The organism is Herbaspirillum sp. RTI4 (assembly GCF_034313965.1).
Classification (GTDB): domain Bacteria; phylum Pseudomonadota; class Gammaproteobacteria; order Burkholderiales; family Burkholderiaceae_D; genus Herbaspirillum.
The window spans coordinates 3,054,689-3,169,284 of record NZ_JAVIWQ010000002.1; the positions used below are offsets into that span (position 1 = coordinate 3,054,689).

The window sequence follows — 114,596 nt, forward strand, 5'->3', positions numbered from 1 at the left end:
TCCAGCCCAAGCCAAGCCCGGCTTTTGGCGCGGGAAGCGTAGTGCTGATGCCGGAGGATTGAAGGGGTATCTGAATGGAATTGCCCACCGAAGTGGCTAACTGCTGAATAAGGATCGTCAGATAATCCAGCGCATTGTTGACGGTTTGCGGGTAGAAGTTCCCGGCATTCGTGAGATTGGTTTGTTGAAGTTCGGCCACCTGGCTCGTCATCGTCAACAGGTACCCGGCAGCGGGAGCGCTCACCAGCGTAACGCTCCCGCCGGGGGAAGTATCCTGGTTGCTATTGAGCGTCACGCTATACGCGGATGTCAGCGCCAATACGGTGTTGTTGCCCGACGTGTTGGTAAGCAGCACCAGCACGTCTGATGCCTGGAACACTTTGAACGCGAACGGGAACGCAGTTTGAAGACCCGTTCCGGCGTAAGGCCCTGCAAGGCGCGTGGTACTGGTAATCATGTGGGATGCCCTCTATCAATGCCGAGAGTTTCCAACATGCCGCACCACGCTTGTACACCCTTACTTTTTGTGAGGAGCGCCTACCACCATCCCCTTCGCGTATTCGAAAGCATTGGCGGGATGTTGCTTACCGCTCTGCACGTCTGACACGTACTGCGCGGATTTGCCTAACTGGCCAAGGCCGGGGATATGAAGCCCCATGCCAACGGCGTCAGCGATATCGGAAACGGGTTTATTGGCAGGCTTGCCCTGCGCAGCATGAACCACATCCTTGCCTGCGTTCACCATTGTGGACATCCAGGATTCGGCGCCGATAACCCCCGCGTGGCTAAAGCCCTGTGCCATGCTGTAGGCGTCACGCACAACCGGAACCATACCAGCGACTTCGCCAGTAATCGCTTTCGCAGCCCATGCACCCCAACTTTCGCCCTCTTTCGCTCCGCCTTCCGATAGGTAGCCCGCCCACAATGCGGGGACGATGATCGCCATCAAAGTGCGCGCCACGATCTCGGGCTTGCCAAGTCCGGGAGTTTGGAACTTATTAATGCTGTCCGCCATTTGTCCGTAACTGTTATTCATAAAGCCGTAGAGCGTGGTGAACAACTTCAGCCCTTCGCTTGGCGCAGTCATAATGTTTGAGCGTGCAGCCTCTACGTTCGATCCGTGGGCTTCGCGCACGATCTTGTTGGCATAGGAAACGGCTTGTGCTTCCGTCATCGGTTTGCCGGTACCGCCTTGCCGAACTGGAATACCTTCCGCGATAGCCCGGTCATACGCCGCCCAGGCGGTAGGCACTGCCGTCATCATGTCCGACCAGGCTACCGCCGAATGGCCGAAGCGTTCGGCTTGGCTCCTGACGCTTTCCGGTTCGAACATGCTGGACGCGGTGGCGCGATAATCCCGATCTTGTTGTAACAGGCGCGCATTGATCTCGCCGAACTTTTCCTTAGCTCCGGTGATCTGGTTCGTGTAATCGCTACCCATTGCGGCGAACCGGCTGGCCAGATACTTTTCCCCGCCGCCGGCAAAGTACCCCAGGGTTTTGATACCGGCGCTGCCGCCGTGCTTGAGTACGGTGGTGGCGCGCAGAGCGATCGCGTTCATCACCATGCCGGTACGGGTGTACTGCATGAAACGGCCGAACGCCCCCACGGCGCGGTCAGAGTTGTCCGAGTTCGCTATGCGGCCTATCCAGTCCTGCAAGGCGCTGTAATCCTCCCGTCCGTAGGCTTTTAAAAACGCCTTGCGGAAATCAGGATGCTCCACGATTTTGTTAGCGTTAATGAGTGCTTCACGGTACGCGAGATCGTGGATTGATTCCTGCAAGCTGCGCTCAATTGTGTGGAAGTTGAGATCGATCGCATCGGTATAACCATCAATCCGTTTGTTCATGCTGCCGTTTGTTGTGGCCGACCGGCTGAAGTAGTCCGCACCGAACAATCCCTTACCTGGATCAATGGCAGCGCCAGCGGCGTCTTTCTCGCCACGACGAGAGCGCAGCGGATCGTACTTGATTGCCGCATAGCCGCCGTCCATTTCACCGAATGGCGTCTTGAAGGCGCGCGGTTCGATCTTGTCCGGTGTGGTCTGGCCAAGTCGGCGATACATCGCCTGCATGTCCGGCCAGTGCTTTTCATACAGATCCCACACATGCTGCACGGCGTTCCAGTCGTTTGCTGTCATGTTGTCGTGCAAGAAGCCCCATACCTTTTCTGGCTCCCATCCGTAACCCTTGGTCAGCTTATCGAAGTTAGATTCATTGCCAACGTGAAGCGCCATGCCGACCATCTTGCCGCGCGACATTTTCATATACACCGGCACGCCCGCTTCTTTGGTGGCAATAGCGTCCACCAACTTGTCGTTCGGCAGCATGTCGTGCAAGCTCTTTTGCCAGTCCCCGCCGAGTTCGTCCGCTTTCACGCGGAAGTCATCGGACAAACCTTTCTGCATCCGCACCTTGTTGTAATTTGCGTCCAGGACGGGATCGAACAGCGCCTTGCCGAAAGGCCCTAACAGTTCATGCCGGTCAAAGTCGTTGCGCTTGAATTCCTGTGGTTTCAATTGCGCGTTAAGGCCACGCAACCAGCTTGACACATGGTCAAGCGCGACGGCCATTTGACTGATACCGCGATCCTCCGGCTTCGTGTAAATCTGGTCAACGCTGAAACGGTCGCCGCGCTCCTGCAATTTTGGTACCAGTTCGTTATTCACGAAGTCGGACAGGTTTAGCTTCTCGCCGTTGATCGACAGCAAGTTGCGCTCTTTGCCCATGTGTTCCATCGAACGGATCGTGTCCACCATGCCACGGAACTCTTCCACGGACATCTCGCGGTAAGGCTTGCGGAACTCCGGCGCCAGCATTTCAGCCGTGACGGTCGGCGAGTACCCGGCCGCCGCCTGGCTTTCGATCCACTTTTCAAGGTTCAACTGTGGGCGTGTCGGGGCATCGGTGGGGTTAGCGCGTAAGTCGAAGCGCGACAGTATGCCGTCGATCTGGTCACGCACATCGATGTCGATCTTGCCGCGCACACTTGGCTTTTGCAACCTGGACAGGTACGTCATGCCCTTGCGCACATCGGTCACGGCTTCACTGGCCGACTTGAATAGCCGATTGTTTAGCAACGCCTCACGTTGCGCGACAGCCGCACCGGCCGGGTCTTTCGGCGCCAGCTTTAGCAGCGCCCTGTTCGACTTGGTTTCGGCGGCACTGTACTGCGCGGGGCGCAGATCGCCTACGGCCTTGGCAGCAATGGCGGTATCGGCGGCAGCCTTGGCCGCTTTGTTGATCTCGATCACGGACATCGGCGACTTGGTGAACATCTTTAAGCCGGTGGCCATCATCTTGGCGCGCACTTCATTATGTATAGCGGCTTCGGCGGCGCGCTCAATGCTCACCGGATCTACCAGTTCGCCGTGGCGCTCAAGCATGCGCTGGTCGGTCATGCCTTTGATGACGTTATAGGGTGTATCGGCCTTGGCCAAACTATCCACCATTTCACGGGCAGAGTTAAAGCTGAAGGTATCCGCGATAATTTCAGGATCTATGCCTACTTTATCGCTGGTCATCCGGCGATCCGAAAGCACCCGCCAAGCTGCATCATGCTCTGTGCCGTACATCCCGCGCAGTTCGTCCGTGTTCAGCTTGCCGTGGTATCGGTCCTCTAAGTCCAGGGGGTTCGACGGGCGCTCTTTGCCTTGTATGTCGTACTGCCATGAATGCTGTTTCGTACCCGCAAACTCCTCGCCGAATTTTTCCTCGAATTCGTGTAGATCGTGCGCGCTTAGGTAGTGATGTTCCACCAACACTTCCGCCATCCGGTCAATCGATAACCCGCCCTCTTTACGGACAACGGGTTTGCCGAAAACGTCAGACTCCACTTCTTTGCGTGGGATGCCCCACTTACTTTTGACTTCCTCCTCCTTTAAACCGCCGAACTTAGCGATCGCGGTGAACATACTATCCGCTGCGGGATTTACTCTGTCCGGGTCGTTTTTCTCTTTTGCATCGGGGCGTACCTCCGTGGACTCGTGGCCCTTCGTCGTCAAGAACTGCCACGCCTGGTACACCGGCTGCCGCATAACTTCCGGCGTTACTTCCCTGCGTATCGCTTCGCGTGCGTCTACCGCTGTCCTTTGCAATTCTTTCAGCGCACGGCTTTTGGCGTTGCTGGCGTATTTCATATCCCGCATGGATCGCGCTTGCATATCCGCGATCGCTTGCTCTGTCGCTTCGTGGCCGAGCGCTTTGTACTGGTCGATCATGTCGCCATGCTCGGACGACAAGTCAGGTACCGCGTAAGCCCGAACGCGCTCCGCTTCGTTGATCGCTTCCTGCGAAGCGAACATGCGATCCATGACGCCGCGCACTTCTGGCGATACTTCACCTCGCATGGATTGGTACACGCTCATCAACCATGAGCGGAACCGACTAAACATGCTTTGCAGTTCCGGTGTTGGCGCTTTGCCGGACATCAAGTAGTTCTCGAAGCCTTCGGCGAACTGTTCGTGGCCTCCGCGTTTTTCGTCTAGCGCACGGCCAGACCAGTCAGCCATGCGGGCTTCGGGTGTTTCACCCTGAACACCAAAGTGTTGCAGCAAAGTATCAAAGTCGTCTTTGATCCCCCGCGGCGCTTCCGGGTGCTGCGCCATCTCGTGCATACGTTCCAGGAAGAAGTGCCCGGACTCATGCAGGAAGGTGGACAGGTCAGCGTCTTTTAATAGCGCCATCCGGTTTGTGGCGGGATCGTAACTGCCACGGTTGCCGGTGCCTTGGTCAAGCACATGCAGGTTGACGCCATCGTCGGTCGGTGCTAAATTTTGCTTTAAGGTTCCTCCTTCAGACGGAAATCCGCCTGCTTTGTGAGCAGGGTCGGTCCGGTCCTCTGAAGGCAAGGAGCCTTTTTCTATGAGATTGTGGTTGTAATAGAGGTTGCCGTTACCGTCCTCGCGTACAGTAACGCCAACATGTTTCACTTCGCCGCCTACATTGACGGTGCCAGTCAACCAGTGGTACGCACGCGTGTCAGGCTCTCTGTTTGGGTCTACGGGATTCTTCGAATTCTCAAGCGTTCCATTGCGGAGCAATTCAGGCAGCGCAGCGAACAGCTTAATCTTTTCAGGATTGGCGCTTGTGCTGAAGGCTTTACGTGAACCCTCGAATTTGATCTCTCGTCCACTGGCCTCATTCACCACGGTGGTTCCGCGCACATTGTTTTTGTACCAGTCCTTCGCGGCGTTGCGCAGGTCTGCGGTCGGCGCATCGGTAGCGCCGAACTCGGTACCCGTAATGGCGGTCGCGTGTGCGTCCTCTGAAGCTTGGTTAAAACCGCCCTGCCCGTCCGCCTTGATATCCGGCAGCGGCATGCGCTCCACCAGCTCTTTCGGCGATATCTTCATGCCCTCGGCTGCCGTATCGTAGAACGCGCCGTATAGCCCTGCTTGTGTTTTCGCCACGTCGGCAGGGTACCGCCCGGTAGCTTCAAGCCGTTGCTGCACGCCGTCCGTAATGTCTTTCAATTGACCGTCGCGTTCGTTCTTCGCGGCTTGCTCTTCGGTCAAAACTTTAGCTTGCGCGGTCATCTCGCTTTGCTGATTCGCCAGGTGGTCTTGTCCTTGCTGGAACGTCATGCCATCCGGGTCGGTTTTCAGGTGCGGCAACAGTCCTTGTTCAAGCGAACCGCCTGCAATATTCGTGGCGTAATCGGCAGTGCTGATCCGCACGTCGCCGTTGGTCTGTAGTGCTTCGTGCATTTGCGCGGCTACGTCCGGCATTTTGTTTTGCAGTTCGTCCGCCGAAATACCGGACTGGTTCAGCGCATCGGAAAGCGTTTTACCATCCACCCACACTTCGGGCAGGTGGCCGTCCTCCGTCACTTTTTGCACGAAGTCGTGGAAGGCTTGCGGATCGTTCTGGCGAAGCGTGGACGCTTTCGACAACTCGCCCAGTGCTTGCAAGCCCTGCATGCCTTGCGTGGCGGATTGCGCTTTATCAGCGTCGGCGTACATTTGCCGGACAGCTTGCTCATGCCGCGCGGGGTTCGCGCCCATTGCCCCCGCCAAGATAGAACCCGTGATCCCGTTGACAATCGCGTCCTCGACACTGGCCGGTTGTTGCATGCCTGCTGGCAGACTGGCGTTCATTGCTTGGCGATTGACTTCGCCGGTCAGCATACCCACCGGCACCCCTGACGCCACTCGCGTGGCTAAGCTGCCCTCCATCGACATCGGAAGGACGCCCATCGCGGTGTTGGTGGCATACGCGGCAGTTGCCGCTTTCACCGCCGCCGCCAGGCTACCGGTTTGATTGTAGACATCGGTACCGCTATTGACGGCGGCAGTGATCGAGGGAAACGCCATTGACCGCGCTGCGTGCGATACCGCGTTTGTCACGGTGGAAAGCACCGGCGCTGCCGCGTCGGCAACGGCTGGCGCTTCTGACATACCGCCAGTCCCGGCAATCTGCGCCAGCATGCCGACCAGGTTGCCCACGCCGTGCGTCACCTTCTGCAATGTCGTGGCACCGGGAGCGAGTGCCAATGCGGTGGCGTTCTGGTCAAGCGGATCAATGAAGTTTTTGTTGTAAGCGTCGCCGGCTACTGTTGTGTCTTTCCCGGTGAGCATTCCCGCCAGCTTGTCGTATGCCGTAGGGAATACGCCTAACACCCTGTTGACGGCTTTAGCGGCGGTATTGAACGAGTCACCGACACCTTGCAGAGCATTGAGCGGCAAGGATGGAATCGACTTGACGTTATCGGAAAGCCACCCTCCCACACTAGGCGAGTCGGAACTCGTCAGCACCGGCGGCGCGCTGGCGGTAGTGGATTGTGGCAACCCCTTAACAGCTTGCTCCGTGGCGGCCAACGTCGGCAAGTCAGTGTGCGCCATCGCCGCGTTCGTTGGGTTCGTCAGGAACTGCGCAAGGTGCGGGTATTGCGTCACCACCTTGTTCGCATCGAACGACTGCATGGCCGCTTGCTGCTTGGCCGTGGCCGGATCGGACTGAACCGATTCCAGTGGGATACCCAGGCTTTGCGCGATCTGTGAATGCTGCGCGACTTGTGCAGGGTTTTGGTTCACAGCGTTGTACACGTTGTTACGGATAGCGGCAGTTTGCCCCTGCATTACACTGGCGGCGGCGTCGTCAAATTCGTTTGGGGTATCAGCCATTATTGTGTTTTCCGCGCCCAATAGGTACGCATAATTTGATCGTTGGAAGGGTTTGTGTTGCCGTTCTTCGCCAGTGCGGCCTTCACCTGGTCAAGTTGATCGCCCGGTATATCGCCGGTCGCCATTTTCAGATACGGGGTTTGCTGCGTGCCGGACGTGGGGATGCCCATGAACGTGCTATGGAACTGGAAGTTTTTAAGAAACTGCTGATCCACGAATTGCGTGACTTCTTGCGCGGTCATCTTTCGGCCAAGCTGCTGTTGTTGCGCAAAAATACCGTCCGTCACGAATTTCTGAATTGTGCCGATTTGCTGCTTGCCCGCTTCGTCTTTGGGCTTCGTCTCGATGCCTAAGGATGTCAACCGGTTGCCGAGTTCGGTAGTGAGCGCTTTCGAGTTCAGGCCGCCGGCACTCAGGTCGGCAGTGCCGTTGATCTCGTCTTGCCGGATCTTGGCGACTTGCTTCTGCGTTGCCTCCGCGAAATTGGTAGTGGCGAACTGCTGAAATTGGGCGTCCGTCATTTTTGCCAGTTCGTCAGGGTGTTCGATAGCCGTGTGGTAAGCGGCCATGTTGTCCGTCTTTGGAGGATTGGCAATGCTTTGCGCGTAGGTCTGCAAGCCGGGCAACTTGTCCGGTGCCAACGCTACGATCTGCGACTTCATTGACGCGGGTAAGGCGTCGAAGTTGCCACCGTTCTGCGCGAGATAGGTCTGCGCTTGCTGTACGGCGTTATCGGCTTGCGTAGATCGATCTTTCACCGCGTCGTTGTACTGGCGTGTGCCCTCTGTCAATGCCGCCGACAACACGGAAGGGTCGGCGTTCGGCCCGGCCTGTGTGCGGATGTTGTTGTGTATATCCTGCAATGACGGCATAGGAGGTACGCCGCCACCGCTTTGCAACTGCTTCACGTTGCTGTTGACGTAATTCAATGTCTGGGTGTGGTTCGCGGGCGACTGGTATTGTGCGAGTGCGGTCATCCAGTTACCGCCTGGCCCCGCGTCCTTAACCGCTTTGTCCACGTTCCCCTCGCCAGCGTTGTACGCGGCCCATGCTTTCGCAGGATCGCCAGCGTATTTCTGTACCAGCGCACCAAGTAACTGAACGCCGACGCGCTCTTTATCGCCGGGCACACCTGGATTTTCGGGGGCAATACCGTGACCGGGATTCGCGGCAGTCGCGTCCATTACCTGCATAGCGCCCTTGGCAGTGCCTTGCCCTGGCACGTTCGGCCCCACCGCATTCGGATTGTTAGTGCTTTCTGCTTGCCGCGTAATCTGCGTTATACGGTCGAAGTCTGTCGGTTGAAACGCCGGGGCATAGTTAGTCATCGCGTTCAGCGCCATCGACGTGGATTGCCGCGCACGCATATCCGCCGTAATCACGCCCTGCGCTTTAAGCAAGTCACCGGCTGTCATATCGTCTTTGTATTTCTGAATATACTGCTGCGCGTATTGCGGATTGTTGTTTTGTACCGCCGCGTTGATAACGCCGGAATGGATGCCGCTCGTGGTCTGCAATGTTTTAGCTTCGATCAGGTTCCCCGGATCCCCGTTGATCTGTCCGGCCTTCCACACTGCTGCCTTTGCGCTTTCGATCTGCTGATCGATGATGTCGGGGTTTTGCCAGTTCTTTTGTGCAGTATCGCCAGCAAGAGCCACCGTGCCCTGCTGCGTTTCCAATCCGAATTGTTTGTACTCCTGCAATACGTGGCTTTGAATCTGCCCGTCGAACTGCGTGGACAGTTGTGAAGCGGAGCGCGCGAACACTTGACGCTGCGCGCCATTGGCCAGGCCATCCGACGCGCTACCGATCGCGTCTTGTAGCTTCGCCCCATACTGGTCTTGTAAGCCTTGCCCCTGATCGTTCGGCTGTACGGCCGCCGCGCCTTTTTGGTTTAGATACCCGGTTTCAGGGTCATAGGTAAGTTTTTGCTGCGCGGCGCGAACGTTGTTCAATGCCGCATCCACCCGCACCTGGTTCGCCATCATTTGCGCTTTAGCGTTGGCGTCCACGTCCTGCACGCCAAGATTTAGCGCGTTCTGGCCGGCGAGTTCGGTTTGTTGGCCGCTGATCTCACCTTGCGCAAGTTGTCGGGGTGTAAGGCCTTGTATCTGCGCGTTCGGAACACCCGCTGGCGCTACCTGCGCGGTGTCATACGAGGGTACGGTCGGCATTAGCTAGTCGCTCCGTTGGTTGCAGTATTGAAGGTGCGCCATGCGCTTGACAGCGGGGAGGCGCTACCCATGAGCGAAGTCAATCCTGCGTTGGTCGGATTAATAGAGGACTGCATGGATGTGAGTGCTTTGGCGTTGTTCGTGTCATCGGCGGCTTGCGTGGAGTAGCCCCAGGCTTCGCGCATAGCGTTGGTCTGAAGTTGATCGGCGTCGCGGGCACCCATCATGGTGGTACTGGTCAGGATGTCGTTTGCAGAGCCGGAACCCAAGTCCACCCCGTTCGCAGCCAGGCCGGCACGTTGCATGCCGAAAGTCTGTGCGGTTTTGAGGTCTTGATTCTGGACAGCAATTTGCCCATTGTCCTGCGTGATGCTGGCCTTGTCCTGCGCGATAATGGCGTTGTTTGCCGCCACGGACGCCTGGTAGCCAAGCGAAGCCTGTTGCGCACTGGCGGCGTTGGAAGCCCCCGCCGCTTTCGTCCCGGCGCCCATTGTTGCCAGTAGACCGCTCATTTCATTAACATTTGCGCCCATGAAAACCCCTAAAAAGTCGTTCCAGCATAACGATGACTTTTTAGGGCTTGTACACCTACCGCACGTCCATGTCCGTGGCGATAGAGCAGATCGTGAGCGGTAAGGGATCTGTCTGCTGAATGAACACCGAACCGTCAAAATTCCAGTCTGGCTGTATCACCACTTCTACCACTCCGCTGGCGAGTGCAGGCTGCGAGCCTGGCAGGTCGGTACTAGACCGCTGAGTGGAATACGTCAGGTTATTTGCATCCGGCCCTACATACCCTCCGCTAGAGCGAAACACCCGCATGTACACCCGGTTCACGTTTTTCTGAAGCGTCTCGCCGAAACCTGCGTCCACCGTCAGCGCGGCCGGCAGTGTTTGTACTTGGCAAGTGATAGGCAACCCCACAATGACTTTGGTGGCAGGGTATGGCAACGTGATGGTGCCGGTCGCGCTAACGACTTGCAGCGGAATCGGCGCGCCATCGGCAAGTACATTGACAGTCTGGTTTGCCAGCCATGTCAATCCGCTTACCGTCGTCACCTGGTACGTCGGCGTCATGGCGACGGTACCGAGTTCCTGGGCGTTAGTGGATGCGGTCAGCGTGATGTTGTTCACATCGATCACTGTGGTTACCGAGTAAGTGCCCGACAATGTGGGATCGCTGAACGTGAAGTATTGGGATTGTCCTGCGGTCACGCCATGCGCAGGGATGTTGCAGGTAATCGTTGTGCCTTGCTGCGCAAAGGTGCCGGGTAAAAAGTTCGTCGCGCCGCTATCGACGAAAAACGCATCACTGGCCGTATTGAAATACCGGGTATGCAAGCGCTCCACGTACCGGCGCGTAACACCATTCAAAACCCGATTGACGATCAGGTAAAGCATATCCTCGCTGGCCACCGTGCCGGCCGGCTGCTCCGTGATCGTGCATACCGATTCTACGAAGCCGCTAAACTCATGGTGGTGCCATGCGGCCACCTGCTGTTCGGGCACGTAGGTCAGACTCGCCAGGTTGCCGTTACTCGTCACACAGTGCAGGAACTGGTACGGCGCTTTGCTAAACGTCATGTCCAGGATGTTTTGATAGTCAAACAGGTGCGAGGCCATGACGCTAATGTCGTTCGTCAAGTACGCTTGCGATTGCCAGTTATAGGACATTTCCCGAATACGGCAGCCCCGCGACTGGCTGAACAACAAGGCGTTGCCAACGACGATAGGCGTGACGTTGTTCGCACCCACATAGCTTTGTGGCTGCACGCTGATGTTGCCAGCCCACACGGCATTGCCATCGGTGGACGACACCCGCCACTCCGTTGAAGCCGTCAACATAACCAGATTGGCGATTGGGACGAGGTGCCGGATACCGGACGCTTCGCGCGCGGCGATCTTGAATGAGATACGGTTTTGCGCTTGCACCGGCAAGGTATACGTCATATTCGATTCGGTGCCGCTCATGGTCCACCAGGCATTCTGTGGCGCGTTTGTACTTCCGGCAAAGCATCGCCGTTGTTGGAAGTACGTGACGGCGCCGGGGTAGTTGCCCACGGCGTCATTGAAACCGCTGTCCATGATCGGCGGAGTTTGTGCGGTATTCGGGGTGATGTTGTTATCGATGAAGCTGGTGGCCGTGGCCGCCGCTTGGCCGATATAACCCCATAGGCCATTGAGGTACTTGTACACGTTGAAGCGCACCGGGATAACACCGGAGGGTAACGCCCAGGTGATCGTGTTGATATTGCCGACAAGGGTTAAGTCGTTGTTCACCGCCCCGGTAACGTTGGACGCAATCGATTCTTGCAGGTCGGTCACTTGCACCGTGGTAACACAGTACTGACAATTGAAAGGGTTCCAGGTGGTCGCATGGGGTGTCGTGGCGACGGCGCTGGCACTGGTTGGGCAATACGTGGGGATAGCGAAACTCGGATTGGTGAGCGCCCAGTTCGTCGCACCAAGTCTGCGAAGTTCTGCCACCGGATAGTTCGGATGCACGAGCGTCAGCACGTCGGCCGACTGTGTGTAGTGGATATTCATCAAGTCCGCTTGCGCGTAGCTGTTCGCCACTTCATAAGGGACTCCTGCGCTCAATAGCGTACCGGCCTGCGTGTGGAACCGGAAGTAACCGGCGCCGACTTCGATCGCCATAGTCTGCGTGAAGTTAAAGGTGAAGGGAATCAAGCGTGCCGCGTTCGCGCTGTTCTTGATCTCTGCCACAAATTCCGTACCTGGCCGATTCTCTACCGGACCATGTGGCAACACAAACGCGTTGCGGCATGTTGCCAGTCCGGTTTGGTATTTGGCCAGATCCACACGCCCGTACATATCTGGCGATATTTCACCGCCGGCGAACGATCGGTCTGTTGATTTTTCACCCATTGCCGACACCGTAAAGAGCTATTTCCAGTGACCAACAATAGTACGCAACGCATACCGTGAAATAGCCCTCTTCATCCACCCAACAGCAAATAGTCGGCGTGAGATAAAACACCTCTTGTAGTGTGCGGAAAATCATCGGTTCACGATCCAGTCAACGCTTTGCGCGGGGTTCTGCCGGTGCTGGTTCGCATCCGACGCGGTAGCCAGGGAGAAGAACGCCTGGAAGGATTGTAGTTGCGCCTTCGCTTCGGCACGACCTTCGGAACCCTTGATCACTGGCCCGGCCAGCTTCGATGCCAGCAAGCGCGTCAACGCCTCCGTAAAGAGTGGGCCGAATGTCGTCGTGTCGGTGACGCGTCCGGTGTAGCGGAGCATCGCGTATTGCTGATTGGTGTAGATAACCTGATTGCCGTTCGCGTCCATTTCGACGGCGAAGGGTTGCGGGGTATAAAGCCCGATGTTGTACTGACTGGCGCCGGTAATACTGCCGTACTGCTGCAAGCCCTGGCTGTAATCGTCGGTCGCATTCGGATCAAGGATAGAAAGGAAATTCAGTACATCACTTGGCGCTTGATAAGAGTATGCCCACGGTGCGGGCGGTGTCCCAGACAATAGCGCAGGCTGGACGCGTTTTGTTGCGAACCCCCAGGTGTGCATTTCAAGTAACTGGTCACGCGCCATCGGATAGAACCGTGCGCAATGCACGGCCTGAATGCTGCCGCTTGGCGGGTTAAGTGCCGATACGTTGGCGGTGTCGCCGAGCAGCGCCAGCGCGCCGTTTGCGATGTCTGTTTCTGACGCCACGCGAACACCTCTTAAAAAGAACGGGACCGAAGCCCCGTTAAAGCCCGTCGGAAATAATTAAACCAGTTCGGATTCGTTGGTCGCTGCGCCAGCTGCGACGGCTTTGGCGGCATCCGAGACAGCGGTTTCGGCATCCAGCACTTTTTGCACCAGATCGCCACGCGTGGGATCGGCGTCAAGTTCTGCTTTCAAAGCGTTGAAGTGCGTGCGCAAGGCCGCCTCTGTGTCTTCCAGCGTTTTTTGTGCATCGGCTTGCACCTTTGCAAAAGCGGCATTGGACTTCTTCGTGACCAGCTCCATGCCTTCCGACACTTCGCCTTTCAGCTTCTTGGCAAGATCATCCGCGTATTCAAAAACGTCGCCCGCATTGACGAGCATGCCGTTATGGAAAAGCGTAGTAAGGGCGCGTACTTGTGCCATGTTTTATTCTCCGTAAAGATCGGCCCGAAGGCCGACCGTGTTGATTAGGCCACCGAGAAGCCGGAGTTGAACAGAGTGTTGTTACCCTTGTCCTGCACGTCGCGCACCATCGCAGCAGTAACCGAACCGGCAGTCATCGTGCCGACGGTGGTGTATTGCAGCGCCATGTAACGCTTGGCTGGCAACGGTGCCGCACGATCCACATGAATCGGGATCAGGGTACCGGCCGGGAGTTGAGCGATGGTCAGTGGCGCTTCAAGCAAAATCTGCTCGACGTTGACCGAGATCGCCGCGTCATCGGCGAGAACAAGCGCGACTTGCATGGAAGTACCGCCGGCGAAAGCCTGAACGACTTCCACCATAATTTCCAAGCCGCCACCTTGGCCGAGATCCCGTGCGGTGTTGCCGGTACCGACACCGGCCAAGTCCACGACGTTAGTCGAAGTGGTGGTAGCTGCCACACCGACCAACGACTGCGCAGTGACGGTGTTGCCGAGAATAGTCCCGGAGAATTGCAAAAGTGCGTCGATAATCATTTTGAATATCCTTTATTGAACGTTTTGGCCGGTGGCCGGAATAGCTGCCAGGTACAAGAGCCAAGGCTGCACGGAAGGCCGTGCGGGCCAAGGCTCTGACCAGATCACGAATTGCGTATCCATGATCCGGTTCCTGTTAGGAGATTTGCGTTTCGGTGGTCAACAGCTGATCCACACGACGCAATGGCACACCTTCGAAACTCAACCAGGACTGTGGCGTACCGAACTGGTTCAGACCTTTTTCTACGCTCAAGGCATAGTTCGACTTGTTCAATGCTTGAATACGCAGGAACGAGTACACGGTGCGGTTCATGTAGAAGCAAGCGCGGCCGTTGGCCAAGTTCGGAATGCGATCCAGAGCGCGGGACAAGAGCGAGATCAGATCGGCAGGCGAAGAGTTCGCTACCAAGTTGGTCACGCTGATGTTGGCGATACGGACAACATAGCGCCAGTCCTTAACGACCAGGCCGTTCTTCCACTGATAGTGGGTCTGGAACGCTTGGTATGGGCTGCCGCTGTTGTCGTACACCGTCATCTGACCACTGTCTTCATGGATCAGTCCGGCTTTCGAACCTTTAGGGAACGGGCAGAACACGGTGTTTTCGCCCCATACAACCAGGTAGATCGATGTGTTGGTGGCGCCAGCGGTGCCGATAGCGTTCAGAATATTCTGAGAGTTGTTCGCGCCGGAGATCGCGCCGTAACGAGTAGCCAGGCCAAGATACTGACGTGGATCGCTTGCGGGATTACCGTAAAACATTGTCTGTGCTTGTGCCTGGTTCATCGCTTCCAGGAACGCGCTATCTTCAGACAAACGGAACTGACTGGTATTGCCGTTCAATTCAGCCAGGTCTTTATCGACGCGGCTGTACGCTTCCAGCATGCCGACCGACTCATCGACTTGCGCGGTGGTGGATTTACTGGACGGGACACCTTGGTTCAGCGAACGCCAGTACACAGCTGGCAGACCGGTGCGGATGGTGACGCGGTGGCCGGTCGGCAAGTTGCCTTCCATGAACACGGCGTCTTCAAGAATTTCATTAGACTGCGAGAGCAGTTCGGCGACAACAGGAACCTTACCATCCGGGTCCAGTCGTTTCGCCCAATCTGCAAGGGTTAGTGCGCCAGTAGAGAGAACAGCCATTTTTATTTCCTTTCAGCGCATCACTGCGTTAGATTGGTGGGTAGCCCGAGGCCTCGCGGCGGTGGGGCTAAAAGTAAATCTACTTCATTGAGGGGTAGAGTTTCGAACTCGCGTTCGAAGTCTGCGAAGTGCCTTGGCCTGACGGTACAAAGTTTCCCGGGCTGATTTTCTGACCTGCACGCAAGAAGGCCCGGATGATCTCGGGATGGTTGCCCATACCGGAATCGTTGAGCATCTTGGTCAGTTCCGGCGTGCCAAACGTGTCCAGGGCTTTCTTTGCGATTGCCAGGTTCTCGTTCAGCTTGTCGCCGCCGATTTCCTTATCGGCTTTCGCGGCGTCTGCCCAGGCCGAAACCTGTGCGTCCTGACGGGCCTTTTGAGCCTGTGCCACTTGCGGTGCCAATGTGTCGATCAGCTTTGCGGCTTGGTCCTGCGTCAAGTCCAGTTCGCGTGCAACACTTTCGAACTTGGTCAGGACACTGGTATCAACCTTGCCGTCTACGGTTTTAAAGTCGTACTTCTCGGGAGCTTTGGGCGCGGGCGCCTGTGGCTCTTCGCTTGCGGTAGGTGCTTCGGCCGGGACTATCGCAGCGGGTGCGGCAGGCGTGGCGTCTGCGGGTGTGGCGGCAGCGATCGCCGTAGCGGGTGCAGCAACGGCTTCGGTACTTGGTGTGTTCCCGGCTGGTGCTGCGGTGGTTTCGGTTGTCACTGCTTGGCCTCTTCAATCATTTCAGCGTATCGTTCAGGGCATTGTTCGGTTATTGCCGCCAGGAGCATTAAGCCCGTGTTGCGGTTGCCTTCGTTAAAGGACATTTGCAGCGCGTTGGTGTGAAACGACAAGCGGAAAACACCGGCATTCTGCAAAAGGCCATTGACGATGCGCCGTCCCCTCTTGGAACTCATAAGCCACTTGATATCCTCTGCGTCCTTGTGCTTCGCCAGGCTGTCCATGCTGGCCCTTGCCTTGCGTAACTCATCGTTTGCTTCGGTATTAAGTGGATCAATCATGGCGTGACTTTATTCGCACGACGTGGAGGCTTGTACACCCCTATTTTGCAAGCCCGGGAAAGAGTTTCTCCGCTAGCGTTTGGAGTAGTGTTTTGGACGCATGAGGTATGTTCAACTTCACTTCTGGTTCGACTTCTGCGAGATACTTCCCCAGGTCTTCCGCACTCATGTTTTTGAGATTAGTGGCGCTTGGCGTGAACGATGTGGTCTTGCCTTGATCGTCAACACCCCAACTCCCGCCGTCTTGCCCATCGATACCGTGGTACATGCTTTGATCGCTAAACGTGGGGTGATTTGGCTTCTTAAACTTATCCCCCAGGTGCCCACGTTCGTCCGCCGTCATGTCCCCTGATTGGAGTTCCTGCCAAGCGCCGCGCGAATCGTAGTCGTATGTACTGCGTTGCTGTGGGCTTTCCGCTTGCCACGCTTGAAACTGTTCTTCTTGCGCAGGCGGCAACGCAGTGTTGTAAAGATCCGTCATATCTTTCGGATCAGGTGGGTCACTCGTGAGAAGCGTACCGTCATCCGCCATGTCACCCCCTATGCGCCGTAGAGCGCATTGGCTGCATCAGTCGTGGTTTGCGCGCTGGAAGTCACTTCCATCCCGGTGATTTGCAAGGACAGCGACGTTTCCGCTTCCCCACCGTCCTGTGCGTAAGACGAGGTGCCGCACACTTCTGCCACGGCGTTAAAGCTGATCTTGCTGCCGACTGCGGGCAGCGAAGTAAGGCCGAGTTTTTCCAGCGCATCGTCGTCCAGGGATACCCGCAACCCATACGGGTATTGCGATTCCGATTCAGAGGACTCTGAAGGTGCGGTTTGCTCCTTCGCTTCTTCCGCGCTCATTTTCATATCGATCATTGCCATGCCGAACTCCTTAGTAACAAGCGGCGATGCTGGACGCCGCGATGGTTGTGCCGGTTGCCCAAATACGGTTTGCGCGGATGTAGGTAACGCCGAACCAGTTAGCCGATACGGTCAGCGTGACGGTGGTGCCTGCCGGGGTGGTTAGCTTGATCGTTCCGGCCCCCATGAAAATGAGCGCTTTACACGGCCCATTCGGTAGGTCGGCGGCGTCGTTCGGCGTCACGATCTGGATATCGTTGATCGGCGTGTAATCGTTCGTCGTATCGAGGAACGGATATTTAGTATTGAATGTCATGGTTTAGCTTCCTTGTTGTGCGCCAAGTCCCTGGCTGAAAAGGTTCATCACGTCACTGGCAGCCGTGCCGCCGGTGGTGGGGGTTTGCCCTAGGTTTTTCGCGGTCTGCGAAGCGGCAGCCATTTGCTGCTGCTGCGCGGCGGCCTGCTGCTGCTTGGCGCGTTGTGCGCGTAACGCTTGCACTTGATCCTCGGGAAGGATGAGATCGGGATTGACGCCCAAGGCGTCGCTGTACTCCTCCGCCCATCGGTCGGCGTCGAACTTGTCCAGCACTTCAGGCTTGAACTGCGCGACGGCACCCATGCTTTGCGTGAAGCGGTCAATGCCGTTCGTGGCGATGGCGCGCTGCGCTTGTGCCAGCATGGACACCAGTTCGACGGAAAGCTGCTGGCCTTGCATCTCAGGTGGCGACGGTGGGAGGATGTTGGACTCCACCATTCGCTGAAACGTGACCTCGATCAATGGATCCAGCAATTCGTCTTGCAAGCGTTCCAGCACCGGGCCGAGCATGAGCATCTTTTCTTCATGCCGTTCGGTGACTTCGGTAGCGGTCATGCGCGTGGTAGACGCGTTGTCCTGCGAGATCATCATGAACAGATCCACGAAGAACGCGCTGTTGATACGGCCGCGCACGTCTTGAATATCGGCCAGCAACTCGCCCAGGTTCAACTGCACATCGAATGCTGTCTGGATCGCCTTGCCTGATCCTGCGGTATCCACGAAGCTGATACCGCCCGGTAAGCGTTCGATGTCGCGGTTCTTGTAACTGGTAGGCACTTGCAAAGGAGGATTGACTTGCAGATCGATCGCTTGTGATTTGCGAAGCTGCTCATGTTGCAGCTGTTTGATGTCGCCAAGCGCTTCTTGCCCCGGGCTGTTGCCGTAGATATCGCCGCCTTCCACGTCCCACCGTGGGCAGACCGCCGGGAACTTATTGAAACCGGACTCGCGCAGGAACTGCTCACCGGTGGCGCTTAGTTCCATGTACGTGTCGGACCAGGCCATATTCTTAGAATCCAACATTGCCGGATCCCGGTCGGCGCGCGGTTCAATGGCGTGCAGGACGGTGATCCACGCATCAAGCGATCCACGGTCGTACATGCTTTTGGTGGCTGGCGCTACGTTCTCAAGCCCGAACTCCTTGACCAGCTGGCCGACCGTCATTTGAAATTCGCGGTACAGGGTATCGACACGTCCCTGGAAGTTCACGGCCACGGCGTATTCGCCGATGGTGATCGGGTGAACGTGGATCACGTTGTCGAAGTCCGCGGTGATAATCGCCGCGCCAGTGCCGAACGCACCGAGTTCTTTGTAAATGCTATGCAGCGCACGGTACGTGTTCGACTTTTGAAAGATCGTCAGCATCAAGTCAGTGACGTCGTTCAACCATTGCTTCACGGCGGGTTGCTTATTTAACTTGGCGTCACTTGTCGCCAAGCGGAACCAAGGACGCGCGGGACTGGTCAAGCCGCCCATAAGTCCGGCGGCCAGCACGTTCAAAGCGCGGGAACCGGTGCTGTCATAGATATTGTTGTGCCGGCGCTGGCCCTTGTTGCGGTCTTGCGCAAAGTAGCGGCCTTGTCGCGGCGTAATGAATTGCGTGATCTCAGACCAGTGTTGCCACCAGGAGGCGCGTTCGGTTTTCAGCTGTCCCCATCGAGAGAGGATTTGCTGCCGTTTGGTTTGTTCAGCCATTTAGGTGCCTAGCAGAGTGTTCTTGCCCAGGTTCAGGCTATTAGGATCGACGCCACCGGCGCCGGTCAGGAGAGTTTGCGCGACGCCTGGGGAACCGCCGGCCTGACCGGTGCCGGACATTACTGTCTGCGCAGCGGAACCGCCCGCCTGCGCGGATTGCACAGCGGGTGCGGTGGATACTGGCGCGGGTAACGCCACGGGTGCGGTGGCTGTGGGAATGGTGGGCGTCGGCGTCATCAACGTCGTTGCCAGGTTAGCAACCGATAGCGCTGTCTTTGCGCCACTGAATATCTGGTTGGCCGTAATCCCGGATCCCGTATCTACCCCGGCAGCTGCGGCGGCTTGCGCTGCTGAAATGGTCGGGCTAACCTCGGCGGCAGTAGCGCCGTCCACGCCGGCAGTGAGCGCCATATCGGAAGCCGTGAGCGCGCCGCCATCAGCGGCACCTGCTACTGCGGCGCCTGCCCCGGCGTCAGCAGCTCCCGCGACAGCGCCATCCGCTGCGATAGCACCCGCGCCATCCGCTACTGCCGCACCTGCGGCAGCATCCGTTCCGGCGGCGACAGCGCCATCCGCGGCTACCGCTTCGCCTGCGCTCTTCGCGCCTTCTGCTGCTGCGGCTTCGCCCACGCCTGCGTCCATGTCAAATATCCTTTACGGTGTTGAAGCCGATCACGCGGAACCCGCAATGCCGGTATAGTTTTGTGGTTCGCCCGATGTCTATCGCGGTGGACTGTCCGACCATGACCTTCTTGGCGCCGCGTTCTTTGGCCCATACTTCAAACGCCGCAAGCAGCACCACGGCGGCAGCGGTACCGCGCTTGTCGCGTAGCACCCACCAGCCCATGTCATGCGCGAGAAGTTCGTCACAGAAAAATGCGCGGGAGTAGTGGCCGTAAAATCCACCCATCACTTCGCCCTTGCGGACAGCGAGACGAAAGAAGCGATCAGGCGCAATGTTTCCGCACGCGGCGAGTTGCCGGATAACCTTGTCTTCGTCCAGGGGTAAGTCGGCATAGATCGAATCAGCGTGCATCTGATGCGCGCCAGCGATAACCTGATCGCGGTACTCGTCGGAGTATTCGACAATCTGAATGCTGCTATGCCGTGCGGCTATGCGCTCTGTGTCCATCGATCCGCCCTTTAAATGTTTGCGAAAGGATCGTAGCCTTGAAAATTATCGCCTTGTACACCGGCGAATGGGTTGTGTGATCCGCTGCGTGACATACGGCGCACCATGTTCAGCGGTGGCGTGTCAATCAGGGCAAGGATGTAGGCGGACGCCCAATCGGGGGAGCGGCCTATCCGCTTGTAAATGTCTTCTCGGGATTCCACCTGGATCGTGCCGGCCTGCACTTTCCACTTCGGCGCGCACAAGTCGGCCAGCAATTCGGATTCGGGAGGCAGCATGATGCCGGTATTGTTCGCCGGTTCAAGTGCTTCGCGCATCTTCCACCAGTACTGTGAGCGCTGATTCATGAAACGCAGGCGGCCGGACAGATCCGTCGCCGTGGCTTTCTCGGAGACGTTGATACCGATCACATGCTGGCCGTTCGAGTTCAGGAAGTCGTAAGGACTGGCGCCCACGCCGATGATGTCGATGTGCATGGCCGCGCCGTCACGCGTGGCCGCCATCGTCAAACCGGCAACGGTAGGACCATCCGGCGTTTGCGTGCCGGGATAGACAAGGGCCTTATCGAACCACATCTCATGACGCCGGGCGATTACCGTTTTATCTTTGCCGCCACGCGCCACATCAATGCCAACGCTGGTCATAGGTGGCTTGGGGTAGAAGTCCATCCACCGCGCTTGTGCTGCTTCTACCCATGCGGTCGGAATAAGTTGCATTGCATCGTCTTCGATACCCGCCATAAAGTCGCCTTTCAGCATTTGTGAGCGCAGCGGTTCCGGCAAGCCTTGCAGGACTGACACGTATGCCGTGCCCATGAGGTAGGGGTTATCTGTTACGCGGGAAGGAATGAAAGTGCGAGACAGCGGCGTGATGATGTCAGTGGCGTCGTACAGCAATGGATCAAAGTCGTACCGCCGTTCGCCTTTCTCAAGCACGAATGAACGACCGTCTGGCACTTCGATGTCTTTCTCATTGAGCGTTGCGAAGAAACGCAATTCGCCCGGCTTTGCGGGACTTGGGTGTTTCTTGTCCAGCCAGGGGGCGAAGAACGCAATGATCCAGCGACCTTCTGCACTTGTCGGGGGGTTGAACGTTAGCAATGCGCGGCAGCGCGATTGATCCGGGTCAGTGGAGCGCATCCACCCCATGAGGAAACGCACAGCGGATTCGCGCATGTTGGCTGCTTCATCGAATACGAGCAAATCGTGGTCACGGCCTTGGTACTTCGATTCGTCGCCGGGATTAGGGAAAGAGCCGAATTCGATTTGAACGGGGATCGCGTCACCACGCTTGGTTCGCCAGATTTTGTCTTGGCCGTTATAACCGTCACGCCCATGCAGCAGTTGCGTGAAGCGATCAATAACGCCGGTAAGCTCTGTGCCGTTCTCGCGGAATATCGCAATTTTGCGATGCTCAGTCAGCGATAATCCACACGCCAAGTCGGTCTTGCCGCCGCCGGCAGCGCCACCGAACCCAGTGATATCGGCCAACGATTCAGCGGCTTGCGATTGCGGTCCGGGTAAGGCGCGCCACAGTGCAGCGTCACTGGCAACAAGGGCTTCGAGTTCCTCGCGCTCTGCGCGGGATAAGAACGGCAATAGCCTTTTTACTTCGGCAATGTCCACGTGAATGCCTCAAGGAACCGCTGCTTGGCACCGTGGCGCCACGCAAACGTTAAATGAGATCGGAGACATCGGATTCGGTGAGAGGCGCTTCCACAGCCCGCTTTTGGGCCAGGGCAACCAGGGCAGCGATGCGTGCTGCTTTTTCCGTATCATTGAACTGCACCGCGCCACCACCTTTGCCGGTCAGTTCGATGCTGGTGTTCTCGCGGTACTTCTGCGGTGCATGCGCTTTCAGAGTGAAGATCAGCAGTGTGTCGCTGTACTTCTTCATCGTTGCGTATTGCGGACTTCCATCCGCATTACGCTTGACTGGTGCCAATTGCGGGATGAACTTCTCGTTGGTCAGCGGATCGATCGCGTCGAAGTCAACGACCGGAGTGAACTGACCTTGATGCACGAGCGGTTCGTCAAAACCTTCGTGCCCGCGCCGGATTGCTTCGTCTTCCAATGCGCTGACGGCCACCTGCATCGCTTCGTCCCATGCCAGGGCAAAGTCTAGGTTCTGCCTACGCCACTGATACGCGGTTTGTCGGGCAATACCCACGGCAGAACACGCTTTGGATACCTGTGCGGTTTCCGAAAGTGCAGCGCAAAACGCGGTAAGTTTTTCTGGTGTCAGTTTCATGCGCATAGGCTAAAGCGACGCGCAATACGCTTGTACACCCTAACGGCATCGGTACTTGCACAACCTCACAACGTGATCTTTGCTGATCTCGAACACCTTGGCCAGTTTGCCATACGACCAGTTTTCTTCTTCGCGTAATCGGCGAAGCGCTTCGACTTCCCGGTCCGACAATTTCGCTTTCGGGTGAAGCTGTCCGGTGTTTCGATGCTCGTTATCTGAATGTGTTGTTTTTCGCATATTCCAGTCCTTAAGAGTGAATGCGTTGTTTTTGCAGATTCATATCTAATTTAGCGTTTAAAGCCCTCATTCCTCGTTCCATTCGTTCCTTCCTCATAGAGGGATGGAACGGAACGGAACGATTAAAGGTATGTGCGGGTTCCACTTGGAACGGTTTGGAACGGAACGGAACGAATGGAACACGCAAAAATTACGCATTTGTATTTAGAGGGATGCGAATAACCCCGTTCAAAATCTCACATTCGCCACTCGCAATTAGAGATGTGAGACCTCGACTACAGTTGCGGCCACGGTTATCTTGTTTCGTTTCGCCTCTAGGAGTGCGCGATTTATATTCCTCAATCAGGTCAAACTCCGAAACCGTATCGCCCGACAAACCTGTCAGATCATGTAAAACAGAAAGTACCGGGAGCGCATGGACGCTAGGTTTAGCCTGCTTGCCACGTTTAGGTACTTTCCCCCCGCCGTATTCCACGATACAACTGGTGATATCGTCCCCATCGTCATCGGTCCCTAGGATCACGTCGTGCAGCTTGAAACCGAACTCCGCGCCGTCCATACCGTCCTTTTGTTTCGTGACGCTGATACACCGATCGTTCTCGAATCGTGTCACTTCAAGCACCACATCCGCGGCAGCGTGGGTGCCAGACCAGCCCCGCGCACCCTTGCTAGCATCCTTGCCGCTGTGATGGACCAGCAACACCATTGCGCCACTGGACTGGCTGATCTTGCGGCAGTACCCGAGTGCGCGGCCCATGTCTTCGCCGCTGTTCTCGTTCGCACCAGGCGTTACCTGGGCGAAGGTATCCATGACGATCATGTCGTAAGGCCCGCAGGTTTTGATGTCGGTAATTAGATTGGTGACGCTGGCCACATCCATGAGATTGGGCGTTACGTCGCTGATGATGTCGATACCGAGATCCGCCGCCCCAACTCCTGCCTGATGGCAATAAGCTCTAATTCGGTTATTGAACCCGCCGGCGCCTTCAGCGACAACGTAAAGGACACGCGCGCGTTGCCCACGTAAGCCGTTCCAGTCAATACCGCGCCCGAGAGCGGCGCAGATATCGAATGCGATAAAACTTTTGCCTGAACCTGATTCTCCATACAGCACTCCTAAAGTTGATTTTGGCAAGAAGCCCTTGATAAGCCAGCTAACCGGTTTCACGTTGTGCATGAAGTCGGCAGCGGACCGAATTTTGAAATACCCACCCGCCGGCGCGACGGGTTCCGGCAATACTTCGAAGTCAGACGGCGAAGCGACATCAATTTCAATACCGGCACCGAGTTCATTGGCCGCGCGCACGAGCGACCTGGCCGTGACGGGACGCCCTCCTCCTGCTTGGCCGAAAGAAACCCATCTGGCTTCGTTATATTCGTGTGTGGAATATTTAGGAGACGCTCGACTCCACTCATCCCATATTTCAAAGCCGTCGCCCCCGGTTTCATGGTGCAAGGCCATCCCGACTTGGAGCCAGGCGTCATAGTCCAAGTCCGAAGGCAAACAGTCCAAACACTGGCGAATCTGATCCTCCGTCAAGCCTAGGATGGGTTCGTATTCGGCCGTGTAGTCGCCGCTGACGGTTTCACTAAAGCGTTGAGCATGCAGCGCCAGCACAGCATCCGAGGGGGCATTAATAGTATTTTCCGAGCCGGTAAGTTCGGTAATTTCCAGCGGTGTGCCGGTGAACGTGACGAAACCCTTATCGGAAAACACTTCGAAACCAAAGCTGTTGTGCCCAGGTTTCGAGATAGATTTTTGGTTCCCTAAGCGCCCGGTGACGAAAGCACGAACGCCGCGACCGGACGGACTGTATTCAGCGTATGTACCGGCCACCATCGATTCGACGGAAGGATCAAGACCGTCCGGCCCGACGCAATCGTCGTAATCCAGCGCGGTGATGCCGAACTCCGACAGTAGCGCCAGCCCTACACCGTCAAAGCCACGCATGGCGGCGTTCTTCTTTGCTACATCGAACGCGACCAGCTGCGCACGATCTTTAGGCGAACCCTGGACGCCGAAGCGCCTGGCGCCAGAAGCGTAGTACGGGATCTTGCGGGCCTTCGTTTCGCCGTCGGTGTGTTCGTAGCGCCACAATAGCCAGCCTTGCAAAGCGCGGAGCGGTGCCGGGGCTTTCAAGGTTTGAAGGTGGGGAGTGATAGGGTTGATTGCAGCCATCAGTGTCTACTCCCCTACGCCGAAGCGCTCAGGGTAAAGAATTTGAATTTCGGTGATAGCGTAGCCGAAGACCTTGGCTAGTTTTTCGGCGAGAGCCGGAGAGGCGGTTTGCTGACAGGTTTCAATGCGAGAGAGATTGCCGGGATTCGTACCAACATCGTGAGATATTTCGGCCAACGTCTTACCCTGGCGAAGGCGTGCAGCGCGGAGCGGAGATGTCATGAATTAGTTCCTGTGTGTAGTTTGGTGGCTGTACCAATGGAAAGTATGCGTTCAAAGCAAATTAAGGTCAACAATATTTACTTTTAAAGTATTGCGTCAAACGCAAAATGACCGTATAAATGTGGGATGAAAAAAGAACTTGCACAGATAATTAAGCAGTTCCGCACCTCGAAGGGCATGACGCAGGCTGAATTAGGGAGCCTCATAGGCGTGGACGCAGGTAACGTATCCCGGTACGAAAAAGGCATAAACATGCCGGAATTCGAACGGCTGGTGGCGCTCGCCAGCGCGCTCAACGTTCCCCTGTCCAACATGATCGCGGCAGCCGAACGCCAGGACCCGGACGCACCGCGCAACGTGATCGCGTTACATCCCGACGACGATCTACCCCCAGGCGTTGTACAAGTGCCAGAGTATCGAATCAGTTTCAGTGCAGGCAACGGCTATCAGGTACAAATGGACATAGTAGAAGAAAGCGAACCCGCAACCTATCGGTTGACGTGGTTCCAAAAGTACGGCATCAACCCTGCGAAGACCCGACGTTTTCGCGTTACCGGCAACTCGATGGAACCGTTCGTGTATGAAGGAGATTCGGTACTGGTCAACCTGGCCGAGAACGACCCGACACGGATTATCGACGGTGCCGTCTACGCAATACGCTACGGCAGCGAATTGCGGGTGAAACGACTCTTCCGCAAGCTAGACGGCACTTTGACCCTGCGCAGCGAGAATCCAGACTACAAAGACGAGGACGTGCCTCCGCAATTGGCAGAAGAACACATCTCGATCATTGGGCGTGTACGCGATAAAAGCGGTGCCGGCGGTTTATAAAAGCAAAATGAGGAGAAGGTATGAAGAAAGTTCTCACGCTACTGGCGGTTGCCACATTAACCGGCTGCGCGTCAGCACCACCACTATCTGCCGGCGCGGCCCGGGTGCAAATTCAATCGCAGAACAGTAACTTGTTGGCGAAATGCACGACACTCCGCCCCGTCAGCGCTACCGCGTCAGCGATCGATCCCTATGCGGCGGACACTCGCGCACGGAACGCGCTACGAGAACAAACCGCCAGCGTCGGGGGTGATGTCGTTGCTGTCACGGATAAACATGTTGACCCGAACGCGATGACCATCACGCTTCAAGGCACCGCTATGAAGTGTTACTCCTAACACCATGTTGAAACTCGTCCCTATCCAGCGCGGTGCGATTGTAGTTTTCGTGGCTAGTACCGCCCCCCTGTTAATCTTTTCATTATCGGATGGGAGCTTTGCGACGCACGTGGAAGATATCTTGGAACGGGCTTTCTGGGGCGGCAATTCTGCATATAGATACGTCCCACCCTTTATCGACGGCTGTTCAAAAGTGGCACTCATATCCTTAACCGTGGCGTTGCTTTACCCAAAGGTTCTCCGCATGACCCGGTGGATATGGGGATGGATAATGCGCGGCAGTCTATCGAAAGCGAAAAGGGTGCAAAGCCCTCTTGTACTCGCCTTTGAAAAAGAGATATCTACATGGCCGACGCACCAGGCTAAATTGGCGGTGCAGATGATACATGCCACGTTACACGGAACGTTCAAACCGGAGAATTACGAATACAAAGCACTTACCCTTTACCAGTTCAGGACAGTTTTAGATTTTATCGATAAAGCCTACGTGCACAAAAGTGCGCAATAATTTCACTACTTACCGCCAAGTGGCCGACGACATCCGCGAATACATCCGCCTAGACAAGCCGTAACGCCCTCCCCGGCACACTAAACGCAACACCTGCCCGCGCGATGCGGGCTTTTTTACGTCCAATAAATAGTCAAAAACTATCAATATTTATTTTCGATTAAAAACTATTACACAGATTTGCTCTTGACGCATATCGCATTTGCCTTTAAAGTCTATTCCATTATGTGAATAACGCAATAAGACCAGAGGACGAGAACGCAAAATGGAAGACCATCAAATTACCGCCGCCAGCTATAAGCCATTCCAACTCCAAACGTACAAAGCTGGAATCAAGGACGTCATCTTAGAAGTGCCCCGCTTCATCAACCCAGGCGAAGACATTAAAAAGGCGATCAAACGCCGGATGAACCTTTGCAAGCCGAAAGCGCTTTCCCGCAAATTCCCAAAGAGCTTTTCAAGCACCGCCGATTACTTCCGGCAATACAAAGCCATCAACTCCGCCGCATGCCTTGAGTTCACAAACCTGAGCTTCTCTGGCTTTGCCATGAACGAAGGCCCCGAAGTTGTTTATAGCGAGGTGGACGAATGAGAGACGCCGCAATGACGATCTTAGGCGGCTTGGCCGTCGCGGCCGGGTTCTGTGTAGTCAGCGGGATGGATTACCAGGATCGCGTCACCGAAGCCGCACACGTCCAAGAGATTTTGCAAGACGCACGACTGACCGCCCAGGAGCGGAAAGCAATCGAACGTAGCTTGAAATACATGACGAGCTACGACCAAATCACCCCAACGGAGAAATAAATGTCCCTCGAAATCGCTATCCAAGAAAACACACAAGCCCTTCACGCCTTGATCCTGGCCTGGTCGGCAAAAGCCCACCCTGAAGAAACCGCCGCGCATACCGCAAAGACCGTGACGAAAGCAGAAGCAAAAAAGCCCGCCGCGTCCTTACCGGCACCTGCCCAAAGTGCGGAACCGGAAACTGTGGCCACTACTGGTACGACTGAAGGCGTTACCTTCGCCGCTGCCCGGGAACTGGTATTGCAGCTTGCAAAAACACACCGCGAAGGCATCAAGACAATTAACGCCGCGCACGGTATTCCAAAGCTGTCCGCACTGCTCACGGATGAAAACGATTTCGAGAGCGTGGCCGACCAGGCAAAGCTGGAAGCCGTGTACGCCGACCTGCAAGCATTAGGGGCATAGGGATATGAAAATCACCAAAGAGCTTTTGAAGGAATGGGCTGCTTGCCACAGCGGGTACCGTTGGTTCATTGAAAAATTTCCTCAAGGTGGTGACGTGCATGAGGTCGGAAAGGCCTTGAGGGCGGACGGGCGTACCGATGATGCCGGTTGGCTCACTAATTGCGTGTTTGATCACTTTATTAAAGAGCCAACGGCGATTGCAGAGTACGTAGCCGCCGACGTGAAGGGCACGCTTGAGGATACCGCTAATTCACCTACCTCCGCGTCCGGCAATTCCAGCAAAGCGGCAGCGTCCGGCGATTACAGCAAAGCGGCATCGTCCGGCCATTCCAGCACAGCAGCATCGTCCGGCGATTCCAGCACAGCGGCATCGTCCGGCGATTCCAGCACAGCGGCATCGTCCGGCTATTCCAGCACAGCGGCGTCGTCCGGCGATTCCAGCACAGCGGCGTCGTCCGGCTATTCCAGCACAGCGGCATCGTCCGGCGATTCCAGCAAAGCGGCATCGTCCGGCAATTCCAGCAAAGCGGCATCGTCCGGCAATTCCAGCAAAGCGGCATCGTCCGGCGATTCCAGCACAGCGGCATCGTCCGGCTATTCCAGCACAGCGGCATCGTCCGGCTATTCCAGCACAGCGGCATCGTCCGGCGATTCCAGCAAAGCGGCATCGTCCGGCAATTCCAGCAAAGCGGCATCGTCCGGCAATTCCAGCAAAGCGGCATCGTCCGGCGATTCCAGCACAGCGGCATCGTCCGGCTATTCCAGCGCAGCGGCATCGTCCGGCCATTCCAGCACAGCGGCATCGTCCGGCTATTCCAGCAAGGCAGAAGCGAGTGGAGAGAAAACCATCGCAATGGTGGCAGGCATAGAAGGCGCGGCGCGCGCCGGTGAAAAAGGGGCTTTCGCATTGGCGTGGCAAGACGACGAACAAATCCGAATCGCGGTTGGCATCGTTGGGGAAGATGAAATTAAGGCTGACGTGTGGTACCGCGTCGCGGAAGGGAAACTGGTAGAAGCATGAGCGGACACGCTTTCCTTTCCCCAAGCGGCGCACCCGCCTGGCTTCGTTGCCACGCGAAAGTGTGGCGCGAAAAGGGTTTGCCGGATGATTCCAGCGAGTTCGCTGACGAAGGTATCGCCGCTCACTTCCTGCGCGACGTGTGCCTGACGGACGGCTTCGACACTAAGCATTTTTTGGGGCGCTGGATCGCCGTCACGCCTATCGGTGGCACCTGGATGACAACTGCGGGGCACTCAGCCGCACCGAATTTTCAGGCTGACGCCGACATGTGCCGCGAAGTGCAGAAGTCCATCGACGTGATCCGTTCTTTGACCAAAGGTGGACAACTACACCCCGAGCAAAAGTTATCAATCAGTTTCATTACCGGGGAGGAAGATGCAACAGGCACCGCCGACACTGTTATCGAACAGCCGAAGGAACTGATCGTTGACGATCTGAAGTACGGCATGGGCGTACCGGTGTACGCCGAGGACAACGAGCAACTGCTGATCTACGGCGCCGCCGCTTTAGAAGAGTTCGACGTGTTGGGTGAAATCGAAGAACTCACCATGCGGATCAGCCAGCCCCGGATCAACAACGATAGCGAATGGACGTTGCCAGTAGCGGAAGTGCGCCGCCGCATTATCGACATCCGCGCCGTCGCTGACAAGATCATGGCCGGGCCTGAGGGACTGGAAGCCACGCCAGGCGAAAAGCAATGCCGCTGGTGCAAGGTAAAAGCAACGTGCGAAGAAAACCGAAACTTCATTCTCGGTACCGTCGCTGACGACTTCGTGGATCTGAACAAGGGTGAGATGGCAGTCAGCGCGCAGGACGCCGAAAGGATCATCGCCCAGGCATACGGAGTAAAGCCAGGCGCGGTATCTGTGACGGGTAGCGCGATCGTTTGCAAGCCCTCGATCCTCCCGCAGCTAGAAGCGGCCGAAGAGCGCATTGTGGCAAGCGACGATCAACACCTGGCGACCTGTATGGATGCCCTGGACATGATCGAAAGCTGGTGCAAGTCGGTACGTGCTGAAACCGAACGCCGCTTGCTTCTCGGAGAATTTTCCGACGCACGTTACAAGCTGGTGGAAGGCAAACGCGGATCGCGTAGTTGGATCGACGTGGCTGAAGCCGAAGCCGCAATGAAAGCGATGCGCTTGAAAGTCGATCAGATGTACGACTTGAAAGTAATCAGCCCGACCAGCGCCGAAAAGTTACTGGCGGCAGACAACCCACGCAAGTGGAAAAAACTGCAAGACCAGATCACACAAACGCAGGGAAAACCCTCGGTAGCGCCGGCCAGCGACAAGCGCCCGGCAATGAACCTGACGATTAAATTCGAAGCGCTGCCGGAAGAAACGGAGGGCTTGATATGACGACAAGCACCGAACGCACTGCGCATGTGCTGCCCCCCGAAGTTATACGGCGACTTTCAGAAGCAGCGAAGAGTCACCCGAACGACCCGAACCGGCGCAACCAGGCCATCGACGACGCAATACGTTTTGCCCGCAACCACTACCCGAAACTATTTAACAAGGAGTAATACCAAATGAAAATCACCATCACCAACGTCCGACTGGCTTTCCCTAATATCTTTGAACCGAAAGTCAACGAACAAGGCAAGGCGCAATTCGGTGCCGCGTTCATCTTCGCAGCGGATCACGCGGTCAAAAAGCAACTTGATAAAGCCATCGATGAAGTCGGCCAAGCTAAATGGGGCGCAACGAAGTGGCCGGCGATGAAGAAGCAAATGATGGCCGGCGATAACCTGCTGATCCACAACGGTGACGCCAAGGCTTCGCTAGATGGTTACGAAGGCAATTTGTATGTCAACGCTTACAACACCGTGCGCCCTACCGTCGTTGACCGCGACACTTCGCCCTTGGTAGCAGCCGATGGCAAGCCGTATTCCGGTTGCTACGTGAACGCTGTCCTAGACATATGGGCGCAAGACAACCAGTACGGCAAGAAAGTCAACGCTCAACTGCAAGGCGTTCAGTTCTCCAAGGACGGTGACGCGTTCGCCGGCGGCGGTAAAGCGGCCGAAGCCAGTGACTTCGAAGCAATCAGCGAAGGTGCTGACGCGGAGGAGTTGGTGTAATGGCCCTCATCGTTATCACTATCAAAGACCAGCCGGACGGTAGCGTTTCCGTTCAGCTGACCGATGAACCGGCATGCACACCGGATCAAAAAGACTTCACGCCAGCGCAACACATCGGCGCGATTGCATTGAACGCCGTGGATAAAGAAATACGCGAACCGAAGGTATTCGATCCGACCAGTCAAAAGTTGATCGTCGTCGGCGCTGACGGCCAAACCATTTAAATCGATCTTAGTTGATCCCTAAACCTGCGCCGGGAAAGAGCGCAGGGCCAACACGAAGCCCCACTCGCAACAGCCGAAGCCTATTGAAGAAGTCGGGGGAGTGTAAGCCGAGGCGGGCTTCGTGTTGGACACAAATTCACCAGACTAAAAATATGACCATACCCCTATTCCTGGACACCGAAACGTACTGCGAAACGCCAATCACCAACGGCACGCACCGGTACGCGGAAGACGCTGAAATCATCATGTGGCAATGGGCTATCGACGACGGCGAAGTCATCGTGCGGGATCACGACGAAGACATTACCGATCTGCTGGCGCTGCTGGACGATCCGCAATACGAGATCGTTTGCCACAACACCGCGTTTGATCGCACCGTCATGCGGCACAACGGTATCGATATTCCTGTACGTCGTTGGTTCGACACGATGGTTTGTGCGATGGCACATAGCTTGCCCGGAGCATTGGGAACGCTCTGCGAAATTCTCGGGATACCAAGCGACAAGGCGAAGGATAAAGAAGGTAAGACCTGGATTCAATTGTTTTGCAAACCTCAGCCGAAAGGCAGAAAGGTACACCGTGCAGACAAACACACCCACCCCCTTGAATGGCAGCGGTTTAGAGAATACGGGAAGCTTGACATCGTGGCCATGCGTGAAATTTACAAGCGACTGCCCCGGTGGAATTACCGTGACGCTGAACGCGCCTTGTGGGAACTTGACCAGCGAATTAATGATCGCGGCGTTGCGATGGACACTTCACTTGCACACGCAGCGATCCGCGCCAGCACCCGCGCACAGTCCGAGTACGCCGAGCAAACCGTTGAGCGAACTGAGGGTGCCGTAGCGAGTACCAATCAGCGCGACAAGTTGCTGGCACACGTACTGGAAGCCTACGGCGTATCGCTGCCGGATATGACAACGGCGACGCTAGAACGCCGTGTTGAGGATCCTGATCTGCCAGTCGCATTGCGTGAACTACTAGCAATCCGGTTGCAAGCCAGCAAGACCAGCGTGTCGAAGTACAAGCGCGTCATCAACGGCGTGAACACGGACGGCCGACTGCGCGGACTGTTGGCGTTCTGCGGTGCGTTGCGCACAGGGCGATGGGCTGGCCGGTTATTGCAGCCGCAAAATTTACCAAGACCATCTTTAAAAAATGAAGCTATTGAGCGCGGTATTGAAGCGCTGAAAGCAGACGCAGAGGATTTGATATGAAAGCAGAACCCGGTAGCCCCCTAGCAAGAGCGCGTATGTCGGCGCACAACGCCTTTGATCCAAAGTGGCAAAGTCGGCAGATGACGCGCAGCCAAGCATACAAATGGTTAGCGCAGCAGCTTGGTGTATCTGAGCGTGAATGCCACATGTTGAAGTTCGATATTCCAATGTGCGAAAGAGTTATTTCGGTCTGCTGCATTGATAGTTTCAAGGATTTGATATGAGTACGGTAATGGAATTAACCAGTAGCGCGATCCGTGGCGTCATCGTCGCGCCACCCGGCAAGAAGCTGGTGGTGGCTGACTTGTCGAACATCGAAGGCCGCGTACTGGCTTGGCTGGCCGGCGAAGAGTGGAAGCTGCAAGCGTTCCTCGACTTCGACACCTTCAAATTGGACGCTGCCGGCGAACGTATCCCCTCCGGTAAGAAAAAAGATCCGTGGGAGCGCTGTGGCCACGATCTTTACAACTTGGCCTACGCCAAAGCGTTCGGCGTCAACCCTGAACTGGTGACGAAGGACGAACGCCAAGTCGGCAAGGTCATGGAGTTGGCGCTGGGCTATCAGGGCGGCGTCGGTGCGTTCCTGACTTTCGCCGCGGCCTACGGGATTGACCTGGAAGCAATGGGCGAAGCAGCGATCGCCGGTATCCCGAAAGACATTCTTGCTGAAGCGCAGGACTTCATGCACTGGCAACGTGACCAGGGCCGCGACCAGTACGGCTTATCAAACACCGCGTTCCTCGTGTGCGAATCGTTCAAACGCTTGTGGCGCGAGGCCCACCCGGCTATTGCAAGCGGGTGGAAGGAACTCGAAGGGGTTTGTATTGCAGCGGTAGACAACCCTGGCACGACGCTTACCTGCCGGCGCCACAAGATTCGAAGAGATGGCGCTTGGCTTCGCGTTCGGTTGCCAAGCGGTCGGTATCTCTGCTACCCCTCGCCGCAAGTCAACGATGGAAAGCTGACCTACATGGGGATCGATCAGTACACGCGGAAATGGCAACGGTTGAAAACCTACGGCGGAAAGATTGCGGAAAATATTACCCAAGCTGCCGCGCGTGACGTGTTGGCGTCAAGCATGCAACCGATTGAGGACGCCGGTTACGAGATTGTCCTGACCGTTCACGATGAAATTATTGCGGAAGCCCCGGACGACGAGCGTTACAACTGCGAACACCTGGCAGCGTTGATGTCCGAAGTACCCGAATGGGCCACTGGCTTACCACTGGCCGCCGCGGGATTTGAATCTTACCGCTACAAGAAAGAATGACATGGATACATTGAATATTGAGCAAGAGCGGCGGGAGTTTGAGGAGGCTTTTGCGGGGAGCGTGGAAGACTACGATCTGATGTTCCTTGAGAGGAATTCTGAAGGAGACTATGCTTTCCAATCGGAACGAAGTGCTTGGCAAATGTGGCTATTTGCAAAGCAGGCGGCGCTAGATAAGGCGGCTACCGCGCCACAAGGGCAACCGGCAAAGGCGGTAGTGCCGGAAGGCTGGAAACTGGTACCAGTAAGGCCAACGCGAGCTATGCTTATTGCGGCAGACTATTGCCGCTTTGAAGGCGAATATGAATGGGCTGCAATGCTTGCCGCTGCACCGACTGCCCCGGCTCTGCCAGCAACCGATACGGCGAGTGCGGATATAAATGCTGAAGAAGTACGGGATGCTGCGCTGGAAGAAGCCGCCACCACCTGCGAAATGCAAGACCGCGTGGGATATGAATGGGTGAGAGATAGCGTGTGGGATAACGTGTTGAAGCGTGGCGCATCGGCTATCCGCTCCCTAAAAACCGGGGTGAAGACATGACGCTAGAACGGAACATCGAAGCGCACTTGGTCAAACGGTGCAAAGAGTGGGACATCCTGTGCGAGAAGTTCACCAGTCCGCAACGTCGCAATGTACCGGATCGCATCCTTACCTGCCGGCGCAGCATTATTTTTGTTGAGCTGAAGGCCACCGGCAAGAAGCCAAGCGAAGCGCAAATGCGGGATCACATGCGGCGGATTGATGCAGGTGCCTGCGTAGTGTGGACGGATAGCATCGAAGGCGTGAACGTGATAATCGAACACCTGGCTGTCCACATGCCGATACCTTACCTGCCAGTAATCGATGGTGGCGCACCGTTTAAGGTGAGAGTGTAATGGCGATTGACTTCAAACCCCACGGATACCAGGTACTCATTATCGCGTTCATCCAAACAATGAAGCGGTGCGCGATATGGGCGGGTATGGGTCTTGGCAAAACGGTCAGTACGTTGACGGCGCTGGAAGAGTTGAGCCTTGTCGAAGACGTGTACCCGATACTGGTATTGGCCCCCTTGCGTGTTGCCCGCACCACTTGGCCGCAGGAGGTACGCAAGTGGAACCACCTGAAGCATTTGCAAGTGATGCCAATATGCGGAGGCCTATCCGAACGGCAAGCCGCGCTAAGGGTGAAGGTGCAGATTTACACCACGAACTACGAACAACTGCCGTGGCTTGTCGAATACCTGGGCGAAAAGTGGCCGTTCAAAACTATCGTGGTGGATGAAGCCACGAAGCTAAAGGGTTTCCGTTTGCGCCAGGGTACGCAGCGCGCCAAGGCATTGGCCAGAGTAGCGCACACCAGAGTGAAGCGGATCATCCTGCTGACCGGTACCCCAAGCCCGAATGGCTTACAGGATTTGTGGGGACAGATGTGGTTCGTCGATGCCGGCCAGCGCCTTGGCCGCACCTTCGATTCTTTCAAACAGCGATGGTTTCGCAAGTCACATACCGGGTTCGGTGTGGACGCCACGGACGAAGCACAAGGCCAGATACAAGCCGCGCTTGGCGATGTGTGTATCACGATTGACGCCGCCGACTGGTTCGATTTGCAGAAGCCGATCGTGAACACGATCCTCCTGACGTTGCCGCCGAAAGCCGCGATTCTTTACAAGGACATGGAAAAGAAAATGTTTATGGAATTGGAAGGCAACGAGATCGAAGCCCTGAACGCCGCCGCCAAAACGATGAAATGTTTGCAGATCGCCAACGGTGCGGCGTATCTGGATGGTGGCGTGGAGTGGAAGACGATCCACGACGAGAAGCTGGACGCGCTGGAAGAGATCATCGAAGAGTCAGGTGGCATGCCGGTGCTGGTGGCGTACCACTTCAAGAGCGACTTGGCCAGGTTAAAAGCACGTTTCCCGGAAGGCCGGCAGCTGGATGCAAGAAGCCAAACGATCGATGACTGGAACGCCGGGAAGATCCCGCTGATGTTCGCCCACCCGGCCAGTGCCGGCCACGGTTTGAACTTGCAGGATGGCAGCAACATCCTGGCGTTCTTTAGCGTGAACTGGAACCTGGAAGAACACCAGCAAATCATTGAGCGTATCGGCCCGGTGCGACAACTTCAAGCCGGGCACAAGCGGCCGGTGTTCATCCACTTCATCCTCGCCGCCGACACCGTGGACGAAATGATTTTAGAGAGATTACAAACCAAACGTGAGGTGCAAGACATCTTACTTGACGCAATGAAAACCAAGGGGTACGCATAATGGACGATACGCAATACGCCACCGACTTCACTACGTGGAGCAAGACCAACTTGGCGCGTCTTGTAAACGATCTGCGAGAACGCAACGCCGAATTGGAAAACGAAATGCGTACCGCAATCGACGCTTACCGCGCATTGCTTTTAGTAGGGGTAGCGAAATGACGCATATCACCACCACCGGCGTCGCGGTTGACCCTGATTACTTCTGGCGCCCGATGGATACCTGCCCGCGCAGCGCCAAGGTTCAGCTTCTCAACCCTGGCGGTGTCGCCGTGTATAGCACTTTCAACGGTACCGAAACCACATGGCGCGGATGGGCACCTTTACCCAAGATTCCGAAATTAGCAGGAGTGCAAAATGTCTGAAAATAAAATGAGTAGTTCAGAATTGATGACGCTGACGGACATTGCTTTGCTGCACCAGTGTTCAGTCCGGCACGCGCGGGACGTGATCGTAAAGACGCCCGGTTTTCCTCCCGAATCCCCGACCAGTCGGATCAAGCATAAGCTGTGGGTTCGCACCGAAGTTAGAGCGTTCGTAACACGAAAACCCGCACCAATCCCGCACGCACCTCGGAAAGCCGCATGAACACTAGGCATTGCATTCCGGCCTCGGGCACCAATTTGAAAGCCGTCTCTGTTTAAACATAGAGGCGGCTTTTTTTTTCGGGCTTTCAGGCAACGCAAGTAAGCATAACCCTCTGCTCCCGCCCAATCTCCACCTCCATCCAAGCAATCAAATCCTGCTGCACTCGCTGTCGCAACGGCTGCGATTCATTAAAAATCTCGTGGTAAGCCTCCGCGTACCAGTGCAGGGTTTTGCGCCCCTCTGGCAGTTGCGCAAAAAAACGCTTACTGCCAGACGCATCCACCAGCGAATCATTGCCGGCCACTTGCAACAACACGGGGATAGTCAGCTGCGGCGCATCGGCCTGGCAGCGGGCAATCGCATCGAGCATGAAGCGCACCACTCGGGACGAGACGCTACTGTGGTTCAAGGTATCTTCACGACTGGAGCGCAGTACCTCGGGATCATGCGTTATTCCCTCCGGCGGTAGGCCGGACGATATCGCCAGTCCCGGTGCCAGCGCACTCCCGAGTGCCAGCAATACGCGCTGAAAGCGGGACAATCTGATCGCCAGTGCCGGCGACGACAACATCAGTCCGCGCACCGGACCAAAACCGCCGGTAGCAAAGCGCGCCGCAATCAGACCGCCCATGCTATGCCCGAACAAAAACGGAACGCTGTTGGTGGCATGAGAAAAATGCGCGAACGACTGCTTCAGATCGAGCAAAAAATCCTCGCCCTTGTCGATGCTGCCCCGCGCGCCGTCCGATCGGCCATGCCCACGATGATCCTGCGCTCGCACCGACAAACCCATTGCATTAAAAAGGGCGGCCAGTTCGCCATACCGGCCGCTATGTTCGCCCAGACCGTGAACGATCTGCACCGCCCCGCACGCATTCTCGACCAGCCACTCGCGATAAAACAAGGCAGCGCCATCCGCATCATGCAACCAGGCTTCCGTCATCACCGCCATAGAGTCATTCGCTTTTGTGTTGATTGTGTTGATTGTGTTGGTTATGTTGAAGATCGCCGCAGTGGCGGAATCACAGAAAGCATCCACCGGCAATCCATGCCAGGGGCATCACTCCGGTTCGTTATGGACTGAGCGCTTGACCGCGCGATAGCCCTTGCGCGAAGAACTCGCCACGTCATGCCCCATCCGTCTGGCGGCATGCCCGGTGGCGCGCCCGGCCTTTTTGAACACGGCACCGGTTTTCTTGACGACATGCACTGTCGATTCCTTGACCTCATGCGCAGCTTCCTTCACATCGGCTTGCGCCAGCGGGCTGAAGACAAGAAAACACAATGTCGCTGCTAATAATTTATGGAGTTTCATGTGGGCCTCTGAAAAAAATCAAGCGAATCAGGGCCTGTTAGGAGGCTTCTGGGAAAGAGGAACAAGCCGCGCATACGGCACATGGCCGAAATAATCCGCGTCCCAGTATAAGCGCAGAAATCACTTCCCCTCCCCCGCATATTGAATTACCCGCAAAGCGGCGCTCCGCACCAAGGGGTCCATTGTTTCGTTCATATGAGTGTCATACCGCAGTAACACTCGGTAGCCATAATTTTCATATGAACACACGCATGCTCAATCGAACAAGCAATACTCCAACCGCCCCGCTGTCCGCAGAGGATCGCGTTCGCCTCATTCTTGAACTCGTCGTCGAACAAGGTTTTCAGTCGGTCGATTCACTGGCCATCCGTTTTGGCGTCAGCACTCAAACCATACGACGCGATGTCAACGCGCTATGCGACAGCCGGATGTGCCGTCGCCGTCACGGTGGCATCGACATTTTCCATGATGCCGAAAACGTCCACTATTCGTCGCGCCGCATTCTGCACCACGAAGCCAAGCTCCACATTGCCCGTTGCGTCGCGGAAGCAATCCCTGATGGCGCATCGCTATTCTTCGGCATCGGCACCACGCCGGAAGAATGCGCGCAAGCGCTCGTTAAACGGCAGGGCTTGCGCGTCATGACCAACAATATCAACGTCGCGCTGGCACTCACTCGCAATGCGTCGTGCGAACTCACCATTGCCGGTGGACGATTGCGTAACCCGGATGGTGATGTCGTTGCCGGCGAGGCGCATGGATTTTTCTCGCGCTTTTCAGTCGATATCGGCATCTATGGCGTGGGCGGCGTTGCAGAAGATGGCAGCCTGCTCGACTTCAGCCATGACGAAGTACGCATGCGCACTGAACTCAGCAGCCATTGCCGCGAACGCTTCCTGGTGCTCGATCATTCCAAGTTCGGCCGCAGAGCCACCGTACGCGGCGGCCATATCACCGATGCCAGCTGCGTCTTTACCGACAGCCCGCCACCGCCACACATCACTGACATGCTCAACGAGCGCGGTATCAAGCTCATCGTTGCGCAAACATTGCCCCTGCCGTCCCCCGCTGTTTTTTCTCAAGGAGAAATCTGAAATGTCATTTTCAAACCTCAGGCGTCATGCCCTGCTGGCTGCACTGGCCATCAGCGCCCTCGTCACCACCGTCACCATCGCCCCGGCCCATGCCGAACAACGCGCCCTTTGCTACAACTGCCCGCCTGAATGGGCCGATTGGGGCTCGCAACTGAAGGCCATCCATAAACGTCTCGGCATTGAGATGCCATCGGATAATAAAAACTCCGGCCAGTCGATCGCCGCCATGATTGCTGAAAAAGCCAGTCCGGTCACTGACATGGTCTATCTCGGTGGTATCGCCGCCGATCCGGCGCGCGACGCGGGCGTGCTGACGCCGTACAAGCCAAAGGGTTGGGAAAAAATTCCAGCCGATCTGAAGGACCCTGCGGGCAACTGGTTCACCATCCACTCCGGCACGCTTGGCCTGTTCATCAATACCGCTGCATTAGGCAAACGGCCGGTGCCGCAAAGCTGGGCCGATCTGCTCAAGCCGGAATACAAAGGCATGGTCGGTTATCTCGACCCTACCTCGGCGGCAGTCGGTCAGCTCGGCGTGATGGCAGTCAATCTGGCACTGGGCGGCACTTACGACAACCTCGATCCGGGCATTGCCTTCTTCAAGGCATTGGCAAAAAACCAGCCTATCGTGCCGAAGCAGACTTCCTACGCACGCGTCATTTCGGGCGAAATTCCTATCCTGATCGACTACGATTTCAACGCCTATCGCGGTCAGTACACGGATAAGGCCCCGGTGCGTTTCGTCATCCCCAAAGAAGGAACGGTCGTATTTCCTTACGTGATGGGTCTGGCCAAGAACGGGCCTAATCCCGACAACGGTCGCAAGGTTCTCGACTATCTGCTCTCGCCAGAAAGTCAGGCCATGTGGGGTAATGCTTATCTGCGTCCAGTCTTTGCCGAGTACCTGTCGGCCGAAGCGAAAGCGAAGTTTTTGCCGGACAGCGAATATGCCCGCGCCAAGCCGGTTGATCTGAAAAAGCTGGCGGCAGCGCAGGCAAAGATCGTTGAGCGATATAAAAACGAAGTGAACTAAATCTGCAGTTGTATGCGGGCTGACGCCGTCGGTGTCAGCCCGTCCCTCTTTTGAATTACCGGACACGGCCACCCCTTCATGCTTCTTTTACTGATGCCCACGGTCTTATTTTTCACGGCCTTTTTTATTCTGCCCATGTGCCGCCTGTTTCTGGTCGGCGGCAGCGGCAGCATGGGATGGAGCGCCTACGCCGCCATCCTTACCGACACCGGTTACTTCAATGCCTTACTTGCGACGCTCGGCATCTCGGCCGCTACCACAGTGGCTACGCTGGTCATTAGCAGCATCGCAGGCGTCTTTTTACAGCGCCACAAATTTCCCGGCAATGCCGCACTGGTCGCCATGCTGACCTTGCCGCTGGCGTTTCCCGGCGTGGTCATCGGCTTCATGGTCATCATGCTGGCCGGTCGTCAGGGCCTGATCGGTTCCGTGAGCGAAGCGCTCACCGGCGAGCGACTGGTCTTTGCTTATTCCATGTTCGGCCTGTTCATGGGCTATGTGTATTTTTCCATTCCGCGCACCATCCTGACGGTAATGGCCGCCACAGAAAAGCTAGACCCGCGCCTGGAAGAGGCAGCACGCTCGCTCGGCGCATCGACCTGGCGCGTGACGCTGGATGTCATTGTGCCGGGATTGAAACCGGCCTTGATTTCCTCCGGAGCCATTTGCTTCGCCACCGCCGTCGGCGCATTCGGTACGGCGTTCACACTGGCCACACGGATCAATGTGCTGCCGATGGTGATCTATACCGAGTTCACGCTGTCGGCCAATATTTCCATGGCAGCAGCGCTCAGTTTCATGCTCGGCGCGATCACCTGGCTGGTACTGTCGCTGGCGCGCACCGCGGCCGGTTCCACTGTCGCGGCTGCGGGCTGATCGGGACCATCATGCGCAAACATAAACTCATTTTTTCGCTGCAACTCGGCTTCACGCTGCTGGTGTGCGCTTTCCTCATTGTGCCAGTCGTGCTATCGATTCTGGCCGGACTGACGGCCAATTACTTTATCGGCCTCGAAAGCGGTCTGACGCTGCGCTGGATCATGGAAGTCTGGGATGGGTATCGCGACACCATCTTCCGTTCGGTTGGCATTGCCGTCGCTTGCCTGGCGCTGACCTTGCTGCTCGGCATTCCGACCGCCTATGTGCTGGCGCGCACCCGCAATCGTCTGGCGCGATTGATTGAAGAGCTGCTGGTATTGCCTATTGCCATGCCCGGGTTGGCTACTGCACTGGCCCTGATCGCCACGTATGGCGCGATGAGAGGCTTTCGCACTTCGTGGGCATTCATCCTGGTTGGTCATGTGCTGTTTACGCTGCCGTTCATGGTGCGTTCGGTGCTGGCGGTGTTATCGGCCATCGATCTGAAAACGCTGGAAGAAGGAGCGGCCTCGCTAGGCGCGGGTTTCCGTCAGCGTTTTTTTGATGTGGTGCTGCCCAACTGCCGCAACGGGATTCTCGCCGGATCGCTGATGGTGGTGACACTGTCGATGGGCGAATTCAATATGACCTGGCTGCTCCATACGCCACTGACCAAAACCCTGCCGGTCGGGCTGGCCGATGCCTATGCCTCGCTACGACTGGAAATCGGCAGCGCCTACACCCTGATTTTCTTTCTGATGATCATGCCTTTGCTGTTGGGCATGCAGGCACTGGCACGTCCCCGCCCGACTCGCTTTAATAAAGACGATACCAGCGACGATGCCAGCAAGCTCCTCGGCATGTCGCTTCGCACCCCGCTCATTCCGGAGAAAAAATAATGTCTCACCCTATCGCTGCACCTTTGTCGATTCACCTGCAATCGTGCGCCAAAACCTTTGCTGATGGCACCCGCGTGCTGGAGCCGCTCGATCTGCATGTCCATGCCGGCGAAACGCTGGTCTTGCTTGGCCCGTCCGGCTGCGGCAAAACCACCACGCTGCGTCTGATCGCCGGACTGGAACAGCCGGACGCGGGCGGCAAGGTGCTGTTTGACGGCATCGACGTCACCTCGCAAAGCATTGAAGCGCGTAACGTGGGCATGGTGTTTCAATCGTATGCGCTGTTTCCCAACATGACGGTGGCGGAGAACATCGGCTACGGCTTGCGCATCCGCAAGCTGCCGGCCGCCGAACAACGCAGTCGGGTAGAGGAAATGCTGGCCATGATGCGCATCGAAGCGCTGGCCGACCGCCACATCGATCAGCTCTCCGGTGGTCAGCGTCAGCGTGTGGCATTGGCACGCGCCCTGGCGGTACGTCCGCGCGCGTTGCTGCTCGACGAGCCGCTGACGGCGCTCGACGCCCAACTGCGCGATGCATTGCGGGTAGAAATCAATCTGCTGCTGCGCCGCCTCAACATCACTACGGTCTATGTCACGCACGATCAGGATGAAGCGATGGCTTTGGGCGACCGCATCATTGTCATGTCGCATGGCCGGGTCGCGCAGAGTGGCACGCCGCGTGAGATTTATCATGCGCCGGCTTCGGCTTTCGTCGCCAATTTCATCGGTACCATGAACCGTGTGCAAGGCCACATGACGCCGGAGGGTTTTGCCTGCGCTGGCGGTCTACTGCGCTGGAACGGGCCGGCCTCTTCTGCCAACGAACTGCTGTTCCGTCCGGAAGATGTGCGCATCGTTGAAGCGAATGAACATGCCGACCTCGACGGCAGCGTCGCCGCTGCGTTTTTCCTTGGCGATCGCACCCGGCTTTTTATCGATGTCGGCGAAGCGCAACCGCTGGTGGTGGAAAGTCTGGCGCGCTGCACCTTGCAAGTCGGCCAGCCGGTGCGCTTGCAAGTCGATGCGCAAGGCTTGCTGGCGCTGTAAGACTGCCATGAACTGTATTGAATTGATCCTGCCCACGATGAAAGAATGGCCATGCTAATCGCTCAAATTACCGATCCCCATATCAAAATGCCCGGCAAACTGGCGTATCGCCGGGTCGATACCGAGACCATGCTCAGACGTTGCATAGCCGAAGTGGCCGCGCTCGATCCGCAGCCGGATCTGATCGTGATGACCGGTGATCTGGTCGATCTTGGACGGCCGGAAGAATATGCCTTTCTCAAGACCTTGCTGACTCCCTTGATTGCGCCGGTCATCATGATTCCTGGCAATCACGATGAACGCGAAGCGATGCGGGAGGCTTTCGGTAGCGACGGTTATTTGCCGGCGAGTGGTTTCCTGCATTTCAGCATCGACGATCGCTATCCCTTGCGCATCATTGGCCTCGATACGCTGGTGCCGCGCGAAGGACGCGGCGAGCTCTGCGCCGAACGGCTGGCGTGGCTGGAAGAAACGCTGGCGCGCGCGCCCGGCCGACCGACGCTGGTGCTGATGCATCACCCGCCTTTCCTGACCGGCATCGCCCACATGGATGCCATCGGACTGACCGGACGTGAAGCGTTCGCGGAGATCGTCAGCCGCCATCCGCAAATCGAACTGATTTTGTGCGGTCATTTGCATCGGCATATTCAAACAATGATCGGTGGTCGGCGCGTTTTGACCTGCCCTAGTCCGGCGCATCAGGTGGCGCTCGACCTGAAACCGGCAGCGCCGAGTTGCTTTCGGATGGAGCCGCCCGGTTACATGCTGCATCGTTGGGAAGACGGCAATATGGTCAGCCATGCGGTCGCCATCGGTGACTACGATGGCCCTTATCCTTTTTTCGATGCGGCAGGAAAATTAATCGATTAGACTGCAGGCCGTGTTACCGCCAACATCAAACCATCAAATCATCTTCCTTTCTGCTCCATGACTCTCGCACTTTTTGACCTCGACCATACTTTGCTTGACGGCGACAGCAACTCTCTGTGGCTTAACTATTTGGTACGCAACGCCCATCTGCCAGCCTCGATACTGGAACAGCAAGCCGATTACATGGCGCGTTATGCGGCAGAAAAACTCGATATCGCCGACTACCTCGGCTTTCATCTGGAGTTGCTGATGCACAAGCCACTGGCCGAATGGCTGCCGGTGCGCGCCGATTTTGTCGCGACGGAAATCACTCCCCGCATCAGTCAGGAAGCCTACGAAACCGTTACCTTGCACCGGGCGCAAGGGCATGTGCTGGCCATCATTACGGCGACACACAGCTTTCTATCATCGGCAATCGGCGCACTGTTTGACGTGCCGGTCATTGCGCCTCAGGCGGAAATACGAGATGGTCGCCTGAGCGGGAAAATCGACGGCCCGATCAGTTTCCGCGAACAAAAACTGACCTGCCTGGACCTGTGGCTGAGCAGTCAACAGCTGGACGTCAATGCAACAGCAACCCGATTTTTTTATTCTGATTCATCGAACGACCTTCCCTTGCTCGATGCCGTCAGCCATCCTATCGTCGTCAATCCGGACGCGCGATTAGCCGAACTTGCGCAACAGCGCGATTGGCCCGTTCAGCACTGGCATTGCAACTGACATGCCGCCGCTGATTGTTTAATCATCCGTACTTAAAAAATATCAGGTATCAAACGACAATGCGGCGCTCCATTACGCTGACAGCCGGCGATCTGTTTTCAAACATTGAGGGTATTAATACAAAAACCCGAATAAATGAATAAAAGAATAAAATGCACACTTATTGCGTAAATTATCTGAATGCACCATTTAGGTAGTCATACATCCATTCATCGCCAACAACCAGTCTGCTATGCCGGCGGTTAATAAAGAGTCCGCTCGAACCGCATGAATACCCTATGAATTCCAAACCACGCAGTCAATATGAATCAGAACGACGCAGGGAACGCCGTGCAGATCATGCAGTGATCTTGCTGCACGGACTCTGCGGCTCGGTGCTTGAGATGGGTTCCATTCCCAAAGCACTGAAAGCGATGAATTGCACCTTGGTCATCATGAACATCCCCAACTACTCCGCCGCGCTCACCGACCCTCTGGTGACACCGAACTGGATGGATTGGTGCGCCGCTGTGGAACACAAAGTATTGCGATTGAAGGAAGAATTCAAAACTGTTTCCCTGTGCGGGCTCAGCATGGGTGCCACACTGGCCCTGGCAGTCGCGTCCAGGCACAATGAATTGCTGAGCATCGTGCTGCTTTCTCCTGTGCTGCAATACGATGGCTGGTCCATTCCGTGGTATCACCGGATGATGAACATCCCTTACATGCTGGGCTATCGCAACTGGTCTTATAAAGAGCGCGATCCTTACGGCATCAAGAATTTTGTCATGCGGCAACGCGTGGCCAATGCACTCAAAAAAGAAGGTGTGGCGGAAGTCGGCGCCAGCGCTATTCCTGCGCGGCATCTGTGGGCGGCGCAGAAATTGATGGCCTACGTGCGACATTCGCTGTCACTGGTGCGCGCCCATACGCTGGTCATCCATTCAATCGACGACGAAACCGCCTCGCCTAAAAATGCCGAAATGGTGCTGAAGAATATTCATGCGGAAGTCAGGAAAGCGGTCTGGCTGGGAGACTGTTACCACATCATTACGGTCGACAATGAACGTGAAATTGTGACGAATGAAACCGTTCAGTTTCTCAAGCGCAGTATTGATTTTCATGGTGACGATGTCGCCCGCAAGGATCTTGCAAGCAACTCAGCGTTGAAAGACCGACGTTAAGGAGTCTCTACGCAAGCAAGCAGGAATTTTATTAGCGCCCTTAAACAGTGCCTGTTTTCCCTTTGTTTCATGCATACTCAATCCATGCAAATGGTAGAAAACCCTCATGAGCTCCATCACATTTAGAAATGCGAAACGCTGGCGACCAACCGGCTTTCTGCCGGTTATCATATGCGCTTGCGGTTTCACCGTCGCGTTTGCCATTCGTTTCGCTCTCTCGCCTTTTGTAGGAGAGTCACTTTCGATGCTGTTTTTTTGGCTCAACTGCATCGTCATGAGCTTTTTGTTTGGCTACGCTTATTCGCTGGTGTTGCTGTCGATCAGCCTTCCTACCGCCCTGTTTTTTTTCCGCCAGCCTTATTACGCAGTCAGTGACATGACGCATGCTGATTATTTCCTGATCATCATGTACAGCGTCACTTGCATTCTTACCACCATCATTATTGAATGGTTGCAGCGAGAACGCTACGTTGCCAAACTTCAGCAACGGGTGTCAGAAACGCGCTACCAATTGCTCATTGAGTCGGATCAGGCCAGACGGGCTGAATATGCAAAGCAATTTATCAACGTCAGCGAAGCGACAAATTCCCCCGATACAAGAATAATCCCCAAAGAAGCTAATCAGGGGTAACACACCCTCAACAGGACGTCTGTCACTGATACATCCTGCTGTTATTCTTTTCTGCTGAGGCATTAGGGCGTATTGTCGGCTCACCTGCGAGTGCGGCAGGCGGCCGCTGCCCAAACGCAGCGGCATGTCTAGCGAGGCTACGGCAAGGAGTTGCAACAATGGCAACACGCGCTGATAACTAACAAAGTTTGCCTGTATTGCAGCATCGGTGCCATCATGCACAAGGCCCATTGAATCATCCGGGCGCGAATTCCCGACTCCCCGTTAATTCAACTGTATTTCCAGGCGGGTAGTTACCTTGTCAACTACCCTGCTGCGCCACCAGAGATGACCAATCTGCATCAGACTCCACAAAAAAATACTGTACTCGGTCATCGCTTGCCTTTAATGTCGCTGGCGATATCCTTCGTCTTGCTGGCGTGTTGTTCTCTCATCGTTATTAACGGCTGGCTTTCATGGAATGGCAGACAGCACAAATTGCAAGATGCAGAAAAAACGGCGGTCAATCTCTCCAGCGCACTGAGCCAGCAAGCCGATGACACCTTCAGCAAAATCGATACGGTGCTGGCAACGATCGTGCAAAGATGGGAGGGCGACAATGAAACCCCACATTTCATGCTCTATCCCTGGCTGGCATCCATCGTTAGTCAGGTGCCAGAACTTGAGTCTCTTTTTCTGTTCGACGAAAACGGCAATATCCTGCTCAGTTCGATGGACGATGTTTGGCGGCCATCCAATCCCATCGACTTACCCTACCTGAACTACCATCGTTCGCAATCTACTCGCAGCCCGCGCATTGGATTGCCGATGCGTAGCCGCCAAAGCCACGACTGGGTCATCCCGGTTTCAAGACGCCTTAATAACCCCGATGGATCGTTCGACGGCATGGTGGTCGCTTTCCTGAAAGCAAGCGCTTTCTCCCAGTACTACGGCAGCTTCGATATCGGCCGCCAAGGCGTCATTCTGCTTTCGCTGGATGACGGCATGCCACTCCTTCGTCAACCTTTCCTCAGCAGCGCGAGCAGTCAGACCGAGCTGGGAGTTTCCTTGTCCGACTATCCATTACCATCCAATTCCAATGGAATACTGAGGGCCGTTTCACCCGCTGACAAGGTAGAAAGAATCATTGCGTATCGTCATTTGCCGCACTATCCCTTAGTCGTTTCCACGGCTCTTTCCCAGGATGAAGTTCTGGATTCATGGCGGGCCGATACCCTGCAACTGACGCTGGTACTTTCGCTGATGTCTATCCTGCTCGCACTACTGGGACTGCGCATGATCAGGCAGATTCGCAAACATGCGCGGATAGAAGCTGAATTGCATACAGCACGCAGCAGTTTGCTCAGACTCAATGACGCCCTCGGCAAACTCGCGCTACAGGATGCGCTGACGGGGCTGGCCAACCGTCGTCAGTTTGACGAAACACTGCAAAAAGAATTTCAGCGCGCCATCCGCGACAAGACCTCGCTGGGCATGATCATGATCGATGTCGATTACTTCAAGCAATACAATGACCTATACGGACATCCGGCTGGCGATGAGTGCCTGCGCAGCATCGGCAATATCATCCGAATGAATCGACCCGGTGATTTAGCGGCACGTTATGGAGGGGAAGAGTTTGTGGTGCTGCTGCCTGGCACCGATCTGGCCGGCACGCTGACGGTTGCCAACAATATCCGCAATGGCGTGCTGAATCTGCGCATCACGCACAAGGGAAACGGTATCGGCATGGTGAGCGCCAGTTTTGGCATTCATGCCATCACTCCGGCACACAATGACAGCGACCCGATGCAGTTGCTGAGACAGACCGATCTCGCCTTATACACTGCCAAGGAACGTGGCCGCAATTGTGTTTGCGCCTTCGACGACAAAGACACCCCTTCGCCCGACGCAAAAGAAAACTAATGAAAAAATAATAGGGCCTGTTTTTTCATTTACGCTTTTCCATTTGCGAGACCAGACGAAAAAAAACCTGCCATGCGGTAAGCACGACAGGTTTTTTTGCAGGACCGCTTGTTGATCACAAGCGATTCAAATATGGAGCGGGAGAAGAGGCTCGAACTCTCGACCTATACCTTGGCAAGGTATCGCTCTACCAACTGAGCTACTCCCGCGGGGAGTTCTGAAACATTCCTGACACATTGCTGTGCAGGAGCGGAATTATAGCCCAATCGTGACGCAGAATGCAAAGGGATAAATAAACATTTTTTATTTCGATGTTTCGCATCACTTCCCGCTGATTCCAATCTTGCATTACCACCGCATCACGAACGAAGCACAATCTGTATCAGCGTGCGGCTGCGTCAATATCGGCCAGGCTTTCACGGCCCTTTACCGTAATTTCGAAACCGTTTTCCGCGCCCTCCACGGCGACCACATGTCCCTTCTTGCGAAGGAAGGTCTCAACATCACCGCCGAGATAAGCCTTAGGATCCGTTTCCAGCGCGCGCAAAGCATTGATGCATTGCTGTAGAAACAGTGCCTGATGACCTTTTTCAGTCAAGACCAGACGATTGTTATTTTCGTAAGCAATATATTTAAGACCCGCCAGTCGCTTGGCATTTCTGGAAACACAAGCGGTTTCGCGCTCACGCGCAGGCCCGTCGATTTGTTCCAGCGCAGCGTATTCATCCTTGGTCAAACTGTTATTCATTTTCTTTTTCCTCTACGTCCCACCGAAACTGCACCAGTCCGGCTGCGTTGCCGCCGGCGCCATGATACCGCGCCAGCGCCATTTTGATCCGAATGTAAAGCCGATCAGCCCTCACTAAAATGATCCAATCACAACATTTAGGCCGTCGCAGCCGTATCGTCGATCAAATATTCAGGATGACGCGCCCGGATATCCTCCAGATGCGCCAGCGTGCCCGACAGATGCTTGCGCACAGTCGCTTGCGCCAGCAGCGGATCGCCCGTCGCGATGGCAGAGATAATTTCCGCATGATCGCGCAGAATCGACAAAGCCTTGCCCGGAATCGGCACATGCAGCCGCCGCAAGCGATCAAGATTACCGCTATGGCGACGTACCAGATCGAACAAGCTATCCACCTTCGCCGCCTCATACATCACCCTATGGAAGGCCTGATCCGCCAGGACAAAGCGATCGTAATCCTCCGCGTCCAGCGCCGCTTGCTGCTGCGCAAGCGCCTCCTCCAGCCGAGGTAATAAATCCGGGTGCCTGGCAATATCGAGCGTCAGTCCATGCACCACTTCCAGCTCAATCGATTGCCGCAAAAAATGCGATTGTCGGGCAGAGACGACATCAATCGGACGCACCACCGTCGCATGCTGAGGAAAAATATCCACCAACCGCTCCTCTTCCAGGCGCATCAGCGCATCGCGGATGGGGGTCAGACTCAAATCAAAATACGCCGCCAGTTCAGTGCGCGGCAATACCGTGCCGGGTGCCACCGCCAGCGAAATAATCATCCCGCGCAAATGCTCAAACACCTGCGCTGAGGCATGGCGCGAACGATCCAGCTTGAAAGGGGTGGGGAATTCGATACTGCTCATAATCTAGGTCTGGGTCTCAAGTCTATCAATGGCTGGATATACCGGCTTCGCGTCGTTGCGCTGACTTGGCGTAACGGCGAACTATCAGCACCAGAACGCCTGGCTATCCGGGTTTAGAGCGGCCAGATAAGCGCCGTCCTTCAAAGGACTCCATTCTAGATGACTTTTCTTTTGACACACTAATATATTAGTGTTTTAATGGCAAAACAGGACCCCGCCAAAGAATGCTCCCCAAGAACTGCAATACCAGCCCCGAACAGAATCATCAAAGAAAGAACAGCATGGACTCTCGCAAAAAAACACCCGCCACCCTGCGCAGCGCCAAATGGTTCGCTCCAGACGATCTGCGCTCTTTCGGCCACCGCTCGCGCATCATGCAAATGGGCTACGCCCCCGAAGACTGGGCCGATAAGCCAATCATCGCCATCATCAATACCTGGTCCGACCTCAACCCCTGCCACTCGCATTTCAAGCAGCGCATCGACGACGTCAAGCGCGGCATTTTGCAGGCGGGCGGTTTCCCGGTCGAACTACCGGCGATTTCGCTGTCGGAATCCTTCGTCAAACCCACCACCATGATGTATCGCAACATGCTGGCCATGGAAACCGAAGAACTGCTGCGCTCGCATCCGGTGGATGGCGCCGTACTGATGGGCGGCTGCGACAAAACCACACCCGGCCTGCTAATGGGTGCCACCAGCGCCGGCCTGCCCGCGATCTACATCCCCGCCGGCCCCATGCTGCGCGGCAATTTCAAAGGTCAAGTGCTCGGCTCCGGTTCTGACGCCTGGAAATTCTGGGATGAACGCCGCGCCGGCAAAATCAGCGCCGCAGAATGGGGCGGCATGGAAGCCGGTATTGCGCGCAGCCACGGCACCTGCATGACTATGGGCACGGCCAGCACCATGACTGCGATTGCCGAAGCGCTCGGCATGACCCTGCCCGGCGCCTCCTCCATCCCCGCCGCCGACGCCAACCACATCCGCATGTGCGCCGACGCTGGCCGCCGCATCGTCGACATGGTGTGGAACGACCTCACGCCAAGTCACATCCAGACCCACGAGGCCTACCTCAATGCCATCGCCGTCGCCATGGCCATGGGCTGTTCCACCAACGCCATCGTCCACGTCATCGCCATGGCGCGCCGCGCTGGCCACCACATCACTCTGGACCATTTCGAAAGCGCCAGTCGCAAGGTGCCGGTGATCGCCAATATCCGTCCCAACGGCACTACCTATCTGATGGAAGACTTCTATTTTGCCGGTGGCCTGCCTGCATTAATGACACGCATCCGTGACAAGTTGCATCTGGACGTCATGACTGTCACCGGCAAAACGCTGGGCGACAATATCGCCACCGCCGAAGTCTATAACGACGACGTCATCCGCACCGTCGATAACGCCCTGTATCAGGAAGGCGCGCTGGCCGTCCTCAAAGGCAACCTCGCCCCCAACGGCTGCGTCATGAAACCGAGCGCCGCCGAACCGCGCTTCTTCAAGCATTCCGGCCCGGCACTGGTATTCGACGATTACCCCACGATGAAAGCAGTCATCGACCGCGACGACCTCGACGTCACCGTCGACACCGTCCTCGTCCTGCGCAACGCCGGACCGCAAGGCGGCCCCGGCATGCCGGAATGGGGCATGCTGCCGATTCCTAAAAAGCTGGTCGAACAAGGCGTGCGCGACATGCTGCGCCTGTCCGATGCCCGCATGAGCGGCACCAGCTACGGTGCCTGTGTCCTGCACATCGCCCCCGAAGCCTACATCGGCGGCCCGCTGGCACTGATCAAAACCGGAGACATCATCTCGGTCGACATCGACGCCCGCAGCATCAACGTCGACATCAGTGACGAAGAAATGGCCCGCCGCAAAACCGCATGGAAAGCGCCGGTCGTGCATTTCGAACGCGGCTACGGCTGGATGTTCTCGCGCCACATCGGACAGGCCGACGAAGGCTGCGACTTCGACTTCCTGCGCACCGACTTTGGCGCACCCGTGGGCGAACCCGACATTTTTTAATCTCCAGCCAATCTCCATAAATCTCCATAAATCGTCCTCAATTGCCCCTATTCCGCTCAAAGGAAACCCCATGACCAAGCTCAATCCCGCAACACGCGCCAAACTAAAAACCGTCAGCACCGCCACCCTCTGCACCGCGCTGTTCAAACGCGGCCTGCGCCAGCAATTCATCCAGGACGTGCGACCACTCAACCCGGAAGCCGGCAACATGGTCGGCGAAGCCTTCACCCTGCGCTACATCCCGGCACGCGAAGACCTGAACCAGATCACCGTCTTCCTCGACCGCAACCATCCGCAACGCAAGGCCGTCGAAGAATGTCCTCCCGGCGCAGTATTGGTCATGGATAGCCGCAAAGACGCACGCGCCGCATCGGCGGGCGGGATTCTGATTTCACGGCTGATGGTGCGCGGTGCCGCCGGCGTCGTCACCGATGGCGGCTTCCGCGACTCGCCCGAAATCGCCCGCATGGCCATGCCCGCCTACCACAACCGCCCCTCCGCGCCGACCAACCTGACCCTGCACATGGCGCTCGACATCAACGTGCCCATCGGCTGCGGCGACGTCGCCGTCTTTCCCGGCGACATCATGGTCGGCGATGCCGAAGGCGTCATCGTCATCCCCGCCGGCATTGCCGACGAAGTCGCTACCGAAGCCGTCGAAATGACGGCCTTTGAAGATTTCGTGATGGAAGAAGTCGCCAGGGGCCGCAGCATCCTGGGCCTGTACCCGCCCACCGACGAATCGGCACGCAGCGATTTCGCCACCTGGCGCGCAGCGAAGGGACGTTGATTTCGCGAGATTAATTTTGCTGGATTGATTCAGAGGTATTGATTCAGAGGTATTGATTCAGAGGTATTGATTCAGAGGTATTGATTCAGCGAGATTGATTCAGCGCGATTGATTCAGCACGATGAGTTCACCCCACGCCTCAATAGTGTGAACAGTAAAACAGGCGGCGCTGTGCAAGCAGCGCCGCCTGTTTCACACAAGCGCGGCAATCGCGCTCCTAGCCTCCGTTCAGCGCCCGATATGCCCGTATCACCTGACTATCGTCACACGCACCCGCGCCCCGCCCCGATACGCTGGCAAACAACTGATATGCCAGCGCCGCAAAAGGCAGTGCCACCTTGCTCTCGCTGCCCGCCGCCATCACGATTCCCAGATCCTTAACGAAAATATCTACCGCGCTGGTCACGACCGGTTCGGTCTCCAACATGCGATGTCCACGGTCTTTCAGCATCCAGCTCGACGCGGCCGAATTGCCGACGATATTGAGCATAACTTCCATATCGATACCCGCACTGGTCGCCAGCGAAATGGCTTCTGCCGTTACCGCCAGATGAACGCCGCACAGTAATTGATTGACCGTCTTCGCCATCGCACCCTGACCGGGACGTTCGCCAACATGGAAAAATTTATCGCCCATCGCCGCAAACACCGGAGCAAGCGCGGCAATAGTGGCGGCATCGGCTGCTGCCATGATCGTCAGCGTCGCCGCCTCCGCACCCACCACGCCACCGGACACCGGCGCGTCGATAAAACGCTTGCCGGCACCCAATACGCGTTGCGCAATCGACTCCACCGCACCCGGCGCGCAGGTGGCCATCAGCACCACGACAGCATTGTCGGCGAGCACATCCAGACCGCCCTCTGCAAATAAAATCGACTCCGCCTGCGCAGCATTGACCACCATCAAAATCACCACATCGGCATCCTTGAGCGCCTGCACCGATGATGTCGCAGAAAGACCGCCCGCCTGTTGCAGCGCCTCCACCGCCGCTGCGCGCATGTCAAAACCGCACACGGAAAAACCCCGCGCCAGCAAATTTTTTGCCATCGGCATACCCATGGAACCCAGCCCGACAAAAGCAATTTTCTGTTTATTCACATGCCCTCCTTTGTTCAGACCCTCACCCGTTTGAGCATCGCCTTGGCTTGCGCGGCCATATTTTCAGCGCACAAACCCAGCGCCGCACGTAGCTCGAAAGTCGGGCCGATTGGCGGGTACGCATCCTCGATACCGATGCGTTGCACCGGAATACGATGCCCCTGATCCAGCACTTCCAGCACCGCCGAACCCAAACCACCGAGCACATTGTGTTCCTCCACCACCAGCATGCCGCGTACTCTGGCGGCGGCTTCCAGCAGCGCCTCGCGATCAATAGGTTTGACGGTGTGCATATTCAGCACCTGCACCCGAATTCCCTCCAGTGCCAGCGCATCGGCTGCCAGCACGGCCTCAAACACCATCGCGCCATTCGCCACGATGCAGAGGTCGTCTCCCTCGCGCAAACGAACTGCCTTCCCGATTTCAAACGGCGTATCAGGTGCGTTGAACACATATTCCGGTCCGCGACCAAGACGCAAAAAAATCGGCGTAATGCGCGTCTGCTCGATACACGCGCGCAAGGCCTTGTCCATTTCCACCGTATCGGAAGGAGCCAGCACAATCATGTTGGGAATGGCGCGCATGACGGCCACATCCTCATAAGTCTGATGCGTCGGCCCGCCCACGCCGTACGACAAGCCTGCTCCCATGCCGACCAGAATCACCTTCACGCCGTTATAGGCGCAATCGACCTTCACCTGCTCAATCGCACGCAAGGATAAAAAGGAGGCATACGTCACCGCCACCGACAACTTGCCGCAGGACGCCAGTCCGGCTGTCACGCCGACCAGATTTTGCTCGGCGATACCGACATTGATCATGCGCTCAGGATAGGTCGCGCCAAACTCGACCAGACCGGTGGCATTCATCAAATCGGCTGTTACCGCGACCAGTTGCGGAAACTCTTTGGCCATTGCCAGAAAGCTTTCACCGAATTGCTGACGCGCCGGTTTGAGAACGTGCCTGGCGCGCTGCTCGGCAATCGCTGCGTTGGTGCGCTCGTTGACGGTATCGCTGTTGAACCCCATCGTTACTGCGCTCATGGCAAGGGCTCCTTCAGTTCTTCCATCACGCACGCGTATTGTTCCGGCGTAATGACATCGGCATGCCAGCCGCGCACGTCTTCCATGAAGCTGACTCCTTTTCCCTTGATTGTTTTCGCAATGAGCATGCGCGGCTTGCCGCTGCCGCCGCTGCGCGGCACATCCAGGTGCTTGAGCAAGGTCGGAATGTCGTGTCCGTCCACTTCAAAGGTTTCCCAACCGAAGGCTTCCCAGCGCTGCTTGAGCGGCTCCATCGGCATCACGTCTTCCGCCCGGCCATCGACGCACAAACCGTTGCGGTCGATGATTGCCACCAGATTGTCGAGTTTGTATTTGGCGGCACTCGCACCGGCTTCCCACACCGATCCTTCGTGAATTTCACCATCACCCATCAGGACGAAAACGCGATAGTCCTTGCGATCCATCTTTGCCGCCAGTGCCATACCGACACCCACCGACAGGCCATGTCCCAGCGCGCCGGTAGACAAGTCCAGACCCGGCTGATACCGCCGCGAAGGATGCGTCATCAGTCGGACGCCGACTTTGGTTTCAAACTCCTGCATCCATTGCGCCGGCATGAAGCCGCGCCGGATCAAGGCCGAATACACCGTCGGCGCAGCATGTCCTTTGGAAAAAATATGCCGGTCACGGTCAGCCCATTCCGGGTTGTCCGGATCGACCCGCATGACGGAAAAATACAGTGCCGTCAGAATTTCCGCGCACGAAAAACTGCTGCCGAAATGACCGTTGCCGGCGGCCATGTACATGTCGGTGCAATCGATACGATTGATCCTGGCCATTTCGCGCAACTGGTCGACGGACAGCGGAACGAACGGCATGGCCGATGCGGCAGAAGGGGCTACAACCATGATTTGATCCTCGTCGCCATGACTGCCGACGAAATGCCATAACGGTCGTGCAAGGTGGGCAAGGCACCGGCGTCGAGGAAGGCATCGGGCAAAGCAATTTGATGAAACGAAGAAGGCCGGACACCGGCGCGCATCAGCAAGCTGGCCACTGCTTCGCCCAGTCCACCGATGACGGAATGATTTTCCGCAACGATCACCATGCGTCCGTTTTTACCCGCTTCGCGGAGGATGGTTTCCTCGTCTAACGGTTTGATAGTCGGCGCATGCAGCACGCCTACCTGCACATTGTCGGCGCGCAGCAGGTCGGCGGTTTCCAGCGCCCGCATGGTCATGAAGCCGGAAGAAATGATCAGCGCATCGCGACCATCACGTAGCAGTTTGGCCTTGCCTAGCTCAAATTTATAATCGTATTCATCCAGCACCAGCGGCACATTGCCGCGCAACAGTCGCATATAGACCGGGCCGTTATGCGCGGCAATCGCCGGTACCGCTTGTTCGATATCCAGCGCATCGCAAGGATCGACGATGGTCAGATTAGGCATGGCGCGGAAAATCGCCAGATCATCGGTGGCCTGATGGCTGGGGCCGTAGCCGGTAGTTAGCCCAGGCAAGGCGCAAACCACTTTGACGTTCAGATTTTCTTCCGCCACCGCCAGACAGAAAAAGTCGTAGGCGCGTCGTGCCGCAAAAACAGCGTAGGTGGTGGCAAAAGGGGTGAAGCCTTCTTTCGCCATACCGGCAGCGGCCATGATGAGCAATTGCTCTGCCATGCCCATCTGGTAATACCGTTCCGGATGCGCCTTACCAAAAATATGCAGGTCGGTATATTTACCGAGATCGGCCGTCATGCCGACAATGTCGCGCCGGGTTTCTGCCAAGGTAGCAAGGGCATGACCGAAAGGGGCAGGCTTGGTGCGCTGACCTTCTGCGGCCAGTGAAGCGATCATCGCCGAAGTGGTCAGGCGCGGTTTGGCTGGTGTCGCAGGTGTTGCACCGGTAGCTGCCGGTGCTGCTTGTTTGGTCGTATCGTTCATGCTGCTTCTCCTTTGTACAAGACCTTCAGAGCAAGCTGCCACTCTTCCGCATCGACTCGAATAAAGTGATTTTTTTCGCGCGTTTCCAGGAAAGGCACGCCCTTGCCCATCAAGGTGTCGCAAATGATCATGCGCGGACGCGCACCGGTGTGCGCCCGGGCATTGTCGAAAGCGGTGACCAGTGCGCCCAAATCGTTGCCATTGACCCGTTGCACATACCAGCCAAACGCCGTCCACTTGTCGGCCAGCGGCTCGAAGCCGAGCACACTGGAAGATGGCCCGTCGGCCTGTTGATTATTTACATCGACCATCGCGATCAGATTGTCCAGACCCCAATGACTGGCCGACAGCGCCGCTTCCCAGGTCGAGCCTTCGTCCAGCTCGCCGTCGGAGAGCAGGTTATAAACGAACGAAGCGGATTTCTTTTGCTTCAGACCAAGACACATGCCGACCGCAATGCCCAGACCGTGTCCCAGCGAACCGCCGGTAATTTCCATGCCCGGCGTGTAAGTCGCCATGCCCGACATCGGCAGACGGCTATCGTCGGAACCGTAACTTTCCAGCTCCTCCTGCGGAATGACGCCGGCTTCGATCAGCACGGCGTACAGGGCGATGGCGTAATGGCCGATCGACAACAGGAAGCGATCACGCTGCTCCCACTTCGGGTCTTCCGGACGCAATTTCAGCGAGTGAAAATAAGCGACCGCCAGCACATCAGCCACGCCCAGCGCCTGACCGACATAGCCCTGGCCCTGCACCTCGCCCATTTGCAAGGCATTGCGGCGGATGCGATAAGCGCGCTCCGACAAAGCGATTACATTTATTTCAGACATGACTTCTCCTTGTGTCTTCCATTAATTTAATTTTGAGGAAGCTCTAATGAAGCGACTGCGCGGCGCAATCTCAGAGCTTCCTTATCTGTCTACCGGTGTAATCAGGTGAGAAACCCTGTCGAGATCCACGGCACCGCCGCCACCACCAGCAAGGCCAGCAACAGCGCGCCCAGATACGGCCAGATGCGTTTCATACCCGCATCGGGACTGACCCGGCCGATGGTGCAGGCGCTGTAGTAACCAAGTCCGAAAGGCGGTGCGAACAAACCGATGCCCATCGCCAGAATGACCACCATGGCGTAATGCACTTCATGCACGCCGAGTTGACGGGCAATCGGAAACAGCAAGGGACCAAACAGCACCATCGCCGGAATCCCTTCCAGCACGCTACCCAGCACGATGAAGGTGACAATGGAAATCAGCAGGAAACCCCAGCGGCCACCCGGCATTGATCCGATGGCTTGCGCCAGTGCATGTGAAAAACCGGATTGCGTCAGCGCCCAGGCCATGCAGGTGGCAGTGCCGATAATGAACAGAATCGCACCCGACAAAGCGGCCGTTTCCACCAGCATCGGATATACCCGCCGCAAATCGAAGCGTCGGTACACCAGCACGCCCACCAGAATGGTGTAGACGATGCCGATAGTCGATACTTCCGTTGCTGTCGCCACACCCTCCACTACCGCGGTACGAATCAACACAGGAATCGCCAGCGCCGGTAAAGCCACGACGAAACTGCGCAGCACCACCGCAGCCGATGCACGCTTAACGTTTTCCATGCTTTTTTCGGCAATACGATAACGCGCCAGTACGGCCAGCACTACGGCCAAGACCACGCCGGGCAGCAGCCCGCCAGTGAACAAGGCAGCAATCGATACCCCGGTCACGGAGCCAATGGTGATCAACACCAGTGAGGGCGGAATGGTTTCTGCCATCGCACCGGAAGCGGCCAGCAGCGACACCAGTTCGCCCTCTTCCATGCCGCGCTTTTTCATTTCAGGAAACAGCACCGGCGCGACTGCCGCCATGTCTGCCGTTTTAGCGCCGGAGATGCCCGACACCAGCATCATTGCGCCCAGCAACACATACGACAAACCACCGCGCACATGGCCCAGTAGCGACGCCAGAAATCCAACCATGGCCTTGGCCATCTGCGTCATTTCTATCAACTGCCCAAGCAGAATGAACAAAGGCACTGCCAGTAAAATCAGCGAGCTCATGCCTTCGTTGATGCGCCCCGCCACCACTTCCAGCGGAGTCGAGGTGGTCGTCAGCAGATACGCCACCGTCACCAGTCCAAAACAGAAGGCAATCGGCACACCGGCCAGCACACCGGCACTCACCAGCACGACAAAGAAAAACACCAGATTCCAGTTGCCGATGGACTGCAACACATCGCCCCACTGGAACAAGGCCGCAGCGACCAAGGCCAGGACACCCGCGACGAAAGCCAGATTGCGCAGGCGGAAACGCAGCAGTCGCAGGCCACTGATGGCCAGCATCAATACGCAACCGACTGGTAATGCTGCTTCCCGCAAAGTACCGGGCAAGCCCAGCGCCGGTGATTGCACCACCCATTCCTGTTGCGCATATTCCATCGCAGGCCACAGCAGCAGCGCCAGAAACAGGCAAGGCGTACCAACCGCCAGTGCCTCGATCCGTGCCTGCCATTCACCGGACAGCTTGCCGACCAGTGCCGTCATGCGCATGTGCTCGCCGCGCCGCAAGGCCACTGCAGCGCCAAACATGGCCAGCCACAGAAACACGGTGGAGGCCAGTTCATCGGCCCACACCAGCGGTTGATGGAAGACAAAGCGCGCCGTCACGCCCGAAAGCAAAATGATCACTTCCGCGATCACCGCAAAAGCGGCCGGAAATTCGACCAGCCAGCCCAGTATTTTTTCCATCTGGGCCAGAGCGATTCCCTGCCGTTTTTCCGTGCGCGCATCCATGTGGTGGCTTGCCGCCATCATGCCAATGCTCCGACCTCTTGCTGCAGCAGATTCCAGCCCTGCTCACCGAACTTGGCTTTCCAATCTTTATAGAAACTGCTCTTGCGCAGGGCGTCGCGGAAAGCGTTCTTATCGACATCGACGAATTGCAAGCCCTTGCTCGTCATGTCCTGACGCAGGCTGTCGTTGAGTTTGGCGATGTCACCGCGCTGATCGAGGGCGGCGCGATCGAATTCACGCAGTACGATGGCTTGCAGATCGGCGGGTAACTTTTCTACAGCGCGACGATTGCCCAGTACCCAATAGCCGTCCCACACATGGCTGGTCATGCTGCAATATTTTTGCACTTCATACAGGCGTGCAGTAGCGATGATAGGCAGCGGATTTTCCTGACCTTCGACCAGCTTGGTCTGGAGCGCGGAATACACTTCGTTAAAATTAATCGGCGTCGGTCCCGCTCCCAGCGCCTGAAACAGCGAGGTCAAAATCGGTGCAGGCGGCACCCGCATTTTGAAACCGCGTAAATCGTCGGGCGTGCGAATGGCGCGTGTGGACGAGGTGACCTGACGGAAACCGTTATCCCAGCTACGTGAGACAGTAATAATGCCGATTTTTTCGATCTGGCTGCGGATGTATTTGCCGAGATCGCCATCCATCGCCTTCCACACCTGATCGTAGCCGTTGAAGGCAAAGCCCATGTTGGCGATACCGCTGGCAGGCACCAGCGTCGCCAGAATCGAAGCGGACAGATTGAAAAATTCGACGCCGCCATTGCGTACCTGCGCCAGCAAATCGGTGTCCGATCCCAGCTGGTTAGCGGGAAACAGGCGGATATCGACGCGACCGCCGGTGGCTTCCTTGATCCGGGTCAGCGCTTCCTGCGCACGTTTGTTGACGGGATGCGTCGGATCTTGTCCGGTCGCCATTTTGTAATTGAATTCAGCGGCATGCGCATACTTGCCGATCATGGCCGAGAGGGGCAATACCGCGCCGTAGGTCAGGATTTTGCGGCGGGAGATACCTTGCAGACTGATGCTGTCGATTTTTTTCATGTTGTCTCCTGTTATTGGTGAACAGTTATTTGTCAGGCCTCAAGCGGGCCTTTTTAAGAAGCGCTGACTAAGCGACTGCGTGGTGCTTAGGGCGTGTTGACGCGTCAACACGCCCTAATCAGTACTTCCTTCGTTCAATTGCAAGTACTTCGCTATTACTTGAATCAATCAATCAATCAATGAATGAATCAATGAATCAATGAATCAACATGCCGCCATTCACATCGAGCGTAATGCCTGTGAGGTAGCTGGAAAGATCGCTGGCGAGAAACAGGCAGCTATTGGCCACATCGGCGGCGTCGCCGAGTCGGTTCAGCGGGATGCCTTTGAGGATGTCCACTTTCATTTCGGCGGTCAGCTTGCCGGCGGTAATGTCGGTCTGGATCAATCCCGGCGTGAGCGAATTGACGCGGATATTGTCCGGCCCCAGTTCCCGCGCCATAGCCTTCGCCAAACCCAACACACCGGCTTTGGCGGCAGAGTAATGCGGCCCGCCGAAAATTCCCCCCCCGCGCTGCGCCGATACCGACGACAGACACACGATGGAACCGCTATGACGGCTGCGCATATGAGGAATCAGCGCCTGACTCATGTACAAGGTGCCGCGCAGAGAAACGTCGGTCACGGCTTCGTAATGCGCCGCTTCAATTTCCATAATTTTCAGCGGCTGGGTGATGCCGGCGTTGTTGACCAGAATATCAACCTGCCCCAGCCGGGCCAATACTTCCTTGGCGGCAAGCAGGCAGGCTGCTTTGTCGGTGACATCGCAGGCCAGTCCGATATGCTCGGGGCCGATATCGGCAGCGGCAGCGGCGGCGGCCGCTGCGTCCAGATCGAGAATGGCAACGCGTGCGCCGTGAGCCGCGAATAAGCGGGCGACTGCTTTACCGATGCCTCTGGCCGAAGCCGCTCCGGTGATGATGGCAACTTTATCTTTGAGTAGCACTTGTTCCTCCTTGTTGGACGAGGAAACTCCTGCGGCCACGCCGTATCAGGTTATGGCGTTGCGATTGCAGTGTCTCCTGCGTGGTGTCGTTATATTTTTTATCCGTCTTTAGGGTCTGTTGACGTTCATTGACGAGATGCGTTTTTCCCAGAAAGTGTGATGGCAAGACGCATAGGGTGGCAGGTGGGGGGCTCACCTGCCACCCTATGCAACACCGCCAACGCGCTTTCTGGGGAAAACCCTCCGGGAACGGCTACAGGCGTCGCCTGCCGCGCGTTCGCACTCGTCAATGAACGTCAACAGACCCAAGTAAAGCGATTGCAGTATTCCATACAGAAATAGAGCCAGCCAGATACAATCCTTCAAAGAGCTTTGAATTTTTTTCATAACTAAAATAATAATGACAACGACACTGATCACTCCCCCACCAATGCACCTGCCTCCGCTCAAGGCAGTCATTGCCTTTGAAGTCGTGGCACGCCATACCAACATCAGTAAAGCGGCGGAAGAATTGAATCTGACGCCCTCCGCGGTGAGCCATCAGATTGCCAAACTGGAGTCCTACGTCGGGATGAAATTGTTTGAACGCACCTTCCGCGGCGTCACGCTCACACCCGCCGGAGAGCGCTATCAGCAAAGTCTGGCCGGGGCGCTGGCACTGATTGCGAATGCGGCGCAAAGCGCGCGCGGGGAAGATGGTATTGAAATTTTGCGCCTGCACTGTGCCCCCAGCTTTGCCAGTTTGTGGCTCATGCCGCGCTTGCCGGCGTTTATGCAGAGCCACCCCGACATCCGCCTCAAGTTGTCGGCCTCGCATATGTACACCGATTTCTCACGCGGCGATGTCGATCTCGATATCCGCTATGGGGCGATGCGCTGGGCTGATCTGCATGTGGAAACCATTTTCAACGAAGAGATGCTGCCGGTGATGAGTCCGACGCTGGCCGCTCAATTGAATCTACACAGCCCGCAACAACTGCTACAGCAAAACCTGATTTTTTCCGAAGTCAATCTGGTGCAATGGCCGCAATGGTTTGCCATGCATGGATCGCCGGTCAGCCCAAGTCAGTACGGTCTCAGTTTCGATCGCGCTTATCTGGCGATTGAAGCAGCGGTGCAGGGTCTGGGCATTGCGCTGGAAAGCAATCGCCTGTCGGAAGATTTTTTGAAACGCGGCTTGCTGGTGCCGGTTTTCCCGGACACCAAGGGCATACGGGTGCATGCCCATCATTTGGTTTACCCGAGCGCACATGGCAAGCGGAGCAAAGTCGCCCGCTTCATCAAATGGCTGCTGTCGCAGGTTGGGGGACGTTAGACGGATCTGCACTTGCGTCAGCCCAATCTGGGCCGCTCGCTCCTCCTGACAAGTCACCAAGATCAAAGACCAATAAAATTCGAGCATAAGCTGATACAATTCCCAGATGATATTCATTCTCATGCACGCACTTCGGCCCAACAGAAAGCACATCTTTCTGTCCTTGCTGTTGTGCGCGCTGGCGCTTCGCGCATTGGTGCCGGCGGGTTACATGCCGAATCTTGCGGCGCTAAAGAAGGGGCAGATTGCCATGCAAATCTGCTCCGTTGCGGACAGTTCTTTCTCCGCACCGGATAGCCTGAACGATAATCCGGCACGTCACACCAATAGCGATAAAACACATTCAGCGACCGACTGCCCGTTCAATTTCATGAGCTCGCTGGCGGCGATACCATCGATACCGCCGGTAGTCGACGGCATACCGCAACTCGCGTGGATGGCCGTCGTGGCGCCACGTCAGCTGATTTATTCGTCATTCCCTGCGCAAGGCCCGCCGCTCGGGTCAAGAGCGCCGCCTCTCCTCGGTTAAGTGTCCATTGTCCGTCCCGCCACCTGCGGCACAGTTGTCCGACCCTTTCCCCACCGAGGATATTTCCCCATGTTCAATTTTCAAATCCGCGCACTGCCCACCTTGCCTTTAGCCGCCGCACTCGCCGCTGTCCTTACCGCCATGATCGCCCTCCCTGCATCGGCGCACATCACACTCGAAACGCAACAAGCCCCCGTCGGTAGTTATTACAAGGCTGTTTTCCACGTACCTCATGGCTGCAAGGGCTCCGACACTTTAAAGATCCGCGTGCAGATTCCCGAAGGCGTGTTGTCCGTCAAACCGCAGCCGAAGACTGGCTGGAAGCTGGAAACAGTCGACGCCGCGTATCCCAAGGCCTATGAAGTCCATGGTTCCAAAGTGACTTCCGGCGTGCGCGAAGTGTCCTGGACCGGCCGCTTGCCGAATGCGTATTACGAAGAATTCACCTTCCTCTCCTATCTCGCCCCGGAACTGACTGCCGGCACTGTCGTGCGTTTCCCGGTTGTGCAGGAATGCGAAAAAGGTGTGTCGCGCTGGATCGATACCAAGGAACCGTCGGAAAACCCTGCGCCGAAACTGAGCATCGTTCCGAAACCCTGATCCTCAATCGCTGATGATCGCCGACATAATCGCCGGTATTCGCCGACATTCGCCGACCGTCGCGACGATATACCGGCGCGATTGTCCTCAAGCGGCGTGATTCCGCAGCAGGCTCAAACCGCATGAATAACGGTCTGAAACGGCTGTCCACTCGCGTCGCGCGCATTTTCACCATGAGCGCCACATGACTATTTTTTATAAATTCATACAATCGTTTTCACTGGCCGGGTTTCTCGCTTTATCGCTGTGGCACGGCTATACCTTCGCGGTCGGCAATATCAAATCGCAGGAATCGCCAGCGATGATCCTGGAAGAACTTCACATAAACCCCGGCCAACAATGCTGTTCTGCCCCATCTCCGCTTCCGCAGCCAATCAAGCCTGGGAATATGAAATGAGCCACAGATCGCCCCTGAACGCCTCCGGCGCATCGGTTCGTTCAGCCTCATAATGAATAAGTGCGGTGACAATCATTCCGATAATGCACCGCACTGCTACAAGGAATACCGATCATGAAACCCAATCTGAGCGACCGCCTTTGTTCGCTTAAAAAAGGTGAACAGGCAGTCCTGGCCGGATTGGCCACGCCACTCAACGATGAAGAAGCCGTGCTGAACCGACGACTGGAAGAGCTTGGTTTCGTCAGCGGAGAAACGGTGCGCATCGTTGCGCAATCGTTTCCGCATGGCGATCCGATTGCCGTGCGCATCGGCAACACCACCTTTGCGCTGAGAAAACATGAATCCACGATGATTAAAATCGTGCGCGACGACCTCTCGCCAACTCTGCAAACACTGCAAAAAATCGAAGACGTCTTATGCTGAATCAACAGAAAGCCCCGCTCCGACTGGCATTGGTCGGCAATCCTAATTGCGGAAAAACGGCCTTGTTCAACCGCCTTACCGGCGCACGTCAAAAAGTGGCCAACTACGCCGGCGTGACCGTCGAACGAAAAGTCGGCAGCTTCGTTTCCGAACAAGGCAAGACGTATCAGGTCATCGATCTCCCCGGCGCTTACAGCCTCAATGCCTTGAGTCCAGATGAAGCCGTAACACGCGACGTATTGCTAGGCAAGCGCGCCGATGAAGCGCCGCCCGATCTGATCGTGCTGGTCGCCGATGCCACCAAACTGCGCCTCAATCTGAAACTGTTCATTGATGTGCTGCGACTCAAAATACCGGCGGTGCTGGCGCTCAACATGATGGATATTGCGCGGCAACGCGGCGTCCATATCGATACCGAAGGCCTCGCGCGTGAACTCGGCATTCCGGTCATTGAAACCATCGCCGTTCAATCCGGCGGACAAAACAAACTGGTGACAGCGATTGACGCATGGAGCGCCTCCCACGCCGATACGACGTCCACGCCACCTGCGAACCAAATCAGCGATACCGAAGAACTATCAGCACAAGACAAGCAACATGAAATCCGCCGCATCCTGAGCCTGACCGTCACCGAAGAGCCTCAAACCGACACCCTGGAAGACAAGATCGACGCCTGGGTCCTGCACCCGGTCATCGGTTATCTGATTCTGTTCAGCTTGCTGTTTCTGATTTTTCAGGCGGTGTTCAGCTGGTCGGCAGCCCCGATGGATTTCATCAAAGACACCGTGGGCGCAGCAGGCACCTTCGTGCAGCATCTTTTGCCGGAGGGCCCGCTGCGCAGCCTGCTGGTCGATGGCATCTTCGCCGGTGCCGGCAGCGTTCTGGTCTTTTTGCCGCAGATTCTGATTTTGTTCTTTTTCATTTTGCTGCTGGAAGATTCGGGCTATCTGCCACGCGCCGCGTTCCTGCTGGATAAACTGATGGGCAGTGTCGGCCTGTCTGGCCGCGCCTTCATTCCGCTGCTATCTAGCTTTGCCTGCGCCATTCCCGGCATCATGGCAACGCGGTCGATACAAAGCCGGCGTGACCGTTTAGTCACCATCATGATCGCACCGCTGATGACCTGTTCGGCGCGTCTGCCCGTGTACGCGCTGATCATCGGCGCATTCATTCCGCAACGGTCTATCGGTATTTTCAATTTGCAGGGACTGGTACTGTTCGGGCTCTATGTCGCCGGTATCGTTTCCGCCATGGCGATTGCCTTTCTCATCAAGCTGTTCATGCGCAAGGGATCGCGGCAACCACTGTTGCTGGAATTGCCAAATTACCATCGCCCGCACCTTCGTAATCTTGCGATTGGATTATGGGAACGCGCCAGAATTTTCGTCACCCGCGTCGGCACCATCATTCTTACGCTGATGGTCGTGCTGTGGTTCCTGTCGAGTTATCCCGCCGCGCCCGTCGGGTCTATCGGACCAGCGATCCAATATAGTTTTGCCGGCCAGATCGGCCATCTGATGGAGCATGTTTTTGCCCCGATAGGATTCAACTGGCAGATATCCATTGCGCTAGTACCGGGCATGGCAGCACGCGAAGTGGCCGTCGGCGCACTCGGTACGGTCTATGCGCTATCGGCCAGCGGTGACGAGGTTTCTTCCGTGTTGGGGCCATTGCTCGCTGCCAACTGGAGCTTACCTACCGCGCTCTCACTGCTGGTCTGGTACATCTTCGCGCCGCAATGTATCGCCACGCTGTCCGTCGTCAAACGCGAAACCAACTCCTGGACGCCCGCGCTGGCCATGGCGGCTTATATGTTCGCGCTGGCCTACGGTGCCTCGTTCGCCACGTTTCAGATCAGTCGTTACTTAGTCGGATAGGAGTCCCATGCAAAACGCTGCCGTTTTCATCATCGTTTCTCTTGCCTTCCTGGCGTTGCTGAAACGCTATCTGCCCGTCCGCATCCGGCACGCGTTTTCACGCCGCTTGCTGTTGCTATGCCGCTACCTTGGCCTGAATAAAACGGCAGCATGGCTTGCCGAAAAATCCATCGCGCAATCGGGCGCATGCGGCTCCTGCTCCAATTGCCACGCTACCGCACCCACCAAGACCGATGCGTTTTCAGGAACACCCGAAGCACTGAAGAAAACGATGAAACGCACCGCCACCTCCACTGAAAAGAACAAGCCATAATGAATTTAGCAATGAAGAATCGTCGTTTCTTCGCATTGCCAGGATTCTCGACGCAACTGAAAAAGACAGTTCCGCTCACCGTGATCCTGCTATTGCATGTGGGATTATTTATCGCCCTGCAAAATGGTCTGTTGCATCAGACGTCAGTGGCTGCGCCTAAAGAAGTGATGGTGAGTCTGATTACCCCTCCGGCAGCGATACAAGCACCCACACCGCAGCCAACACCGGTCAAAGAAAAACCAAAGACCGTCGCCATCGTCAAAAAATCGGTACCGCGTCCGCTCCCCGTGATTGAAAAAGCTTCGACAGAAACTGTCGCCGCAGCACCTCCGTCGCCCGCGCCACCGGCGGCACCAGCAGCACCGGCCGCACCGACATCCGTCGCTACCGCCTCACCACCTCCTCCGCGTACGGTCAGCGGCGTGGAATACCTCCGCCCCCCGTCCCCACAATATCCTTCTGCCGCCAAACGCCGCGGGGAAGAAGGGCAAGTCACTTTCCGCATTCTGGTTAGTGACAAGGGGGCGCCTGAACAAATCACGCTACAAAAAAGCTCCGGCTCCACCCAACTGGACGAAGCAGCCAGACAAGCCGTACAACGCGCCCTGTTCAAACCGTATATCGACAACGGTCAGGCCGTCGCGGTGTACGTGATCGTGCCCATCAAATTTCAGCTCAACGCTTAACGCTATTGACGCTATTGACGCTATTAACGGAGAAGGAAGTCACAATGGAAATGAATCCCTATGGATTGGAAAGTCTGTGGACGCAAGGCGATTTCGTCACCAAAGGCGTCGCGATACTGCTGCTGGCCATGTCCATCGCCTCCTGGTATGTGATTCTGACCAAGGCCATCAAGTTGTTCAGCTTGCGCCGCGCTGCGCACGCTGCCGGTCATCTGTTCTGGAAAGCTGCTGACTTGAAGGAAGGCGTGCAAACGCTGGGCACCGACAATCCCTTCAGCGCCATGGCCAGCTCGGGCGCTGACGCCATCGCTCATCACCACTCGCACCGCAGCCATCTGCACGATCAACTCTCGGTCAGCGACTGGATTACCTTGTCGCTGCGCCAGTCTATCGACGAATCTTCTGCCGCCTTGCAAAACGGCATGGCCGTACTGGCCTCGGTCGGCTCCACCGCGCCTTTTGTCGGTTTGTTCGGCACCGTGTGGGGCATCTATCACGCCCTCGTTGCCATCGGCACTTCCGGACAAGCCAGCATCGACAAAGTCGCCGGCCCGGTCGGTGAATCGCTGATCATGACGGCACTCGGTCTGGCGGTCGCCATTCCCGCCACCTTCGGCTACAACGCGCTGGTTCGCGGCAACAAATCGACCATCGCGCAACTCAATAAATTCGGCTTCGATCTGCACGCCCTGTTTATCACCGGATCGCGCTCGACGCGTGCCGATAACCCGGAGGCCACTGCCGACACGATTGCACTGCCTGCCGAAAGAGGTCTGTAATGGCCATGGGAAGCCTGTCCGATGCGGATGACGATTTCAATCCTGAAATCAATACCACGCCGCTGGTCGACGTCATGCTGGTGCTGTTGATTATTTTCATCATGACCATCCCGGTGATGAACCACGCAGTCAAGATCGACCTGCCCCGCGCCAGCAACCAGCCCGATCAGGTCAAACCTGAGAATATCGATCTGTCCATCGACAGCAGCGGCGCGATTCGCTGGAACAACGAAGCGATCGACATGAGCCAGCTGGAAGCCCATATCGCCGTTTCCGCCAAAACCCAACCGCAGCCGGAACTGCATCTGCGCGCAGAACGGACAACGCAATATGAAAAAATTGCGCAAGTGATGGCTGCTGCGCAAACAGGGGGACTGAGCAAGATCGGCTTTGTGACCGAACCAAAGAAATAGCGCCATGCCCTCCTTCTTTACTGGCAAAGCCGGACGCGCAGTCTGGTTCCTCTGCGCCTTGTCCTTGATGCTGTGCTTGCCACTGACAGCGTCGTGCGCATGGGCGCATGCTTCTCTGATCGAAACGCAACCGCCCGAAGCGGCAGTGCTTGATCGCAGTCCTGCCGCGATTGCACTGCACTTCAATGAATCGGTCGCACCGCTGGTATTCAAACTGGTGTCGCCCGACGGCACGATACAAGCACTATCGCAGACCAGCGTAATTGATGATGGTTTGAGTATCCTGCTGCCAGCATCGGGCGTACATGGCACCTATCTGTTGAGCTGGCGCGTGGTATCCACCGATGGTCATCCGGTCGGCGGCTCGCTGACCTATTCAGTGGGAGCCGCAAGCGGCAGCAATGCCAGTGCCATATCCACCTCTGCATCTACCTCGTCAGCCACGCTATTGGCAGCCATCTGGCTGGCACGCTTCGGTTTGTATGTCGTCCTGTTTGCCGCCATCGGCGCGGTGTTGTTCCGCGCATTTTTGTCTCGCGACACGGAACCGGTGTCTTACGTCAATCCGGCATTGGCGGTCGGCGGAGGACTACTGATACTGGCGATCGGTGCGCAAGGCCTTGATGCCATGGCTTTGGCGTGGAACGGTTTGCTGGCATGGGACACCTGGAAAACCAGTATGGCGACCGCTTACGGCAGAACGGCGTTACTACTGCTGGCCGCGCTGATCGCTGCGCGCATCGGCAATGGTCGGCAGATCGCCAAGGCCGCCAGTGGCCTCGCACTTGTGCTGCTGGCTACGGCCATCGCCGCCAGCGGTCATGCTGCTTCCGCGCCACCAGTCTGGCTAGCGCGGCCGGCAGTGTTCATTCACATCCTGATGCTGACTTTATGGATAGGCTCGCTGTTGCCGCTATGGGCGCTCTTGCGTCCGACATCGGCCTTATCTGCGAATACCGCACCCGCCGCTTTGGCAAGCTTTTCAAACAGAATTCCCTGGGTAGTATTCTTGCTTGTGGCCAGCGGCACTACGCTGGCATTGCTGCAAATCGATCGCCTCGATGCCTTGTGGCGCAGTGATTACGGTAGGATTTTCGGTATCAAGATGATGCTGTTTGCGCTGTTGCTCATCGTTGCGGCATGGAACCGCTACGTCCTGACCGCAGGTGTCAGGCTGGAACAAAGCCGCGCGCGCAGACGCATGGCGCACGCCATCCTCATTGAAATTTTCCTGGTGTTATTGATTCTGGCTGCCGCCACCACATGGCGTTTCACCCCGCCCCCCAGAGCCCTGGATACGGTACGCCCTGCACCCTCGCATGTGCATATCCATCAGGCGCAAGCAATGGCCGACCTGACGCTGACGCCGCAGGACGGTCGTCGTTTGCGCGCCGAACTGTTCGTCATGGGCAGCGATGAAAGCCCGCTCAAGCCGAAAGAAATGACATTGCAATTTTCCAATCCTGCAATGGGAATTGAAGCACTGAGCGAAGACCTGCATGCCGATCCCGTCGGCACCTGGAGCAGCGCAAGCTTCGCGCTGCCTTCGCCGGGAATCTGGCATGTGCGCATCGATATGCTGGTCAGTGATTTCGAAAGCATCACGCTGGAACAGGATATCGATATCGCGTTTTAAACCGCTTGCGCCGGGCATGATGCGGATATTTTTTCCCGGCAATATCCACTCAGAATGCAGCAACCACGCCGTCCGAGCGCGGATCGGATGCGCCCTCCATCAGGCCATCCGGGTGTCGCACAATCGCACCGGCGTGACCGAGCGCCGAATCGTAGGCCGCCATCACATCAACCTCATGGCCGCGCGCCCGCAACGCCTCAATCACCGCCACCGGAAAGCGCGACTCCAGTTTCAGCGAGTCCGAACTTTTGCCCCAGGTGCGACCGAGTAACCAGCGTGGTGCAGTGATCGCCGTTTGCAATGCTTGCCCGAAAACCACATGCCGCGTAAATACCGCCGACTGACTTTGCGGCTGACCATCTCCGCCCATATTGCCGTACACCATGACCCGCCCATCCTTCAGACGCGCTGCCGCCGGATTGAGCGTGTGAAACGGTTTTTTGCCGGGAACCAGCGCCCACAGATGCTGTGAGTCGAGTTGAAAAGAAGCGCCGCGATTCTGCCAGTTGATGCCGGTTTCCTTGAGCACGATACCGCTGCCAAACTCATGATAAATACTTTGAATGAACGACACCGACAAGCCACTGGCGTCACAAGTCCCCATCCAGATCGTGTCTCCCGGCCCTTTGCCTTTGCCCCATGACGCAGCCTGCGCGATATCGATGCCGGACGCCAATGCGTCGAGCGCGGCAGGTGCCAGCAAAGCCTGCGGATCGACGGTCATGTAAGCCGGGTCGTTAATGAATTGATCGCGCAGACCGAATGCGCGCTTGGTGGCTTCCACCGCAAGATGAACGTGATCGGCGCTGTCCGGTTCCACATCCGACAAGCCCACGCGATCGAGCAAACCCAGAATCGCCAGCGACACCAGTCCTTGCGTCGGCGGTGCGGTATTGAACAAGGTGCCGGCGCTATGCGCGAGTTGCAAGGGTTTTTTCAGTTCAGCGCGATGCGCCTGAAGATCGGCAATCGTTAATAAAGAACCAGCCGCCGCGAGATCCGCCACAATGCGTTGCGCCAGAGCGCCACGATAAAAACTATCCAGACCATCATCGGCCAGCGACTGCAAAGTAGATGCCAATGGCAAATTCACGAACTGATCGCCAGCCTTTGGCACCGCGCCCTGCGGAACAAAAACCTCGGCAAATCCCGGCACGTCTTTTAACTCAGCCAGTTTGGAAAGCGTCGTTTCCGCCTGACCATCGGTCACCGGAAAACCATTCCGCGCATAGTGAATCGCATCGGCTAACAGCGCAGACAAGGGCAATTTTCCACCAAGGGTCTGAGAAATTTTCAAGGCCATGTCCCATCCCGACACGGTGCCGGCAACGGTATTCGCAGCCAGCGGTCCGCGAAAAGGAATCGTCTCCATGCCGCGCGAACGGTAAGCCTCGATACTGACGGCGGAACCCGCTGCGCCGCAGGCATCAATCGCCACCGTTTCGCCATCTGGTTTGACAATGAGCCAGAAGCCGTCGCCACCAATGCTGTTCATGTGCGGGTAAACCACAGCGATGGTGGATGCTGCCGCCACCATGGCCTCGATTGCATTGCCGCCGTCGCGCAGAATTGCCAGTGCGGCCTGCGATGCCAAATGATGTGGCGCAACAGCCATTCCGCGAGAAGTTCGTTTGGTATGAATCATGGGGAGAGGTCCGTATCGAAATGGTGGAAGTGATGAAATCAGTGCCTTGCTATCAGCGGACAGCTCTGCGCGATAAAGTGGACGCAGGGTAGCGGTCGATCATAGCGCTTAACGGTCACTTACGCCGTCTGCAATAGCAGCGCCGATGGTGTCGTGACCGGACGGGTAACCGCCACGCGGGCAGACATGAGGTGATTGCGCATTTCCCGATAAGCCAGCAGCGCATCGTGATTGAGGATCGCATCGACGATGATGCTGTGTTCCGCAAACGACTCGCCGATACGCTCCAGATGCCGGAATTGCGAACTGCGAAACGGCGCAATCCGGTCGCGCAATCCGCATGCCGTTTCAGCCAATGCCGCGTTGTGCGCGCCACGGATGATGAGCATGTGCAAGTCCACATTCAGGCGATCATAGGTCTGGCTGTCATTCGTTTGCATGGCGGCACGACCCGCCGCGTGAATTTCGCGCAGCTCAGTACGTTCGGCGTCGCTCATGCGCAAGGAAGCATGACGGGCGCAAGCGGCCTCGATATCGCCTATCGCCTCGAACATCTGATCCAGCCGCTCCGCCGTCATGCTGGCGACCACCGCGCCACGATTGGGCCGGTACACGGCCAGCCCACTGATCACTAATTGTTTTAAGGCTTCGCGCACCGGCGTGCGGGACACCTCGAAGCGCGAGGCCAGCATGACTTCATCGAGTCTGGCACCGGGCTCAAACTGTCCTGTGACAATATCGCTGGCCAATTGTTTGTACACGTCCTCAGCGATGCGGCCACGCATTTTTCCATCGCCTTTTGCATGCGCCGGATCGCTCATGCCGCCACTGCTTTTTCGCTGAATGACGCAGACCAGGCGATGGGAAACCAGCATGCGGTCTTGCTGGCGCCATGCTGCGCCAACACCGGTTGCTCCTGACGACAAATATCCTCGGCATAAGAACAGCGCGGCGCAAACGCGCAACCAGCAGGCAAGGCCGCCAGATCGGGCGGACTTCCGGGAATCGTGGTCAGCGTGTGTCCCCGGTCGGCTTCGCCCACGGTCGATTGCAACAAACCCGCCGTGTAGGGATGGCGCGGACGCTGCACGATGTCGGCCACTGCCGCCTGTTCGACGATGCGACCGGCATACATGACGGCAATGCTATCGGCCATTTCTACCGCAGCGCCGATATCGTGCGTGACGAAAATAACCGACATGCCGGTTTCCCTTTGCAGGGCGCGCAGCAAGAGCAAAATCTGAATCTGCACCGTCGCGTCCAGCGCCGTGGTCGGTTCGTCGGCCAGCAATAATTTCGGCGAGCAAGCTAATGCCAATGCAATCATGGCGCGCTGGCGCATGCCGCCGGACAGCTCGTGCGGATAAGCCTCGTAGCGCTGCTGCGGCTGCGGTATCTGGACTTTCTCCAGCATCTGCAAAGCGCGTTCGCGGGCGTCTTTGCGGCTGATTTTTTCATGCGCGCGAATCGCTTCGGAAATCTGCTGACCGATGGTGTACACCGGATCAAACGCCAGTCCCGACTCCTGAAACACCATAGACACGATGCCGCCGCGATAGTGTTCGAGTTCTTTGCCGCGCATCTGCAGCACATCAACGCCATCGACCACGATGCTGCCGCTGATGTGCGTGCTGCGCTCCGCATGCAGTCGCAGCAAGGTACGCAGCGTCACACTTTTACCGGAACCGGATTCGCCCAGCAAGGCCAGCACATGGCCTGACGGCACATCCAGATTCACCTGATTAAGCGCACTGGCGGTACGGTTGCCGTGAAACTCCACCGATAAATTGCGCACTGACAATAAGGGCGCACTCATGCTGCCACCCGCGCAACGGCGTCCGGATGTTCCGAGGCGGGATCATTCAAATGACAGGCGGCCATGTGACGCTCTCCCTCACTGAGTAATTGCAGGACCGGCATCTTGATGGCACAGACGGCTTTGGCGTATTGGCAGCGGCTACGGAAACGACAGCCGGACGGCGGGTCAATCGGATTCGGTGGATCGCCCGACAAGGGGGATGTCATCGTCCTGTTGGCCGGGTCCATCGACGGGACAGCCGACAGCAAGGCCCGCGTGTAGGGGTGTGCCGAAGCGCCAAAGATGCGGTCGACCGGGCCGATTTCGACGATCTGCCCCAGATACATCACCATCACGCGATCGCTGATGTAGCGCACCACATGCAGGTCATGCGAAATAAACAAATAGGTCAGCTGCCGCTCTTTTTTGAGTTCTTGCAGCAAATTCAGCACCTGCGCCTGCACCGATTTATCGAGCGCGGCTACGGCCTCGTCCAGAATCACCAGCCGCGGTTCAAACGCCAGCGCCCGCGCAATATTGACCCGCTGCCGCTGACCGCCCGAAAGTTCATGCGGATAACGCATCGCAAACTGTGCCGGTTCGAGGCCGACGCGCGACAGCAAATCGTGCGCACGTTCCATCGCTGCGGCACGATCAAGTCCGTGTACATGCGGCCCGTAAGCAATAGTCTCGCCAATCGTCAGGCGCGGATTGAGCGAGGCATGCGAATCCTGAAACACCATCTGTAAATTCTGACGGAAATCCTTGAGTTCCATGCCGCCGAATTCGGCCACACCATCGCCATCAAAAATCATGGCGCCGCTGTCCGGCGGCATGAGTCGTGCAATCAGGCGCGCTGTCGTCGATTTGCCGCAGCCGGATTCACCGACGATGCCCAAGGTTTCCCCTTTGGCAACGACGAAGTTGATGTCGTCCACCGCATGAACGGCTTTCGCTTTGCGGCCGAACAGCTTATCGACGATACCGCTGCGAATCGTGAAGTGCTTGGTCAGATGATTGACGATCAACAAGGGTTGCGCCGGCCCGCCGCGTTCTTGTTGCGGCGACTCAAGGCCATCGTGCGGCAAGCCGCCGATCAGGGTGGTATCGAATAGTGTGTTCAGCATCAGTGAATATCCATCGCAGAACGTACGCTGTCAGCCAGCAGGTTGAAGGCAATCGAGGTGACGAAAATGAAAATGCCGGGCATGGCGGCAACGCCCGGATTGTTATAGATGGCCGCACGCAGGGTATTGAGCATCAGCCCCCATTCCGGCTCGGGCGGCTTGACGCCGAGACCGAGAAACGACAGTCCCGAAGCCAGGATAAGACTGACGCTGATCAAACCGGTGGCATACACGAACACCGGACCCAGCACATTGCCCAGCACATGCGTGCGGACGATGGAAAAGGCAGAGGCTCCGCTCATTCTGGCGGCTTCGATGTAATCGAGATGACTGACCTGCGTCGTCACGCTCTCGGCTACACGCACTACCTGCGGGATAAAAATCAATGTCAGAGCGATGATGGTATTGCTCATGCCGGGACCCAGCGCGCCGGAAATGGCGACCGCCAGCAACACCGAAGGAAAGGCGTAGAACACATCCAGCACCCGCATCACGACGGTATTGAAGCGACCGCCGATATAGCCGGCGAACAAGCCAATGAAAGTACCGATACCGAAGGCGAGCAAGACCGGCAGCACGCCCATGACCAGGGAGAGCCGTCCGCCGTACATCAGGCGGCTGATCATGTCGCGCCCGAGTTCATCGGTGCCTAGCCAGTGGCCGACGCTGCCCACATGCAGCAGGCGGCGCATCATGCTGCCCTTGTATGGATCGGCCGGGGCCAGCATCGGAGCGAAAACAGCCGCGGCGATGATCGCCAGAATCAACACGGCACTCGCCACCGCTACCGGATCACGGCAGACGCGTTGCCACACCAAGCGCCAGTAGTTGCGACTGACGGGCGTGGTCGACACCGGCGTATGGACAGGAGCCAAAGAAAAAGAAAGAGCCATGAGAACCTTGATATCCGGTTAGTGTTGACGACGCATGCGGGGATCAATCAAGGGCTGCACCATATCGACGACCAGATTCAGCACGACGAAAAACATGCACAGCACCAGAATGGTTCCCTGTAGCAGCGGCATATCGCGCTGGAAGATGGCGGTGTTGAGCAGGAAGCCGGTGCCGGGCCAGGCGAACACGGTTTCCACTAAAATCGAACCACCCATCAGATAGCCTATTTGCAGGCCTGCTACTGCCAGTACCGTCGGTGCCGTGTTTTTGGCGACATGCCGGAAAATGGCGTAGCGATTGAGTCCGCGCGCGCGCAGAGCGATCACAAAATCTTGTCCCAGCATGTCGCCAATCAGTGCGCGAACGGTGCGGGTGATGATGCCCATGGGAATCACGGATAAGGTAATGGCAGGTAAAACCAGATGACGCATGTGAGCGTAATCCCAGAGCCATTCGGAAGAACCGCCCGGCCCTGCTCCCATGGCTGGAAACCAGGACAGCCAGACCGAAAAGATAATCGTCAGCACCAGTCCCAGCCAATAATGCGGCACGCTGACACCCACTACGGCCAGCCCGCTGGCAATGCGATCAAGCCAACTGCCCTGCTGGTAGCCGGCAATCGCGCCCAAAATACATCCCAGAACCACGCCGAACAAACCTGCCACGCCCGCCAGAATCAGCGTATTGCTGACGGCGCTCAATACCTCGCTTGCGACCGGACGACCGGAAGCGATTGAGGCACCCAGATCGCCATGCACGGCACGCCATAACCACAGGCCGTACTGAACCGGTACCGGTTTATCGAGACCGTAAGCGGCCTTGAGCGCAGCAATCACTTCGGCCGGTGCATCGGAAGGGGCGATTGCGTTGAGCGGATCGCCCGGTGCCAGATACACCAGCATGAAGGAAAACGCTGTCACGCTCAATGCGATGGGAATCGCATAGAGCAAGCGCTTCAGGAGATAGGAAAGCATGCGTGTCTTTCAGAAAAATACGTGCGCCGGAAATGCGCTGCCTTTCCGGTGCAACCTGTTACATGGCGATCGTGGTGAGATCCTGGAACCAGTGCTGCGCTTGAACGAAGCTTTTCACTTTCGGAGAAATGACATGCGGGTTGGTATCGTGGACCACCCATAACATCATGGCGTCGTTGACCATGGTCTGATGTACCTGCGCCAGCAAACTATCCTGTGCCTTGGTATCAAAGGTGACGCTGATTTTGCTGATCAGGGCATCGACTTCCGGATTTTTGTAACCACTCCAGTTGACGCCATTCGGGGCAACGTATTTGCTGTTGGCAAAGCGGGTGATGGCATAGAAAGGATCGGCGGTAACGTAACCGAGATTGATCGCTGAAATACCTTTGCTGACATTGCCCGGCGAGGCCGCACCGGAGCGCCAGTTCAGATACAGGCTTTCCAGTTCAACGACTTCAAACTCGACCTGGATCCCGATTTCCTTGAGGCTTTGCTGAATGTATTCATTCATCGGCAAGGACAACATCTGCCCCGTGCCGCCCTGCGCGATGATGACCTTCGCCTTCAAGGGTTTGGCCTGGCTGTATCCGGCCTGCGCCATCAAAGCGCGTGCTGCCGGCAGATCGTATTTGATCTGGAAAGTCGGCTTGCCGAACCAGGGGCTGGTGGCATCTACCTGACCTTTGGCGGGGACGGCCAGTCCATTCATCAAGGCAACGACTTCATTGCGGTCAATGGCCAGATTGGCGGCTTTACGCACGCGGATATCGGTCCATGGCGAACCGGGCAAGGTACTGAAATGGTAGGGCCAGACATGCGGCGTGACATTGCTGACCAGCTTGAAACCAGCGCTCTTCAATTGCCCCAGCGCATCTGGCGGCGGGGTTTCGATGATATCGACCTGTCCGTTCAACAGCGCATTGGTGCGGGTCAAGGCATCAGGAATCGGGATCAGGATAATGCGGTCGGTTTTGGCGAGACGGGTTTTATCCCAGTAGCCGGCATTCTTGACCAGTTCTGCACGTTCACGCGGGACTAATTTATCCAGCTTGAAGGGACCTGTGCCTGACGGTTGCGAGGCAAATTTATTCCAGTCCTTGCCCAGCTTTTCCCACTGTGCAGGGCTGGAAATGAGGAACCACGGCAGTTGATACAAAAACAGGGCATCGACTTCCTTGGTGGTAATTTCCACCGTGTAATCGTCCACTTTTTTGTAGCTGGCGATAGAGGGAATCCGCGAGCGCACCTGGGCGCTTTGCTTGGGATCAAACTGCGGCGACTTGTCGTTGAGCACTTTCTCCAGATTCCAGATTACGGCGTCGGCCTTGAAGTCGGAACCGTCGTGAAACTTGACACCCTTGCGCAGCGTGAAGAGCCACTTTTTATTGTCGGCAGGATTGATCTTCCAGGACGAAGCGAGCCCCGGCACCAGCTTGCCGGGACGGGTGGAGATATTCGCTTCCCACGCCACCAGCGGATCGTAAATGGTGTGTCCGGTGAACTGATACGCGCCTGCGCCGCGATCGGGTTGGCCGGTGGTCAGCGGAATATCTGACATGGAAATGCCGTAACGGGCGACTGTTTCAGCCTGCGCGGGGGCGTGCAGCATGAACGCGATCGGGGCTAATGAAAGCCAGCGGACTACTTTTTTGGTGACGGAAATCTTGGATCGCATGAGAACCTCTTGGTGGATTTGTGAGGAGATGTCCCATGTTCATGAGCAGATTTCGTGCCACTACAATTGCGCTCAGGAATGTTTTTTTAAGAACTGTTTATTTACAGTGATTTAGCAGCACATTGCATAAACGGGGGTTATCAGACTGCCAACCTAAGGCCGATACGCGAACGCGCTTTGTATGCAAGATAAAGAGAATTCCCCGTATTCGGGCAGAATTGTATGCACCGATATGGCGCGCAGTGGTCATGGAGGGTCAAAAACAGCCGCGATCTCCACCCTCCGCACCGATCAAAGATGCAGAGAGCGGCGCGGCAGAAAAGACTTCGATGTTTTACATAGAGGACTTACGCAAAACAGACACTTCCCCTTGAATAGCCCCAGAAAATGTCAGGTATCTCTTGAGCATGGGTTATCATCCGCAGCAACTCCTCTATAGACAAAATCCCCTCATGCAAAACATTTCTTCTCCCGCCCCGGCGCAGGGCTTTTCGTTTTCCTGGAAACCCATCCTGTTTGTACTGATCGCTGCGCTTGGTCTGTACTACGTCAAATGGTCACCCTACTACCTCAAGTCCTTCGTTGCTGCGGCTCATCACTCTATTGGCGCGTCGATTCTGAGCGACCACCCTGCCGATCCGCTGGCGGCGGCCTTGTCTTACTCCAAAGCCTATTTTCTGGCGATCTGGAAAGCGGCCGTGCTGGGCGTTTTACTGGGTTCACTGATTCAGGTACTGATTCCGCAGAACTGGTTGTTGCGCATGTTCGGCCGGGCCGGTATCAGCTCAACGGTGCGTGGCGGTCTGTTTGCCTTGCCGGGAATGATGTGCACCTGCTGCGCCGCGCCAGTCGTGGCGGGCATGCGTCGACAGCACGTTTCCACAGGTGCGGCGCTGGCCTTCTGGATTGCCAACCCGGTGCTGAATCCGGCAACGCTGGTGTTCATGGGCTTCGTGTTGGGCTGGGAGTTTACTGCGCTGCGGCTGGTGGCAGGCGTGCTGATGGTGCTGGGAATTGCGCTGGTCGCACAGCGTATGACAGGGGCGGAAGAAGTGACTGAACCTGCTGTTCTCGCTAATACGCCTGAGCAGGAAAATCTGCTGACGCGCTGGATGCGCAAAATGTGGCAACTGTTCTGGAGCACCATCCCTATCTATATCCTGGCCGTATTTGCATTGGGCGCGGCGCGGGTCTGGCTGTTTCCGCATGTGGACGAAGTGATGGTCAATAGCTGGTACTGGTTCATCGCACTGGCGATTGCCGGCACGCTGTTCATGATTCCGACTGCGGCGGAAATTCCTATCGTGCAAACCATGATGTCGCTGGGATTGGGCGTTGGCCCGGCAGTGGCTTTGCTGATGACTTTGCCTAGCATCAGCCTGCCTTCGCTGCTGATGCTGCGCAAGTCCTTCAATGCCAGAGTCCTGGTCGTGGTTACTTTGCTGACGATAGTCATCGGCATCGTCACCGGGCTGGCGGGCGCGCTGGTACTTTAAGTTTTAGAGTCGGCAGTCGGTTTCAGGACCGGCTGCTGCGTTCTTAGCTACGTTCTTAGCTGCGCTATTTGCTCCGTTCTCTGCTGCGTTCCTTCAGATACGCCACGACTGCTTCCTGCTCGCCGCAAAACTCGATGCGCGATGCCTTGCTTTCGCGCTGGTAGTCGTAAATCGGATCGTAATATTCCAGCAGCAGACGGCTGATCCAGACCCGATGCAAATCCACTTCCCCGCTGCGCGCCTGCTCGGTCAGCGCGGCTTGCATATCCGCCATCAGGCGCTGATGACGATCGCCACCCAGTCGCTTGTGCAGCTTGCTCAAGCTGGTCAGCAAGTGCTCGGCAAACAAATCGCCGCCCTGCTCGCCATAGGCGGCGATATATTCGGTCGATAAATCAATCACGTAATCGCGCAGAATGCGCTCGACCCGCCCGGCCAGACTATCCTCCAGCCATATCATCGGACGCTCTTGCATGGTCTGATAGAGCGGCAAAGGCAATGCGCAACGGCCTACCAGACGGCTTTCATCTTCCAGCACGAACTGCGCAATTCCTCCAGCGCGTTTTTTGAGCATGTCGATCGCCAGCCGGTTTTCGAAGTCGATGGTGGAAGGCTGATCCGTCACGCGTTTGCCGAAACTGGAACCACGGTGATTGGCATGTCCTTCCAGATCCAGCGCATGGTTCAGTTGCAGCAGTACGTCGGTTTTTCCGGTGCCGGTCATTCCGCCCAGCACGACCAGATCGCACTGCGCGATGGTGTCATCGATGGTTTCCAGCAAGAAGGTGCGCATCGCCTTGTAACCGCCGGCGACGCGCGGGTAATCGATACCCGCTTCATTTTTGAGCCATTGCCGGGTGATCTGCGAACGCAGTCCGCCGCGAAAACAGTACAGACATCCGTCCGGATTGGCGCGGGCGAAATCGGCCCAGGCTTGTATCCGTTCCGACTTGACGCTGCCACTCACCAACTGATGCCCCAATGCAATGGCGGCTTGCTGGCCTTGTTGTTTGTAGCAGAGTCCGACTTGCTGTCGCTCGCTGTCGTTCATCAGCGGAAGATTGACGGCGCCGGGAAAGCTGCCCCGGATAAATTCCACCGGAGCGCGGGCATCGATCATGGGCCGCCCGCTCAGGAATAATTCGCGATAGTTAGCGATATCCACTGCATCGCCGGACATCAGGAAATCTCTACTGCATGACTCTGTCGCGCTGCCAGATGACCGATCGGCGACAGCGTCAATCCCAGCTCGCTTGCCACGGCAAGGAACTCTGCATTGCCTTCCGGCGTGACGGCCACCAGCAATCCACCGCTGGTTTGCGGGTCGCACAGTAATTGCTTCTGGGTTTCGCTGAGCGTACCGATCTTGTCGGCGTAGCTGGCGTAATTACGTTCGGTTCCACCCGGCACGCAGCCTTCGTCCAGATAATGTCCGACGCCAGGAAGTCGCGGCACGCTGGCGTAGTCGATATGCGCCGTCAGGCCGCTGCCGTCGCACATTTCCACCAGATGACCGAGCAGGCCAAAGCCGGTGACATCGGTCATGGCCGTGATGCCGGGCAATTTGCCGAAGCGACTGCCGGCATTGTTCATGACACACATCCAGTCGCGCGCGAGGCCGATATCCACTTCGCGCAATTTTCCTTTTTTTTCCGCCGTGGTCAGAATGCCTATCCCTAGCGGCTTGGTCAGGTAGAGCAGGCAACCAGCAGTGGCGGTGTCGTTGCGTTTCATGTGGCGTTTGTCGACCACGCCGGTGACGGCCAGACCGAAGATAGGTTCGGGCGTGTCGATGGAATGCCCCCCGGCCAGCGGAATGCCGGCCGCATCGCAGGCTGCACGGCCGCCGCGTATGACTTCGCGTGCAACTTCCGGCGGCAACAGATTGACCGGCCAGCCGAGAATCGCAATCGCCATCAAGGGATCGCCGCCCATGGCGTAGATGTCGCTGATGGCGTTGGTGGCGGCAATGCGGCCGAAGTCGAAGGGGTCATCGACAATCGGCATGAAAAAATCGGTGGTGGAAACGACGCCGCGGTGCTCATCCAGTGCATACACGGCCGCATCGTCACGCGAGGCATTGCCGACCCACAGTTTAGAATCGAGATTTTGCGCGCCGCTTCCGGCAAGGATGACTTCCAATACCTGTGGGGAAATCTTGCAACCGCAGCCAGCGCCGTGGCTGTACTGGGTCAGACGGATAGGCTCGGTCATTTCGTATCTTTGCGTGGGTAAAAAACCGCTCGATTCTAGTGCAATTCGAGTAGGTCTGTACGTTTGATACGGATTGGCGGGAGCTGTACAGCAGGAGAAAATGGAGGGCGTGGTCAGGCTGGGACGGCGGGATGGAAATGCGGACCCACCTTATTGACGTGGATGGCGGCGCAAGTCGCGGCTTGATTGTGGATCATGAATACGCTTCATGGGGATTGTCGGCAATATCTTTCCCCCTCTAGCTCAGGCTTTTTGCATGCACGCCATCGATTTTAAATACGCTGACAAGTTGTGTCAGATTGGCGGCCTGATCCTGCAGGGCGGATGCTGCCGCTGCTGCCTGTTCCACCATCGCGGCATTTTGATGGGTGACGTTATCCATTTCGATAATCGCGTGATTGATCTGTTCGATGCCGGAAGTTTGCTCCTGACTGGCCAGGGTAATTTCGCCCATGATGTCGGTGACACGACCGATGCTCGCCACGACTTCGTCCATCGTGCCGCCGGCTTGATCGACGAGTTTGCTACCGGTTTCGACCTTGTTGACCGAGTCGTTAATCAATTCCTTGATTTCCTTGGCGGCACCCGCCGAGCGCTGCGCCAGACTACGCACTTCCGATGCCACCACCGCAAAGCCGCGCCCCTGCTCACCTGCGCGAGCCGCTTCTACCGCGGCATTGAGCGCCAGAATGTTGGTTTGGAATGCGATACCGTCAATGACGCCAATGATGTCAACTATCTTCTTTGAAGATTCGTTGATCGACCCCATGGTTTCGACCATTTGCGACACCACCGTACCGCCTTTGACCGCAACTTCAGAGGCCATTTTTGCCAACTGGTTTGCCCGATTGGCGTTTTCGGCGTTTTGTTTCACCGTGGTGGTCAGCTCTTTCATCGACGATGCCGTTTTTTCCAGCGAACTGGCTTGGTATTCGGTGCGATTCGAAAGATCCAGGTTGCCGCTGGCGATTTCGGTCGATGCGGCGGAGATGGTGTCGGTCCCGACGCGCACATTGCTGACAATATCGGCAAGATGCTCGCGCATGGACTTCATCGAAAATAAAAGGCTGGATCGATCGCTATCCTTCGTATCGACATGGATGCTGAGGTCGCCTGCCGAGATTTTTCCCGCGATCATGCTGGCATAGTCCGGTTCACCGCCAAGCGATTTGAGCAAACTGCGTGTAATCGTGGTTGCGACAAAGATGCTGGCAAGCAAGCCTGCGATGAAAATAGAAATCAGCAGCGTCTTCGCAAAATTATAGGTTTTGTCGGCTTTCGTGACGCCTTGGCTTAATAAGTCATTTTCAAATTGGATGAAATCTTTCCACGATTGAATATAAGCGGTTTGCAAATCATTGGTTTCCGTAAACATCAGATCGGATGCTTTGTTATTCTCTCCGGCCTTTTTTAAATCGAGTACGGTGTTGCGGCTTTTTCCGTAAGCGGCGCGGCGCTGCTTGACATTGGCGAGCAAGGCTTTTTCCTGATCGTCAGAAAGCATTTTTTCCAGATCAGCGACATTATTATTGACCAGGGTAACGGTGTCCTTCAGCACATCATGCGCTTTGCTCAGTGCACCGACATCGGCATTTGCCCTGCCTTCGGAGGTAACGATATAAGCAAAGGAACGCGCATAGTCATACGCGGCTCGTATGTTTTCATGCGCGATATTTGTCTTGGGCAAGATATTTCTGGTGATGTCTTTGAAGCCATCCGTCACGGAAGAAAGGCTGCCCAAGCCACTAAATGCAAGCACGGCAGCAATGCCGACAAGCATCCCAAAACTAAGACCCAAACGCGCGCCTAACTTTATATTTGTAGACATGGATACTCACAATTTGTATTGGGCTGACGATTTTTTTATGGGAGAAACATTTTATTTATTATTTTTTAATTTAAGAATTTTATAAACAATAGCATAAATAAATTTTGCGTAAATATATAATTTTTTATATTTCCAAATGGAAATTATAGATAATAAAAATGTTTTATTTTGGCACCTTAATCTACTACTCTGCATTATCTTTTATTATTAATAATTAATCGACCTATAAATAAAATTTGCAGAGACTTTAAGGAGACGCTTCAGGTTTTGTGCGAGGTTTTACGATACGAATGTTATAGGAGGATATGGGCCTCTAAAGACATGAAGACTGAGCCCACGACTATCTTGGATATTTATATTGGCGGCGTAAAAGTGTCCCCATAGAAATGGTGTCCCTGAACGTGACATCTATATTTTTTCTTGCATGCGAGCTATGCATCCATCGTTGACATCAACTGAATTAAGGTCTAAATTTAGACCCATCCATGTAAAGGAGTTCGCCATGCAATCCATCGCCAACATCAAGTCAATTTCCTATCTGAAAAGCCATGCAGCGCAAATTGCCGAAGACCTGGAAATGAATGGAACTCCATTCGTCATTACCCAGAACGGCGAGGCCAGCATGGTGATCGAAAGCATCAAACAATTTCAGGAAAAAGAAGCGCTTATAGCCGCGCTGAAAATCATCGCCTTGGGCGAAAAAGATCGCCTGCTAGGCAAGGGCCTTACCGCTGACGAATCTCGCGCACAACTTCGAGCTGCCCGTCAGCGACGTAAATAATGGCTATCGTCATACTGCCCGATGCGCAAGAAGACTTGCTCTCGCTTCAGGAATACATGCTGGATAAATGGGATGAGCTCGAGTGGCTGAAAGCCGAGGACGCGATTTTTGAAAAACTGGAACAGGTTGATGCCGGGAGCTACCCGGGCATTTCTGTAAAAGAGTTGGAGTCGGTTGGCATCTTTGAATACCGGAACATTTTTACATCGCCTCACAAGCTGGTCTACCGGCGAATCGACAGTGACATTTATGTGTATGTCATCGCGGGACATAGACAGGATTTCGCTACCCTGATGATGAAGCGGTTGTTGAAAAAATGATCGGGCTCAAACAAAAGGGATAACGAGAGGCTAATCCCTCTGCAAAACAGAAACCCCGCACAGACTTTAAGGGAGGGTTGGATTCGAATCATATCAACAAAGCCCTTCCATCACTGCACATTGCATTTTAAAATATCAGCAATGCCCCCAAAAATGCCCCCAAAAGATTTTGCGTCTCTGTTTTTGACTTCCGCCGATGGCGGGGGTCTCGGTTCCATTATCGCCGGGGTGAGTTTGCTTTAAAGCGTGCTCCATAAATTTGTGGAGCACGCTCCTGAGCGGCAGGAAATTTTTCCGACTATCCCCGGGATGCCGGAAATTTCCCGCTGTCTATTCCGGCTCCTCGCGTGCGCGTCATGGGGTTTGTTTCAAAACGGCCCTTTCCAAGCGTCCGGCCTGCGAATCTGATCATGTCCCAAACGGAGGTACTGAGATTCGGCCGGCAATCCACCGGTCTGTCCAAAACTGGATACACCTACTTAATGCAGGTATTCCGGCAGTTGCCGATTTACCGCCTCCACTGTTTGGGGGGAGTAGGTGAGCACTTATCCGCGAACTTACCAGGCCCATTTTTTCCCGGTAGCGGGGGGGGTCGTGGTTTTAGCTGCGAACCTATCCGGCCAATGCCTCGCGTGCGCGGGCGCGTACTGGTCTTTAAACGCATTGGATAATCAAGGCATCGTCTATCTGTCGCCCCCGCTGTGCCTCACATGCCTTTGCCAGAACCCGGAGCGCCGCTCGTTCCTGGCGCTTTGCCTCCTTCAGTCGCTCGCCTGCCTTGATCTGCTCCCGATATATCCATAGCGGAGCGTTGTAATCGATGCCGGGCTTGTGCCTTGCCATGTCCAGACGGCGGATGCGTGCGTCATGCCACCGCAAAGCCGCCAATGAAATATCCCGCTCACTCATAGCCGCCTCCCTGGATTAGTCGCAGCCTTGCGGCCTTGGCGCTGTCCCTGCGCGCATAGTTCATCTGTGGGGGCTGGGTGGGTGCCGGTCGCGTTGGAGCGGATTCCCGGTGCATTGCCTCCAGCTCCCGCTTAAACCACGCCAGCGCCGCCGGGATGGACGCCAGCGATTGACTGCTCCGTGCTGTCATCATGTGGGCCAGTACATCACCGGGCAAACCCGCCGCCAGACAATACGCCTCGATAGCGGCATCCAGCTCTGCGATCAGCGCCAGCCATTCATCAGCAGGCCGGGGCTGAGCGCATACCGCCGCCAGTGCTTGCGCGTCCTCCAAGGTCAGTCCGTCCAAGTCCATCAACTCCTGTACCAGATCAAGCGGAGCGGCACGCTCAGTCAGGTACCGGACAATCTCTATCTTGTTCTTCTTTAGAATTGACCGAAAGCATCCCACCGCTTCCGGTAATCCCCTTGCCGATATACCGCCGCTGGAAAGAAACACGGTTACGCCATGCTCCCGGCAGTCCCTTAAAATCGCGGCGGGGTTCACAATTCCACCTCGATTTCGTTGCTTTCTGGAAACGGCTTATCCCCCGTCTTTTGCGAAGGGAGCGCCGAAGGGTGCGAAGGGAGCGCTTTATTTTCTGTGCTCCCTTCGCTCCCTTCGTGCTCCCTTCGTAGATTTATGATCGGCAGGCACCACATCCATGAGCCGCCCATGCTGGCTTTTATGGAATCAATTCCAAGTGATTTTTTTACTCTTTTGGCGGCATCCCATGAGTGTCCGGCATCGCGGATTTCGGCTTGGAGCATTTTTACCTGCATCCTGCCGCCGTTGTCGGTCAGCGTGTCGATCAGCATCCTTTCCAGATCGTCACGCTCAGCGCCGCCGCCGTCCTCGTCATGCTCCACGTCCCCGAGTATTTCCCGCGCTGTGCCTTCGATGGCTCCTTCCCATACGGCGTGGGTGGCTTCGATGCCGCCATCGATGGTGGTCAGGGCAAGGCTATACGCTACGCCGCCATCGTCGGGGGCAATGTTTGACTTGGCCCGTGCCAATACGCGCCGGGTGCCGTCCTCTTCTTTCGCTGCCACCAGCACCATACGGGCCAGCGCACCAAACGCCTGAGAGCCGATAACGCGATCCTGCGGCGCTTTGCCTGCCCCGCCTTTGGCAAAGTGGGTGATGCCGATCACGGCGCACTGGTGAGCCTCTGCGAAGTCCACCACGGCCTGCAAGCTGCGGCGCACATCGTTGGCCCGGTGCATGTCGCCTGATACCGCTGAGACAATCGGGTCAATCAATAGCAGGGAAACCCCGCCCATTCTTTCCACGGCATGATGAAGAGAGAGAATGTCCTGTGCCGGGTCAAACGGCGCGCTCTCGCCGTTCTCTGTAATCCCCTCGATAAAGTGGCAGCGGTTCAAATCAGCGCCAGACGCGATCAGGCGTGGTACAAGCGTGTCGTCTGCCACGTCCTCGCTTGACCAGATCAATACGTTCCCCTTGGCGGTGCAATGGCTTGCGTCTGGCCATCGTCCGCCTGACGTCAGCGCCGCCGCCAATCCTAGGGCTAAGGTTGTTTTACCGGTACCGGCAGCGCCAGCCAGAATGGTGAGTTTGCCAGCCGGTAGCCATCCCTCCCAAAGCCACGTTATGGGCTGTGGCTTGATTTCTGCTCCGCACCTTATCTTTACCGCCCGGTCTCCCGGCTTGCCTGTGGCGACTGCTTTGGTGGGTGCTGGCGCTGGTGCATCGTCGCCATGATCTACATCAGCGGCCAGCGGTACGGCTTGCACGGTATCGAAACAGGCGCGTACTGCATCGGCCCCTTCCTGTTGGTGCAGGTCGTTAAAGTCGGTGGGCTTGCTGTCATCACTGGCAAACACCGGCAGCGCCAGCAATCCGCTCACTGACTGCGCGGCGGCGGTCGCTTTCATGACGCCGACATTGCCGCCCTCGGTGAATCGGTCGTTATCTGCACAGACGATAATTTTGATGCCTGGCAGTTTAGCGCGCAGCACTTGCGCCACGGCTTCAAGGTTTCCGGCATTGAAAGCTACCGCTACCGGGTACCCTATGACGGCGTGGAGGCTGGCGCCGGTGGCGAAGCCCTCACAGAGCAGCACAGTATCGGTGGGTTTTCCGCCGAAGCTGTAATAGCAAGCTTTGATCTTGCCGTAGGTTTTGAAGCGCTTGACGCCATCCTCATCGATAAATTGCAGGCTGGTCAGTGTGCCGGTACCGTCCCGTATCGGGACAATCAAGGTGCGCTTGTCTTTAAATTCCTTGAGGCCGTAGGGCTTGATTCCTTTGCGGATGCAGTAGGCGTTATCGTCGGTCGCGTCCCTTGCCGCTGCCCAGATTCCGATGCATAACTTGGCGGCGTCTGCCTCCAATTGCAGGTGGGTAAATTCGGCCTCCTGTTTAGCCCTTTCAATCCGCGCGTGGTACTCGGTGCGCTCTGCCGGTGTCAGGGATTTATCGGCCTTGCCGCACCACTTTTCGGACAGGCCGGTTTTCCAATTGCCGAAAGAGCCAGCAGGTACGCCGTCGCCGTGCAGCCGATACCACCCTGAAACTCTGCCGCGCTTGTCGTCCGGTGCGTCGAATCGGTGGCGCTCACCGTCTGCCACGATCTCGGTCGGCATCAGTCCGTACGCGGCCATTGCTACGGCGAATTGAGATTCGGTGCTGGTTGTGGTGGCGATCATGCGTGCCTCCGTCTTTTAAATTCCAGTATGTCATCTGCCTCTCCCGCCATTGCCTCGATTGCTGCCGGGATGAAGCGCATCATGCAGTCGGTATCGCGAAAATTGAGTGTGGGCGCGTCGCCGTTACTTCTCGCCAGCGAATCGGAATAAATAATTTCAGCGCAAACTTGCAAGCCCTGTGCAAGGCTCAGTATTCGGGCGGCAAACTCTGTATCACAGTCATATGGCAAGGCACCATCAATCCATGAAAAAGCTCTATGGAAAGCCTTGGGTTCTGGTGCGGCTTTCTGCTCGGGCACGAAGCCCATTGCCGGGTCTTGGACTGGCACGGAGGGATTGACGGATTGTTTTGTTTTTGTCGTGCTGGTCATGGCGTGATTCCTTGGTGTGCGGTTGAACCGCTCCCCACTGTCAAATGGGGTGGGCGGCAAATAACAGGGTTGACAGACTGGTACACCAAAGGAAAACCAGCAGGCCGAAGCCTCCCCGCTACTGCCGCCCATAAAGGACACGCGCCAGCATACGCACGTAAAAAAACCGCATTGCGCGGTCTGTGCGCTTTGGTGTTATTCAGGCTGTCAAACCCGGCCCCCTCTTTGTCAGGGACAGGCGAAGCATAGGGCCATCGCTGGCCATGCGTCAAATGGTTTTGATTATTCATCTGTGCGGCCCTCCAGGAGGTACACGCCGACACGGTGATAAACACCGCTTTCCGTTTGCTCTTCGCGGTAGACGGTTTTAATGCGCTTGCCTGCGCTGCGCATCTCATGGATACGTGGCCGTGGGTCGTAGCAATCGAGATAACGTGAGGCTTCGTAAGTGGTCACGCTGCCCAGACGCTCCATTGCGGCCAACATCCGGCCGCGCTGGATGGCGCAATCGTTGCCGGGCATGGTGTGCAGTATTGCGGCCAAGGCGTCGGTGCGGGCGCTCATCGCTTTACCTCCACGTCCGCACGATAATTCAACGGGTCAGCAAAGAACCTGTGCAGCTCACGATTGGAATACGCGGTGCAGCGGTCGGAGAATTTGATCGGCGGCGGCGCTTTGCCTGCAATGACAAGCTGGCGGAATTTCTCCCGACTGAATGGGGAGTAAGGGAGGATTTGTTTCCAGCGGCTCATGCCGTCGGATGGAAGTGATTTGCTGAGGGTTGTTGCTGTGGTTGCGCTGGTTACCATATTTGCCTAACTTTGCATGTTGCCGCCATGATTCGGCGGGGTGATGCAAGGTTAGGGGGCAGATCAGGGTGTTGAATAGCTGGGTGGGTTGCGAAAACACACCCAGCCATCAGTGCGTAAGGGGTGGGTGGGTTATGCCAATTAACAGGTGGGTGAGTTCCTGAAAGCCTTTGCTGTTGCGGGTTTTAACGGTGGGTGGGTTATTCTGGCGTTTTTGTTGCGCCGCCATTCTTGTTCCAGTTGGAGACTGTTTTTATTCTCTCGATAGCTTCGCCCGACAATGACTTGTATTCAGGATCGTTCTTCATCGCCTCGCCAATAGCTGCTCTAACAGCCTTGCCATTTGCTCGCGGATCGCCGTTTTTTGCCACCTTCTCCCATGCCCTCGTTGCCACTCTAAGCTCCAAAGGAGACAGAGGATTATTTGCATCCATGTAGGCAGGAGCTGCAAGCTGGAGGATTGGGTTGGGCGGCGAGGGTTGAATGTTTCGAGATTCTAAAAATGCTGATCTCTCTATCTGCAGTTCTTGCCTGTACTCTTGCGCATCCTTTTTTTGCAATATTTGACGGTACGATGGAATATTCTTGCTTTTTGTCCATTGTAAAAACGCTGCTTGCTTTATGCGTGTTTTATGTTGAATTAGAGCATGGGAATCTGGCAAGTCAGGAAATTCAACTTTCTTTTCCCAAGGGCCATTTTGATAATCTTCGTGATCTTCCCAGGCACTTTCAAAAGATAGCGTCCCAACACAAACAGCCTCAGAAATTGCGCGCTGAAAAAGTTTGGAATTTTGATGTTGAATCTTCGGTACTTTCGACACCAATGCAGATATGCGCAGCCCCTCATGATCGAGAGGGTTGATGCCTGCCCATATCATCGCAGCCTCCTCCACCGTCCAAACCTCTACGTATCGCCAGTATGATAGGTCTGGCAGTTCATCCAATCGCATTACATTGCCCCTTCCCCCTTAATTCAGAAGCCACGCCAGCAGATCAAAAGGGGTAACGATCTGTTTTCCCGCCGTCGCGGTAGGCATGGCAAAGCGTTGACGCTAGGCGTTCATTCTTCGTAGTGGTATCGGCAGGCCAGAACGGTGAGCGTGTCATCGTCGGCGGCATACACCAGCCGGTGGCGCTCATCAATGCGCCGTGACCAGAACCCCGACATATCGCCAAGTAATGCCTCCGGCTTTCCGATGCCCTCGAAAGGGGTTCGCGCCGATGCCTCGATCAGCAGGTTAATTCTGCGCAGCGTTTTTTTGTCCTGGCCTTGCCAGTAGGTGTAGTCACCCCATGCGGCGGGCGTGAATTTGATATGACGGCTCACAGATCGGGGTCAGTCAATGCGCGCTTACCAGCCTTGCCGCCACGGTATTGCTGGATGGATTCTGCCAGGTGCTTTGCATTGGCGGGTGTCGATAGCAGGTAGAGCGTTTCCGCCATCTGTTGGTAGTGATCGAGGGACATGACTACGGCGTCGCCACCATCGCGGCGATTGATGATGGTGATGTCGGCGTTTTCGATTACGCCATCAATGACTGACTTCAGTGAATTGCGCGCTTCTGAGTAGCTGATAACTTGCATGGCAAACTCCTGTACTTGTGCATTTTATTGTCCAAGTATAGCTTTTAATGCCAAGGGTTGCCAACTGCTTCAGTATTTATGCCGCCTTAAATAGGGCGTGTATGACCTTGCCGCCTCGGGCCATGACGTCCAGGTAGTCGGCCCATTCCTGCATCATCTTTTTGCGCTCGTCGAGGAACTGCGCTCTATCGTAGGCGCTGGCGATTTTGTCTTTTTGTGCGTGGGCAAGCTGGCGGTCTACCACTTCATGCCGATAACCTAGCCGCTCCTTAATCGTACTCATGGCCAATGCCCGGAATCCGTGACCGGTCATCTTGTTTTGATAGCCCATGCGCTTGAGTGCCGCCAGTATCGCGCCGTTGCTCATGGGCTTTTTAGGGTCGCGCTGATTCGGGAAAAGGTAGGTGCTGCCGCCAGTAAGCGTATGCAATTCGCGCAGAAGCTCTAAAGCCTGCCGTGATAGGCAAACGTGATGATTAGCTTTATCCGGGTTCACGGTCAGCTTGCCGCGCTTCATACGCTGCCACGGGATAACCCATTCCCCTGCTTCCAGATCAATTTCTGGCCATGTCGCTTCGATCAGTTCGCTGGTGCGCACAAATACCAGCATCATCAGGTGCATGGCGATTCGGGTGGGTTTGAATAGCCGGGCGTCGTTCTTGTCCATCGCTGCCAAGAAAGCCGGTAGCTCGTCGGAGGTGATGGCGGCAAAGTGTCCGGCCTGTACCGGCTTGAGTACGTCCCTGAGGTCGGCGGCCGGGTTCGGGTTGGTAATGCCTTGCTGGTTGGCATAGCTAAAAACCCGGCTGCATGTTGATTTGAGCCGGTGGGCGACTTCTTGCGCGCCGCGTACCTCTATCTTGCGAAGCGCCGCGATCATGTGCTGGTGTGTGACTGAGCCGATAGGCATTGCGCCGATTTCGGGAAATATATCGATCTCCAAGCGCCTGAGCGTGTCTTTGGCGGTCGTCCCCTTCCAGCTAGGTAGTTTATTGGTGTGCCACTCTCGGGCCAGCTTCTCGAATGTCTGCGCCGCCTGCTCTGATGCAAGTCGGTCTTTATCTCGCTTGGCCTGCCCGGGGTCGATGCCGTCCGCCTTGTGCTTCTTGGCCGTATCGCGCAGTTTCCGGGCCTCGATCAACGTTACTACCGGGTATGCCCCGAAGGACAGGCGGTTTTCTTTGCCGCTGGCTTGCCTGAACTTCATACGCCATAGCTTGCCCCCTGTTGGAATGACTTCAAGGTACAAGCCTCCGCCGTCTGCCAGCTTGTACGGCTTATCCTTGGGCTTGGCGTTCTTGACTTGAATGTCGGTCAGTGGGGCGATCTTTTTAGGCATTTTGGGGGCATCCTGTTTTTGGTGTTCTGGACATGCCCCCAAGACTGCCCCCAAAAAACGTGGCAGTCAATAGGCAAACTTTGGCGCTATGGGCGTAAAAAAGCCCCTAAGTCGTTGATTACTTAGGGGCTTTTTGTCAAACTTAGGCAACGTTTGCTATGTACTTGGCGGAGAGGGTGGGATTCGAACCCACGTTAGGCCTAAACCTAAACCAGATTTCGAGTCTGGCGCATTCGACCACTCTGCCACCTCTCCTGCTGGTCTTTATTCACTACCCGGAGGCAGCAAAGCTCATGATTATAGCAGGAAATTTTACTGAAGAAACTCGCAATGCACACTAAACTCGTTTTTCTTTATTGCTGCCCTGCTCAATTCGGCCCGATTCCGGCAAACACGCTTGAATGCCCGTCCAAAGCTCTGTTGCAATAAAGCTGCGGCATATCATCATCCTGTCACAAATGAATAATAGGATGAGTTTTCAACAGCGGACACCGCTGCATACTGCGGCAAATAGCATCTCAGACATGGTCCCATACAACTCAACCTCGCTGTTTAGCGATGCCCCTCCGCTGACATCACTGCAATCCCCCACGTCATCCGCTTCTGATGCGCATGCACTGGCGCATCTGATGGAGATTGTCAGCGAGCGCCGATTACATGCGCTGTTTCAGCCCATCATCCGCATGCAGAGCGGCGAGGTGATCGGTTACGAGGGACTCATTCGCGGCCCTTCCAATAGCCCGCTGCATTCACCGCTGAACCTGTTCAAGGTCGCCCGCGCAAACGGCATGTCGGTGCAGGTCGAACACCTGTGCCGTCATATCGTGATGTCGCAATTTGCCAAGTCCGGCCTGCCAGGCCGACTGTTTCTCAATGTCAGCCCCGGCACGCTGGTGCATCCGGAAGCGCGGCAGGGCGAAACGCTGCGCTATCTGAATGAACTCGGGATCAACCCCGAACGCATCATCATCGAGCTGACCGAAAACGAACCGACCTACGATTACACCTTGCTGCGCAATGCCGCGATGCACTACCGCAGCATGGGGTTTCAGATCGCCATCGATGATCTGGGCGAAGGCTTTTCCAGTTTGCGGCTCTGGTCGGAATTGCGACCGGAGTACGTCAAGGTCGACATGCATTTCATCCAGGGCATCAATCTCGATCCGATGAAACTGCAATTCGTCCGTTCGATTCAGGAAATCGCTGAAAAATCAGGCTGCATGGTCATTGCTGAAGGCATAGAAACACAGGCCGAGCTGCTGACCGTGCGCGACATGGGCATCGCCTGCGGTCAGGGTTATCACATAGGACGGCCGCATATCGCCCCCAGCACCAGCATCAGCGATGAGATGGTCAAGCTGCTGCGCCGCGAGAAAACCCCCTTGCCGGCCAACAATGCGCACGGCAAAAACAGGGCGACCGTCCTCAAGCTGCTGCGCGTAGTCACGCCGATTTCACCCGACATGCCCAATGATCAGGTCTATGCACTGTTCGTCAACAATCCCGATTTGCAAACCCTGCCAGTAGTGAGCGACTCCATTCCGGTCGGCCTGATCAACCGCTACAGCATGGTGGAACGCTATGCGCGGCTGTACGGGCGCGAACTGCATGGCAAAAAATCCTGTACGTTTTTTATGGATTCGCAGCCGCTGCTGACCGATCAGCACACCAGCCTGCAAGATCTCAGTCACATTCTGGTTCAGGCGGAAGCGCACCATTTGGCGAATGGCTTCATCATTACCGACGAGGGACGTTATCTGGGCATGGGCAGCGGCCACGACCTGTTGCGCGAAATTACGCAAATGCAAATGGACGCCGCCCGTTACGCCAATCCGCTGACGCAGTTACCGGGCAATGTGCCGATCAACGAGCATATCGAGTACCTGCTGCAAAACGGCGTCCATTTTTGTATTTGCTATTGCGATCTGGATCACTTCAAACCGTTCAACGACATCTACGGCTATCGGCGCGGCGACGACATGATCCAGATGACCGGAAGAATTCTGAGCGAACACTGCGACCCCGATCACGATTTCATCGGCCATATCGGCGGCGACGATTTCCTGATCATGTTTCAGAGTCCCGACTGGCAAAACCGCTGCGAAAAAATACTGGCCGAATTCGGGAAGGTCAGCGCCGTGTTTTATAACGAAGATGACCGCCTGCGCGAGGGCTATTTCAGCGAAAATCGCAAAGGCGGCAGGGAATTCAACCCGCTGGTGAGCCTGTCGCTGGGAGCAGTCCTGATCGAACCAGGACAATATTCCTCTCCGCACCAGATTGCCTCTGCCGCAACCAAGGCAAAAAAACTCGCAAAAAAAACACCGGGCAACAGCCTGTTCATCGAACAGCGCGCACCGGTGTCATTCGCCTGGGCAACCTGACTGCGGTCGGCCGGGTACTCTCCTCTCAAGCCTGCGGCGTCAGTCGCGTCAGGCCACCCAGATAAGGATGCAGCACCTCAGGAATCTCGACGCTGCCGTCGGCTTGCTGGTAGTTCTCCAGCAAGGCCACCAGCGTGCGGCCGACTGCCAGACCAGAACCGTTGAGGGTATGCGCCAGTTCCGGTTTGCCTTGCGCATTGCGGAAACGTGCTTGCATACGGCGCGCCTGAAACGCTTCGCAATTGGAAACCGATGAAATTTCGCGATACGTCCCTTGCGCCGGCAACCACACTTCAATGTCGTAGGTCTTGGCCGAACCGAAACCCATATCGCCGGTACACAAAGTAATCACACGATAAGGCAGGCCGAGTTTTTTCAGGATGCTTTCGGCGTGACCCAGCATTTCTTCCAGCGCGACATACGACTGTTCAGGATGCACCACCTGCACCATCTCGACCTTGTCGAACTGATGCTGACGAATCATGCCGCGCGTATCGCGACCGTAGCTGCCCGCTTCGGAGCGGAAGCAAGGCGAATGCGCCGTCATTTTGAGCGGCAAGGCATCGGCAGCAAGAATTTCATCGCGCACCAGATTGGTCAGCGGCACTTCTGCTGTCGGAATCAGATAGAGCGCGGCAGTTTCAGCTTCGCCTTCCTGACCGCCTTTTTTAACCGCAAACAGATCGGCTTCAAATTTCGGCAATTGTCCGGTGCCACGCAGCGAGTCGGCATTGACGATGTAGGGCGTATAGCATTCGGTATAACCGTGTTCATCCACATGGGTATCGAGCATGAATTGCGCCAACGCCCGATGCAGACGGGCAATGCCGCCCTTCATCACGGCAAAGCGCGAACCGGTCAGTTTGACTGCGACGTCAAAATCCAGTCCCACCGCAGCGCCGACATCGACGTGATCGCGCACCTCGAAATCAAAAGTACGCGGCGTGCCGACCTTGCGCAGTTCGACGTTACCGCTTTCATCGGTGCCGGGCGGCACGGAGGCGTGCGGCAAATTCGGCAGCGTCAGCAAAAAATCGGAGAGTTGCAGCTGCAACTGATCCAGCCGCAGCGAGGAGGTTTTCAGCTCATCGTTGACACCGTTGGCTTCCGCCATCGGCTCCGCCGCATCCTTGCCCTGCCCTTTGAGCATGCCGATCTGCTTGGACAGCGCATTGCGCTTGCCCTGTAATTCTTCGGTACGGGTCTGGATTTGCTTGCGTTCGCCTTCCATGGCGTTGAACGCATCGACATCGAGAATAAATTTACGTGCGGCCAGCCGCTCAGCGACGCCGGCGATGTCTTTGCGCAATAGTTGGATATCGATCATGGAATAGGAATAAAAAAGGAAAAAGGGGCCAATAACGGCAGGGAGCACCGCTCAGGAAATGGCGCTGTGCAAAGGCGGTATTGTAACAAGCGAAGCCGACTGAGAACTCAAGCCTTGCCCGCTTCTTCGTCGAGCCAGCGCAAATGCGCCATTTTTTCAGCGATTTTGGCTTCCAGACCACGCGGTACAGGGCGATACCAGTGCGGCTCCGCCATGCCTTCGGGCAAATAGGTTTCCCCGGCGGCGTAAGCCTCCGGCTCGTCGTGGGCGTAGCGGTACAACTTGCCGTAGCCCAGTTCCTTCATCAGCTTGGTCGGCGCATTGCGCAGATGTTCCGGCACACCGCGCGATTTGTCCTTGGCGACGAAGGCCCGTGCCGCGTTATACGCCATATAGCCGGCGTTGCTCTTGGCGGCAATCGCCAGATAAATTACCGCCTGCGCCAGCGCCAGTTCGCCTTCGGGCGAGCCTAAGCGTTCATAGGTGGCGGCGGCGTCGTTGGCGATCTGCATCGCGCGCGGGTCGGCCAGGCCAATGTCTTCCCACGCCATGCGCACGATGCGACGCGCCAGATAACGCGCATCAACGCCGCCGTCCAGCATGCGGGTAAGCCAGTACAGCGCGCCGTCCGGACTGGAACCGCGCACCGATTTGTGCAGAGCCGAGATCTGGTCGTAAAACGCATCGCCGCCTTTGTCGAAACGACGCAAGGTATCGCCCAGACATTCGATCAGCAAAGCGGCATCGACCTGCGTCTGTTGTTTGGCACTAGCGGCACGGGCCACGATTTCCAGATTATTGAGCAGTTTGCGACCGTCACCATCGGCGCTGGCGATCAGACTGGCTTTGGCGTCCCCGTCGAAGCTCAGTCCGCCCAATTCAGCACTGGCAGCGCGGTCGATGAGCTGGCTCAGATCCTCGTCGGTCAGGGACTTGAGCACGTACACCGCCGCCCGCGACAGCAAGGCGCCGTTGACTTCAAACGAGGGGTTTTCAGTGGTCGCGCCGATGAAGGTGAACAAGCCGCTTTCAACGTGCGGCAGGAAGGCATCCTGCTGGCTCTTGTTGAAGCGATGCACTTCATCGACAAACAGAATAGTGCGACGCCCCGAATTGGCCTTGATGACCTGCGCCCGTTCCACCGCTTCGCGAATATCCTTGACGCCCGACAGCACTGCCGACAAGGCAATGAATTCGGCATTGAAACTATCCGCCATCAGCCGCGCCAGCGTGGTCTTGCCCACTCCCGGCGGACCCCACAGGATCATCGAATGCGGCTCGCCGGATTCAAACGCCACGCGCAGCGGTTTACCTGCGCTGAGCAGATGTTGCTGTCCAATGACATCGTCAAGGGTGCGAGGTCGGAGACGTTCGGCTAACGGCGCGGAATTCATGCAGAGGGAAAGGGGGAAGAGAAATGGACTGCTAGTCTAACCGATACCGGGAGGGTGGCTCTGCGCGTATGCCGGGAGTGCGCTAGAATCCTGCCGGTCTGTGACTGGCTGGCGGCAACGGCATTCCGGCTCTCCTCATCCACTTCACGCCTGACGGCGTTTCTTTCCATGACCTTTGTCGTCACCGATTCCTGCATCGCTTGCAAATACACCGATTGCGTCAGCGTCTGCCCGATGGACTGCTTCATCGAAGGCCCGAATTTCATGGTGATTGACCCGACGACCTGCATCGACTGCTCGATGTGCGTGCCGGAATGTCCGGTGGGCGCGATTTATCACGATATCGACTTGCCGGAGCAACAGCGCCATTTCACTGCGATCAACGCCACGCTGGCCAGACATCCTGACTGGAAGCCGCTCACACAAGCACACGCCCCTTTACCGGATCACGAAAAGTGGCGCACGGTGCAAAACAAGATAGGCATGCTGAAGAATGTAGAAGAAACCACTGCGCTGACCTGAGAGGGTCTTGCTATCACCTCACTACACTCGCGCGGCTTGAGCAGATGCGCCCCCAAGAGATAGCCTGAATCAGTTATTGAACACGTCCGCGCCCTTGGGCACGACAAAGCGGAAAGTCGTCGCATTGAGCGCGGGATTTTTTTCAAAATGGCTTAAGGTGAGCAGCGTTACCTGACCGAAGGAATCGTGCAGCTCCATCGCTTCCGGCAAGCCGTTGCGCAAACCGATGGAGATGCTGTCGAAGGTCGTGTCCTTGGTCTTGGGCGTGGCTTGCAGCCATTCCAGTCCGTCCTTGGATGCCCCTTCCTTCAGCGTGAAATTCTTTTCCAGATCGTTGCTGCCGAACAGGATCGCCGCCGGTGACGAACCGAGCGCGTTGTCCAGTTTCTTGGTCGTGACCTGATTCAGATCCTTGTCGTAGATGTAGAGCTTCTCGCCATCGGCTTGCAGCAACTGGTCGTAGGGCTTTTGATAGGTCCAGATGAATTTGCCGGGACGGGCAAAAACGAAGGTGCCGGTCGATGCGCTCGACACCTTGGCCTTGCCGCTTTCAGTCTTGACCAACCGCTGGCTGAACTCGCCCTTGGCCGACTGGGTGGTAGTGGTAAAACTCTTGAATTGCTCCAGCGCGCTGGCCATTGCCAGTGTCGGCAGCAGCGCCAGCGTCAGTGCGGCAGCGCCGAGCAGGTGGGCTGGTCGTTGCAGGAAGGGATGGGATGACATGGTTTGCTTTCTCATTGCTTGCGTTCTCATTGCTTGCGTTCTCATAGCTTGCTTTTTCATTGCCTTACTCTTCATTGTTGGCGGCACCGACCGGCACCAGAATGTCGCGATTACCGTTCGACTGCATGGCCGACACCAGACCGCTTTGTTCCATTTGTTCCAGCAGACGCGCCGCCCGGTTGTAGCCGATGCGCAAGTGGCGCTGCACCAGCGAAATCGAAGGACGGCGGTTTTTGAGCACCACGGCTACCGCCTGATCGTACAGTTCGTCAGCCTCGCCGCCGGCTGAGGCACCGCCACCGACAGCACCGTCGGCGTCGTCCATCACGCCGCCTTCCAGAATGCCTTCGATGTAGTTCGGTTCGCCTTGCGCCTTCAGATAATCGACGACCCTATGCACCTCCTCATCGGAAACGAAAGCGCCATGCACCCGTATCGGCAGGCCGGTGCCGGGCGGCATGTACAGCATATCGCCCATGCCGAGCAGCGCTTCCGCGCCCATCTGGTCGAGAATGGTGCGGGAATCGATCTTGCTGCTGACCTGGAACGCGATGCGGGTCGGGATATTGGCCTTGATCAGACCGGTAATCACATCGACCGAAGGCCGCTGCGTCGCCAGAATCAGATGGATACCCGCAGCACGCGCCTTTTGGGCGATACGGGCGATCAGTTCTTCCACCTTTTTGCCGACTACCATCATCAGATCGGCCAACTCGTCGATGATGATGACGATGGTTTCCAGCTGTTCCAGCGGCTCCGGGGCATCCGGGGTCAGGCTGAACGGATTGGGGATTTTCTCGCCGCGCTTGTCGGCGTCGATAATTTTCTGGTTGTAGCCGGCCAGATTGCGCACGCCCAGCTTGGACATGCGCTTGTAGCGGCGTTCCATTTCAGCCACCGCCCAGTTCAGCGCGTGTCCGGCCTGACTCATGTCGGTCACCACCGGTGCCAGCAAATGGGGAATGCCTTCGTAGATCGACAGTTCCAGCATCTTCGGATCGATCAGAATCAGCCGCACCTGCTTGGGCGTGGCTTTGTACAGCAGCGACAGGATGGTGGCATTAATACCGACCGATTTACCCGAACCGGTGGTGCCAGCCACCAGCAAATGGGGCATTTTGGCCAGATCGGCCACGATAGGATTGCCGCCGATGTCCTTGCCCAGCGCAATCGTCAGGTTGGAAACGCCGTCGTGATAGACCTTGGAGCTGAGAATTTCGGTCAGCCGCACGATCTGCCGTTTCGGGTTCGGCAGTTCCAGTCCCATGTAATTTTTGCCGGGGATTACTTCCACCACCCGAATCGAGGTCAGCGACAAGGAACGCGCCAGATCGCGCGCCAGACCGACGATCTGGCTGCCCTTGACGCCGGTTGCCGGTTCAATTTCATAGCGCGTGATGACCGGGCCAGGATAGGCCGCGATGACCTTGACCACCACGCCGAAATCGGACAATTTCTTTTCAATCAGCCGGCTGTTGAATTCCATCGTCTCCACGCTGACGGTCTGCTGCACCGGCGGCGCTTCGTCCAGCAGGGACAGCGGCGGCAAGCTACCGTCGTCGTCGTCATGGAACAAAGTACTCTGCTTTTCCTTTTCGATGCGCTCGGATTTCGGTACCGAGATGACTTGCGGTTCAATCCGTACCGGCTGCGCGTTTTCCTTTGCGGCGCGTTCATGCACCAGAACCTCTTCGCGCTTGACGGCGGCAACATGGCCCAGTTTGCGGTCTTCCCATGCCGACAGGAAATTTTTGGCCCACAACAGTGTATTTTCCAGCCCGGCACCGATACGCTCGACGACCGTCAGCCAGGAAACATGAAAAAACAGGCTGAATCCCATGCCGAACAGCAACAGCAATACCAGCGTTGCCCCTGTAAAACCCAGTCCCGTCTGCGCGCTACCGCCGATCAGCTGACCCAGCACGCCGCCGGGAGGGCGCGGCAAGGCCGTTTTCAGGCTGTACAGGCGCATGTATTCGATACCTACGCTGCTGGCGACCAGAAAAACGAAGCCGGCCAGCCGGGCAACGGCTTCCAGAGGATGAATTACCGGTTTTTTGCTTTCCACCAGGAAACGCACCGAGAGCTTGCGGTAGTCCAGCCACAGCAGACGTCCCAGCAAGACGCACCACCACCATGCCGATAAACCGAAGATGTAAAGCAACAGGTCTGCCACCCATGCGCCTATGCGCCCGCCCCAGTTATGCAGATGCGGCACAGTGGCCGCATACGACCAGCTAGGATCGCTTTTGGAATAGCTGAGCAGAATAATGATCAGGTAAAAAGTCAGTGCGCCCAGAGCCAGCCAGCGTGCTTCGTACAACAGGCGCACCAGCCAGCTGGGCATGGGGGCCGCTTCGGGCTTGGCGTTGCGGGTATAGGACTGGGATGCTTTGCTCATAAATCCGTGGCTAAAGTGGTGCGGGAATGATGCGGGATAGTGCGGAATGCCAGGGCGTAACGGGAACGTCCCGAACTGCCCGCGCAGCAGTGCATCGCCACCTGTCAATCCGCAGTGCCTTATTCAGTGCGTTGCTTAGTGCATTACTTAGTGCATTACTCAGTTCGTCATTGTAACGGCGATTGCCCGGAACGCCCCAATCCATGCTGCGGGACGGAAGAGTAAGCCTAACTATCAGATAGCGACAATCCATCGGGCAAGGCGAGGCATTAGTCTATAATTTGCCCACTTCCGCAGTGCAATATCAGCCTGCCCGGCGCACATGGCCCGGGTTTGGTCCATACCAAGCGCAATGCGGACTCATTTGAGACTTATCCAGATTGAGACTTATCCAGACCCGAAGAGCACCCTATGACCACGACCAAACACGCTAAAGTACTCATCCTTGGCTCCGGCCCCGCCGGTTACAGCGCCGCCGTCTATGCCGCGCGCGCCAATCTGAATCCGGTGCTGATCACCGGTGTGGAGCAAGGCGGCCAGCTGATGACCACCACCGATGTGGAAAACTGGCCCGGCGATCCGCTCGGCGTGCAAGGCCCGGAACTGATGCAGCGCCTGTTGCAGCATGCGGAAAAATTCAATACCGAAATCATTTTCGACCACATCCACACCACCCTGCTGAGCGAAAAGCCGATCCGTCTGATCGGCGATCAGGGCGAATACACCTGTGATGCGCTGATCATCGCGACCGGCGCGTCGGCCCAGTATCTGGGTCTGGAGTCCGAACAGGCCTTCATGGGTAAAGGCGTGTCGGCTTGCGCGACTTGCGACGGATTTTTCTATCGCGGCCGCGAAGTGGCGGTCATCGGCGGCGGCAATACGGCAGTGGAAGAAGCGCTGTATTTGTCCAATATCGCCAGCAAAGTGACGATCATCCATCGTCGCGACAAATTCCGCGCCGAGCCGATTCTGATCGACCGCCTCATGCACAAGGTGACCGAAGGCAAAATCGAGGTCAAATGGCATAGCACGCTGGCAGAAGTCGTCGGCGACGAAAGCGGAGTGACTGGCATCACGATCAAGTCCGAACTCGACGGCGCGCACCTCACCCTCCCGGTACACGGTCTGTTCGTGGCGATTGGTCACAAGCCCAACACCGGCATCTTCGATGGCCAGCTGGAAATGACTAACGGCTATCTGAAAACCAAGGCCGGTACCGAAGGCAATGCGACGGCCACCAGCGTCCCCGGCGTGTTTGCTGCCGGCGACGTGCAGGATCATATTTACCGCCAGGCGATCACCAGTGCCGGTACCGGCTGCATGGCGGCGCTCGATGCGCAGCGTTATCTGGAAAGTCTGGAATAAGCGCCAGCAGACGCCTCCTGAGCACAAACTCAACATACAGCGTCTGCAAAGCCAGCACCCCCCCGGAGCGACTTCGCCATGCCCGCATCCATCAAGGATTTTACCGATCTGAAATCCCTGCGCCGCGATTTGCAAGCGCAGGAAAAGACACGTCGGGAAGCGGAAGCGCTGCGGCTCATCCAGCAAGAACAATTGCGTGTGGAAGCGGATTTATTCCGCAGCAGCATCGGCATCGTCGCGCCCCTGCCCGGCAACGGCAAGCTGCCTCCTGTGCCAGCCCGTCCGCTGCCGATTGCCCGCCACCATCTGGCCGATGAGCAAGCGGCGCTGATGGAGTCGATTTCCGACGATTTCACCGCCGAAACTCTCATTGAAAGCGATGCCTCGCTCAGTTTCGCCCGCAACGGCGTGAGTCTGGAAGTGGTGCGCAAACTGCGGCGCGGCCACTGGACAATTCAGGCGCAGCTCGATCTGCATGGCATGCGCCGCGAAGAAGCGCGTGATTCTTTGGGCGAGTTTCTGCGTCAGGCGCGACAAGGCGGCCTGCGCTGCGTGCGCGTGATTCACGGCAAGGGATTGGGTTCGGTCAACCGCGAACCGGTTCTGAAAGAAAAGGTGCGCAACTGGCTGGCACAAAAAGAAGAAGTGATGGCATTCTGCCAGGCGCGCGCCGCCGATGGTGGCTCGGGCGCGCTGGTGGTGCTACTGAAGTCGGGAACCTCCGCCGCCTGAGCGCGACGGAGAAAATTTCTGTCTAGACTGCCGCCGTACCAGTTTCGCCGGTACGAATCCGAATGACCTGCTCGACATCCAGCACAAAAATCTTGCCGTCGCCGATCTTGCCGGTATGCGCGGCCTTGATGATCGCGTCTACTGCGGCACTGGCGACCGCATCATCGAGCACGACTTCAATCTTGATCTTAGGCAAGAAATCGACCACATACTCTGCGCCGCGATACAACTCGGTATGGCCTTTCTGACGGCCGAACCCCTTAACGTCGGTCACGGTCAGGCCGGAGACGCCGACTTCACTCAGCGCTTCCCGTACTTCGTCCAGCTTAAAGGGTTTGATGATGGCGATGATTTGTTTCATGAGGGGCTCCTGAAGGACGGGTTGCAACAGCGATAGGGTTAATCGTGGATCAGTTTGTAACAATAAGGCCTATTGTAGAGCGCATTGCCCTACAACGTCAGAATTGCCCTCGCCAAAGAGAAAAGTATTCCCGGCATCTCCGCTCATCCAGAGGCCATTGCACTCAATGTACGCTCAATTGCCCGTAAAGTTCGTTCGCCCGCAGCAGATGGCTCCGCATCGCTTCCGCCGCTGCATCAGCATCATGCAGAGCAATCGCATCGACGATGCGCTGATGTTCGGCCAGTGTCAGTTCTTCCGCGCCCGGTGCGCGCACCAGCGTTTGGTAATACTCACTGGCCCAGCGGAACATCGATTCAACGATGGAAGGAAAAATGGGATTGCCGCTGATATCGGCGATTTCACGATGGAAGGCCATGTCGCGTTCGATGAATTCTTCGAGGTTGACCATCGATGCCCGATGTTGCGCGATGCTCTCGCGCAAACGGGCGATCTGCTCTTGCGTGGCGCGCTCGGCCGCCATGCGCGCCGTACTGGTTTCCAGAAAGACCCGCGCTTCTTTCAAATGCCGCAGCATGTCCGGCTGCGTGCGCAAGATGTGCATGGCACCGCTGGCAATCTGGGCGATCAGGCGGTCGGCGGTCGGTTCAATCACCCGCGCCCGTTCGCCGTGGACGATTTCCACGAAACCGGAACGCTCCATTGCCTGCAAGGCTTCGCGCACCGCCGGGCGACCCACGCCGTACAGTTCCATCAGTTCACGCTCGGACGGCAGTTGCGCGCCGGGCGGAATTTGTCCTGAACGGATGCGCTCCATCAGGCGATCCAGCACTTCCTGATAGAGCTTGCGACGCGGAATAATTTCGCTCATGGCTTCATTCTGGTAACGGGGATAAGTGAAGCCGGGACTGTACCACGCCCGACTTCACTGACCGCCGGGGTGGGCAGACCGGCCCTTACCAAAATCCCAGTGCGGCGCGCAAAGCAGGATGCGTTTGCGCGTGCTGTTCCAGAGGGATGCCTTCGACTGCGGCAACCCAGGCTTCGCGCAAAGCACTGACACCGGCAGCCACCCCTTGCGGATGGCCGAAAATGCCGCCGCCCGCCGTGTGAATCAGATCGGTGCAAGCAATAGCGCGGTAGGTATCGGCGGCCTGCAAACCGGTCTGCCCCGAACTGAATACCGGCATGGCCTCCATCGCGGCTTGCGGCATCACCGGCGTCAGTACGGCGCGCGCAGCAGCGATCACGCTATCGTCCGGTTCGCTGAATTTATTGCGCAAGCCATTGACGTGCATATGGTCGGCCCCGGCCAGTCGCCAGATGGCCTGCCACGGCGCGTAGTCCCAACCCAGTTGCGGACAACGCGAGAGATAGCCCCAACCGGCGCGATGCGCATGAATCGGCAATTGCGCATGACGACGCAACTCCAGCAGACCGACCAGACCGATCGCATTCAGATTGGCCATGACGCAAGTGCCGCCCTCCGCCAGCACCAGATCATGCCGCCGTCGCATCTGATCCAGATCGCCGGTCAGATTGAAGGCCACCATGACTTTTTTGCCGGTGCGCTGCGCATGCTCGTTAATGACGCGCATGACGCCGCGCACACGCTGGTCGAACGGACACTGGGTGCCGTCGGCCTGCAATTCATCGTCCTTGATGAAATCGACTCCACCCTGCACCAGTTCGCGCACCTGCTGCACGGTTTCCTCCACCGACAAGCCGATGCTGGGCTTGATGATGGTGCCAATCAGCGGCCCCTGCGCCACGCCGGTCAGACGGCGGGTGCCGGCGATACCGAAGGCTGGTCCGGGATATGCGGTAGCAAACGCCGACGGCAGCCGCAGCCCGGTCAGACGCAAACCGGAGACCTGCCGCAATTCGAACAAATTGCCGGCAATCGTCGACATCAGATTGGGCAAGGACGGGCCGATATTCTCCAACGGCCAGGAAATTTCCATATTGCAGCGGGTGTAAACCTTGGACGCCATCCCCCCCGGCAAGCTGGGAGTGCTGCTGGCATCGAGTATCTCCAGCCGTTCGACGCGGGCGCCGGAACGCGCTTTCAGTTCCGGCGTTTCGGTCGGCAAGGCCACGAAAGTACCGCTCGACTGTTCGCCGGCAATAACTTCGGCCGCGCGGGTCGGGTCGTCGCCGGTTTCCATCCAATAACTGGCGTATATGCGTTCGCTCACGGTTGGTTTCCTCAGGTGATACGGCGGATGCTTTCGGCGATTTCTTCGCGGTCGAACACTTTGATCCAGTCGTCGCGCATCAGTCGCGGCTTGCCGAATTGGATCGCTTTGTTGCAGGCATCTGAAAACGCGCCGGGGATTTCATTGAAAATCACTGCGCCCAGAATGTTCATGTGGCCGAGCAGAAAGTCGCGTGCCGCTTCTTTCGGTACGCCGCGCCGGACGGTTTCGTCCATCGCTTCGCGCATGACGGCCAACAGCGTCGCGCACACGGTTTCCGACAAGCCCGGTTCCAGCAAGGCCATCTGGTCCACGGTCAGGCGGTAAGAGCGCAGTATGGGGGCATAAATGACTTTGGCCACATCTTCACCGAGATCGAAGGCCGATTCCGGGCCTTGCATCAGGGCGCTGGTAATCGATTGCTTGGCCGCGGCACCGCCAAAATAATCGCGCCGCGCTTCTTCCGTGGTCTCGTCGTTATAAATCAAGGGATGGCAGGGATGCGCCACGAAATAGGTCAGGTCTGCCCGGTCCGGGAGATGACCGGCAAAAGGCGCGGCGGCGTCCAGCGTCATGAGCATGGTGCCGGCGCGCAACTTGGGGGCGATTTCGGCGGCGATCTTGCCGATCAGGGTGTCCGGCACAGCCAGGATGACTACATCGGCATTGTCCAGCGCGGCATCGACGCTCACGCACTCAATGCCGAGTTCGTCTTTCAGGCGTTGCTGACCGGCTGCGCCGACTTCGACGTGAGCGACGCGGTAATCGGATTTTTGCAAATTCTTCGACAGGCGCACGCCCATTTTTCCACCGGCGCCGAACAGGGCAATTTTTTCATTCATGAGAACTCTCCATTAAAACGGTCGTGATTTGTTAAACATAGGCTTGGGGTACGACTCGCCCTTTGCAGGCGGCGAGCCGCTCTGCTTGGCTGACTGCTTAGCTGACTGAAGCGGTACTCAGCGCATCGGCTGGCAAAGCGCTTTCGCTCTCCGCCACTTTGCTGCTGCTTCCGATACTAAAAATGATGATGGCCGACAGCAGCATGAAAGCGCCGACGATGAACATCGGTGCCTGAAACGAGCCGGTCGCATCTTTTACAGCGCCGGTGACGAATGGCGCGATGAAACCGGCGGCGTTGCCTATCGTATTGATCAGGGCAATCCCTGCTGCGGCTGCCGCGCCGGACAGAAAGCGCGAGGGAATCGACCAGAAAGTCGGCAAGGCCGAAAAGATGGCGCAGGCCGTCACCGTGATGACGAGGATACTGGCGGCAGGCGAGTTCATGTACAGGGCCAGCGGGATGCTGGCAGCACCGATCAGCGCAGGCACGCCGACATGCCACGAACGCACGCCGCGTTTAGTGGCGTCGCGGCTCCACAAATACAGGGCAAGACCGGCAGGCAGATACGGTATGGCCGTAATCAAGCCTTTCTGGAACACGCTGAATTTGCTGCCGAACTGCACTTCAAAGCCGCCGATGATGGTCGGCAGGAAAAACGCCAGCGCATACAAGCCGTAAATCAAACCGAAATACACCAAGGACAATTGCCACACGCGCGGATTACAAAACGCTTCGCCAACGCGGGCCGGACGCTCCTTGGTTTTTGCCTGCTCTTCGCGATCCAGCTCGGAGATCAGCCAGGATTTTTCTTCGCGTGTCAGCCAGTTCGCTTGCGCCGGACTGTCGGACAAATAAAACCAGGCGATGATGCCGACCACAATGGCGGGAATTGCTACGCCGCCGAACATCAGACGCCAGCCTTCCAGTCCGAATGTGCCGTTAGCCTGAATCAGCAATGCGGCGACTGGCGCGCCAATGACGATGGTCAGCGGCTGCGCCAGATAGAACAGCGCCAAGATATGGCTGCGATGGCGGCTCGGCACCCACATGCTCAGGAACAGAATCGCGCCGGGGAAAAATCCCGCCTCTGCCACGCCCAGGAAAAAGCGCAGCGCATACAAGCCGGGAATGCTGCTGACCCAAGTGAAGAGCAGTGCCACGACGCCCCAGGTCACCATGATGCGGGCCAGCCAGCGTCGCGCGCCGAAGCGGTAGAGGGCGAGATTGCTGGGTATTTCCAGCAGGATATAGCCGATAAAAAAGACCCCGGCAGCAAAACCGAACTGCGCGGCAGTCAGGCCGAGATCCTTGCTTAGCCCATTCGGTCCGGCGAAGGAGATGGCGGTCCGGTCAAGAAAATTGATGAAAAACATTAAGGCGATGAAGGGAACCAGTCGTAACGATACCTTTCGGATTACCGCTTTTTCTACGGCTTTATTTTGCACACTCATGCTGTCTCCTGAAGTGATATGGCGCGGCAGACACCCGTTCTTATTGACCGCTTCACCGACTACTTTGGCCGGATTGCGTCAACCGCTGTTTTTTTATGATTATTGTCGCCAGTCCATTTTTATCCAACTGGTATGATGACTATATCACAGCATCTTTCGATAATACCTCATGAAATATTCAAATAAAGGCAATCTCTGTATCCATCTTTTTTATAAAATTCATAAAATACATTAATAGTTAATTAAAAATGGTAGCCTGTATCTTTTCCAATAAAAAAATTGGATCGAGACTAAAAATCGTTAGCGGCATTAGTTGCATTAGTCAATTTAATGCACTGATCTCTCGCAACACCGGCTTGATTGCCATCCCAAAAGCGGGATCTTGCCTTTGCAAGGATGGAAAACGCTTCCCTTCAAAACACCACCAGAAACTGAAGGAATAAAATGCGCCTGAACACGCCCATCACGCAGAACGAATATCTGCTCAGCGACACCCACACCATTGTGTCGACTACTGATTTGCAAGGAAACATTACCTATGCAAATGCTTACTTCGTTGAAGTCAGTGGATTTACACGCCAGGAATTAATAGGCGCACCGCAAAACATCCTGCGTCACCCCGATATGCCGGTAGAAGCGTTCGCAGATTTTTGGGCGACCATCAAAAATGGGCAGTCCTGGACCGGCATGGTAAAAAACCGCTGCAAAAATGGCGACTATTACTGGGTGCTGGCCAATGTGACGCCCGTGATCGAAAACGGAAGTCCTGTCGGCTATATGTCCGTGCGCACCAAACCGAGCCGTGAGCAAGTCGATGCAGCAAGCAAGCTCTACCGCGAGATCAAAGAAGGCAATCCCAACAAAATCGCTATCCGGCAAGGTGTTGGCGTACGCACAGGTCTGTTGGCCAGACTCGCCTCGCTCAAAGATATTTCGCTGGAGCAGCGCGTAGGCTGGAACCTGAGCTTTCTGATTGCGGCACTGCTGCTGCTGACGCTGGAAAACATTCAGCCTGACAGCCTGTCTCAAATTTTCGGACAAAGCGCGCTGTCTATCCTCTCCGGGGTTGCGGTCATCAGCGCCCTGTATTTCTGGTACACGCTCTACACCAAACTCATTACTCCGCTCAAGGGTGCGATATCAGCCAGTCAGACCATGGCCGGCGGCGACCTGACGCAAGATATTGTGGTCGGCAGCAATGACGACATGGGCAAATTATTCGCTTCATTGCGTCAGTTGCGGGTCAACCTGCATTCGGTCATTGGCGACATTCGCAGCAATTTCAGCCAGATCCAGATCGCCACCGGCGAGATTGCCACCGGCAATATGGACCTCTCAGGCAGAACCGAATCACAGGCATCTGCACTGGAAGAAACCGCATCGAGCATGGAAGAACTGGCCTCTACCGTGCAGCAAAATACGCACAACGCAGCGGAAGCCAACAAGATGGCAGGCGGCGCATCCGTGGTCGCGGGCAAGGGCGGCGAGATCGTCGCCAGCGTCGTGACGACCATGAGCGAAATCAGCGTCTACTCCAAAAAAATCGTGGAAATCATCAGCCTGATTGATGGCATCGCCTTCCAGACCAATATTTTGGCGCTCAATGCCGCGGTCGAAGCCGCACGCGCAGGAGAACAAGGCCGCGGCTTTGCCGTGGTGGCGTCGGAAGTCAGAAGTCTGGCGCAACGCAGCGCAGCGGCGGCAAATGATATTAAAAAACTGATTTCCGCTTCGGTAGAAAAAGTCGGTGAAGGCATGACGCTGGCTGAAAACGCGGGTGTGACCATGCAGGAAATCATCCAATCGGTGCAAGGCGTGAGCAGCATCATGAATGACATCGCCGCTGCCTCACAAGAACAGAGCATGGGCATTTCGCAGGTCAACGACGCCGTTACGCAGATGGACGACGTGACGCAGCAAAATGCTGCGCTGGTGGAACAAGCTGCCGCTGCGGCAGGCACCTTGCTGGAAAAAACCGAAGAAGTGGTGGATGCGCTGACCGTGTTCAAGTTAGCTCATCAACAGGCAAAAACAGCGCCACTCTCACCCGGAAAAACAAAATCCTCTCCCCGCTCAGGCACTCCCTCTGAATTGAGGACACTGCATGTCAAGGAACATGCGATGGTGGAATATTAAGAACGGCTGAACTTAAGAACGGCTGAACAAGTGAGACGAGCGGTCGATTCCTCGCGTCGCTGACGCCTCGCCAGGCTTCCTGTCATAGACATTTCGCTGCCTGCCAACCGACATTGCTGCGATGCCGTATAGTTGGTTCACTTGCAACGCTAATGTCGAAAGGCTTCAAATGACGTCAAAAATCTCCGCATCAGATACCCCCGTTTGGTTCATCACAGGTTGTTCAACCGGCTTCGGTCGTGAATTGGCTTTACAGGTTATTGCACGCGGATGGCGCGTGGTGGTGACCGCACGCGATCAGGCTCGCGTCGCTGATTTGGCTTCAGGCACGGATGGTCGTGCTTTGGCGCTCGCGCTGGATGTGACCGATTCGGCGCAGATCAAAGCCGCAGTGAAAGCTGCGCAAGATCATTTTGGCGCGATTGACGTACTGGTCAATAACGCCGGCTATGGCTATCTCTCCTCGGTTGAGGAAGGCGAGGAAGCAGAAATTCGCGCGCAGTTCGATGCCAATGTATTCGGCTTGTTTGACATGACCCGCGCCGTTCTGCCCGGCATGCGGGCGCGGCATAAAGGTCATATTCTGAATATCACTTCCGTGGCCGGCAAAGTCGGCTTTCCCGGCTCCGGTTACTACGCTGCCAGCAAGCATGCGGTCGAAGGTTTCTCAGATGCTTTGTCGGCAGAGGTAGCTCCGCTCGGCATTCACGTCACCTGTATTGAGCCAGGGCCATTCCGCACCGATTGGGCCGGTCGTTCTTTAAAACAGACAACCAGTTTGATCGCCGATTACGCTGAAACTGCGGGTGCGCGGCTGAAGGGCACCGCCGCTTACAGTGGCAAGCAACCCGGTGATCCACAACGCGCAGCGGCAGCGATGATTCTGGTCACGGAAACAAAAAACCCACCGCATCATTTGGTACTCGGCGCCTTTGGCGTGGATGCGGTCAGCAAGAAACTCAAAACCGGTCTGGAACAAATCGAAGCGTGGCGCGATGTCAGCCTCGGGGCTGATTTTCCTAAGGAATAAGCAGGCAGGCAGCTCCGGGGACAACGTAGAAACAGGCCCCAAAAAACGAAGCCCCATCACCGTTCGGTGGCGGGGCTTTTTGCCGATCAGAACTCGGACTGCTTATTCTTCCGGTATTTGCTGCAGATTACTGAGCCACACCACGGCTTCCGAATCGCTGGGTGCGCGCCAGTCCCCGCGCGGAGACAACGATCCGCCGGAACCCACTTTCGGTGAATTCGGCACGCAGCTGCGTTTGAACTGGCTGGTGCGGAAAAAGCGATCGACGAAGATGCCGAGGTTAGTCTTGATCTGTTTGAGCGTGTATTGATTGCGCAATACGTGCAGCCCTTCCGGCCACGCGCCCTGCTCACTGTCGTGCCAGGCACTATGCGCGAGGAAGGCGACTTTCTTCGGCGTGAAACCGAAGCGCAGCAGGTAATACAGATTGAAATCCTGCAACTCGTAAGGCCCGATCACGCTTTCAGTGATTTGCGCCGGTGCGGCGTCCGATGCGCCATCCGATATTCCAACTAAGGCCCCAGGCACCAGCTCGGGGCTGATAGGCGTATCCAGCACGGCCAGCAGCACCTCGGAACCCGCTCCCGGCAATTGACCGGTTTCCGCCACCCAGCGCACCAGATGCGTAATCAGGGTCTTGGGGACGCTGGCGTTGACGTTGTAATGCGACATGTGGTCGCCCACGCCATAGGTACACCAACCCAGCGCGAGTTCGCTCAGGTCGCCGGTGCCGATGACAATGCCGTGGTGAAAATTGGCATAACGGAACAGATGATTAGTCCGTTCGCCCGCCTGCACATTTTCAAACGTCACATCGAATTGCAAAACACCGTCCGCATAAGGATGGCCGAGATCTTTCAGCATTTGCTCGCAGCTGGGACGGATATCAATTTCGGAAGCGGTGCAACCGACCGCGGCCATCAACTGCCGCGCTTGCATCAAGGTACGGTCACTGGTGGCAAAACCGGGCATGGTAATGGCCAGGATATTCGTTCGTGGCAGATGCAGCCGGTCCATCGCTTTGGCGCAGACCAGTAGCGCATGGGTGGAATCGAGACCACCCGACACGCCGATAACTACCTTGGAAATGCCGCTCGACGAAAGTCGCTGCACCAGCGCCTGCACCTGAATCTGATACACCTCATCGCAACGCTGATCGCGCAGGAGCGCATTCGACGGGACATAGGGAAAGCGCTCCACCGTGCGATTCAGCCGCAGGGGCTTGTCGGTCGGCAGAGTCAGCGTAAATTGCACGGTTCTGAATGCCGACACTTCCTCCCGGTGCCGGCGCGTCGATTGTCCGAACGAGGTCTGACGCATGCGCTCGCGCGACAGGCGTTCCAGATCGACATCGGCAGAAATGAGGCTGGCAACATCAGAAAACCGCTCCGATTGCGCCAGTAGTTCGCCGTTTTCATAAATCATGGCCTGTCCATCCCAGGCCATGTCAGTAGTGGACTCGCCTTGGCCGGCGGAGGTGTACAAGTAAGCCGAGAGGCAGCGTGCCGACTGCTGGGAGATCAATTGATGGCGATAACCGGCCTTGCCGACCGTCGCATTCGACGCCGACAGATTGACCAGCACCGTCGCCCCTGCCAGCGCGGCGAAAGAAGACGGGGGAATCGGCACCCAGACGTCTTCGCAGATTTCCACATGAAATTTCAGCAGCGGCAGATTCTCGGCCTCAAACAGCAAACCGGCGCCGAAGGGAACGGTCTGGCCCAGCAAGCGGATTTCCGACGATACGGCCTCATCGGCCGGACTGAATTGGCGCGCTTCGTAAAATTCGCCGTAGTTGGGCAAATAACTTTTGGGGACGACGCCGAGAATGCGCCCGCCGCAAATGACTACCGCGCAATTGAACAGCTGGTGATCGACCTTGAGCGGTACGCCCACAATAAGGACGATAGGCAGCGACTGCGAAGCGTCCACGATGGTCCCCAGCGCCGTTTCGCTGGCATCGAGCAGCGTGCGCTGATGGAACAAATCCTCACAGGTATACGCCGAGAGACCCAATTCGGGAAAGGCAATCAGCGCCGCGCCTTGCTGCGCCGCTTGTTGCGCCAGGGCAATGGTTGCGCTGGCGTTATACGCAGGATCAGCGACACGGCAAGGCGGCACACCCACGCTGAGCCGGGCGAAATCATGCGAATACAAATTAAAAAAAGAGTGCGGCATACGGAATGGAATCCTCGATGGATAAGATGGAAGCGCTGCAAGAAGTGCCGCAAATAAGGCTGAGCGTCCAATCATAGCAGCTGAAATAGTCCTTGCACGGCATCAATCCGCGCCAGTCGGTATCATGCTGTTGCACCACTCCCCTGCTTGCAGGGAAAGGCCAACCGTGGCGAGCTGTGGCGACCTGAATGGAATGATGCCTTGAACAAAAACGCACTACCTGAAAACGATGCCGGCGAGAACGACGAAGACGCGCGTCCTTCGGCCATCCCCGGCGCGAATTATCGCACGCGCATTATTTCTTCCCTGGCCGAAGTCGGTGCATCCGCCTGGGACGGTTTGCTGGCCGCGCAGGGGGAGAATAATCCTTTCCTGTCGTATGCCTTTCTGCACGCGTTGCATGAAAGCGGGTCGGCGTCACCCGCTAGCGGCTGGCAGCCGCAATACATGACCCTATGGCGCGATGAGGAACTGCAAGCGGCGCTGCCGCTGTACGTCAAGGCGCATTCCTATGGCGAATATGTATTCGACTGGGCCTGGGCCGAGGCCTATGAACGCAATGGCCTGTCCTACTATCCGAAACTGTTGTCGGCAATTCCCTTCACTCCGGTGAGCGGCTCCCGTCTGCTGGCGCGCAACGCCGAGGCGCAAACCGCACTGATCGCGGCGCTACAGAACGTGCAGCGCAATCCGGGTATCTCGTCGACCCACATCCTCTACCCGCCGCAAGCCGAGGCCGAAGCACTGCAATCCGCCGGATTTTTATTACGCAGCGGCGTGCAATTCCACTGGCGCAAC

Annotated in this window: 115 protein-coding genes and 2 tRNA genes (2 of these 117 running past the window's edge); 52 read left to right on the forward strand and 65 right to left on the reverse strand. The window is 56.5% G+C overall.

What is annotated here, in order from left to right:
* The 21 genes from RGU70_RS13605 to RGU70_RS13705 form a co-directional block, all read right to left on the reverse strand.
* Positions 1-457: the 5' portion of a hypothetical protein gene (locus RGU70_RS13605; protein WP_322209939.1), read on the reverse strand. It extends 245 nt beyond the left edge of the window; the window shows 457 of its 702 coding nt (coding positions 1-457); it begins with the start codon at positions 455-457; its stop codon lies off the left edge, out of view.
* Positions 458-517: 60 nt separating this feature from the next.
* Entirely contained in the window at positions 518-7,144 is a 6,627-nt protein-coding gene (locus tag RGU70_RS13610; protein WP_322209940.1) for a hypothetical protein, read from the reverse strand.
* Positions 7,123-9,297: a transglycosylase SLT domain-containing protein gene (locus tag RGU70_RS13615; RefSeq protein WP_322209941.1), complete on the reverse strand. Its 2,175-nt coding sequence runs from the start codon at positions 9,295-9,297 to the stop codon at positions 7,123-7,125. The genes RGU70_RS13610 and RGU70_RS13615 overlap by 22 nt, the downstream gene beginning before the upstream one ends.
* Positions 9,297-9,830, reverse strand: a complete 534-nt coding sequence (locus RGU70_RS13620; protein ID WP_322209942.1) for a hypothetical protein — start codon at positions 9,828-9,830, stop codon at positions 9,297-9,299. The genes RGU70_RS13615 and RGU70_RS13620 overlap by 1 nt, the downstream gene beginning before the upstream one ends.
* 55 nt (positions 9,831-9,885) lie before the next feature.
* The gene (locus tag RGU70_RS13625) at positions 9,886-12,186 is read right to left on the reverse strand and encodes a hypothetical protein (protein WP_322209943.1); all 2,301 of its coding nucleotides are present in this window, start codon (positions 12,184-12,186) and stop codon (positions 9,886-9,888) included.
* A 132-nt stretch (positions 12,187-12,318) separates the two neighbouring features.
* On the reverse strand, positions 12,319-12,990 hold the full coding sequence (locus RGU70_RS13630; protein ID WP_322209944.1) for a hypothetical protein: 672 nt from the start codon (positions 12,988-12,990) through the stop codon (positions 12,319-12,321).
* 57 nt (positions 12,991-13,047) lie between these two features.
* Complete coding sequence (locus tag RGU70_RS13635) at positions 13,048-13,410, reverse strand: hypothetical protein (protein ID WP_322209945.1); 363 nt, start codon at positions 13,408-13,410, stop codon at positions 13,048-13,050.
* A gap of 44 nt (positions 13,411-13,454) precedes the next feature.
* Complete coding sequence (locus RGU70_RS13640) at positions 13,455-13,946, reverse strand: Bbp16 family capsid cement protein (RefSeq protein ID WP_322209946.1); 492 nt, start codon at positions 13,944-13,946, stop codon at positions 13,455-13,457.
* Positions 13,947-14,082: 136 nt separating this feature from the next.
* A complete protein-coding gene (locus tag RGU70_RS13645) occupies positions 14,083-15,090 on the reverse strand; it encodes a major capsid protein (RefSeq protein ID WP_322209947.1) in 1,008 nt (335 codons plus the stop codon).
* 79 nt (positions 15,091-15,169) lie between these two features.
* Positions 15,170-15,799, reverse strand: coding sequence for a protease (locus RGU70_RS13650; RefSeq protein ID WP_322209948.1), 630 nt, complete (start codon positions 15,797-15,799; stop codon positions 15,170-15,172).
* Complete coding sequence (locus RGU70_RS13655) at positions 15,796-16,098, reverse strand: endopeptidase (RefSeq protein ID WP_322209949.1); 303 nt, start codon at positions 16,096-16,098, stop codon at positions 15,796-15,798. Before RGU70_RS13655 ends, RGU70_RS13650 begins: the two co-directional genes overlap by 4 nt.
* 40 nt (positions 16,099-16,138) lie before the next feature.
* Entirely contained in the window at positions 16,139-16,630 is a 492-nt protein-coding gene (locus RGU70_RS13660; RefSeq protein ID WP_322209950.1) for a hypothetical protein, read from the reverse strand.
* Between the two features lie 8 nt (positions 16,631-16,638).
* Entirely contained in the window at positions 16,639-16,965 is a 327-nt protein-coding gene (gene gp10 / locus RGU70_RS13665; protein ID WP_322209951.1) for a capsid staple protein, read from the reverse strand.
* Between the two features lie 10 nt (positions 16,966-16,975).
* Positions 16,976-17,260, reverse strand: coding sequence for a spike base protein, RCAP_Rcc01079 family (locus RGU70_RS13670; RefSeq protein WP_322209952.1), 285 nt, complete (start codon positions 17,258-17,260; stop codon positions 16,976-16,978).
* Positions 17,261-17,263: 3 nt separating this feature from the next.
* The gene (locus RGU70_RS13675; protein ID WP_322209953.1) at positions 17,264-18,955 is read right to left on the reverse strand and encodes a portal protein; all 1,692 of its coding nucleotides are present in this window, start codon (positions 18,953-18,955) and stop codon (positions 17,264-17,266) included.
* Entirely contained in the window at positions 18,956-19,597 is a 642-nt protein-coding gene (locus tag RGU70_RS13680) for a hypothetical protein (protein ID WP_322209954.1), read from the reverse strand.
* 1 nt (position 19,598) lies between these two features.
* A complete protein-coding gene (locus RGU70_RS13685) occupies positions 19,599-20,087 on the reverse strand; it encodes a GNAT family N-acetyltransferase (RefSeq protein ID WP_322209955.1) in 489 nt (162 codons plus the stop codon).
* A gap of 11 nt (positions 20,088-20,098) precedes the next feature.
* The gene (locus RGU70_RS13690) at positions 20,099-21,712 is read right to left on the reverse strand and encodes a terminase (RefSeq protein ID WP_322209956.1); all 1,614 of its coding nucleotides are present in this window, start codon (positions 21,710-21,712) and stop codon (positions 20,099-20,101) included.
* A 49-nt stretch (positions 21,713-21,761) separates the two neighbouring features.
* Positions 21,762-22,337, reverse strand: a complete 576-nt coding sequence (locus tag RGU70_RS13695) for a terminase (protein ID WP_322209957.1) — start codon at positions 22,335-22,337, stop codon at positions 21,762-21,764.
* Positions 22,338-22,764: 427 nt separating this feature from the next.
* Positions 22,765-24,753, reverse strand: a complete 1,989-nt coding sequence (locus tag RGU70_RS13700; RefSeq protein ID WP_322209958.1) for an AAA family ATPase — start codon at positions 24,751-24,753, stop codon at positions 22,765-22,767.
* A gap of 6 nt (positions 24,754-24,759) precedes the next feature.
* Entirely contained in the window at positions 24,760-24,975 is a 216-nt protein-coding gene (locus tag RGU70_RS13705) for a helix-turn-helix transcriptional regulator (RefSeq protein WP_322209959.1), read from the reverse strand.
* Positions 24,976-25,101: 126 nt separating this feature from the next.
* Between RGU70_RS13705 and RGU70_RS13710 the strand changes: the two genes are divergently transcribed.
* The 19 genes from RGU70_RS13710 (at position 25,102) to RGU70_RS13800 (ending at position 36,295) form a co-directional block, all read left to right on the forward strand.
* Complete coding sequence (locus tag RGU70_RS13710; RefSeq protein WP_322209960.1) at positions 25,102-25,806, forward strand: LexA family transcriptional regulator; 705 nt, start codon at positions 25,102-25,104, stop codon at positions 25,804-25,806.
* A 20-nt stretch (positions 25,807-25,826) separates the two neighbouring features.
* Positions 25,827-26,144, forward strand: a complete 318-nt coding sequence (locus RGU70_RS13715; RefSeq protein WP_322209961.1) for a hypothetical protein — start codon at positions 25,827-25,829, stop codon at positions 26,142-26,144.
* A gap of 4 nt (positions 26,145-26,148) precedes the next feature.
* Complete coding sequence (locus RGU70_RS13720) at positions 26,149-26,652, forward strand: hypothetical protein (RefSeq protein WP_322209962.1); 504 nt, start codon at positions 26,149-26,151, stop codon at positions 26,650-26,652.
* Between the two features lie 265 nt (positions 26,653-26,917).
* Positions 26,918-27,244, forward strand: coding sequence for a hypothetical protein (locus tag RGU70_RS13725; RefSeq protein WP_322209963.1), 327 nt, complete (start codon positions 26,918-26,920; stop codon positions 27,242-27,244).
* Positions 27,245-27,255: 11 nt separating this feature from the next.
* Positions 27,256-27,456, forward strand: a complete 201-nt coding sequence (locus tag RGU70_RS13730; RefSeq protein WP_322209964.1) for a hypothetical protein — start codon at positions 27,256-27,258, stop codon at positions 27,454-27,456.
* Entirely contained in the window at positions 27,457-27,861 is a 405-nt protein-coding gene (locus RGU70_RS13735) for a hypothetical protein (protein ID WP_322209965.1), read from the forward strand. It abuts the gene before it with no gap.
* 4 nt (positions 27,862-27,865) lie between these two features.
* Positions 27,866-28,882, forward strand: a complete 1,017-nt coding sequence (locus tag RGU70_RS13740) for a hypothetical protein (protein ID WP_322209966.1) — start codon at positions 27,866-27,868, stop codon at positions 28,880-28,882.
* Positions 28,879-30,243 (forward strand): DUF2800 domain-containing protein, encoded by a 1,365-nt coding sequence (locus RGU70_RS13745; protein WP_322209967.1) that lies wholly within the window; start codon positions 28,879-28,881, stop codon positions 30,241-30,243. The genes RGU70_RS13740 and RGU70_RS13745 overlap by 4 nt, the downstream gene beginning before the upstream one ends.
* The gene (locus tag RGU70_RS13750; protein ID WP_322209968.1) at positions 30,240-30,410 is read left to right on the forward strand and encodes a hypothetical protein; all 171 of its coding nucleotides are present in this window, start codon (positions 30,240-30,242) and stop codon (positions 30,408-30,410) included. The genes RGU70_RS13745 and RGU70_RS13750 overlap by 4 nt, the downstream gene beginning before the upstream one ends.
* 6 nt (positions 30,411-30,416) lie before the next feature.
* Positions 30,417-30,968 carry an ssDNA-binding protein gene (locus tag RGU70_RS13755; RefSeq protein ID WP_322209969.1) on the forward strand — a complete coding sequence of 184 codons (552 nt, stop codon included), beginning with the start codon at positions 30,417-30,419 and terminating at the stop codon, positions 30,966-30,968.
* Positions 30,968-31,192, forward strand: a complete 225-nt coding sequence (locus RGU70_RS13760; RefSeq protein WP_322209970.1) for a hypothetical protein — start codon at positions 30,968-30,970, stop codon at positions 31,190-31,192. The genes RGU70_RS13755 and RGU70_RS13760 overlap by 1 nt, the downstream gene beginning before the upstream one ends.
* Positions 31,193-31,344: 152 nt before the next feature.
* On the forward strand, positions 31,345-32,409 hold the full coding sequence (locus RGU70_RS13765; RefSeq protein ID WP_322209971.1) for a hypothetical protein: 1,065 nt from the start codon (positions 31,345-31,347) through the stop codon (positions 32,407-32,409).
* Positions 32,406-32,633, forward strand: a complete 228-nt coding sequence (locus RGU70_RS13770; protein ID WP_322209972.1) for a zinc-finger-containing protein — start codon at positions 32,406-32,408, stop codon at positions 32,631-32,633. The genes RGU70_RS13765 and RGU70_RS13770 overlap by 4 nt, the downstream gene beginning before the upstream one ends.
* A complete protein-coding gene (locus RGU70_RS13775; protein ID WP_322209973.1) occupies positions 32,630-33,679 on the forward strand; it encodes a DNA polymerase in 1,050 nt (349 codons plus the stop codon). The genes RGU70_RS13770 and RGU70_RS13775 overlap by 4 nt, the downstream gene beginning before the upstream one ends.
* 1 nt (position 33,680) lies before the next feature.
* Positions 33,681-34,220: a hypothetical protein gene (locus tag RGU70_RS13780; protein WP_322209974.1), complete on the forward strand. Its 540-nt coding sequence runs from the start codon at positions 33,681-33,683 to the stop codon at positions 34,218-34,220.
* Positions 34,217-34,555: a hypothetical protein gene (locus tag RGU70_RS13785; protein ID WP_322209975.1), complete on the forward strand. Its 339-nt coding sequence runs from the start codon at positions 34,217-34,219 to the stop codon at positions 34,553-34,555. The genes RGU70_RS13780 and RGU70_RS13785 overlap by 4 nt, the downstream gene beginning before the upstream one ends.
* A complete protein-coding gene (locus tag RGU70_RS13790) occupies positions 34,555-35,931 on the forward strand; it encodes a DEAD/DEAH box helicase (RefSeq protein WP_322209976.1) in 1,377 nt (458 codons plus the stop codon). The genes RGU70_RS13785 and RGU70_RS13790 overlap by 1 nt, the downstream gene beginning before the upstream one ends.
* On the forward strand, positions 35,931-36,092 hold the full coding sequence (locus RGU70_RS13795) for a hypothetical protein (protein ID WP_322209977.1): 162 nt from the start codon (positions 35,931-35,933) through the stop codon (positions 36,090-36,092). Before RGU70_RS13790 ends, RGU70_RS13795 begins: the two co-directional genes overlap by 1 nt.
* Entirely contained in the window at positions 36,089-36,295 is a 207-nt protein-coding gene (locus RGU70_RS13800) for a hypothetical protein (protein ID WP_322209978.1), read from the forward strand. Before RGU70_RS13795 ends, RGU70_RS13800 begins: the two co-directional genes overlap by 4 nt.
* Before the next feature lie 308 nt (positions 36,296-36,603).
* Here the strand turns inward: RGU70_RS13800 and RGU70_RS13805 are convergent, their stop codons facing one another.
* Together RGU70_RS13805 and RGU70_RS13810 are read right to left on the reverse strand one after the other, a co-directional pair.
* On the reverse strand, positions 36,604-37,470 hold the full coding sequence (locus RGU70_RS13805; RefSeq protein WP_322209979.1) for an alpha/beta hydrolase: 867 nt from the start codon (positions 37,468-37,470) through the stop codon (positions 36,604-36,606).
* A gap of 108 nt (positions 37,471-37,578) precedes the next feature.
* On the reverse strand, positions 37,579-37,833 hold the full coding sequence (locus RGU70_RS13810; RefSeq protein WP_322209980.1) for a hypothetical protein: 255 nt from the start codon (positions 37,831-37,833) through the stop codon (positions 37,579-37,581).
* Positions 37,834-38,084: 251 nt separating this feature from the next.
* Between RGU70_RS13810 and RGU70_RS13815 the strand changes: the two genes are divergently transcribed.
* The 10 genes from RGU70_RS13815 to RGU70_RS13860 all read left to right on the forward strand — a co-directional run bounded on the left by RGU70_RS13815 (position 38,085) and on the right by RGU70_RS13860 (position 48,055).
* On the forward strand, positions 38,085-38,927 hold the full coding sequence (locus RGU70_RS13815) for a DeoR/GlpR family DNA-binding transcription regulator (protein WP_322209981.1): 843 nt from the start codon (positions 38,085-38,087) through the stop codon (positions 38,925-38,927).
* Between the two features lies 1 nt (position 38,928).
* Complete coding sequence (locus RGU70_RS13820; RefSeq protein ID WP_322209982.1) at positions 38,929-39,960, forward strand: extracellular solute-binding protein; 1,032 nt, start codon at positions 38,929-38,931, stop codon at positions 39,958-39,960.
* 78 nt (positions 39,961-40,038) lie between these two features.
* Positions 40,039-40,836, forward strand: coding sequence for an ABC transporter permease (locus tag RGU70_RS13825; RefSeq protein WP_322209983.1), 798 nt, complete (start codon positions 40,039-40,041; stop codon positions 40,834-40,836).
* Positions 40,837-40,847: 11 nt separating this feature from the next.
* Positions 40,848-41,717, forward strand: coding sequence for an ABC transporter permease (locus RGU70_RS13830; protein ID WP_322209984.1), 870 nt, complete (start codon positions 40,848-40,850; stop codon positions 41,715-41,717).
* Positions 41,717-42,766, forward strand: a complete 1,050-nt coding sequence (locus RGU70_RS13835; protein WP_416186525.1) for an ABC transporter ATP-binding protein — start codon at positions 41,717-41,719, stop codon at positions 42,764-42,766. The genes RGU70_RS13830 and RGU70_RS13835 overlap by 1 nt, the downstream gene beginning before the upstream one ends.
* A 51-nt stretch (positions 42,767-42,817) precedes the next feature.
* Positions 42,818-43,636, forward strand: a complete 819-nt coding sequence (locus RGU70_RS13840; protein WP_322209985.1) for a phosphodiesterase — start codon at positions 42,818-42,820, stop codon at positions 43,634-43,636.
* Positions 43,637-43,693: 57 nt separating this feature from the next.
* On the forward strand, positions 43,694-44,356 hold the full coding sequence (locus tag RGU70_RS13845; protein WP_322209986.1) for an HAD-IB family hydrolase: 663 nt from the start codon (positions 43,694-43,696) through the stop codon (positions 44,354-44,356).
* 278 nt (positions 44,357-44,634) lie between these two features.
* Positions 44,635-45,519, forward strand: coding sequence for an alpha/beta hydrolase (locus tag RGU70_RS13850; RefSeq protein ID WP_322209987.1), 885 nt, complete (start codon positions 44,635-44,637; stop codon positions 45,517-45,519).
* Positions 45,520-45,625: 106 nt separating this feature from the next.
* A complete protein-coding gene (locus RGU70_RS13855; RefSeq protein ID WP_322209988.1) occupies positions 45,626-46,150 on the forward strand; it encodes a DUF4118 domain-containing protein in 525 nt (174 codons plus the stop codon).
* A gap of 327 nt (positions 46,151-46,477) precedes the next feature.
* Positions 46,478-48,055, forward strand: coding sequence for a sensor domain-containing diguanylate cyclase (locus RGU70_RS13860; protein WP_322209989.1), 1,578 nt, complete (start codon positions 46,478-46,480; stop codon positions 48,053-48,055).
* 133 nt (positions 48,056-48,188) lie between these two features.
* Here the strand turns inward: RGU70_RS13860 and RGU70_RS13865 are convergent.
* The 3 genes from RGU70_RS13865 to RGU70_RS13875 all read right to left on the reverse strand — a co-directional run bounded on the left by RGU70_RS13865 (position 48,189) and on the right by RGU70_RS13875 (position 49,663).
* Positions 48,189-48,264 (reverse strand) — tRNA-Gly (locus RGU70_RS13865).
* 173 nt (positions 48,265-48,437) lie between these two features.
* Positions 48,438-48,803: a hypothetical protein gene (locus tag RGU70_RS13870; RefSeq protein ID WP_322209990.1), complete on the reverse strand. Its 366-nt coding sequence runs from the start codon at positions 48,801-48,803 to the stop codon at positions 48,438-48,440.
* Between the two features lie 137 nt (positions 48,804-48,940).
* Positions 48,941-49,663: a GntR family transcriptional regulator gene (locus RGU70_RS13875; protein ID WP_322209991.1), complete on the reverse strand. Its 723-nt coding sequence runs from the start codon at positions 49,661-49,663 to the stop codon at positions 48,941-48,943.
* 281 nt (positions 49,664-49,944) lie between these two features.
* On the opposite strand from RGU70_RS13875, the gene araD reads away from it, so the two are divergent.
* Positions 49,945-51,684: an L-arabinonate dehydratase gene (gene araD / locus RGU70_RS13880; RefSeq protein WP_322209992.1), complete on the forward strand. Its 1,740-nt coding sequence runs from the start codon at positions 49,945-49,947 to the stop codon at positions 51,682-51,684.
* 70 nt (positions 51,685-51,754) lie between these two features.
* Positions 51,755-52,474, forward strand: coding sequence for a ribonuclease activity regulator RraA (locus RGU70_RS13885; RefSeq protein WP_322209993.1), 720 nt, complete (start codon positions 51,755-51,757; stop codon positions 52,472-52,474).
* A gap of 217 nt (positions 52,475-52,691) precedes the next feature.
* Here the strand turns inward: RGU70_RS13885 and RGU70_RS13890 are convergent, their stop codons facing one another.
* The 8 genes from RGU70_RS13890 to RGU70_RS13925 form a co-directional block, all read right to left on the reverse strand.
* Positions 52,692-53,573 carry an NAD(P)-dependent oxidoreductase gene (locus RGU70_RS13890; RefSeq protein ID WP_322209994.1) on the reverse strand — a complete coding sequence of 294 codons (882 nt, stop codon included), beginning with the start codon at positions 53,571-53,573 and terminating at the stop codon, positions 52,692-52,694.
* A 14-nt stretch (positions 53,574-53,587) separates the two neighbouring features.
* Positions 53,588-54,616, reverse strand: a complete 1,029-nt coding sequence (locus RGU70_RS13895) for a transketolase family protein (RefSeq protein ID WP_322209995.1) — start codon at positions 54,614-54,616, stop codon at positions 53,588-53,590.
* Positions 54,613-55,485 (reverse strand): transketolase, encoded by an 873-nt coding sequence (locus tag RGU70_RS13900; RefSeq protein ID WP_322209996.1) that lies wholly within the window; start codon positions 55,483-55,485, stop codon positions 54,613-54,615. The genes RGU70_RS13895 and RGU70_RS13900 overlap by 4 nt, the downstream gene beginning before the upstream one ends.
* A complete protein-coding gene (locus tag RGU70_RS13905) occupies positions 55,476-56,432 on the reverse strand; it encodes a transketolase family protein (protein ID WP_322210804.1) in 957 nt (318 codons plus the stop codon). Before RGU70_RS13905 ends, RGU70_RS13900 begins: the two co-directional genes overlap by 10 nt.
* Positions 56,433-56,515: 83 nt before the next feature.
* The gene (locus tag RGU70_RS13910; RefSeq protein WP_322209997.1) at positions 56,516-57,352 is read right to left on the reverse strand and encodes a transketolase; all 837 of its coding nucleotides are present in this window, start codon (positions 57,350-57,352) and stop codon (positions 56,516-56,518) included.
* Positions 57,353-57,453: 101 nt separating this feature from the next.
* Complete coding sequence (locus tag RGU70_RS13915) at positions 57,454-59,325, reverse strand: TRAP transporter large permease subunit (protein WP_322209998.1); 1,872 nt, start codon at positions 59,323-59,325, stop codon at positions 57,454-57,456.
* Complete coding sequence (locus RGU70_RS13920) at positions 59,322-60,356, reverse strand: TRAP transporter substrate-binding protein (RefSeq protein WP_322209999.1); 1,035 nt, start codon at positions 60,354-60,356, stop codon at positions 59,322-59,324. The genes RGU70_RS13915 and RGU70_RS13920 overlap by 4 nt, the downstream gene beginning before the upstream one ends.
* 196 nt (positions 60,357-60,552) lie before the next feature.
* The gene (locus RGU70_RS13925) at positions 60,553-61,302 is read right to left on the reverse strand and encodes a glucose 1-dehydrogenase (protein ID WP_322210000.1); all 750 of its coding nucleotides are present in this window, start codon (positions 61,300-61,302) and stop codon (positions 60,553-60,555) included.
* A gap of 400 nt (positions 61,303-61,702) precedes the next feature.
* Here RGU70_RS13925 and RGU70_RS13930 point away from each other — a divergent pair, with 400 nt between their 5' ends.
* From RGU70_RS13930 to RGU70_RS13980, 11 genes are all read left to right on the forward strand, one after another.
* Positions 61,703-62,617: a LysR substrate-binding domain-containing protein gene (locus tag RGU70_RS13930; RefSeq protein ID WP_322210001.1), complete on the forward strand. Its 915-nt coding sequence runs from the start codon at positions 61,703-61,705 to the stop codon at positions 62,615-62,617.
* Between the two features lie 121 nt (positions 62,618-62,738).
* Positions 62,739-63,146, forward strand: coding sequence for a DUF2946 family protein (locus RGU70_RS13935; RefSeq protein WP_322210002.1), 408 nt, complete (start codon positions 62,739-62,741; stop codon positions 63,144-63,146).
* A 69-nt stretch (positions 63,147-63,215) separates the two neighbouring features.
* Entirely contained in the window at positions 63,216-63,746 is a 531-nt protein-coding gene (locus RGU70_RS13940; protein WP_322210003.1) for a YcnI family protein, read from the forward strand.
* Between the two features lie 184 nt (positions 63,747-63,930).
* Complete coding sequence (locus tag RGU70_RS13945; protein ID WP_322210004.1) at positions 63,931-64,143, forward strand: hypothetical protein; 213 nt, start codon at positions 63,931-63,933, stop codon at positions 64,141-64,143.
* A gap of 114 nt (positions 64,144-64,257) precedes the next feature.
* A complete protein-coding gene (locus tag RGU70_RS13950; RefSeq protein ID WP_322210005.1) occupies positions 64,258-64,569 on the forward strand; it encodes a FeoA family protein in 312 nt (103 codons plus the stop codon).
* Positions 64,563-66,446 (forward strand): ferrous iron transport protein B, encoded by a 1,884-nt coding sequence (gene feoB, locus RGU70_RS13955; protein ID WP_322210006.1) that lies wholly within the window; start codon positions 64,563-64,565, stop codon positions 66,444-66,446. The genes RGU70_RS13950 and feoB overlap by 7 nt, the downstream gene beginning before the upstream one ends.
* Positions 66,447-66,453: 7 nt before the next feature.
* Complete coding sequence (locus RGU70_RS13960) at positions 66,454-66,759, forward strand: DUF6587 family protein (protein ID WP_322210007.1); 306 nt, start codon at positions 66,454-66,456, stop codon at positions 66,757-66,759.
* An 11-nt stretch (positions 66,760-66,770) separates the two neighbouring features.
* Positions 66,771-67,445: a TonB family protein gene (locus RGU70_RS13965; protein ID WP_322210008.1), complete on the forward strand. Its 675-nt coding sequence runs from the start codon at positions 66,771-66,773 to the stop codon at positions 67,443-67,445.
* A gap of 44 nt (positions 67,446-67,489) precedes the next feature.
* Positions 67,490-68,224 (forward strand): MotA/TolQ/ExbB proton channel family protein, encoded by a 735-nt coding sequence (locus RGU70_RS13970; protein WP_322210009.1) that lies wholly within the window; start codon positions 67,490-67,492, stop codon positions 68,222-68,224.
* Positions 68,224-68,637: a biopolymer transporter ExbD gene (locus RGU70_RS13975; protein WP_322210010.1), complete on the forward strand. Its 414-nt coding sequence runs from the start codon at positions 68,224-68,226 to the stop codon at positions 68,635-68,637. Before RGU70_RS13970 ends, RGU70_RS13975 begins: the two co-directional genes overlap by 1 nt.
* A gap of 4 nt (positions 68,638-68,641) precedes the next feature.
* Positions 68,642-70,273: a copper resistance CopC/CopD family protein gene (locus RGU70_RS13980; RefSeq protein WP_322210011.1), complete on the forward strand. Its 1,632-nt coding sequence runs from the start codon at positions 68,642-68,644 to the stop codon at positions 70,271-70,273.
* Positions 70,274-70,322: 49 nt separating this feature from the next.
* On the opposite strand, the gene RGU70_RS13985 is transcribed toward RGU70_RS13980, so the two are convergent.
* The 7 genes from RGU70_RS13985 to RGU70_RS14015 all read right to left on the reverse strand — a co-directional run bounded on the left by RGU70_RS13985 (position 70,323) and on the right by RGU70_RS14015 (position 78,389).
* Complete coding sequence (locus tag RGU70_RS13985) at positions 70,323-71,888, reverse strand: gamma-glutamyltransferase family protein (RefSeq protein ID WP_322210012.1); 1,566 nt, start codon at positions 71,886-71,888, stop codon at positions 70,323-70,325.
* Between the two features lie 149 nt (positions 71,889-72,037).
* Entirely contained in the window at positions 72,038-72,793 is a 756-nt protein-coding gene (locus tag RGU70_RS13990) for a GntR family transcriptional regulator (RefSeq protein ID WP_322210013.1), read from the reverse strand.
* A complete protein-coding gene (locus tag RGU70_RS13995; protein ID WP_322210014.1) occupies positions 72,736-73,734 on the reverse strand; it encodes an ABC transporter ATP-binding protein in 999 nt (332 codons plus the stop codon). Before RGU70_RS13995 ends, RGU70_RS13990 begins: the two co-directional genes overlap by 58 nt.
* Positions 73,731-74,843: an ABC transporter ATP-binding protein gene (locus RGU70_RS14000; RefSeq protein WP_322210015.1), complete on the reverse strand. Its 1,113-nt coding sequence runs from the start codon at positions 74,841-74,843 to the stop codon at positions 73,731-73,733. Before RGU70_RS14000 ends, RGU70_RS13995 begins: the two co-directional genes overlap by 4 nt.
* Positions 74,843-75,736: an ABC transporter permease gene (locus RGU70_RS14005; protein ID WP_322210016.1), complete on the reverse strand. Its 894-nt coding sequence runs from the start codon at positions 75,734-75,736 to the stop codon at positions 74,843-74,845. Before RGU70_RS14005 ends, RGU70_RS14000 begins: the two co-directional genes overlap by 1 nt.
* Before the next feature lie 18 nt (positions 75,737-75,754).
* Positions 75,755-76,711: an ABC transporter permease gene (locus RGU70_RS14010; RefSeq protein ID WP_322210017.1), complete on the reverse strand. Its 957-nt coding sequence runs from the start codon at positions 76,709-76,711 to the stop codon at positions 75,755-75,757.
* 58 nt (positions 76,712-76,769) lie between these two features.
* Positions 76,770-78,389: an ABC transporter substrate-binding protein gene (locus RGU70_RS14015; protein WP_322210018.1), complete on the reverse strand. Its 1,620-nt coding sequence runs from the start codon at positions 78,387-78,389 to the stop codon at positions 76,770-76,772.
* 452 nt (positions 78,390-78,841) lie between these two features.
* Here RGU70_RS14015 and RGU70_RS14020 point away from each other — a divergent pair, with 452 nt between their 5' ends.
* Complete coding sequence (locus RGU70_RS14020; RefSeq protein WP_322210019.1) at positions 78,842-79,885, forward strand: permease; 1,044 nt, start codon at positions 78,842-78,844, stop codon at positions 79,883-79,885.
* A gap of 64 nt (positions 79,886-79,949) precedes the next feature.
* Here RGU70_RS14020 and mnmH read toward each other — a convergent pair whose 3' ends face one another.
* The 3 genes from mnmH to RGU70_RS14035 form a co-directional block, all read right to left on the reverse strand.
* Positions 79,950-81,065 (reverse strand): tRNA 2-selenouridine(34) synthase MnmH, encoded by a 1,116-nt coding sequence (gene mnmH / locus RGU70_RS14025; protein WP_322210020.1) that lies wholly within the window; start codon positions 81,063-81,065, stop codon positions 79,950-79,952.
* Positions 81,065-82,099 carry a selenide, water dikinase SelD gene (gene selD, locus RGU70_RS14030; RefSeq protein WP_322210021.1) on the reverse strand — a complete coding sequence of 345 codons (1,035 nt, stop codon included), beginning with the start codon at positions 82,097-82,099 and terminating at the stop codon, positions 81,065-81,067. Before selD ends, mnmH begins: the two co-directional genes overlap by 1 nt.
* A gap of 238 nt (positions 82,100-82,337) precedes the next feature.
* Positions 82,338-83,927, reverse strand: a complete 1,590-nt coding sequence (locus RGU70_RS14035; RefSeq protein WP_322210022.1) for a methyl-accepting chemotaxis protein — start codon at positions 83,925-83,927, stop codon at positions 82,338-82,340.
* A 502-nt stretch (positions 83,928-84,429) separates the two neighbouring features.
* Between RGU70_RS14035 and RGU70_RS14040 the strand changes: the two genes are divergently transcribed.
* Positions 84,430-84,708: a type II toxin-antitoxin system Phd/YefM family antitoxin gene (locus RGU70_RS14040; RefSeq protein ID WP_322210023.1), complete on the forward strand. Its 279-nt coding sequence runs from the start codon at positions 84,430-84,432 to the stop codon at positions 84,706-84,708.
* A complete protein-coding gene (locus RGU70_RS14045) occupies positions 84,708-85,028 on the forward strand; it encodes a type II toxin-antitoxin system RelE/ParE family toxin (RefSeq protein WP_322210024.1) in 321 nt (106 codons plus the stop codon). The genes RGU70_RS14040 and RGU70_RS14045 overlap by 1 nt, the downstream gene beginning before the upstream one ends.
* A gap of 654 nt (positions 85,029-85,682) precedes the next feature.
* Here the strand turns inward: RGU70_RS14045 and RGU70_RS14050 are convergent.
* From RGU70_RS14050 to RGU70_RS14100, 11 genes are all read right to left on the reverse strand, one after another.
* Positions 85,683-85,937 (reverse strand): hypothetical protein, encoded by a 255-nt coding sequence (locus tag RGU70_RS14050; protein WP_322210025.1) that lies wholly within the window; start codon positions 85,935-85,937, stop codon positions 85,683-85,685.
* Positions 85,930-86,292, reverse strand: coding sequence for a hypothetical protein (locus tag RGU70_RS14055; protein WP_322210026.1), 363 nt, complete (start codon positions 86,290-86,292; stop codon positions 85,930-85,932). Before RGU70_RS14055 ends, RGU70_RS14050 begins: the two co-directional genes overlap by 8 nt.
* 188 nt (positions 86,293-86,480) lie before the next feature.
* Positions 86,481-88,649 (reverse strand): AAA family ATPase, encoded by a 2,169-nt coding sequence (locus RGU70_RS14060; RefSeq protein WP_322210027.1) that lies wholly within the window; start codon positions 88,647-88,649, stop codon positions 86,481-86,483.
* Positions 88,646-89,020, reverse strand: a complete 375-nt coding sequence (locus RGU70_RS14065) for a hypothetical protein (protein WP_322210028.1) — start codon at positions 89,018-89,020, stop codon at positions 88,646-88,648. The genes RGU70_RS14060 and RGU70_RS14065 overlap by 4 nt, the downstream gene beginning before the upstream one ends.
* A 282-nt stretch (positions 89,021-89,302) precedes the next feature.
* The gene (locus tag RGU70_RS14070) at positions 89,303-89,584 is read right to left on the reverse strand and encodes a helix-turn-helix domain-containing protein (RefSeq protein ID WP_322210029.1); all 282 of its coding nucleotides are present in this window, start codon (positions 89,582-89,584) and stop codon (positions 89,303-89,305) included.
* Positions 89,581-89,829 (reverse strand): transcriptional regulator, encoded by a 249-nt coding sequence (locus RGU70_RS14075; RefSeq protein ID WP_322210030.1) that lies wholly within the window; start codon positions 89,827-89,829, stop codon positions 89,581-89,583. Before RGU70_RS14075 ends, RGU70_RS14070 begins: the two co-directional genes overlap by 4 nt.
* A 200-nt stretch (positions 89,830-90,029) precedes the next feature.
* Positions 90,030-90,779: a hypothetical protein gene (locus RGU70_RS14080; RefSeq protein WP_322210031.1), complete on the reverse strand. Its 750-nt coding sequence runs from the start codon at positions 90,777-90,779 to the stop codon at positions 90,030-90,032.
* Positions 90,780-90,889: 110 nt separating this feature from the next.
* Positions 90,890-91,156: a Txe/YoeB family addiction module toxin gene (locus tag RGU70_RS14085; protein ID WP_322210032.1), complete on the reverse strand. Its 267-nt coding sequence runs from the start codon at positions 91,154-91,156 to the stop codon at positions 90,890-90,892.
* Positions 91,153-91,413 (reverse strand): type II toxin-antitoxin system prevent-host-death family antitoxin, encoded by a 261-nt coding sequence (locus tag RGU70_RS14090; RefSeq protein WP_322210033.1) that lies wholly within the window; start codon positions 91,411-91,413, stop codon positions 91,153-91,155. The genes RGU70_RS14085 and RGU70_RS14090 overlap by 4 nt, the downstream gene beginning before the upstream one ends.
* Before the next feature lie 76 nt (positions 91,414-91,489).
* Positions 91,490-92,752 (reverse strand): tyrosine-type recombinase/integrase, encoded by a 1,263-nt coding sequence (locus RGU70_RS14095; protein ID WP_322210034.1) that lies wholly within the window; start codon positions 92,750-92,752, stop codon positions 91,490-91,492.
* 165 nt (positions 92,753-92,917) lie between these two features.
* Positions 92,918-93,007, reverse strand: a tRNA-Ser gene (locus tag RGU70_RS14100).
* 269 nt (positions 93,008-93,276) lie between these two features.
* Between RGU70_RS14100 and RGU70_RS14105 the strand changes: the two genes are divergently transcribed.
* On the forward strand, positions 93,277-95,136 hold the full coding sequence (locus RGU70_RS14105) for a GGDEF domain-containing protein (protein ID WP_416186526.1): 1,860 nt from the start codon (positions 93,277-93,279) through the stop codon (positions 95,134-95,136).
* A gap of 25 nt (positions 95,137-95,161) precedes the next feature.
* Here RGU70_RS14105 and serS read toward each other — a convergent pair whose 3' ends face one another.
* Both serS and RGU70_RS14115 read right to left on the reverse strand, forming a co-directional pair.
* A complete protein-coding gene (gene serS / locus RGU70_RS14110) occupies positions 95,162-96,463 on the reverse strand; it encodes a serine--tRNA ligase (RefSeq protein WP_322210035.1) in 1,302 nt (433 codons plus the stop codon).
* Between the two features lie 107 nt (positions 96,464-96,570).
* Complete coding sequence (locus RGU70_RS14115; RefSeq protein WP_322210036.1) at positions 96,571-97,857, reverse strand: replication-associated recombination protein A; 1,287 nt, start codon at positions 97,855-97,857, stop codon at positions 96,571-96,573.
* A gap of 168 nt (positions 97,858-98,025) precedes the next feature.
* Between RGU70_RS14115 and fdxA the strand changes: the two genes are divergently transcribed.
* The gene (gene fdxA / locus RGU70_RS14120; RefSeq protein WP_322210037.1) at positions 98,026-98,379 is read left to right on the forward strand and encodes a ferredoxin FdxA; all 354 of its coding nucleotides are present in this window, start codon (positions 98,026-98,028) and stop codon (positions 98,377-98,379) included.
* 69 nt (positions 98,380-98,448) lie between these two features.
* Here fdxA and lolA read toward each other — a convergent pair whose 3' ends face one another.
* Both lolA and RGU70_RS14130 read right to left on the reverse strand, forming a co-directional pair.
* Positions 98,449-99,102 (reverse strand): outer membrane lipoprotein chaperone LolA, encoded by a 654-nt coding sequence (gene lolA, locus RGU70_RS14125; RefSeq protein ID WP_322210038.1) that lies wholly within the window; start codon positions 99,100-99,102, stop codon positions 98,449-98,451.
* A gap of 64 nt (positions 99,103-99,166) precedes the next feature.
* Positions 99,167-101,503 (reverse strand): DNA translocase FtsK, encoded by a 2,337-nt coding sequence (locus RGU70_RS14130; protein WP_322210039.1) that lies wholly within the window; start codon positions 101,501-101,503, stop codon positions 99,167-99,169.
* Positions 101,504-101,914: 411 nt separating this feature from the next.
* Here RGU70_RS14130 and trxB point away from each other — a divergent pair, with 411 nt between their 5' ends.
* Both trxB and RGU70_RS14140 read left to right on the forward strand, forming a co-directional pair.
* Positions 101,915-102,868 carry a thioredoxin-disulfide reductase gene (trxB, locus tag RGU70_RS14135; RefSeq protein ID WP_322210040.1) on the forward strand — a complete coding sequence of 318 codons (954 nt, stop codon included), beginning with the start codon at positions 101,915-101,917 and terminating at the stop codon, positions 102,866-102,868.
* A 78-nt stretch (positions 102,869-102,946) separates the two neighbouring features.
* The gene (locus RGU70_RS14140) at positions 102,947-103,600 is read left to right on the forward strand and encodes a Smr/MutS family protein (RefSeq protein ID WP_322210041.1); all 654 of its coding nucleotides are present in this window, start codon (positions 102,947-102,949) and stop codon (positions 103,598-103,600) included.
* A 22-nt stretch (positions 103,601-103,622) separates the two neighbouring features.
* On the opposite strand, the gene RGU70_RS14145 is transcribed toward RGU70_RS14140, so the two are convergent.
* The 5 genes from RGU70_RS14145 to RGU70_RS14165 all read right to left on the reverse strand — a co-directional run bounded on the left by RGU70_RS14145 (position 103,623) and on the right by RGU70_RS14165 (position 108,454).
* Positions 103,623-103,961, reverse strand: coding sequence for a P-II family nitrogen regulator (locus tag RGU70_RS14145; protein ID WP_322210042.1), 339 nt, complete (start codon positions 103,959-103,961; stop codon positions 103,623-103,625).
* Positions 103,962-104,124: 163 nt separating this feature from the next.
* On the reverse strand, positions 104,125-104,832 hold the full coding sequence (locus RGU70_RS14150; protein WP_322210043.1) for a transcriptional regulator NanR: 708 nt from the start codon (positions 104,830-104,832) through the stop codon (positions 104,125-104,127).
* A gap of 85 nt (positions 104,833-104,917) precedes the next feature.
* Complete coding sequence (locus RGU70_RS14155; RefSeq protein WP_322210044.1) at positions 104,918-106,159, reverse strand: ribulose-bisphosphate carboxylase large subunit family protein; 1,242 nt, start codon at positions 106,157-106,159, stop codon at positions 104,918-104,920.
* Positions 106,160-106,170: 11 nt separating this feature from the next.
* Positions 106,171-107,001: a phosphogluconate dehydrogenase C-terminal domain-containing protein gene (locus tag RGU70_RS14160; protein ID WP_322210045.1), complete on the reverse strand. Its 831-nt coding sequence runs from the start codon at positions 106,999-107,001 to the stop codon at positions 106,171-106,173.
* A gap of 97 nt (positions 107,002-107,098) precedes the next feature.
* Positions 107,099-108,454 (reverse strand): MFS transporter, encoded by a 1,356-nt coding sequence (locus RGU70_RS14165; RefSeq protein WP_322210046.1) that lies wholly within the window; start codon positions 108,452-108,454, stop codon positions 107,099-107,101.
* Positions 108,455-108,898: 444 nt separating this feature from the next.
* On the opposite strand from RGU70_RS14165, the gene RGU70_RS14170 reads away from it, so the two are divergent.
* Complete coding sequence (locus RGU70_RS14170) at positions 108,899-110,590, forward strand: methyl-accepting chemotaxis protein (RefSeq protein WP_322210047.1); 1,692 nt, start codon at positions 108,899-108,901, stop codon at positions 110,588-110,590.
* Positions 110,591-110,771: 181 nt separating this feature from the next.
* The gene (locus RGU70_RS14175) at positions 110,772-111,620 is read left to right on the forward strand and encodes an oxidoreductase (protein WP_322210806.1); all 849 of its coding nucleotides are present in this window, start codon (positions 110,772-110,774) and stop codon (positions 111,618-111,620) included.
* Positions 111,621-111,722: 102 nt separating this feature from the next.
* On the opposite strand, the gene RGU70_RS14180 is transcribed toward RGU70_RS14175, so the two are convergent.
* Positions 111,723-113,798, reverse strand: a complete 2,076-nt coding sequence (locus RGU70_RS14180) for an NAD(+) synthase (protein ID WP_322210048.1) — start codon at positions 113,796-113,798, stop codon at positions 111,723-111,725.
* Between the two features lie 267 nt (positions 113,799-114,065).
* Here RGU70_RS14180 and RGU70_RS14185 point away from each other — a divergent pair, with 267 nt between their 5' ends.
* Positions 114,066-114,596, forward strand: the 5' end (the start) of a protein-coding gene (locus RGU70_RS14185; protein WP_322210807.1) for a GNAT family N-acetyltransferase. It continues 618 nt past the right edge of the window; 531 of the gene's 1,149 nt are visible here — the first part of the coding sequence; the start codon lies at positions 114,066-114,068; its stop codon lies beyond the right edge, outside the window.

Coding starts and splice junctions, on each gene's coding strand:
- RGU70_RS13615 (WP_322209941.1), bottom strand. CDS start 9,297: ATGCCGACCGTACCCTCGTATGACACCGCGCAGGTAGCGCCAGCGGGT.
- RGU70_RS13620 (WP_322209942.1), bottom strand. CDS start 9,830: ATGGGCGCAAATGTTAATGAAATGAGCGGTCTACTGGCAACAATGGGC.
- RGU70_RS13625 (WP_322209943.1), bottom strand. CDS start 12,186: ATGGGTGAAAAATCAACAGACCGATCGTTCGCCGGCGGTGAAATATCG.
- RGU70_RS13635 (WP_322209945.1), bottom strand. CDS start 13,410: ATGGCACAAGTACGCGCCCTTACTACGCTTTTCCATAACGGCATGCTC.
- RGU70_RS13640 (WP_322209946.1), bottom strand. CDS start 13,946: ATGATTATCGACGCACTTTTGCAATTCTCCGGGACTATTCTCGGCAAC.
- RGU70_RS13645 (WP_322209947.1), bottom strand. CDS start 15,090: ATGGCTGTTCTCTCTACTGGCGCACTAACCCTTGCAGATTGGGCGAAA.
- RGU70_RS13655 (WP_322209949.1), bottom strand. CDS start 16,098: ATGATTGATCCACTTAATACCGAAGCAAACGATGAGTTACGCAAGGCA.
- RGU70_RS13660 (WP_322209950.1), bottom strand. CDS start 16,630: ATGGCGGATGACGGTACGCTTCTCACGAGTGACCCACCTGATCCGAAA.
- gp10 (WP_322209951.1), bottom strand. CDS start 16,965: ATGGCAATGATCGATATGAAAATGAGCGCGGAAGAAGCGAAGGAGCAA.
- RGU70_RS13670 (WP_322209952.1), bottom strand. CDS start 17,260: ATGACATTCAATACTAAATATCCGTTCCTCGATACGACGAACGATTAC.
- RGU70_RS13675 (WP_322209953.1), bottom strand. CDS start 18,955: ATGGCTGAACAAACCAAACGGCAGCAAATCCTCTCTCGATGGGGACAG.
- RGU70_RS13680 (WP_322209954.1), bottom strand. CDS start 19,597: ATGGACGCAGGCGTGGGCGAAGCCGCAGCAGCAGAAGGCGCGAAGAGC.
- RGU70_RS13685 (WP_322209955.1), bottom strand. CDS start 20,087: ATGGACACAGAGCGCATAGCCGCACGGCATAGCAGCATTCAGATTGTC.
- RGU70_RS13695 (WP_322209957.1), bottom strand. CDS start 22,337: ATGAAACTGACACCAGAAAAACTTACCGCGTTTTGCGCTGCACTTTCG.
- RGU70_RS13700 (WP_322209958.1), bottom strand. CDS start 24,753: ATGGCTGCAATCAACCCTATCACTCCCCACCTTCAAACCTTGAAAGCC.
- RGU70_RS13705 (WP_322209959.1), bottom strand. CDS start 24,975: ATGACATCTCCGCTCCGCGCTGCACGCCTTCGCCAGGGTAAGACGTTG.
- RGU70_RS13710 (WP_322209960.1), top strand. CDS start 25,102: ATGAAAAAAGAACTTGCACAGATAATTAAGCAGTTCCGCACCTCGAAG.
- RGU70_RS13715 (WP_322209961.1), top strand. CDS start 25,827: ATGAAGAAAGTTCTCACGCTACTGGCGGTTGCCACATTAACCGGCTGC.
- RGU70_RS13720 (WP_322209962.1), top strand. CDS start 26,149: ATGTTGAAACTCGTCCCTATCCAGCGCGGTGCGATTGTAGTTTTCGTG.
- RGU70_RS13725 (WP_322209963.1), top strand. CDS start 26,918: ATGGAAGACCATCAAATTACCGCCGCCAGCTATAAGCCATTCCAACTC.
- RGU70_RS13730 (WP_322209964.1), top strand. CDS start 27,256: ATGACGATCTTAGGCGGCTTGGCCGTCGCGGCCGGGTTCTGTGTAGTC.
- RGU70_RS13735 (WP_322209965.1), top strand. CDS start 27,457: ATGTCCCTCGAAATCGCTATCCAAGAAAACACACAAGCCCTTCACGCC.
- RGU70_RS13740 (WP_322209966.1), top strand. CDS start 27,866: ATGAAAATCACCAAAGAGCTTTTGAAGGAATGGGCTGCTTGCCACAGC.
- RGU70_RS13745 (WP_322209967.1), top strand. CDS start 28,879: ATGAGCGGACACGCTTTCCTTTCCCCAAGCGGCGCACCCGCCTGGCTT.
- RGU70_RS13750 (WP_322209968.1), top strand. CDS start 30,240: ATGACGACAAGCACCGAACGCACTGCGCATGTGCTGCCCCCCGAAGTT.
- RGU70_RS13755 (WP_322209969.1), top strand. CDS start 30,417: ATGAAAATCACCATCACCAACGTCCGACTGGCTTTCCCTAATATCTTT.
- RGU70_RS13760 (WP_322209970.1), top strand. CDS start 30,968: ATGGCCCTCATCGTTATCACTATCAAAGACCAGCCGGACGGTAGCGTT.
- RGU70_RS13765 (WP_322209971.1), top strand. CDS start 31,345: ATGACCATACCCCTATTCCTGGACACCGAAACGTACTGCGAAACGCCA.
- RGU70_RS13770 (WP_322209972.1), top strand. CDS start 32,406: ATGAAAGCAGAACCCGGTAGCCCCCTAGCAAGAGCGCGTATGTCGGCG.
- RGU70_RS13775 (WP_322209973.1), top strand. CDS start 32,630: ATGAGTACGGTAATGGAATTAACCAGTAGCGCGATCCGTGGCGTCATC.
- RGU70_RS13780 (WP_322209974.1), top strand. CDS start 33,681: ATGGATACATTGAATATTGAGCAAGAGCGGCGGGAGTTTGAGGAGGCT.
- RGU70_RS13785 (WP_322209975.1), top strand. CDS start 34,217: ATGACGCTAGAACGGAACATCGAAGCGCACTTGGTCAAACGGTGCAAA.
- RGU70_RS13790 (WP_322209976.1), top strand. CDS start 34,555: ATGGCGATTGACTTCAAACCCCACGGATACCAGGTACTCATTATCGCG.
- RGU70_RS13795 (WP_322209977.1), top strand. CDS start 35,931: ATGGACGATACGCAATACGCCACCGACTTCACTACGTGGAGCAAGACC.
- RGU70_RS13800 (WP_322209978.1), top strand. CDS start 36,089: ATGACGCATATCACCACCACCGGCGTCGCGGTTGACCCTGATTACTTC.
- RGU70_RS13805 (WP_322209979.1), bottom strand. CDS start 37,470: ATGGCGGTGATGACGGAAGCCTGGTTGCATGATGCGGATGGCGCTGCC.
- RGU70_RS13810 (WP_322209980.1), bottom strand. CDS start 37,833: ATGAAACTCCATAAATTATTAGCAGCGACATTGTGTTTTCTTGTCTTC.
- RGU70_RS13815 (WP_322209981.1), top strand. CDS start 38,085: ATGCTCAATCGAACAAGCAATACTCCAACCGCCCCGCTGTCCGCAGAG.
- RGU70_RS13820 (WP_322209982.1), top strand. CDS start 38,929: ATGTCATTTTCAAACCTCAGGCGTCATGCCCTGCTGGCTGCACTGGCC.
- RGU70_RS13825 (WP_322209983.1), top strand. CDS start 40,039: ATGCTTCTTTTACTGATGCCCACGGTCTTATTTTTCACGGCCTTTTTT.
- RGU70_RS13830 (WP_322209984.1), top strand. CDS start 40,848: ATGCGCAAACATAAACTCATTTTTTCGCTGCAACTCGGCTTCACGCTG.
- RGU70_RS13835 (WP_416186525.1), top strand. CDS start 41,717: ATGTCTCACCCTATCGCTGCACCTTTGTCGATTCACCTGCAATCGTGC.
- RGU70_RS13840 (WP_322209985.1), top strand. CDS start 42,818: ATGCTAATCGCTCAAATTACCGATCCCCATATCAAAATGCCCGGCAAA.
- RGU70_RS13845 (WP_322209986.1), top strand. CDS start 43,694: ATGACTCTCGCACTTTTTGACCTCGACCATACTTTGCTTGACGGCGAC.
- RGU70_RS13850 (WP_322209987.1), top strand. CDS start 44,635: ATGAATTCCAAACCACGCAGTCAATATGAATCAGAACGACGCAGGGAA.
- RGU70_RS13855 (WP_322209988.1), top strand. CDS start 45,626: ATGAGCTCCATCACATTTAGAAATGCGAAACGCTGGCGACCAACCGGC.
- RGU70_RS13860 (WP_322209989.1), top strand. CDS start 46,478: ATGACCAATCTGCATCAGACTCCACAAAAAAATACTGTACTCGGTCAT.
- RGU70_RS13870 (WP_322209990.1), bottom strand. CDS start 48,803: ATGAATAACAGTTTGACCAAGGATGAATACGCTGCGCTGGAACAAATC.
- RGU70_RS13875 (WP_322209991.1), bottom strand. CDS start 49,663: ATGAGCAGTATCGAATTCCCCACCCCTTTCAAGCTGGATCGTTCGCGC.
- araD (WP_322209992.1), top strand. CDS start 49,945: ATGGACTCTCGCAAAAAAACACCCGCCACCCTGCGCAGCGCCAAATGG.
- RGU70_RS13885 (WP_322209993.1), top strand. CDS start 51,755: ATGACCAAGCTCAATCCCGCAACACGCGCCAAACTAAAAACCGTCAGC.
- RGU70_RS13895 (WP_322209995.1), bottom strand. CDS start 54,616: ATGAGCGCAGTAACGATGGGGTTCAACAGCGATACCGTCAACGAGCGC.
- RGU70_RS13900 (WP_322209996.1), bottom strand. CDS start 55,485: ATGGTTGTAGCCCCTTCTGCCGCATCGGCCATGCCGTTCGTTCCGCTG.
- RGU70_RS13905 (WP_322210804.1), bottom strand. CDS start 56,432: ATGATCGCTTCACTGGCCGCAGAAGGTCAGCGCACCAAGCCTGCCCCT.
- RGU70_RS13910 (WP_322209997.1), bottom strand. CDS start 57,352: ATGTCTGAAATAAATGTAATCGCTTTGTCGGAGCGCGCTTATCGCATC.
- RGU70_RS13915 (WP_322209998.1), bottom strand. CDS start 59,325: ATGATGGCGGCAAGCCACCACATGGATGCGCGCACGGAAAAACGGCAG.
- RGU70_RS13920 (WP_322209999.1), bottom strand. CDS start 60,356: ATGAAAAAAATCGACAGCATCAGTCTGCAAGGTATCTCCCGCCGCAAA.
- RGU70_RS13930 (WP_322210001.1), top strand. CDS start 61,703: ATGACAACGACACTGATCACTCCCCCACCAATGCACCTGCCTCCGCTC.
- RGU70_RS13935 (WP_322210002.1), top strand. CDS start 62,739: ATGCACGCACTTCGGCCCAACAGAAAGCACATCTTTCTGTCCTTGCTG.
- RGU70_RS13940 (WP_322210003.1), top strand. CDS start 63,216: ATGTTCAATTTTCAAATCCGCGCACTGCCCACCTTGCCTTTAGCCGCC.
- RGU70_RS13945 (WP_322210004.1), top strand. CDS start 63,931: ATGACTATTTTTTATAAATTCATACAATCGTTTTCACTGGCCGGGTTT.
- RGU70_RS13950 (WP_322210005.1), top strand. CDS start 64,258: ATGAAACCCAATCTGAGCGACCGCCTTTGTTCGCTTAAAAAAGGTGAA.
- feoB (WP_322210006.1), top strand. CDS start 64,563: ATGCTGAATCAACAGAAAGCCCCGCTCCGACTGGCATTGGTCGGCAAT.
- RGU70_RS13960 (WP_322210007.1), top strand. CDS start 66,454: ATGCAAAACGCTGCCGTTTTCATCATCGTTTCTCTTGCCTTCCTGGCG.
- RGU70_RS13965 (WP_322210008.1), top strand. CDS start 66,771: ATGAAGAATCGTCGTTTCTTCGCATTGCCAGGATTCTCGACGCAACTG.
- RGU70_RS13970 (WP_322210009.1), top strand. CDS start 67,490: ATGGAAATGAATCCCTATGGATTGGAAAGTCTGTGGACGCAAGGCGAT.
- RGU70_RS13975 (WP_322210010.1), top strand. CDS start 68,224: ATGGCCATGGGAAGCCTGTCCGATGCGGATGACGATTTCAATCCTGAA.
- RGU70_RS13980 (WP_322210011.1), top strand. CDS start 68,642: ATGCCCTCCTTCTTTACTGGCAAAGCCGGACGCGCAGTCTGGTTCCTC.
- RGU70_RS13985 (WP_322210012.1), bottom strand. CDS start 71,888: ATGGCTGTTGCGCCACATCATTTGGCATCGCAGGCCGCACTGGCAATT.
- RGU70_RS13990 (WP_322210013.1), bottom strand. CDS start 72,793: ATGCTGGTTTCCCATCGCCTGGTCTGCGTCATTCAGCGAAAAAGCAGT.
- RGU70_RS13995 (WP_322210014.1), bottom strand. CDS start 73,734: ATGAGTGCGCCCTTATTGTCAGTGCGCAATTTATCGGTGGAGTTTCAC.
- RGU70_RS14000 (WP_322210015.1), bottom strand. CDS start 74,843: ATGCTGAACACACTATTCGATACCACCCTGATCGGCGGCTTGCCGCAC.
- RGU70_RS14005 (WP_322210016.1), bottom strand. CDS start 75,736: ATGGCTCTTTCTTTTTCTTTGGCTCCTGTCCATACGCCGGTGTCGACC.
- RGU70_RS14010 (WP_322210017.1), bottom strand. CDS start 76,711: ATGCTTTCCTATCTCCTGAAGCGCTTGCTCTATGCGATTCCCATCGCA.
- RGU70_RS14015 (WP_322210018.1), bottom strand. CDS start 78,389: ATGCGATCCAAGATTTCCGTCACCAAAAAAGTAGTCCGCTGGCTTTCA.
- RGU70_RS14020 (WP_322210019.1), top strand. CDS start 78,842: ATGCAAAACATTTCTTCTCCCGCCCCGGCGCAGGGCTTTTCGTTTTCC.
- mnmH (WP_322210020.1), bottom strand. CDS start 81,065: ATGTCCGGCGATGCAGTGGATATCGCTAACTATCGCGAATTATTCCTG.
- selD (WP_322210021.1), bottom strand. CDS start 82,099: ATGACCGAGCCTATCCGTCTGACCCAGTACAGCCACGGCGCTGGCTGC.
- RGU70_RS14035 (WP_322210022.1), bottom strand. CDS start 83,927: ATGTCTACAAATATAAAGTTAGGCGCGCGTTTGGGTCTTAGTTTTGGG.
- RGU70_RS14040 (WP_322210023.1), top strand. CDS start 84,430: ATGCAATCCATCGCCAACATCAAGTCAATTTCCTATCTGAAAAGCCAT.
- RGU70_RS14045 (WP_322210024.1), top strand. CDS start 84,708: ATGGCTATCGTCATACTGCCCGATGCGCAAGAAGACTTGCTCTCGCTT.
- RGU70_RS14050 (WP_322210025.1), bottom strand. CDS start 85,937: ATGAGTGAGCGGGATATTTCATTGGCGGCTTTGCGGTGGCATGACGCA.
- RGU70_RS14055 (WP_322210026.1), bottom strand. CDS start 86,292: ATGGACTTGGACGGACTGACCTTGGAGGACGCGCAAGCACTGGCGGCG.
- RGU70_RS14060 (WP_322210027.1), bottom strand. CDS start 88,649: ATGATCGCCACCACAACCAGCACCGAATCTCAATTCGCCGTAGCAATG.
- RGU70_RS14065 (WP_322210028.1), bottom strand. CDS start 89,020: ATGACCAGCACGACAAAAACAAAACAATCCGTCAATCCCTCCGTGCCA.
- RGU70_RS14070 (WP_322210029.1), bottom strand. CDS start 89,584: ATGAGCGCCCGCACCGACGCCTTGGCCGCAATACTGCACACCATGCCC.
- RGU70_RS14075 (WP_322210030.1), bottom strand. CDS start 89,829: ATGGTAACCAGCGCAACCACAGCAACAACCCTCAGCAAATCACTTCCA.
- RGU70_RS14080 (WP_322210031.1), bottom strand. CDS start 90,779: ATGCGATTGGATGAACTGCCAGACCTATCATACTGGCGATACGTAGAG.
- RGU70_RS14090 (WP_322210033.1), bottom strand. CDS start 91,413: ATGCAAGTTATCAGCTACTCAGAAGCGCGCAATTCACTGAAGTCAGTC.
- RGU70_RS14095 (WP_322210034.1), bottom strand. CDS start 92,752: ATGCCTAAAAAGATCGCCCCACTGACCGACATTCAAGTCAAGAACGCC.
- RGU70_RS14105 (WP_416186526.1), top strand. CDS start 93,277: ATGGTCCCATACAACTCAACCTCGCTGTTTAGCGATGCCCCTCCGCTG.
- serS (WP_322210035.1), bottom strand. CDS start 96,463: ATGATCGATATCCAACTATTGCGCAAAGACATCGCCGGCGTCGCTGAG.
- RGU70_RS14115 (WP_322210036.1), bottom strand. CDS start 97,857: ATGAATTCCGCGCCGTTAGCCGAACGTCTCCGACCTCGCACCCTTGAC.
- fdxA (WP_322210037.1), top strand. CDS start 98,026: ATGACCTTTGTCGTCACCGATTCCTGCATCGCTTGCAAATACACCGAT.
- lolA (WP_322210038.1), bottom strand. CDS start 99,102: ATGTCATCCCATCCCTTCCTGCAACGACCAGCCCACCTGCTCGGCGCT.
- RGU70_RS14130 (WP_322210039.1), bottom strand. CDS start 101,503: ATGAGCAAAGCATCCCAGTCCTATACCCGCAACGCCAAGCCCGAAGCG.
- trxB (WP_322210040.1), top strand. CDS start 101,915: ATGACCACGACCAAACACGCTAAAGTACTCATCCTTGGCTCCGGCCCC.
- RGU70_RS14140 (WP_322210041.1), top strand. CDS start 102,947: ATGCCCGCATCCATCAAGGATTTTACCGATCTGAAATCCCTGCGCCGC.
- RGU70_RS14145 (WP_322210042.1), bottom strand. CDS start 103,961: ATGAAACAAATCATCGCCATCATCAAACCCTTTAAGCTGGACGAAGTA.
- RGU70_RS14150 (WP_322210043.1), bottom strand. CDS start 104,832: ATGAGCGAAATTATTCCGCGTCGCAAGCTCTATCAGGAAGTGCTGGAT.
- RGU70_RS14160 (WP_322210045.1), bottom strand. CDS start 107,001: ATGAATGAAAAAATTGCCCTGTTCGGCGCCGGTGGAAAAATGGGCGTG.
- RGU70_RS14165 (WP_322210046.1), bottom strand. CDS start 108,454: ATGAGTGTGCAAAATAAAGCCGTAGAAAAAGCGGTAATCCGAAAGGTA.
- RGU70_RS14170 (WP_322210047.1), top strand. CDS start 108,899: ATGCGCCTGAACACGCCCATCACGCAGAACGAATATCTGCTCAGCGAC.
- RGU70_RS14180 (WP_322210048.1), bottom strand. CDS start 113,798: ATGCCGCACTCTTTTTTTAATTTGTATTCGCATGATTTCGCCCGGCTC.